This is a genomic window from Rhizobium deserti (genome assembly GCF_004358025.1).
In the GTDB taxonomy this organism is placed as follows: Bacteria; Pseudomonadota; Alphaproteobacteria; order Rhizobiales; family Rhizobiaceae; genus Neorhizobium; species Neorhizobium deserti.
The window spans coordinates 115,344-228,109 of the sequence record NZ_SMTL01000005.1 but is presented as its reverse complement, the minus strand read 5'-3'; the positions used below and the strand labels follow the sequence as shown (position 1 = coordinate 228,109).

General features: G+C 58.7%; 110 protein-coding genes and 1 pseudogene (2 of these 111 cut by a window edge). 50 read left to right on the top strand and 61 right to left on the bottom strand.

Annotation, left to right across the window (positions count from 1 at the left end):
* Window positions 1–526: the 3' end of an anhydro-N-acetylmuramic acid kinase gene (locus E2F50_RS18505; RefSeq protein WP_133317646.1), read on the top strand. 599 nt of this gene lie to the left of the window's left edge; 526 of the gene's 1,125 nt are visible here — the last part of the coding sequence; the start codon falls outside the window, past its left edge; it ends in the stop codon at window positions 524–526.
* A 53-nt stretch (window positions 527–579) separates the two neighbouring features.
* Window positions 580–2,130, top strand: a complete 1,551-nt coding sequence (locus tag E2F50_RS18500) for a S10 family peptidase (RefSeq protein ID WP_133317645.1) — start codon at window positions 580–582, stop codon at window positions 2,128–2,130.
* A gap of 7 nt (window positions 2,131–2,137) precedes the next feature.
* Here E2F50_RS18500 and E2F50_RS18495 read toward each other — a convergent pair whose 3' ends face one another.
* From E2F50_RS18495 to E2F50_RS18465, 7 genes are all read right to left on the bottom strand, one after another.
* A complete protein-coding gene (locus E2F50_RS18495) occupies window positions 2,138–2,359 on the bottom strand; it encodes a hypothetical protein (RefSeq protein ID WP_245515466.1) in 222 nt (73 codons plus the stop codon).
* Window positions 2,360–2,376: 17 nt separating this feature from the next.
* On the bottom strand, window positions 2,377–2,655 hold the full coding sequence (locus E2F50_RS18490) for a hypothetical protein (RefSeq protein ID WP_133317643.1): 279 nt from the start codon (window positions 2,653–2,655) through the stop codon (window positions 2,377–2,379).
* Window positions 2,656–2,860: 205 nt separating this feature from the next.
* Window positions 2,861–3,088 (bottom strand): DUF4189 domain-containing protein, encoded by a 228-nt coding sequence (locus E2F50_RS18485; protein ID WP_161974232.1) that lies wholly within the window; start codon window positions 3,086–3,088, stop codon window positions 2,861–2,863.
* 22 nt (window positions 3,089–3,110) lie between these two features.
* Window positions 3,111–3,467, bottom strand: coding sequence for a DUF4189 domain-containing protein (locus E2F50_RS18480; protein WP_161974230.1), 357 nt, complete (start codon window positions 3,465–3,467; stop codon window positions 3,111–3,113).
* 247 nt (window positions 3,468–3,714) lie between these two features.
* Entirely contained in the window at window positions 3,715–4,920 is a 1,206-nt protein-coding gene (gene pcaF, locus E2F50_RS18475; RefSeq protein ID WP_133317640.1) for a 3-oxoadipyl-CoA thiolase, read from the bottom strand.
* A gap of 9 nt (window positions 4,921–4,929) precedes the next feature.
* Window positions 4,930–5,634 carry a CoA transferase subunit B gene (locus E2F50_RS18470; protein WP_133317639.1) on the bottom strand — a complete coding sequence of 235 codons (705 nt, stop codon included), beginning with the start codon at window positions 5,632–5,634 and terminating at the stop codon, window positions 4,930–4,932.
* Complete coding sequence (locus E2F50_RS18465; RefSeq protein ID WP_133317638.1) at window positions 5,631–6,338, bottom strand: 3-oxoacid CoA-transferase subunit A; 708 nt, start codon at window positions 6,336–6,338, stop codon at window positions 5,631–5,633. Before E2F50_RS18465 ends, E2F50_RS18470 begins: the two co-directional genes overlap by 4 nt.
* Window positions 6,339–6,477: 139 nt before the next feature.
* Between E2F50_RS18465 and E2F50_RS18460 the strand changes: the two genes are divergently transcribed.
* Window positions 6,478–7,233: an IclR family transcriptional regulator gene (locus E2F50_RS18460; protein WP_133317637.1), complete on the top strand. Its 756-nt coding sequence runs from the start codon at window positions 6,478–6,480 to the stop codon at window positions 7,231–7,233.
* A 69-nt stretch (window positions 7,234–7,302) separates the two neighbouring features.
* Here E2F50_RS18460 and E2F50_RS18455 read toward each other — a convergent pair whose 3' ends face one another.
* Window positions 7,303–8,139 carry a PhzF family phenazine biosynthesis protein gene (locus E2F50_RS18455; RefSeq protein ID WP_133317636.1) on the bottom strand — a complete coding sequence of 279 codons (837 nt, stop codon included), beginning with the start codon at window positions 8,137–8,139 and terminating at the stop codon, window positions 7,303–7,305.
* A gap of 127 nt (window positions 8,140–8,266) precedes the next feature.
* On the opposite strand from E2F50_RS18455, the gene E2F50_RS18450 reads away from it, so the two are divergent.
* A complete protein-coding gene (locus E2F50_RS18450) occupies window positions 8,267–8,722 on the top strand; it encodes an Lrp/AsnC family transcriptional regulator (protein ID WP_133317635.1) in 456 nt (151 codons plus the stop codon).
* A gap of 122 nt (window positions 8,723–8,844) precedes the next feature.
* On the opposite strand, the gene E2F50_RS18445 is transcribed toward E2F50_RS18450, so the two are convergent.
* Window positions 8,845–9,210: a DUF2934 domain-containing protein gene (locus E2F50_RS18445; protein ID WP_133317634.1), complete on the bottom strand. Its 366-nt coding sequence runs from the start codon at window positions 9,208–9,210 to the stop codon at window positions 8,845–8,847.
* 116 nt (window positions 9,211–9,326) lie between these two features.
* Complete coding sequence (gene gnd, locus E2F50_RS18440) at window positions 9,327–10,337, bottom strand: phosphogluconate dehydrogenase (NAD(+)-dependent, decarboxylating) (protein WP_133317633.1); 1,011 nt, start codon at window positions 10,335–10,337, stop codon at window positions 9,327–9,329.
* 221 nt (window positions 10,338–10,558) lie between these two features.
* On the opposite strand from gnd, the gene E2F50_RS23270 reads away from it, so the two are divergent.
* Complete coding sequence (locus E2F50_RS23270; protein WP_202615480.1) at window positions 10,559–10,732, top strand: hypothetical protein; 174 nt, start codon at window positions 10,559–10,561, stop codon at window positions 10,730–10,732.
* A 1,587-nt stretch (window positions 10,733–12,319) separates the two neighbouring features.
* On the opposite strand, the gene E2F50_RS18430 is transcribed toward E2F50_RS23270, so the two are convergent.
* Complete coding sequence (locus E2F50_RS18430; protein WP_245515465.1) at window positions 12,320–13,645, bottom strand: cytochrome P450; 1,326 nt, start codon at window positions 13,643–13,645, stop codon at window positions 12,320–12,322.
* A 324-nt stretch (window positions 13,646–13,969) separates the two neighbouring features.
* Here E2F50_RS18430 and E2F50_RS18425 point away from each other — a divergent pair, with 324 nt between their 5' ends.
* The 5 genes from E2F50_RS18425 to E2F50_RS18405 all read left to right on the top strand — a co-directional run bounded on the left by E2F50_RS18425 (window position 13,970) and on the right by E2F50_RS18405 (window position 19,155).
* Window positions 13,970–15,496 (top strand): ABC transporter substrate-binding protein, encoded by a 1,527-nt coding sequence (locus tag E2F50_RS18425; RefSeq protein WP_133317630.1) that lies wholly within the window; start codon window positions 13,970–13,972, stop codon window positions 15,494–15,496.
* A 92-nt stretch (window positions 15,497–15,588) separates the two neighbouring features.
* Window positions 15,589–16,530, top strand: coding sequence for an ABC transporter permease (locus E2F50_RS18420; RefSeq protein WP_161974228.1), 942 nt, complete (start codon window positions 15,589–15,591; stop codon window positions 16,528–16,530).
* The gene (locus E2F50_RS18415) at window positions 16,530–17,402 is read left to right on the top strand and encodes an ABC transporter permease (RefSeq protein WP_133317629.1); all 873 of its coding nucleotides are present in this window, start codon (window positions 16,530–16,532) and stop codon (window positions 17,400–17,402) included. The genes E2F50_RS18420 and E2F50_RS18415 overlap by 1 nt, the downstream gene beginning before the upstream one ends.
* Window positions 17,403–17,404: 2 nt before the next feature.
* Window positions 17,405–18,613 (top strand): amidohydrolase/deacetylase family metallohydrolase, encoded by a 1,209-nt coding sequence (locus E2F50_RS18410; RefSeq protein ID WP_133317628.1) that lies wholly within the window; start codon window positions 17,405–17,407, stop codon window positions 18,611–18,613.
* 44 nt (window positions 18,614–18,657) lie between these two features.
* Window positions 18,658–19,155, top strand: a complete 498-nt coding sequence (locus E2F50_RS18405; RefSeq protein ID WP_133317627.1) for a RidA family protein — start codon at window positions 18,658–18,660, stop codon at window positions 19,153–19,155.
* Between the two features lie 15 nt (window positions 19,156–19,170).
* Here E2F50_RS18405 and E2F50_RS18400 read toward each other — a convergent pair whose 3' ends face one another.
* A complete protein-coding gene (locus tag E2F50_RS18400; protein ID WP_133317626.1) occupies window positions 19,171–19,995 on the bottom strand; it encodes an IclR family transcriptional regulator in 825 nt (274 codons plus the stop codon).
* A 90-nt stretch (window positions 19,996–20,085) separates the two neighbouring features.
* Here E2F50_RS18400 and E2F50_RS18395 point away from each other — a divergent pair, with 90 nt between their 5' ends.
* Window positions 20,086–21,282, top strand: a complete 1,197-nt coding sequence (locus E2F50_RS18395; RefSeq protein WP_133317625.1) for an aminotransferase class V-fold PLP-dependent enzyme — start codon at window positions 20,086–20,088, stop codon at window positions 21,280–21,282.
* A gap of 77 nt (window positions 21,283–21,359) precedes the next feature.
* On the opposite strand, the gene E2F50_RS18390 is transcribed toward E2F50_RS18395, so the two are convergent.
* From E2F50_RS18390 to E2F50_RS18355, 8 genes are all read right to left on the bottom strand, one after another.
* Window positions 21,360–23,090 carry an ABC transporter substrate-binding protein gene (locus E2F50_RS18390; RefSeq protein ID WP_133317624.1) on the bottom strand — a complete coding sequence of 577 codons (1,731 nt, stop codon included), beginning with the start codon at window positions 23,088–23,090 and terminating at the stop codon, window positions 21,360–21,362.
* Window positions 23,091–23,164: 74 nt separating this feature from the next.
* Window positions 23,165–23,446, bottom strand: coding sequence for a DUF2160 domain-containing protein (locus tag E2F50_RS18385; protein ID WP_133317623.1), 282 nt, complete (start codon window positions 23,444–23,446; stop codon window positions 23,165–23,167).
* An 11-nt stretch (window positions 23,447–23,457) separates the two neighbouring features.
* Window positions 23,458–24,285 (bottom strand): carbohydrate ABC transporter permease, encoded by an 828-nt coding sequence (locus E2F50_RS18380; protein ID WP_133317622.1) that lies wholly within the window; start codon window positions 24,283–24,285, stop codon window positions 23,458–23,460.
* Window positions 24,286–24,301: 16 nt separating this feature from the next.
* A complete protein-coding gene (locus E2F50_RS18375; RefSeq protein ID WP_133317621.1) occupies window positions 24,302–25,168 on the bottom strand; it encodes a carbohydrate ABC transporter permease in 867 nt (288 codons plus the stop codon).
* Window positions 25,169–26,242 (bottom strand): ABC transporter ATP-binding protein, encoded by a 1,074-nt coding sequence (locus tag E2F50_RS18370; RefSeq protein ID WP_133317620.1) that lies wholly within the window; start codon window positions 26,240–26,242, stop codon window positions 25,169–25,171.
* A 10-nt stretch (window positions 26,243–26,252) separates the two neighbouring features.
* On the bottom strand, window positions 26,253–27,329 hold the full coding sequence (locus tag E2F50_RS18365; protein ID WP_133317619.1) for an ABC transporter ATP-binding protein: 1,077 nt from the start codon (window positions 27,327–27,329) through the stop codon (window positions 26,253–26,255).
* A 40-nt stretch (window positions 27,330–27,369) separates the two neighbouring features.
* Window positions 27,370–28,881 carry a glycerol-3-phosphate dehydrogenase gene (gene glpD / locus E2F50_RS18360; RefSeq protein WP_133317618.1) on the bottom strand — a complete coding sequence of 504 codons (1,512 nt, stop codon included), beginning with the start codon at window positions 28,879–28,881 and terminating at the stop codon, window positions 27,370–27,372.
* 96 nt (window positions 28,882–28,977) lie between these two features.
* Window positions 28,978–29,763, bottom strand: coding sequence for a DeoR/GlpR family DNA-binding transcription regulator (locus E2F50_RS18355; RefSeq protein WP_133317695.1), 786 nt, complete (start codon window positions 29,761–29,763; stop codon window positions 28,978–28,980).
* Window positions 29,764–30,534: 771 nt separating this feature from the next.
* Here E2F50_RS18355 and E2F50_RS18350 point away from each other — a divergent pair.
* The 4 genes from E2F50_RS18350 to E2F50_RS18335 all read left to right on the top strand — a co-directional run bounded on the left by E2F50_RS18350 (window position 30,535) and on the right by E2F50_RS18335 (window position 34,685).
* Window positions 30,535–31,065 (top strand): sigma-70 family RNA polymerase sigma factor, encoded by a 531-nt coding sequence (locus E2F50_RS18350; protein ID WP_133317617.1) that lies wholly within the window; start codon window positions 30,535–30,537, stop codon window positions 31,063–31,065.
* The gene (locus tag E2F50_RS18345) at window positions 31,058–31,831 is read left to right on the top strand and encodes an anti-sigma factor family protein (RefSeq protein ID WP_133317616.1); all 774 of its coding nucleotides are present in this window, start codon (window positions 31,058–31,060) and stop codon (window positions 31,829–31,831) included. Before E2F50_RS18350 ends, E2F50_RS18345 begins: the two co-directional genes overlap by 8 nt.
* Before the next feature lie 15 nt (window positions 31,832–31,846).
* Window positions 31,847–32,560 carry a Bax inhibitor-1/YccA family protein gene (locus E2F50_RS18340; RefSeq protein ID WP_133317615.1) on the top strand — a complete coding sequence of 238 codons (714 nt, stop codon included), beginning with the start codon at window positions 31,847–31,849 and terminating at the stop codon, window positions 32,558–32,560.
* Window positions 32,561–32,783: 223 nt separating this feature from the next.
* Complete coding sequence (locus E2F50_RS18335; protein WP_133317614.1) at window positions 32,784–34,685, top strand: potassium transporter Kup; 1,902 nt, start codon at window positions 32,784–32,786, stop codon at window positions 34,683–34,685.
* Between the two features lie 34 nt (window positions 34,686–34,719).
* Here E2F50_RS18335 and E2F50_RS18330 read toward each other — a convergent pair whose 3' ends face one another.
* The 5 genes from E2F50_RS18330 to E2F50_RS18310 all read right to left on the bottom strand — a co-directional run bounded on the left by E2F50_RS18330 (window position 34,720) and on the right by E2F50_RS18310 (window position 40,562).
* Window positions 34,720–35,757: an NAD(P)-dependent alcohol dehydrogenase gene (locus tag E2F50_RS18330; protein WP_133317613.1), complete on the bottom strand. Its 1,038-nt coding sequence runs from the start codon at window positions 35,755–35,757 to the stop codon at window positions 34,720–34,722.
* Between the two features lie 57 nt (window positions 35,758–35,814).
* Window positions 35,815–37,143 (bottom strand): dicarboxylate/amino acid:cation symporter, encoded by a 1,329-nt coding sequence (locus E2F50_RS18325; RefSeq protein WP_281029213.1) that lies wholly within the window; start codon window positions 37,141–37,143, stop codon window positions 35,815–35,817.
* 274 nt (window positions 37,144–37,417) lie between these two features.
* Window positions 37,418–38,368, bottom strand: a complete 951-nt coding sequence (locus E2F50_RS18320) for an isoaspartyl peptidase/L-asparaginase family protein (protein WP_133317611.1) — start codon at window positions 38,366–38,368, stop codon at window positions 37,418–37,420.
* 77 nt (window positions 38,369–38,445) lie between these two features.
* Window positions 38,446–40,038 (bottom strand): ABC transporter substrate-binding protein, encoded by a 1,593-nt coding sequence (locus E2F50_RS18315; RefSeq protein WP_133317610.1) that lies wholly within the window; start codon window positions 40,036–40,038, stop codon window positions 38,446–38,448.
* Window positions 40,035–40,562 (bottom strand): MarR family winged helix-turn-helix transcriptional regulator, encoded by a 528-nt coding sequence (locus E2F50_RS18310; protein WP_245515463.1) that lies wholly within the window; start codon window positions 40,560–40,562, stop codon window positions 40,035–40,037. Before E2F50_RS18310 ends, E2F50_RS18315 begins: the two co-directional genes overlap by 4 nt.
* Window positions 40,563–40,803: 241 nt before the next feature.
* Here E2F50_RS18310 and E2F50_RS18305 point away from each other — a divergent pair, with 241 nt between their 5' ends.
* The 7 genes from E2F50_RS18305 to E2F50_RS23565 all read left to right on the top strand — a co-directional run bounded on the left by E2F50_RS18305 (window position 40,804) and on the right by E2F50_RS23565 (window position 46,812).
* On the top strand, window positions 40,804–41,505 hold the full coding sequence (locus tag E2F50_RS18305; RefSeq protein ID WP_133317608.1) for a creatininase family protein: 702 nt from the start codon (window positions 40,804–40,806) through the stop codon (window positions 41,503–41,505).
* Window positions 41,506–41,581: 76 nt separating this feature from the next.
* Window positions 41,582–42,553, top strand: a complete 972-nt coding sequence (locus tag E2F50_RS18300; RefSeq protein ID WP_133317607.1) for an ABC transporter permease — start codon at window positions 41,582–41,584, stop codon at window positions 42,551–42,553.
* Window positions 42,553–43,428 carry an ABC transporter permease gene (locus tag E2F50_RS18295; protein ID WP_133317606.1) on the top strand — a complete coding sequence of 292 codons (876 nt, stop codon included), beginning with the start codon at window positions 42,553–42,555 and terminating at the stop codon, window positions 43,426–43,428. Before E2F50_RS18300 ends, E2F50_RS18295 begins: the two co-directional genes overlap by 1 nt.
* The gene (locus E2F50_RS18290; protein ID WP_133317605.1) at window positions 43,425–45,164 is read left to right on the top strand and encodes a dipeptide ABC transporter ATP-binding protein; all 1,740 of its coding nucleotides are present in this window, start codon (window positions 43,425–43,427) and stop codon (window positions 45,162–45,164) included. The genes E2F50_RS18295 and E2F50_RS18290 overlap by 4 nt, the downstream gene beginning before the upstream one ends.
* A gap of 16 nt (window positions 45,165–45,180) precedes the next feature.
* The gene (locus E2F50_RS18285) at window positions 45,181–46,065 is read left to right on the top strand and encodes a polysaccharide deacetylase family protein (protein ID WP_133317604.1); all 885 of its coding nucleotides are present in this window, start codon (window positions 45,181–45,183) and stop codon (window positions 46,063–46,065) included.
* The gene (locus E2F50_RS18280; protein WP_281029212.1) at window positions 46,058–46,564 is read left to right on the top strand and encodes an SDR family NAD(P)-dependent oxidoreductase; all 507 of its coding nucleotides are present in this window, start codon (window positions 46,058–46,060) and stop codon (window positions 46,562–46,564) included. The genes E2F50_RS18285 and E2F50_RS18280 overlap by 8 nt, the downstream gene beginning before the upstream one ends.
* Window positions 46,561–46,812, top strand: a complete 252-nt coding sequence (locus E2F50_RS23565; RefSeq protein WP_281029211.1) for an SDR family NAD(P)-dependent oxidoreductase — start codon at window positions 46,561–46,563, stop codon at window positions 46,810–46,812. Before E2F50_RS18280 ends, E2F50_RS23565 begins: the two co-directional genes overlap by 4 nt.
* Before the next feature lie 46 nt (window positions 46,813–46,858).
* Here E2F50_RS23565 and E2F50_RS18275 read toward each other — a convergent pair whose 3' ends face one another.
* The 5 genes from E2F50_RS18275 to cyoA are packed head-to-tail and all read right to left on the bottom strand — an operon-like array spanning window position 46,859 to window position 51,890.
* Window positions 46,859–47,629 carry an SURF1 family protein gene (locus E2F50_RS18275; protein ID WP_133317603.1) on the bottom strand — a complete coding sequence of 257 codons (771 nt, stop codon included), beginning with the start codon at window positions 47,627–47,629 and terminating at the stop codon, window positions 46,859–46,861.
* Window positions 47,630–47,636: 7 nt separating this feature from the next.
* Entirely contained in the window at window positions 47,637–48,038 is a 402-nt protein-coding gene (gene cyoD, locus E2F50_RS18270) for a cytochrome o ubiquinol oxidase subunit IV (RefSeq protein WP_133317602.1), read from the bottom strand.
* Window positions 48,035–48,655: a cytochrome o ubiquinol oxidase subunit III gene (gene cyoC / locus E2F50_RS18265; protein ID WP_133317601.1), complete on the bottom strand. Its 621-nt coding sequence runs from the start codon at window positions 48,653–48,655 to the stop codon at window positions 48,035–48,037. The genes cyoD and cyoC overlap by 4 nt, the downstream gene beginning before the upstream one ends.
* Window positions 48,656–48,660: 5 nt before the next feature.
* Window positions 48,661–50,664, bottom strand: a complete 2,004-nt coding sequence (cyoB, locus tag E2F50_RS18260; protein WP_133317600.1) for a cytochrome o ubiquinol oxidase subunit I — start codon at window positions 50,662–50,664, stop codon at window positions 48,661–48,663.
* Between the two features lie 44 nt (window positions 50,665–50,708).
* Window positions 50,709–51,890, bottom strand: coding sequence for a ubiquinol oxidase subunit II (gene cyoA, locus E2F50_RS18255; protein WP_133317599.1), 1,182 nt, complete (start codon window positions 51,888–51,890; stop codon window positions 50,709–50,711).
* 304 nt (window positions 51,891–52,194) lie between these two features.
* Here cyoA and E2F50_RS18250 point away from each other — a divergent pair, with 304 nt between their 5' ends.
* Window positions 52,195–53,556 carry an MFS transporter gene (locus tag E2F50_RS18250; protein ID WP_133317598.1) on the top strand — a complete coding sequence of 454 codons (1,362 nt, stop codon included), beginning with the start codon at window positions 52,195–52,197 and terminating at the stop codon, window positions 53,554–53,556.
* Window positions 53,557–53,811: 255 nt separating this feature from the next.
* On the opposite strand, the gene E2F50_RS18245 is transcribed toward E2F50_RS18250, so the two are convergent.
* Genes E2F50_RS18245 through E2F50_RS18225 form a run of 5 tightly spaced genes read right to left on the bottom strand, consistent with a single transcriptional unit; the run spans window position 53,812 to window position 57,919 of the window.
* Window positions 53,812–54,519, bottom strand: a complete 708-nt coding sequence (locus E2F50_RS18245) for a fumarylacetoacetate hydrolase family protein (RefSeq protein ID WP_133317597.1) — start codon at window positions 54,517–54,519, stop codon at window positions 53,812–53,814.
* Window positions 54,519–55,271, bottom strand: a complete 753-nt coding sequence (locus E2F50_RS18240) for an ABC transporter permease (RefSeq protein WP_133317596.1) — start codon at window positions 55,269–55,271, stop codon at window positions 54,519–54,521. Before E2F50_RS18240 ends, E2F50_RS18245 begins: the two co-directional genes overlap by 1 nt.
* A 6-nt stretch (window positions 55,272–55,277) precedes the next feature.
* Entirely contained in the window at window positions 55,278–56,084 is an 807-nt protein-coding gene (locus E2F50_RS18235; protein ID WP_133317595.1) for an ABC transporter ATP-binding protein, read from the bottom strand.
* Window position 56,085: 1 nt separating this feature from the next.
* On the bottom strand, window positions 56,086–56,928 hold the full coding sequence (locus E2F50_RS18230; RefSeq protein WP_133317594.1) for an ABC transporter permease: 843 nt from the start codon (window positions 56,926–56,928) through the stop codon (window positions 56,086–56,088).
* 1 nt (window position 56,929) lies between these two features.
* Window positions 56,930–57,919 (bottom strand): ABC transporter substrate-binding protein, encoded by a 990-nt coding sequence (locus E2F50_RS18225; protein ID WP_133317593.1) that lies wholly within the window; start codon window positions 57,917–57,919, stop codon window positions 56,930–56,932.
* Between the two features lie 257 nt (window positions 57,920–58,176).
* On the opposite strand from E2F50_RS18225, the gene E2F50_RS18220 reads away from it, so the two are divergent.
* From E2F50_RS18220 to E2F50_RS18205, 4 genes and pseudogenes are all read left to right on the top strand, one after another.
* Window positions 58,177–58,851, top strand: coding sequence for a FadR/GntR family transcriptional regulator (locus E2F50_RS18220; protein ID WP_133317592.1), 675 nt, complete (start codon window positions 58,177–58,179; stop codon window positions 58,849–58,851).
* Between the two features lie 45 nt (window positions 58,852–58,896).
* Window positions 58,897–60,110 (top strand): annotated as a pseudogene (locus E2F50_RS18215) (NADP-dependent isocitrate dehydrogenase).
* A 175-nt stretch (window positions 60,111–60,285) separates the two neighbouring features.
* A complete protein-coding gene (locus E2F50_RS18210; protein WP_133317591.1) occupies window positions 60,286–61,275 on the top strand; it encodes a Bug family tripartite tricarboxylate transporter substrate binding protein in 990 nt (329 codons plus the stop codon).
* Window positions 61,276–61,683: 408 nt separating this feature from the next.
* Window positions 61,684–61,953, top strand: a complete 270-nt coding sequence (locus E2F50_RS18205) for a hypothetical protein (protein WP_245515462.1) — start codon at window positions 61,684–61,686, stop codon at window positions 61,951–61,953.
* Window positions 61,954–62,229: 276 nt separating this feature from the next.
* Here the strand turns inward: E2F50_RS18205 and E2F50_RS18200 are convergent, their stop codons facing one another.
* Together E2F50_RS18200 and E2F50_RS18195 are read right to left on the bottom strand one after the other, a co-directional pair.
* Entirely contained in the window at window positions 62,230–63,549 is a 1,320-nt protein-coding gene (locus E2F50_RS18200; RefSeq protein WP_133317590.1) for an LLM class flavin-dependent oxidoreductase, read from the bottom strand.
* 122 nt (window positions 63,550–63,671) lie between these two features.
* Window positions 63,672–64,904: a M24 family metallopeptidase gene (locus E2F50_RS18195; protein ID WP_133317589.1), complete on the bottom strand. Its 1,233-nt coding sequence runs from the start codon at window positions 64,902–64,904 to the stop codon at window positions 63,672–63,674.
* Between the two features lie 296 nt (window positions 64,905–65,200).
* Between E2F50_RS18195 and E2F50_RS18190 the strand changes: the two genes are divergently transcribed.
* The 6 genes from E2F50_RS18190 to E2F50_RS18165 all read left to right on the top strand — a co-directional run bounded on the left by E2F50_RS18190 (window position 65,201) and on the right by E2F50_RS18165 (window position 71,296).
* Window positions 65,201–65,926, top strand: a complete 726-nt coding sequence (locus E2F50_RS18190) for a FadR/GntR family transcriptional regulator (RefSeq protein ID WP_133317588.1) — start codon at window positions 65,201–65,203, stop codon at window positions 65,924–65,926.
* On the top strand, window positions 65,923–67,089 hold the full coding sequence (locus E2F50_RS18185; protein WP_133317587.1) for a PLP-dependent transferase: 1,167 nt from the start codon (window positions 65,923–65,925) through the stop codon (window positions 67,087–67,089). The genes E2F50_RS18190 and E2F50_RS18185 overlap by 4 nt, the downstream gene beginning before the upstream one ends.
* 31 nt (window positions 67,090–67,120) lie before the next feature.
* A complete protein-coding gene (locus E2F50_RS18180; RefSeq protein ID WP_133317586.1) occupies window positions 67,121–68,380 on the top strand; it encodes an ABC transporter substrate-binding protein in 1,260 nt (419 codons plus the stop codon).
* An 85-nt stretch (window positions 68,381–68,465) separates the two neighbouring features.
* Window positions 68,466–69,401: a carbohydrate ABC transporter permease gene (locus tag E2F50_RS18175; protein ID WP_133317693.1), complete on the top strand. Its 936-nt coding sequence runs from the start codon at window positions 68,466–68,468 to the stop codon at window positions 69,399–69,401.
* 4 nt (window positions 69,402–69,405) lie between these two features.
* Window positions 69,406–70,236 carry a carbohydrate ABC transporter permease gene (locus E2F50_RS18170; RefSeq protein WP_133317585.1) on the top strand — a complete coding sequence of 277 codons (831 nt, stop codon included), beginning with the start codon at window positions 69,406–69,408 and terminating at the stop codon, window positions 70,234–70,236.
* Between the two features lie 4 nt (window positions 70,237–70,240).
* Window positions 70,241–71,296: an ABC transporter ATP-binding protein gene (locus E2F50_RS18165; protein ID WP_133317584.1), complete on the top strand. Its 1,056-nt coding sequence runs from the start codon at window positions 70,241–70,243 to the stop codon at window positions 71,294–71,296.
* Window positions 71,297–71,391: 95 nt separating this feature from the next.
* Here E2F50_RS18165 and E2F50_RS18160 read toward each other — a convergent pair whose 3' ends face one another.
* The 8 genes from E2F50_RS18160 to E2F50_RS18125 form a co-directional block, all read right to left on the bottom strand.
* Window positions 71,392–71,835: a hypothetical protein gene (locus E2F50_RS18160; RefSeq protein WP_133317583.1), complete on the bottom strand. Its 444-nt coding sequence runs from the start codon at window positions 71,833–71,835 to the stop codon at window positions 71,392–71,394.
* Between the two features lie 13 nt (window positions 71,836–71,848).
* Window positions 71,849–72,241, bottom strand: a complete 393-nt coding sequence (locus tag E2F50_RS18155) for a hypothetical protein (protein WP_133317582.1) — start codon at window positions 72,239–72,241, stop codon at window positions 71,849–71,851.
* Window positions 72,242–72,303: 62 nt separating this feature from the next.
* Window positions 72,304–72,876, bottom strand: coding sequence for a hypothetical protein (locus tag E2F50_RS23005; protein WP_161974226.1), 573 nt, complete (start codon window positions 72,874–72,876; stop codon window positions 72,304–72,306).
* Window positions 72,877–73,114: 238 nt separating this feature from the next.
* A complete protein-coding gene (locus E2F50_RS18145) occupies window positions 73,115–73,801 on the bottom strand; it encodes an ABC transporter ATP-binding protein (RefSeq protein WP_202615484.1) in 687 nt (228 codons plus the stop codon).
* Window positions 73,798–74,547 (bottom strand): ABC transporter ATP-binding protein, encoded by a 750-nt coding sequence (locus E2F50_RS18140; protein WP_133317692.1) that lies wholly within the window; start codon window positions 74,545–74,547, stop codon window positions 73,798–73,800. Before E2F50_RS18140 ends, E2F50_RS18145 begins: the two co-directional genes overlap by 4 nt.
* A 4-nt stretch (window positions 74,548–74,551) precedes the next feature.
* Complete coding sequence (locus E2F50_RS18135) at window positions 74,552–75,523, bottom strand: branched-chain amino acid ABC transporter permease (protein WP_133317580.1); 972 nt, start codon at window positions 75,521–75,523, stop codon at window positions 74,552–74,554.
* Window positions 75,524–75,530: 7 nt separating this feature from the next.
* Window positions 75,531–76,454 carry a branched-chain amino acid ABC transporter permease gene (locus tag E2F50_RS18130; protein ID WP_133317579.1) on the bottom strand — a complete coding sequence of 308 codons (924 nt, stop codon included), beginning with the start codon at window positions 76,452–76,454 and terminating at the stop codon, window positions 75,531–75,533.
* Window positions 76,455–76,463: 9 nt separating this feature from the next.
* Complete coding sequence (locus tag E2F50_RS18125) at window positions 76,464–77,600, bottom strand: ABC transporter substrate-binding protein (protein ID WP_133317578.1); 1,137 nt, start codon at window positions 77,598–77,600, stop codon at window positions 76,464–76,466.
* A 186-nt stretch (window positions 77,601–77,786) separates the two neighbouring features.
* Here E2F50_RS18125 and E2F50_RS18120 point away from each other — a divergent pair, with 186 nt between their 5' ends.
* The 3 genes from E2F50_RS18120 to E2F50_RS18110 all read left to right on the top strand — a co-directional run bounded on the left by E2F50_RS18120 (window position 77,787) and on the right by E2F50_RS18110 (window position 80,079).
* On the top strand, window positions 77,787–78,611 hold the full coding sequence (locus tag E2F50_RS18120; protein WP_133317577.1) for an alpha/beta hydrolase: 825 nt from the start codon (window positions 77,787–77,789) through the stop codon (window positions 78,609–78,611).
* 192 nt (window positions 78,612–78,803) lie between these two features.
* Window positions 78,804–79,175 (top strand): DUF2382 domain-containing protein, encoded by a 372-nt coding sequence (locus E2F50_RS18115; RefSeq protein WP_133317576.1) that lies wholly within the window; start codon window positions 78,804–78,806, stop codon window positions 79,173–79,175.
* Window positions 79,176–79,194: 19 nt separating this feature from the next.
* Window positions 79,195–80,079, top strand: coding sequence for a YsnF/AvaK domain-containing protein (locus tag E2F50_RS18110; RefSeq protein WP_133317575.1), 885 nt, complete (start codon window positions 79,195–79,197; stop codon window positions 80,077–80,079).
* 75 nt (window positions 80,080–80,154) lie between these two features.
* Here E2F50_RS18110 and E2F50_RS18105 read toward each other — a convergent pair whose 3' ends face one another.
* Window positions 80,155–80,481 carry a hypothetical protein gene (locus tag E2F50_RS18105; protein ID WP_133317574.1) on the bottom strand — a complete coding sequence of 109 codons (327 nt, stop codon included), beginning with the start codon at window positions 80,479–80,481 and terminating at the stop codon, window positions 80,155–80,157.
* A gap of 164 nt (window positions 80,482–80,645) precedes the next feature.
* On the opposite strand from E2F50_RS18105, the gene E2F50_RS18100 reads away from it, so the two are divergent.
* Complete coding sequence (locus E2F50_RS18100) at window positions 80,646–80,918, top strand: hypothetical protein (RefSeq protein WP_133317573.1); 273 nt, start codon at window positions 80,646–80,648, stop codon at window positions 80,916–80,918.
* 160 nt (window positions 80,919–81,078) lie between these two features.
* On the opposite strand, the gene treS is transcribed toward E2F50_RS18100, so the two are convergent.
* The 4 genes from treS to E2F50_RS18080 all read right to left on the bottom strand — a co-directional run bounded on the left by treS (window position 81,079) and on the right by E2F50_RS18080 (window position 88,564).
* Window positions 81,079–83,145 carry a maltose alpha-D-glucosyltransferase gene (gene treS / locus E2F50_RS18095; protein WP_133317572.1) on the bottom strand — a complete coding sequence of 689 codons (2,067 nt, stop codon included), beginning with the start codon at window positions 83,143–83,145 and terminating at the stop codon, window positions 81,079–81,081.
* 212 nt (window positions 83,146–83,357) lie between these two features.
* Window positions 83,358–86,663, bottom strand: coding sequence for a PAS domain S-box protein (locus E2F50_RS18090; protein ID WP_161974225.1), 3,306 nt, complete (start codon window positions 86,661–86,663; stop codon window positions 83,358–83,360).
* Between the two features lie 264 nt (window positions 86,664–86,927).
* The gene (locus tag E2F50_RS18085) at window positions 86,928–87,806 is read right to left on the bottom strand and encodes an NAD(P)H-hydrate dehydratase (RefSeq protein WP_342635744.1); all 879 of its coding nucleotides are present in this window, start codon (window positions 87,804–87,806) and stop codon (window positions 86,928–86,930) included.
* Window positions 87,803–88,564 carry a histidine phosphatase family protein gene (locus E2F50_RS18080; RefSeq protein ID WP_133317570.1) on the bottom strand — a complete coding sequence of 254 codons (762 nt, stop codon included), beginning with the start codon at window positions 88,562–88,564 and terminating at the stop codon, window positions 87,803–87,805. Before E2F50_RS18080 ends, E2F50_RS18085 begins: the two co-directional genes overlap by 4 nt.
* Window positions 88,565–88,831: 267 nt before the next feature.
* On the opposite strand from E2F50_RS18080, the gene E2F50_RS18075 reads away from it, so the two are divergent.
* Window positions 88,832–89,797: a TIGR03885 family FMN-dependent LLM class oxidoreductase gene (locus tag E2F50_RS18075; RefSeq protein WP_133317569.1), complete on the top strand. Its 966-nt coding sequence runs from the start codon at window positions 88,832–88,834 to the stop codon at window positions 89,795–89,797.
* Between the two features lie 120 nt (window positions 89,798–89,917).
* On the opposite strand, the gene E2F50_RS18070 is transcribed toward E2F50_RS18075, so the two are convergent.
* Window positions 89,918–90,142: a hypothetical protein gene (locus E2F50_RS18070; protein WP_133317568.1), complete on the bottom strand. Its 225-nt coding sequence runs from the start codon at window positions 90,140–90,142 to the stop codon at window positions 89,918–89,920.
* A 127-nt stretch (window positions 90,143–90,269) separates the two neighbouring features.
* Window positions 90,270–90,479, bottom strand: coding sequence for a cold-shock protein (locus E2F50_RS18065; RefSeq protein WP_037062590.1), 210 nt, complete (start codon window positions 90,477–90,479; stop codon window positions 90,270–90,272).
* 336 nt (window positions 90,480–90,815) lie between these two features.
* On the opposite strand from E2F50_RS18065, the gene E2F50_RS18060 reads away from it, so the two are divergent.
* A complete protein-coding gene (locus E2F50_RS18060; protein ID WP_133317567.1) occupies window positions 90,816–91,067 on the top strand; it encodes a hypothetical protein in 252 nt (83 codons plus the stop codon).
* Window positions 91,068–91,550: 483 nt separating this feature from the next.
* A complete protein-coding gene (locus E2F50_RS18050; RefSeq protein WP_133317565.1) occupies window positions 91,551–92,579 on the top strand; it encodes a fatty acid desaturase in 1,029 nt (342 codons plus the stop codon).
* 72 nt (window positions 92,580–92,651) lie between these two features.
* Here E2F50_RS18050 and E2F50_RS18045 read toward each other — a convergent pair whose 3' ends face one another.
* Window positions 92,652–93,245 (bottom strand): TetR/AcrR family transcriptional regulator, encoded by a 594-nt coding sequence (locus E2F50_RS18045; RefSeq protein ID WP_133317564.1) that lies wholly within the window; start codon window positions 93,243–93,245, stop codon window positions 92,652–92,654.
* A gap of 140 nt (window positions 93,246–93,385) precedes the next feature.
* Here E2F50_RS18045 and E2F50_RS18040 point away from each other — a divergent pair, with 140 nt between their 5' ends.
* Window positions 93,386–93,784, top strand: a complete 399-nt coding sequence (locus E2F50_RS18040) for a RidA family protein (protein ID WP_133317690.1) — start codon at window positions 93,386–93,388, stop codon at window positions 93,782–93,784.
* A 103-nt stretch (window positions 93,785–93,887) separates the two neighbouring features.
* Here E2F50_RS18040 and E2F50_RS18035 read toward each other — a convergent pair whose 3' ends face one another.
* The 7 genes from E2F50_RS18035 to E2F50_RS18005 form a co-directional block, all read right to left on the bottom strand.
* Window positions 93,888–94,784, bottom strand: a complete 897-nt coding sequence (locus E2F50_RS18035) for a hypothetical protein (RefSeq protein WP_133317689.1) — start codon at window positions 94,782–94,784, stop codon at window positions 93,888–93,890.
* Between the two features lie 35 nt (window positions 94,785–94,819).
* The gene (locus E2F50_RS18030; protein ID WP_133317563.1) at window positions 94,820–95,416 is read right to left on the bottom strand and encodes an alpha/beta hydrolase; all 597 of its coding nucleotides are present in this window, start codon (window positions 95,414–95,416) and stop codon (window positions 94,820–94,822) included.
* 488 nt (window positions 95,417–95,904) lie between these two features.
* Complete coding sequence (locus E2F50_RS18025; RefSeq protein ID WP_133317562.1) at window positions 95,905–96,615, bottom strand: ribonuclease activity regulator RraA; 711 nt, start codon at window positions 96,613–96,615, stop codon at window positions 95,905–95,907.
* Window positions 96,616–96,638: 23 nt separating this feature from the next.
* Complete coding sequence (gene araD, locus E2F50_RS18020) at window positions 96,639–98,375, bottom strand: L-arabinonate dehydratase (protein ID WP_133317561.1); 1,737 nt, start codon at window positions 98,373–98,375, stop codon at window positions 96,639–96,641.
* 49 nt (window positions 98,376–98,424) lie between these two features.
* Window positions 98,425–99,924 carry a tripartite tricarboxylate transporter permease gene (locus tag E2F50_RS18015; protein WP_133317560.1) on the bottom strand — a complete coding sequence of 500 codons (1,500 nt, stop codon included), beginning with the start codon at window positions 99,922–99,924 and terminating at the stop codon, window positions 98,425–98,427.
* 39 nt (window positions 99,925–99,963) lie between these two features.
* Window positions 99,964–100,440, bottom strand: a complete 477-nt coding sequence (locus tag E2F50_RS18010) for a tripartite tricarboxylate transporter TctB family protein (RefSeq protein WP_133317559.1) — start codon at window positions 100,438–100,440, stop codon at window positions 99,964–99,966.
* 61 nt (window positions 100,441–100,501) lie between these two features.
* Window positions 100,502–101,485 (bottom strand): Bug family tripartite tricarboxylate transporter substrate binding protein, encoded by a 984-nt coding sequence (locus tag E2F50_RS18005; RefSeq protein ID WP_133317558.1) that lies wholly within the window; start codon window positions 101,483–101,485, stop codon window positions 100,502–100,504.
* A 237-nt stretch (window positions 101,486–101,722) separates the two neighbouring features.
* Here E2F50_RS18005 and E2F50_RS18000 point away from each other — a divergent pair, with 237 nt between their 5' ends.
* Entirely contained in the window at window positions 101,723–102,748 is a 1,026-nt protein-coding gene (locus tag E2F50_RS18000; RefSeq protein WP_133317557.1) for a LacI family DNA-binding transcriptional regulator, read from the top strand.
* Window positions 102,749–102,757: 9 nt separating this feature from the next.
* Here the strand turns inward: E2F50_RS18000 and E2F50_RS17995 are convergent, their stop codons facing one another.
* Entirely contained in the window at window positions 102,758–103,927 is a 1,170-nt protein-coding gene (locus E2F50_RS17995; RefSeq protein ID WP_133317556.1) for an L-talarate/galactarate dehydratase, read from the bottom strand.
* Window positions 103,928–103,941: 14 nt separating this feature from the next.
* Between E2F50_RS17995 and E2F50_RS17990 the strand changes: the two genes are divergently transcribed.
* The 8 genes from E2F50_RS17990 to E2F50_RS17955 all read left to right on the top strand — a co-directional run.
* Window positions 103,942–104,913 (top strand): LysR family transcriptional regulator, encoded by a 972-nt coding sequence (locus E2F50_RS17990; RefSeq protein ID WP_245515461.1) that lies wholly within the window; start codon window positions 103,942–103,944, stop codon window positions 104,911–104,913.
* A 435-nt stretch (window positions 104,914–105,348) separates the two neighbouring features.
* On the top strand, window positions 105,349–107,100 hold the full coding sequence (locus E2F50_RS17985; RefSeq protein WP_133317555.1) for a type I secretion system permease/ATPase: 1,752 nt from the start codon (window positions 105,349–105,351) through the stop codon (window positions 107,098–107,100).
* Window positions 107,097–108,389 carry an HlyD family type I secretion periplasmic adaptor subunit gene (locus E2F50_RS17980; protein ID WP_133317554.1) on the top strand — a complete coding sequence of 431 codons (1,293 nt, stop codon included), beginning with the start codon at window positions 107,097–107,099 and terminating at the stop codon, window positions 108,387–108,389. Before E2F50_RS17985 ends, E2F50_RS17980 begins: the two co-directional genes overlap by 4 nt.
* Window positions 108,390–108,446: 57 nt before the next feature.
* Window positions 108,447–109,874, top strand: coding sequence for an endo-1,3-1,4-beta-glycanase EglC (gene eglC / locus E2F50_RS17975; protein WP_133317553.1), 1,428 nt, complete (start codon window positions 108,447–108,449; stop codon window positions 109,872–109,874).
* A 221-nt stretch (window positions 109,875–110,095) separates the two neighbouring features.
* Window positions 110,096–110,929 carry a transporter substrate-binding domain-containing protein gene (locus E2F50_RS17970; protein WP_133317552.1) on the top strand — a complete coding sequence of 278 codons (834 nt, stop codon included), beginning with the start codon at window positions 110,096–110,098 and terminating at the stop codon, window positions 110,927–110,929.
* Between the two features lie 21 nt (window positions 110,930–110,950).
* Window positions 110,951–111,697 carry an amino acid ABC transporter permease gene (locus E2F50_RS17965; RefSeq protein ID WP_133317551.1) on the top strand — a complete coding sequence of 249 codons (747 nt, stop codon included), beginning with the start codon at window positions 110,951–110,953 and terminating at the stop codon, window positions 111,695–111,697.
* A gap of 74 nt (window positions 111,698–111,771) precedes the next feature.
* Window positions 111,772–112,485, top strand: a complete 714-nt coding sequence (locus tag E2F50_RS17960) for an amino acid ABC transporter permease (RefSeq protein ID WP_245515472.1) — start codon at window positions 111,772–111,774, stop codon at window positions 112,483–112,485.
* Between the two features lie 11 nt (window positions 112,486–112,496).
* Window positions 112,497–112,766, top strand: the beginning of a protein-coding gene (locus tag E2F50_RS17955) for an amino acid ABC transporter ATP-binding protein (protein WP_133317549.1). 534 nt of this gene lie beyond the right edge of the window; 270 of the gene's 804 nt are visible here — the first part of the coding sequence; it begins with the start codon at window positions 112,497–112,499; its stop codon lies beyond the right edge, outside the window.

Here is a 112,766-nt window from a genome sequence, read left to right as displayed (position 1 = left end):
CGGCCCCGCCAACGCGCCGCTCAACGACTTCATCAAGATGCATGGGCTTGGCGAGATGGACGTCGATGGAGCGCTTGGAGCATCCGGTACGGTGGATGAGGAACGCCTCGTCAAACTTCTTCAGCATCCCTATTTCACTGCCCCCTTTCCAAAATCATTGGATCGAAACGACTTCACAGCGGCTATGGCCGAAGGCCTGAGCCCCGCCGATGGCGCCGCGACATTATCGGCCTTCACCGCATCGACCGTCGGGCGCGCACTGGAGCTGCTGCCCCACAGGCCAAGCAAGCTGATCGTCAGCGGTGGTGGGCGTCACAATCCGACGATCATGTCGATGATCGCGCAGCGCGCGGGCGTCGAAGCCGTTTCTGCCGACACGCTGGGCTGGCGCGGCGACGCAGTCGAGGCGGAATGTTTTGCTTTTCTCGCTGTGCGGGTTCTGCGCGGCTTGCCCATCAGCTTCCCTGCGACAACCGGCGCACCCAAGCCGATGACTGGCGGGAGAGTGGCAGGCTTGGCACTTTGATCCCTTCGCCAACACCCTACATAAGGGCGGCCGTTCCAGAAGGAAATGCTGTCATGCGCCGCTCTGCCAAGCCCTTTATCACGCTCCTTGCTCTAATCACTCTGGTTGCCGGACCGGCGTGGCCGCAACAGGCAGGCCCCGCAGATAGGCCTGGACAGCGTCAAGATCAAACCGATCGCGCCTCGGCGCGAGGCATATTTACTCTCATCCCGGCCGACACCACGACGCAGCATGTCCTTAAAGCACCGTCCGGGGATCTGCCTTATACGGCTACTGCGGGCACGCTTGATCTCTTCGGTCAGGATGGAGACCGGTCGGCCAAAATTTTCTACACAGCCTATGTGGCCAAGAGCCCGACTTACTCTCCTTCGGAGCGAGCAAGGCCCATCACCTTCGCCTTCAACGGCGGGCCAGGCGCGGCCTCGGCTTACCTGCATTTGGGTTTGGTCGGCCCAAAAATCCTGGAGTTCGGCGAGAACGGCAATGACGGCACCATGCCTGTCCTGAAGGACAATCCGGAAAGCTGGCTCGCATTCACGGATCTGGTGCTGATTGATCCGGTCGGAACGGGCTGGAGCCGGGCTGCCAATGACGATGCCGCCAAAAGCTTTTATGGCGTGCGTCAGGATGCCGATAGCCTGTCAACGGCCATTGCGCTCTATGTGCAGAAAAACAACCGTCTCGACGCACACAAATACCTGCTGGGTGAAAGCTATGGCGGTTTCCGGGCGGCCAAGGTCGCGGCCTCCCTGAAGAACACGCAAGGGATTCTCATCTCCAGCATCATCATGCTGTCGCCGCTGGTCGAAGGAAAGTTCCTCGCCAACTCGGACGACCCGTTGAGCGCAGCACTGCAGCTACCCTCGCTGGCAGCGGCCAAACTGGAGCATGAAAACCAGTTCACGCCCGAAAAGCTGGCCGATGCCGAGAGGTTTGCCATGAGCGACTATCTCGTCGGCTTGTCGGGCGCTGCGCCTTTCGGACAGGCGGCTGAGACCTTCTACGACCGCGTCGCGGGTCTAACCGGCATCCCCAAAAATATTGTGGCACAAACGCGCGGCTTCGTCGGCGACGTCTATGCAAAACAGATGGGCGGCCGCGGAAAGATCGTCAGCCCCTATGACGCCGCCTATGCAGTCCCAGACGCCTATCCGGAAGCCACTTACAACCGCAACGACGACCCGATCCTGGAAGGTTATACCCGCGCCTATGGTGCCGCCTTCGTGGCTTATGCGCGCAACGAACTCGGCTTTGCCAGCGACATGACCTACAATCTGTTGAACGAAGACGTGAACCGCAGGTGGGAATGGAATGGCAGCCGCGGTGGCGACAGCCGGTCGCTTGCCAGCGTCTCCACTGATATCCGCGACCTGTTGTCGGTCATCCCCTCATTCAAACTGCTGATCGCCCACGGCTATAGCGATGCGCTGACACCCTATGGGGCGAGCCGCTATGTTATCGACCATCTGCCGGCGGAGCTCGCAGCGGGGCGGACATGGCTCAAGCTCTACGGCGGCGGCCACATGTTTTATACCAAACCTCAATCGAGGCTCAGCTTTGCGAAAGACATCCGCGGCTTCTACGAAGGAAATCTGCCAAATTAACGCGAAGCTAAGCGCGGTAGATTCCCTCAAGACTTGCGAGGTCGGTCACTTTCAGCTCCGTTGGATCCATCTCGTTATGGCCCGACTTGAACCAAACGGCCGATTCTTTGATCCGGCTGCCATAGGGCTCCGGATAGCCACCAAGACCCAAGATCCATTGGCGGACGATTTCCCGATCCATCCTGCCGGTTGCATAGCGCTCATGAACCGCCTTCGCGGAGCTGATCAAGTCCTCGACCTTCTTCACTAATGCACCGCAGGCTCTGCGTCAGGTTCGCCAAAGAAGGAGCGGATGCCGTCGCGCTCGACCGTCGCCAAGAATTCGTCGAATGCCTCACGATCGGTGGCGAAAGGCTCCTCCCATGAGGTCACATCATCTTCTTCGGTGATGACTTCGAGCGTCCAGTCACCCTGGCTGCCGGCCGCACGGTAAATATCGACAAGCACTGTGATGTCGTCATCCGTGAACTCGCCGGCGAGTTCGGAGTGTTCGGTTTCAGGAAGGTCGTCAGGGCTTGTAGGCATCTTCAATCCGATCATAGACGTGGTCGTGCTTCGCTGATCGGAAACCTAGAAAGAGATTTGCTAAAGGATCAGCCAGATCCAGATATACCGCGTCCTGGCGTGGCTCCAAGCTGATATTAGCTGCCATACTGCTTACGCAATCTGGCCCGGCAAGAAAAGCCCGCCGAAGCGGGCTAGTAGCCAAGGCGTGCGGACTAACCCTGCCTTATTCGCATTCGACAATTTCGCAGGTGCTGTCCGAGGTGGTTCGGTTGGCACACTCGTTCAGAGCCCGTTCAATCGCAGAACCCTTGTCGTCATAATTGTAGCTATAGCCGTAGGAACCTTCCTCGGAGACAGCGATGCAGTCCCAAGCCATTGCAGGCGCAGCGGCTCCGGCAAGTGCCGTAACGGAGATAAGTGCGGCAAAGCCGATACGTGCGAACGTGTTCATGGTCAATGTCCTGTTGTGCTGGTTACTGGCAATCGGAAACGATGATCTGGCAGTTCGGGCAATCCTTGAGAGCCATCCGTTCCGCCGTCTTTGCGCTGGCGCCATAGCCAATGCCATAGTTGACGCGGTCGCCGGCGTAAGCGCCGCACTTCTCGAACCAGACAGCAACTTCGCAGCTGTCGTTGCCGACAGACTTGCATTCGCGCACGGCATTCCGCTCCGCTTCCTTGCGCGTTCCGCCCCAACCGACGCCGTAACCGGCCTCGCTAGCCGCCGTCCCCTGCGAGTCATTGACAGCAATAGCACCAAACGCCATGGCAGTTCCTGCCTGAGCGGAAAGAATAACCGCCAAAATAAGACCATAGAATTTTCTAGACATAAGTTTTCCCCTCATTTGAACCGCCACCCCAAGAGATTCTCGAATGGTTTCGATTCGATATTCTGAAGGATAGGCAATAGCAACTAGGGAAGAAGATGCACCCAAATATGATCGCAAGATTGCCTAATATTCATACTTAAACTGACATAACAACCTGCAGCCGCCATCAGTATTTGGCAATCGTCAAAAAATAAAGAGGCCTGGTGAGCCTCTTTATTAACGGATCAGCAGAAGACCGTATTTGTGGCTACGCGCGCTCCAAAGCAACAGCAATACCCTGCCCCACACCGACACACATGGTTGCCAAAGCTAGCTTGGCATCACGTATAGACAATTCCAGCGCGGCCGTTCCGGCGATACGGGCACCGGACATCCCGAGCGGATGGCCGAGCGCGATGGCGCCGCCGTTCGGATTGACATGTTCGGCATCTTCCGGAATTCCGAGCTGGCGCAAGGTCGCAATGCCTTGGGATGCAAATGCCTCGTTCAGCTCGACGATGTCGAAGTCTTTCGGAGACAGGCCGAGGCGGGCGCAAAGCTTTTCCGTGGCCGGTGCCGGGCCGATACCCATGACGCGTGGTGGAACGCCAGCGGCCGCGCCGCCCAGAATCCGGGCGATCGGCGTGAGGCCAAATTTCTTGACTGCGGCCTCGGAAGCAATGATCAGCGCGGCGGCCCCGTCGTTGACGCCGGAAGCATTGCCGGCGGTCACCGTTCCCCCCTCCATCTTGTTCACCGGCTTCAACTTCGCCAGGGCTTCCATGCTGGTGACGCGAGGATGCTCGTCCTTGGAGACGACCACTGGATCCCCTTTGCGTTGCGGCACGGTGACCGGTGTGATCTCCTTTTCCAGGCGCCCATTTTGCTGGGCAGCAGCTGCCTTGTTCTGCGAACGAACGGCAAAGGCATCCTGGTCCTGGCGCGAGACCTGGTAATCGATTGCGACATTGTCGCCGGTCTCCGGCATAGAATCGACGCCATATAATTGCTTCATCAGCGGATTGACAAAACGCCAGCCTATCGTCGTATCGTAGATTTCGGAATTTCGAGAAAATGCTGTTTCGGCCTTGGGCATGACAAACGGTGCCCGGCTCATGCTCTCGACGCCGCCGGCGATCACCAATTCGGCTTCGCCTGCCTTGATGGCGCGGGCAGCGGTGATGACCGCATCCATGCCCGAGCCGCAAAGACGGTTGATCGTCGTGGCGCTGACCGACTCCGGCAAGCCCGCCAGAAGCAGAGACATGCGGGCAACGTTGCGGTTGTCTTCACCGGCCTGATTAGCACAGCCGTAGATGACATCGCCGAGTGCTTCCCAGTCGACGGAAGGGTTGCGCTCCATCAGCGCCTTCAAGGGGACAGCCCCCAGATCGTCCGCGCGAACGGAGGACAGGGAGCCGGCAAAGCGGCCGATAGGCGTGCGGATATAATCACAGATAAAGGCTTCGGTCATGACTGATCCTTACAATTGTGGAACGACGAGGTCGGCGACGGAGCCATCCAAGTGCAGTCTGGCCCCCGTCATTGCCTGCAGTTCCTCAAGGCTCATGGCGGCAAGCTTCTCCCGAAGCACGAAGCGATCATCTTGAATGTCGATCACCGCATGGCTGGTGTAAACGCGCGTAATGCAGCCAACGCCTGTCAGCGGGAAGGTACATGCCTCGACGAGCTTCGGCTTTCCGTCCTTGGTGACATGCTCGGTAATCACGCAGACCTGCTTGGCACCATGAACAAGATCCATCGCACCACCAACCGCCGGCACGCCCTTGGCGCCCACCCGCCAATTGGCGAGGTCACCATTCTGGGCAACCTGATAGGCGCCAAGGATCGCGACATCCAGATGGCCGCCGCGGACCATGGCGAAGCTGTCGGCATGATGAAAGAATGCAGCACCCGGTTTCAGCGTCACCGCCTTCTTGCCGGCATTGATCAGATCCCAATCCTCTTCGCCTGGCGGAGGCGCCTCGCCGAAGTTCAGGATGCCGTTTTCGGTGTGGAAAATTGCCTGACGGCCAGGCGGCTGATAGCGGGCAACCATTTCTGGAAAGCCAATACCGAGGTTTACATAAGCGCCGTCTGCAATATCCTGCGCGGCCCGCCATGCGATTTGCGCATTGGACAGCTTGATGTCGTCACGGGTGTTGATGGGCTGTGCGTCTACGGTCATGCGTAAGCCACTCCGGCTCGAATGAGCTCTTCTTCCTGTTGCGGATTGGGGATCTCGACGACGCCGTCGACGAAGATGCCGGGGGTGACGACGTGTTCGGGATCGATGCCACCGGCGGAAACGATCTTGGATACCTGCGCGATCGTCCTGGTCGCTGCCATGCACATGAGCGGATTGAAGTTACGGCCTGCCTTGTTGTAGGTCAGGTTGCCGTAGGTGTCTGCCAGATGCGCCTTAACGATGGCCACATCGGCTTTCAGCCACCGCTCCTGAACGTAATGCCTGCCGTCAAATTCCGCGATCGGCTTGCCATTGGCAAGTTCGGTTCCATAGGCTGTCGGCGTGTAAAAGGCAGGGATGCCCGCGCCGCCGGCTCTTATGCGTTCTGCAAGCGTGCCTTGCGGCACAAGCTCGAGTTCGATCTCGCCAGCCAGATATCTGTCGGTAAACGCACGCGGGTCGGAAGACCGCGGAAACGAGCAGATCATCTTCTTGACCATGCCCGCATCGATCATGGCGGCGATACCGATGCGGCCGTTGCCGGCATTGTTGTTGATCACCGTGAGGTTCTTGACCCCCTTGTCGATCAGGGCGTGAATGAGCTCGATTGGCGCGCCGGAACCACCAAAGCCGCCGATCATGATGGTCATGCCATTTTCAATCCCAGAGACTGCTTCCGCCGCACTGCCGATTGTCTTGTCCATAAGGAACCTCGCCTTCGATGCGCCTGCCACTGATCACAGGCCGCGCCTCCTGACGACAGTGATACGAGGGGCAAAGCTAGACAGCAAGATCAATGTACGTTATTTGAGATTTGTTCATATACCGCACAAGGAGCCTCTGATGCCGGACGGCGATTTCCTCGGTGGCTTTGCCAAAGGTTTGAAGGTGATCGAGGCCTTTGGTGAAAACACGCCGAAACTCGCGATCTCTGACGTCGCCAAGGCCGCTGGACTTGACCGGGCCACCGCTCGCCGCTGCCTGCTGACGCTGTCGCAACTTGGTTACGCAGATTATGATGGTAAATTCTTCGCCTTGACGCCGAAGATTCTCAGGCTCGGCCACGCATATCTTTCGGCCACTCCCCTGCCTCAATTGGTTCAACCGTGTCTGGACAAGCTTTCGGCAGAGGTTGGCCAAAGCGCCTCGGTAAGCGTCCTTGATGCGACCGAAATTGTTTACGTTGCTCGCGCATCTCAGAGGCGGGTCATGTCGATCAATCTGATGCCAGGCAGCCGGCTTCCCGCCTATTGCGCATCCATGGGCCGGGTCCTGCTGGCAGCGCTTGGCGAAGAGGATGCGCGCACCATCCTCAATCAGACTATGTTGAAACCATTCACCCCCCACACGAAGACTGAAATCTCGGTTCTGATGAAAGAACTGACGGTCGTCCGTTTACAGGGTTTCGCAATTATTGATCAGGAACTGGAGCTGGGCTTGTGCTCTATCGCCGTGCCGCTGACCAATGGCCGCGGAAAAATCATCGCCGCGCTTAATATCGGTGCACCGGCGGCAAGCGTGCCTGCCGGCGAAATGGCAGGACGCTATCTGAAGCCACTACAGGCCGTCGCTGCCGCATTGCGTCCAATCCTATATTAGGACCCGTTACCGCCCCGCCAAGATCGATATCATTGAAGGGGGCGGGCCCAAGTCTAGCACGGTGGCTTTCTACTCAGGGATCTTGTTCGATAGTCCTCTGACCTGAACCGGCGAACCCGCTTCATTGGTGAAGGACGCCTCGATGCGACAAGGTTGCCCCATGTCTTCCCCTTGATGGATCACGATCTCCCCGTCATGGAGCACGCCCAGATCGCGGAGCATGCCTGCCAAGGCCGCCGCGGCCGCACCGGTGGCCGGATCCTCCAGGACGCCGCCAATTGCGAAGGCATTGCGGGCGTGAAAGACGCGTTCGCTTTCACGGAAGACGAACGCGACCGTTCCTATGGCGTGGTCCCGCATGAAAACCCGGCCGCGGGCAAGATCATAATGCATTCTCGTCAAGGCGGCCCGCGAACGGAGCGCAATGATCAAATGATTGGTACCGCCGTTTGCCTCGCAAGCGGGGATGTCCGGATCGAGATCAGTGTCCGAATAACCGAATATCTCGAACGCCTTGGCAAGTAGCGCCGGATCTGCAGGGGCGCTACGAGTTGGCGGAGACCGCAGGGCGCTCCACCAAACGCCCTCCTGCATGCCAGACTCCACTTCGATATCAGCATTGGCGAGCGAGAGGCGATAACGGCCAGGCCCATGCGTCTCACATAAAACGGCACCGAGAGCGATTGTCGCATGTCCGCAAAACGGAACCTCCGTCTCCGGCGAATAATACCGGAGGGTCCATGAGCCCTGGCCAGTTGGCGCGGCAAAGGCGGTTTCGGAATATCCGACTGTTGCGGCAATGGACTGCATCTCTGCTGGCAAAGGCAGTTTGGCGGCGAGCACCACGCCTGCCGGATTTCCGCCGCGCCCATCCTTGGTGAAGGCGGCGATCTTGTGAATATGCATGACTTTCCCTTCGGCTATTGCCTGACCTCTATCTTAGCCGATCGGGATCGTGTGCGTCCTTCTCCTTTCGAAAGCCGATGTGCTTTCTTGCTTCCAAAATGAAGCTGATAAAGCTATCTGCGCCTCCATGAAGAAAGTGCCGCTCGACGCGCGGGATCGCGCTATCATCGATGAGCTTTTAATGGACAGCCGCACGAGCCAGCAGGCAATGGCTCAACAGGTTGGCTTGTCTGCGCCTGCAGTTCGCGAACGGATTCGGCGCCTGGAGCAGGAGGATGTCATTGAAGCGTTCACCCTCGACATCAATTCACGGGCACTCGGCTACACGCTGGAGGCGCTAGTTCGCATAGAACCCTTGCCCGGCAAACTGCATATCGTCGAGCGTACGCTGCAGGATATGCCGGAGATCATCCACTGCGACGCAGTGACCGGAGATGACTGCTTTGTCGCACGGATGGTCTTGCGCGATATTCAGGATCTGAACAGGCTACTGCACCCCCTTCACGATAAGGCAAGGACCAATACCAGCATCATCAAAGGCACGCCAGTGCGCCGCAGGCGCCCGCCATTTGCCGACGAATAGCCAGACCTGACTTCATGGCTGTAGCCGACTCTTCGTGATCTTTCCAATTCGTGGTCACGGCTTAATGTAAAAAGCAGCCTCGGCACAGGCCGGGCTGCCGATCCTTCAGATTTTGGACCCGCTTACGGACCCTCGGTATGTCTGACGGAGGTGCCGGCAGGCTCTTCGCCAGTGGTGATTTGGGAGGCAGGCTTTGTCCTGGAAGTCTTGCCGGAAGAAACCTGACTGCCGGCCTGCTTGGTTCCGCCAATTGGCCTGCGGGCCTTCCGCGCCGGCACTGATTCACCAGCGTCGCTGGACTGAGACGTCGGTTCGGGTTCGCCCAGAACAGCAGTATTTTCCGTGATGATGTCAGCATCGGGATGATCAGAACCGATCTCTTCCCAGGCCGCTACCCAATGGCGAAAGTCTTCGCCCTCCGGGCGGCCTTCCTGCTCCCAAAGCGCATAAGCGCGCTCCCGAATTTGCTTTTCGCGATCGTCGTTCATCGAGCACTCCTCCTTGACCTATCGGTTCAAGAACAAGTCATCCGAAAATTGGTTCCTCGCCGCAGTCGCATGGGGCGGCGGCGAGGAAGGCGATCTGCCGTTCCCAAAGGCTGGTATCAGTGCTTTTCGCCGGTCTTCTTTTCCGCATGGCCGCCGAAGGCTGCACGGAGGGCCGATAGAACCTGGTTGGAATAGCGCTCATGTCCCTGCGACGAGAACCGCTGGAACAGGGCAGATGACAGGACCGGCAATGGCACGCCGGTGTCGATGCCGGCTTTTAGCATCCATCGCCCTTCGCCAGAATCAGACACGCGGCCACTAAAACCTTCCAGGGACGGGTCCTGCTTCAGCGACTGCGCCAGAAGATCCAGTAGCCAAGAGGACACGACACTACCGTGGCGCCAGACTTCTGCCACTTCACCCACGTCTATGTCGAACTGATAATATTGCGGATGCTGCAGCGGGCTGGTTTCGGCATCGACCGAGCGGGCCTGTTTGCCTGTATTGGCTGCCTTGAGAAGATTGAGGCCTTCTGCATATGCTGCCATCATGCCGTATTCAATGCCGTTGTGGACCATTTTGACAAAGTGACCGGAGCCGCTCGGGCCGCAATGGAGATAGCCGAGCTCGGAAGTCCGCAGGCTTTCAGCCTGTGGCGAACCGTCACCAGGCGCGAGCGACCGGAAGATCGGATCGAGACGTTCGACCGCTTCGTCCGGACCGCCGATCATCAGGCAATAGCCTCTTTCCAGCCCCCAGACGCCGCCGCTCGTGCCAACATCGATATAGTCGAGGCCCTTGTCAGAAAGCCGGGCCGCCCGGTCTATGTCATCCTGGTAGTTAGAATTGCCGCCGTCGATGATCACATCACCGGGTGCCAATAGATCGGACAGCGCAGCGAGCGTCTGATCGGTAATGGCTGCCGGCAGCATCATCCACACGGCTGCAGGCTTGCTAAGTTTGGCAACCAGATCCTGCAAGGAAGCGGCACCTGACGCGCCTTCACCTGCCAACGCATCAACGTTTGCGGAATTGACATCGTAGACGACGCATTCATGCCCGGCCCGCATGAGCCGGCGAACCATGTTCGCCCCCATGCGTCCCAACCCTATCATCCCAACTTGCATTGCTATTCCTTTCAAGGATACGGCTCTGCGATCGCGATAAAGACGCACTTGCGATCATGCAAGACATAACATCTCCCCAGCCGATTTAAAGCTAGCAGGAAGCAACCTCCGTCTCGAATTGCGGATGAATGGGTGTGGGCGGGAATGTCAGCACAAGACAACGTGATGCTTGACAAGGCTTCGAGAATATGAGAACAAAACATGAACACATCGGAGGCCACATGCATAGGACAGACGAAATTGTTGCACGCGCTCTTTCTATCGTGGCAGCATCAAAAGCGTTAAGGGAACGCCAGGAGCAACAGCGCCGGGAGATTTACGGTCGCATTGAATTGGCTAGCTTGAAGAAGCCTTACATCCCGAAGGGCATCCAGCTGCCGTTAAAGCTGCAATAATGTGCAAGACAAGCCGAAGCCTCAACTGGCTGTTGAGAAGACACTGTCACTGTCGTTGCTATCGTCAGCAGCGAATGGGAGGCAAATAGCCTCCCATTCGAGAATATCAGCAGGAAGCGCCGGTATTGCCAGCAGTGCCGGTAGTCGTAGTCGTAGACGACGTGGCGCCAGTTTGAGCGCCGGTGCTGCCGGTGCCTTGTTCTGCACTAGTGGGGCCGCAATTGGTGCGGCTGGAATCATTACCGCTGCTCTGAGACGAACCACCGGAGTTGCTTGAACCAGAATTGCCAGAGCCGGAAGACGATCCAGAACCGGAATTACCAGAACCGGAGGACGAGCCAGAACCGGAGTTACCCGAACCAGAGCTTTGTGCAACTGCGGCCGTTGCAAGGCCGAGCGAGAGTGCCGTTACGGCAAGAATCTTGGTGATCATTGGGTTTCCTCTTGTAGCTTGTTGTTTCCTACGAGGCATTAACCAGTGGATCGCCATAATGTTTCGTCCCTCCGCAATAAAACAGCAATAACGAAGATTAAAAGCAGGCTTGAGGAATCTTTGGCAGTCAAGATCAGCGCGAGCCACTATCAATAAGCTGACGCTAATATTATTATGCGCCAGTCTGGCTGCACTCGTGGGGATCATGCAGCGCGACTGGACAGGCGCTGGTATCCAGCGAACTTGACACCTTAACCTCGCCGCCCTTAGGGCTTTAAAAGCAGTCCGGCCTAAGGGGACGAGCGAGATCTGATGATCCGGATCAACGTGATCCGCGTCTTCATCAAATCTAATTTACACTGTTGCTGAGCCGCACTCGACTCCTACCACTCTCTCTTGCATCTTACACTAAATGTCGGAGAGTTCGAGTAATGTACTGCGAATGGGATGCGCCAACTGCGCGTAAAAATTATGTCCTTAAGATCCTGGCAGCATGGACTGCCGCGATCCTTGTCGCTGCCTTTCCGGTTCTTTTGGCTATCAATGCCGTGACGCTCTAGCGCCCAAAGTCTTATTCCGAGTTCGCGGAATCGTGCATAGATGCCCGTTGGTATCCCGAGTGACGGCATGGAACTCCAGCCGTCAATTTAAGAGCTACATAAGGTTAAACACCTTCCGGAAGCTCCGCTGGAAATCGCTGGGCCTTTTGTTACTGATCAGCTTGCTGACCCAAGCCGCGGGTCCCCCTTTGGGACAACTGAACTTCGGCCACTTTATCAGCCGTTTTCTCAAGAGCTTCTTTCCAATGGCAAATCGGCGGGGATGCCGCCGCCACGCTCTGCTTAGCCTAGCTTTCCTTCACGTCGTGACGACTCCACTGCGTGTCAGCGGCGAAAACAGAGCGAAGCAAGATAGGGCCAATGAGTTATCGCTGTTCCTGATAACCCTTCGAACGCCCGAACTGGCCATCGATGATGGTAAGTTCCGCGATTGCGATTGTTATTTAGCGACTGCTCACTTATTGCTTTTATCATCCAGGTGCTACGCTGAGGTGCAAGAATGCGGATCAATACGGAATAGTTGCCACTTGCGGAGTGGGCGGCCGGAAGACGTGTGGAACTTCCGTCCGCTCTTTTCCGTGTCAACAGTAGCACTTATGAAGTCAATCCGCCCGCTCCGGTTGCCCTGCTGGGGTCGACAGGTAGGTGATTGATCTCGAAACGCAGATCGAAGTGGTTGAGAGTCGCGGGCAATATTTTGGGATTGAGAACCGGTGACACCAGCCGGATGGCGACTCTGGAAATGACGGCGGCGAGGGTCAGGCTCGCCAGAAGCGGCACGAGATTATGGGCCGGACAGATGGCCCGACCGGCGCTGAATGGAACAAGCCCTTTGGCTGGAAGAGCGTTTCCGCTGTTCCAGGTCTCCGGATCCATCCGATGGGCGAGAACCCACCTTTCGTCGTCGCGATGGAAGAAGGGCGTAAAGATCAAGACTCCGGTGCCTTTGTCGATATCTTCCCCATCCACGCACCTTGCGTCGGTTATCTCCCGCAGTATCGCCGGTGTTGTCGGCCATAACCTCAGCGCTTCAAGCAGACATGTGCGAGTGAAGGGAAGATCGGGTGCATGCAACGATGCTTCATTTCTGGCTTGACGCAGGTAATGGGGATGGGTCGCCAAAAGTGCCAGGGTCTTAAAGGTCGCCATGCCTGTAGGGTCAAAAGCGAATAGCCATTGAGCCACTTGGCTTTCCGGATCAACATTTCTCGCCTTAGGGGCGGCTGCGAGCAGGCTGCCCGGCTCCGCCCGATCGACATACACCCGCAGCTTTTGTTGAAACGCCCGAAGCTGCCCTTCGTCCTTGCGCAGCAGGAAGGCCCAGTTGGCGCGCGAGCGCAGGCGGTTGACCTGCTGCGTTAACGCCTCGTCTTGGCGGCCACCGTCGCCAAGCACTACACGGCGAACGATGCGAAACCAGGCCGCAGAAAAGACATTCCAGTCAAGATGGCCAAACAGGCCAGATTTCTGACAGTCGAGGATACCCGCGATCTCTTCGTCGATGACTTCCTTGAACCGTTCAGCAAGTGGATGAATACGCTCCTGCGTCGCCAGCGCCTGCTCATGGTAAGGGCGCCGCATCACCCGCTCCGGCGGATCCGAGATCAGGACGTTGTTTGATTCCAGATGGGAGAGCGCTGCACGTTTCTCGCGTGTCGCAGTTGCGAAGGGATCCGGCGAGGATTGGAGCACATAGTCGACGTCCTCAGGCGCAAGCAAAAGCAGGTCCGGACGATAAGGGATCCTCAAGAGAAGCGGTTGGCTTCCGTATTTCCTACGAAGCCGTTGCAGCAGCTTTACAGCCCGCAAGTCCAGGTTCAGCCGCGCCGCCCATCTCTCGGCCCAGGGGCGTCGGATGATCACCCCTCTGGCAAAAATCGGAAGAACAATGGTCGACAAAACCAGAACCGTGTCCAGCACTGTCGCCCGACTGATAGACTGAAAGCTTAACCGAGATGACAACAAATCGTGCTGCAGCACCCGTGCCGGCGACGCCGAAGATGTCATTGCTGATTTACCCACCACGCCTGCTTTCCCGCAGCAACCGCGGAAAAAGCTGCCAATTACCGAGCTTTAGCTCTTGATCCTCGAACCGGCTCCGGCTGAGAAAGTTCCGGCAAATTAAGTCATTCGAGGCAAGTGGAATGTGGGCACGCAAAAGCCATTTGACACGATACGGATAGCGGCTATTCTATTATAAAAGTTTATATAACATAATTGTGGAACAGTTAACGGGGAACAATCATGAAGCTGAAACTGGCATTCCTTCTCGCAAGCGCCCTTATTGCCGCACCTAACATGGTAGCAGCACAAGAAAAGGGCGGCGTTATCAACGTAGCCACCATCGGCGAGCCGCCGACACTGGATCCCATGGTATCGACAGCTGACCTGGTCGGGATCGTCACCCAGCACATTTTTGAGACTCTCTACACTTTCGACAAGAATTGGAAGGTCACGCCGCTCCTGGCCGAGAGCCTTCCGTCGATCAGCGCCGACGGCAAAACCTACACGATCAAGCTGCGTACGGGCATCAAATTTCACGACAACAGCGACATGACCAGCGAAGACGTCGTTGCTTCGATCAATCGGTGGCTGAAGCTCGCGTCCCGCGGCAAGCAGGTGGCCGGCTTTGTCGATAGTGTCGGCACAACCGATCCCGCGACTGTGACGATCATCCTGAAACAACCCTATGCCCCGCTCACCTCGCTGCTGGCCTTCAACAATTCCGCAGCAATCATCATCCCGTCGGAAAAACAGGCTGACACGATGACTGATTTTGTCGGCTCAGGCCCCTACATGTTGAAGGAGCGCAAGGCGGACCAGTATATCCAGCTCGTGCGCTTCAAAGACTACAGGTCGCGCACCGGTCAAAGTGATGGATACGGCGGCGCCCGCCACCAGTATCTCGATGAAATCCGTTTCGTACCGGTTCCTGATCCGAATACGCGCGTCGAAGCCGCGGTCTCTGGGCAGTATGATTACGTCGATTCTCTTCCGGTCGAGTCCTTCGACAAAATCAAGTCTTCCAAGGCATCGCAGCCTGTTCTCCTGAAGCCCTTTGGCTACCCGATCTTCGTGTTCAACACGGCCGAGGGTGCTACCAAGAACGTTGCTGTGCGCAAGGCCATTCGGCAGGCGCTCAGCATGGAAGACATGATGGCGGCCGCATTTGGCAGCCAGGATTTCTATGCGCTTAACGGCAATATCTACCCAGGCAATTTCGTTTGGAGCTCGGATGCCGGCGTTGCCGGCAACTATAACGTGGCCGATACCGAGGCCGCAGCAAAGGCCGCGAAGGCTGCCGGGTATAACGGCGAACCGATCCGCATTCTCACCAGTCGCCAGTATGAATTTCATTACAAGATGGCGCAGGTCGCCGCAGAGTACTTGAAGCTAGCTGGCTTCACCGTCGACATGCAGGTCGTCGACTGGGCGACACTGACCCAGCGCCGCACCGACAAAGGCCTTTGGGATATTTACATTACCCACAGCCCGTTCCTGCCTGAACCGGCTTTGATCGGCTCCCTCTCGACGAGTTCGCCGGGATGGTGGGACACGCCTGCCCGAAAGGCAGCCGTTGATGCTTTTACCTCCGAGGTGAACCCAGACAAGCGTATCGCTCTTTGGGCGAATGTCCAGAAGACCATGTATGATGAAGTACCCTATATCAAGATCGGCGATTTCAATGCCGTTGCAGCGAAATCGACCAAGCTCGAAGGCGTTGATCCTGCCCCTTGGCCGTATTTCTGGAACGCGTCCGTGAAAAAGTAGGCACGCGCAATGCGGATGCCGGCGGACATGAAGTTGTCGTGCCGGCATCGCTTTTCGTGCCTGTCCGCCCGCGGACATAGGAAATTTGCTCCATGATACGTTACATTCTTCAGCGCCTTGCGGGCATGATCCTGGTCATGTTCCTCGTGGTGACGATCGTGTTCATCATCGTACGGGTCACGCCCGGCGATCCTGCTGCGGTCATGCTCGGGCCGGATGCTACTCCCCAAGATGTGGCCGAACTACGGTCCCGCCTCGGGCTCGATCAGTCGATTGGTCTGCAGTATTTCTTCTACCTCGCGCAATTGCTGAGAGGCGATCTCGGCCAGTCGATTTTCTTGAACATGCCGGTTGCCTCAGCCTTGCTCGATCGCGCCGAACCGACCTTCTTTCTGACGTTGTTCTCGCTTGCGATCGCCAGCGTCATCGCATTGCCGATCGGCATCTATGCAGCATACCGGCGCGGCTCGTTTATCGACCAGGCCGCGACAACTATTGCCATGCTGGCCGCCAGCATTCCCAGCTTCTGGCTCGGATTGATCCTGATGCAGATCTTCGCCGTACGGCTCAATCTGTTCCCGGTGTCCGGCTATGGCGGCCCCGGTTCTTCCTTCTTTGACCGCATGTACCACCTGACCTTGCCAGCCTTCGCGCTCGGCCTTGTGTCTTCGGCACTGATCTTGCGCTTTACGCGCGCCTCGATGCTCGATGTCCTTGGCGATGATTATGTTCGCACGGCCCGCGCAAAAGGATTAGCCGAACGTCACGTCGTGCTAAGGCACGCGCTGAAAAACGCCCTCATCCCGATCCTGACCGTATTGGGCCTGACCGCTGCCGTATTGATATCGGGCGCGGTGGTCACCGAAACGGTGTTCGGTCTTCCCGGCGTCGGCAATCTGGTGGTGTCGGCGGTGCTGAGGCGCGACTATCCGGTCATCCAGGGGGCACTTCTCGTGATCGCCGCGATCTATGTTTTCATCAATTTTGTGATCGACATGCTTTACCTGCTGGTGGATCCGAGGGTGCGCTACTGATGGCAGTGATCAGCGATACCATGCCAGCTGCAAGCGAAACCTGGCGTTTCATCCGTCGACTCCTCAAGCGGCGCACCGTGGCGATTGGCGTCTTGATCCTGGCGCTCTTCATCGGCTTGGCCATACTGGCTCCTTGGGTCAGCCCCTACTCGCCGTCCAAGCTTTCCATCGTCAATCGCCTGAAGGCGCCGAGCGGGACCTTTTGGTTCGGCACGGACGAATTCGGCCGCGATGTCCTATCGCGCACCATTTATTCCGGTCGGCTTTCGCTGCTGGTTGGAGCTTCGGTCGTCACTCTGTCGGCGGTGATAGGCGTAGCGCTGGGCCTGCTCGCCGGCTTCTTCCGCCGCCTTGATGCGCCCATCGCCCGCCTGATCGACGCTATGATGGCTTTCCCCGACATCCTTCTTGCCATAGCCCTGGTGGCGGCGCTCGGACCTTCCCTACTGACGGTAATCATTGCACTCGCCATTGTTTACTCGCCACGCTTGGCGCGAACCGTACGTGCCTCGACCTTGGTTATCCGCGAACTACCCTATGTGGAGGCGGCGCAGGCGCTCGGCATCTCGACCTTCCACATCATGACCCGGCATGTGTTGCGCAATCTCCTGTCTCCCATACTGGTGCAGGGCACCTTCCTGTTTGCCAGCGCCATGCTTGCTGAAGCCGGCCTGTCATTTCTCGGCCTGGGCGTTAGTCCGGAAATCCCCACCTGGGGCACGATGATTGCCGCCGGTCGCCAATATGTCGGGCAAGCCGACTGGATGACCTACTTTCCCGGCTTTGCCATCATCCTCTCGGTGCTCTCGCTGCAAATGGTCGGCGATGGCCTTCGCGATATGCTCGATCCAAGACTTCAAAGGGATTTGTAATCATGACTTCCGGTGAACAAGCGAAGCCGCTTCTCCTCGCCAACGTCCGGCCGATGGCCTTCCGGCAAGACACGGTGCATAAGACGACTGATATTCTGGTCGGCGCCGATGGCAAGATCTCGGCGATCGGTCCGTCGCTGGCCGCTCCCGCCGATACGATCCGCGTCGACGGCAAGGGCGGCTGGATCTCGCCCGGCTGGGTCGATCTGCACGTGCATATCTGGCATGGCGGAACCGATATCTCGATCCGCCCGTCCGAATGCGGCGCCGAGCGCGGCGTCACGACGCTGGTCGATGCAGGCTCCGCTGGCGAGGCCAATTTCCACGGCTTTCGCGAGTACATCATCGAGCCCGCCAAGGAGCGCATCAAGGCATTCCTGAACCTTGGCTCGATCGGCCTCGTCGCCTGCAACCGCGTTGCCGAACTGCGTGATATCCGGGATATCGATCTCGACCGAATCCTCGAATGCTACGCTGAAAACAGCGAGCATATCGTCGGCATCAAGGTACGCGCGAGTCACGTGATCACCGGCTCCTGGGGCGTCACGCCGGTGAAGCTCGGCAAGAAGATCGCCAAGATCCTTAAAATTCCGATGATGGTGCATGTCGGCGAGCCGCCGGCGCTCTATGATGAAGTGCTCGAAATCCTAGGCCCCGGCGACGTCGTCACCCATTGCTTCAACGGCAAGGCCGGTTCGAGCATCATGGAGGACGAGGACCTGTTCAACCTGGCCGAACGCTGCGCCTCCGAAGGTGTCCGTCTCGACATCGGCCATGGCGGCGCCTCCTTCTCATTCAAGGTGGCGGAGGCGGCCATCGCCCGTGGCCTGCTGCCGCATTCCATCTCGACCGACCTGCACGGCCATTCGATGAACTTTCCGGTCTGGGACCTAGCGACGACAATGTCGAAGCTCCTGTCGGTCGGCATGCCGTTCGATAAGGTCGTCGAGGCAGTCACGCACGCACCGGCCGAAGTCATCAAGCTCGATATGCAGGATCGATTGTCGGTCGGTCAGCGGGCCGACTTCACGATCTTCGACCTTGTGGATTCCGACCTTGAAGCAACAGACTCCAACGGCGACGTTTCGCAGCTGACGCAATTGTTCGAGCCACGTTATGCGGTCATAGGTTCGGAAGCGATTACGGCCAGCCGATACATCCCGCGGGCCCGCAGACTTGTCCGTCATAGCCATGGCTATTCCTGGCGGTAAGCTGCCGCCTTCTAAGCCTCTGAAATTGTAATCCAGGAGCCCACGTGAACACGTCTCCCGCAAAAGTCTCCAGCGCCGCTGTATCGCCGTATGACCGGCTCGCTTCCCTCGGAATCGAGCTTCCGCCTTCACCGCCGCCGATCGCCAATTTCGTGACGCATGTGCGCGAAGGCAATCTTCTTTATCTTTCGGGGCAAGGGCCTCGTGAGGCGAATGGCCACCTTCATTCCGGCAAGGTTGGGGGCGGCGTCAGCATCAATGAAGCCTATGGGCACGCGAAGCTTACAGGTATCAACCTGCTCGCTGTCATGCATGAGGCCCTGGGTGATCTCTCGAAGGTCAAGCGGATCGTGAAGCTGCTGGGAATGGTCAATGCAGTCCCGGAGTTTGCGGATCATCCGCAGGTCATCAACGGCTGCTCGGATCTGTTCGTCCAAGTCTTCGGGGAGGCAGGCCAGCATGCTCGCTCGGCGGTCGGCTTCGGCTCTCTTCCCGGAAATATCACGGTGGAAATCGAGGCCATCGTTTCGCTGGTTGATTAGCGGGTAAGGAAGATCTTAATGGCTGCGCCAGCCCATCAGCCTTTCGATTCTTTCGGCGGAAGCACGCACTTGGTCGATGTAAGGATTTTCACCGGAGAAAGCCTTCTGCTCGGGCAGAACGATGGAGATGGTTGCAACGCATTCGCCGTCACGACCGCATATGGGAGAAGCAATGCAGGCAACCGCATAATCCGACTCTCCCGCCTGGATCGACAATCGCTCGTCGAACGCGGCCGCCGCCGCTTGCGCAAGGCTCCGCGGATCCACCTCGGCTCGGCCTGTCGGAGACGTGCGGGCGCAGCGCTTGAAGAGTTCCAATCTTTCCGCCTCCGGCAGATGGCCGACCAGAAGTCGACCCGATGCTGTCCAGTTCAAGGGCACTCGGGTGCCGACCCGCGACGTCACCTGGAAATGGCTCGGTCCATCCGCCATGGCGAGGACGAGCATGTGGTCATTATCGCGGCCACAAAGCTGAACCGTTTCTCCCGCTTGGCGGCAGAGATCGTGCATTTCGTGCGTCGCGACGCTCATGAAGTCGAGAGAACGAGCATAGGCAAGCCCGTAATGATAAAGCCGCGGGCCGAGCCATATGCTGCCGTCGCCGTTGCGAGCCAGCATATTCTTTCCCACCAGATCATCGATGATCACATAGACGGTGGAAAGTGGCGCCTTCACGGCCTTGGCGATCGCATAGGCGCCAGCCGGAGCTCCGGTTTCGTAGAGGTAGTCGATCACCTGCAAGGCACGGTCAATGCCGCTGACGCGGGAGCGCCGGCCTTCAGCTTGGGCCCGGGCTTCATCAACTTCGGGCTGGCTTACGGGTGACGTCATGAGGTTCATCGCTGCGCTCCTGTCGAACTAAGAGGGCTATTACATTATTGTGGCATAGGTGTCGATGTGAATCGCGCCTGACACGCATTGGAGAAGAGAATGTCCGACGATATCCGCACCAAGATCGGCCTTCGGCCGATTATCAACGTGTCGGGAACGATGACCGGCCTTGGCGCCTCCATTGTTGTTCCGGAAGCGATCGCAGCGATGACGAGCATCCTGCCCCAGTTTGTCGAGATCAACGATCTTCAACGCAAGGCGAGCGAGGTGATCACCAGACTGACGGGCGGCGAGGCCGGGTTCGTTACGGCTTCATGCTCGGCCGGCATCAGCCTAGCCGTCGCCGGCGCCATCACTGGTCCCAACCTTTTAGCGATCGAAAAGCTTCCGGACGTAACTCCCGAAAGAAACGAGATCCTGGTCCAGATGGGCCACGTGGTCAGCTATGGTGCGCCGGTTGACCAAGGGATCCGGCTGGGAGGCGGTAAGCCCATCCTGATCGGGCAAGCGACATCCACTCACCGCTATCATATGGAGCAGGCCATCAACGACAAGACGGCGGCGGCCGTTTACGTGGTCTCGCACCATGTGGTGGATTACGGTCTGCTCAACCTCAAGGAGTTTGTTGAAATCGCCCACGCCAAAGGCGTACCGGTCATCGTTGATGCGGCCTCAGAATACGATCTCCAGATCTTTCTCGCCCAAGGTGCCGATATTGCCCTCTATTCCGGGCACAAGTTCTTGGGCGGCCCGACCTCGGGCATAGTCGCTGGCCGAAAGGATCTGGTGCGCCATGCATATCTCCAGAATATGGGGATTGGCCGCGGCATGAAGGTTGGCAAAGAGAGTATATTCGGCGTCATGGCGACGCTGGAAGCTTGGGAAAAACGGGACCACTCGGGCATCCGCGAACGGGAGACGGGTTACCTCAACCTTTGGAAGCAGACGCTGGATGGGCGTCCGGGCATTACCGCCTTGATCGAACCCGACCCGACGAATAACCCACTCGACCGGATGCGGGTGATCGTTTCGCCTCAGGAAGCCCATATCACCGCTTGGGATCTCGCCGGGGCACTGCGCAAAGGCAGTCCGCCGATCATCGTGCGCGACCACGAGGTCGAGCACCATTATTTCTATCTTGATCCATGCAATCTCCATCCCGGCCAGGAGACGATTGTCGCAAACCGTCTGGCCGAAGAACTGGACAAGGCGCGGGCCTCCAACGAGATCATCGCCAGCCCGATCGAAGACCTCAGCCGCCATCGCTTCGATGGCATGCTCCGCTGGCCCGACTGACGCCTTTGTCCGCTCCACATCATGAATCACCCCCCCGGATACCCGGGGAGGGTGATCAGTCGTCCTCGCTGAGGCCGTTACTTCTTTGCGTCGGCCCAGCTCTTCACCAGCTCGTCATAATTGACGGTGATCGGCTTTTCCTTTTCCTTCTCGACCTTCAGCTGTGGCGCAAGATTGCCTTTCGCAACGGCATCCTTGTTCCAGTACTCAAGATCATGCTCTTCGGCGAGCTTCGGCCCCATATCGCCCTGGACCTTGGCACGCTCCAGGCGCTGCAACACCTTTTCCTGTTCGGAGCAAAGGGAATCCATCGCCTCCTGCGCGGTCTTGGCGCCGGATGCCGCATCGCCGACTGCCTGCCACCAGAGCTGAGCGAGCTTTGGATAGTCGGGCACGTTGGTGCCGGTCGGCGACCACTGGACGCGGGCCGGAGAACGGTAGAACTCGATCAGGCCACCGAGTTCCGGTGCCCGCTTTGTGAAGCTTTCATGCCGGATCGAGCTTTCGCGGATCAGCGTCAAGCCGACATGGCTCTTCTTTACGTCCACAGTCTTCGACGTAACGAACTGCGCATACAGCCAGGCAGCCTTGGCCCGATTTTCCGGTGTAGACTTCATCAGCGTCCAGGAGCCAACGTCCTGATAGCCGAGCTTCATGCCTTCCTTCCAGTAAACACCATGCGGTGAAGGAGCCATGCGCCATTTCGGCGTTCCGTCGGCATTGACGACCGGCAGGCCCTTCTTGACAGCGTCTGCCGTGAAAGCAGTGTACCAGAAGATCTGCTGGGCGACCTCACCTTGCGCCGGCACGGGACCGGATTCGGAGAAGTTCATGCCTTGGGCAGCCGGCGGGGCATAGGCTTTCATCCAGTCGATATATTTCTGGATGGAGTAGACGGCCGCAGGTCCGTTCGTATCGCCGCCGCGTGCAACGCAGGAGCCCACCGGCCGCGACTTGTCGTCAACCTTGATGCCCCATTCATCGACCGGAAGACCGTTCGGAAGGCCCTTGTCGCCATTGCCGGCCATGGAGAGCCAGGCATCCGTGAACCGCCAGCCGAGCGACGGATCCTTTTTGCCGTAGTCCATGTGGCCATAGACCTTCTTGCCGTCGATTTCACGCCCGGTGAAAAATTCGGCAATGTCTTCATAGGCAGACCAGTTGACCGGAACTCCAAGGTCGTAGCCATACTTTTCCTTGAAGTCCGCCTTGTTCTTGGCGTCGTTGAACCAATCGTAGCGGAACCAGTACAGGTTTGCGAACTGCTGATCGGGCAGTTGGTAGAGCTTCTTGTCGGGTGCCGTCGTGAAGGACGTGCCAATGAAGTCGGCAAGGTCGAGCCCTGGATTGGTGACGTCCTTGCCCTCCTTGGCCATCCAGTCGGTCAGGTTGCGGACCTGCTGGTAGCGCCAATGGGTGCCAATGAGATCGCTATCGTTGACATAGGCATCGTAGATATTTTCACCCGACTGCATCTGCGTCTGCAGCTTTTCGACCACGTCGCCTTCGCCGATCAGGTCGTGGCTGATCTTGATGCCGGTGATCGCCGTAAAGGCAGGAGCCAGTACCTTGGACTCATATTCATGAGTCGTGATGGTTTCGGAGACCACCTTGATGTCGAGGCCGGCGAAGGGTTTCGCAGCGTCGATAAACCACTGCATTTCCTTTTCCTGTTCGGCCCGCGACAGGGCCGACATGTCACCGACTTCCTTGTCCAGAAATGTCTTAGCCTCGTTCATGCCGGCATAGGCGGAGCCCGCCAGTACCAGCAGCATGCCTGCCGTCGTTGTCAGTAAATGCCGTCGCATAATGTCCTCCCGGGTTTGCGATTGCAGTTCCAAATTCAGGCACCCATCCTCTTGGCGCCTGGTTTCAAGCTTGCCTAGACGAAGCGGAACACGCCGACGGCGTAGACCACAGCGAGGGCAAGAGCCCACCATAGATTGGGACCAACCAGCCCCAGCCATGCGAGATGAATGAATGCTGCGCCGAGCAGTGAGATAAACAAGCGGTCTCCGCGGGTCGACTCGAACCGCAATATGCCGGTGCGCGGAGCGCCACCCGGCGAGAAATATTCCCAAACGCTCATACCGATCAAAAGCGCCAGGATCGTCAAGAAGAAGATCGCCGTCGGCAGCGTCCAGGCCATCCACGAAAAGCTCATGTTTCCCTCCCTTAGACGCGGCCGAGCGCAAAGCCCTTGGCGATGTAGTTTCGCACGAAATAGATGACCAGGGCACCGGGCACGATGGTCAGCACGCCGGCTGCCGCAAGCACGCCCCAATCCATGCCCGCAGCCGATACCGTCCTCGTCATGATTGCAGAGATCGGCTTTGCCGCCGTGGTCGTCAGAGTACGGGCAAGAAGCAGTTCCACCCACGAGAACATGAAACAGAAGAAGGCTGCGACGCCGACGCCGGACGCAATCAACGGCATGAAGATCTTCACGAAAAACCGCGGAAAGGAATAGCCGTCGATATAAGCCGTTTCGTCGATTTCCTTGGGCACACCCGACATGAAGCCTTCAAGAATCCAGACCGCCAGCGGCACATTGAAAAGGCAATGCGCCAAGGCGACGGCAATATGGGTATCGATCAGCCCGAAGGCAGAATAGAGCTGGAAGAACGGTAGCGCGAAAACTGCCGGCGGCGCCATGCGATTGGTCAGCAGCCAGAAGAACAGGTGTTTGTCGCCAAGGAAGCGGTAGCGGGAAAAAGCGTAAGCCGCCGGAAGCGCCGCAGCCACCGAGATGATCGTGTTCAAGCCGACATAGATGATCGAGTTGATGTAGCCGTTATACCAGGACGGATCATTGAAAATGACCGCATAATTGCGCAGCGTTGGGTTCTGCGGGAAAAGCGAGAAGGTCCCGGTGATCTCGCCGTTTTCCTTGAAGCTCATATTCACCAGCCAATAGATCGGCAGGAGAAGGAAGACGATATAGATCGTCGAGACGAGCCATGAGAAGCGGCCGGCGGGTTTAAACTGATGTTCCTGATCCACGTTCGTTCCTCCTTTCTCAGCTATCGGCGTCGCTGCTGGTCATGACGGTATAGAATATCCACGACATCAACAGGATGATGAGGAAGTAGACGATGGACATGGCTGCCGCAGGGCCCAGGTCGAACTGGCCGATGGCCATCTTGACGAGGTCGATGGACAGGAAAGTGGTCGAATTGCCCGGACCGCCGCCCGTCACCACAAAAGGCTCCGTGTAGATCATGAAGCTGTCCATGAACCGCAGCAGGACAGCGATCAACAGAACCCGGTTCATCTTCGGCAACTGGATGTAGCGGAAGACGGACCAGCGCGACGCGCCATCGATTTTCGCCGCCTGATAATAAGCATCCGGAATTGACACCAGGCCCGCATAGCACAGCAGGACGACGAGGCTCGTCCAATGCCACACGTCCATGACGATCACGGTAATCCAGGCGTCGATCGGATCGCGCACATAATTGTAGTCGAAGCCCAAGCTCGCGAGCACGCGTCCGAGCAGACCAATGTCGACACGGCCAAACACCTGCCAGATCGTGCCAACGACGTTCCAGGGTATGAGAAGCGGCAAGGCCATCAAGACCAGGCAGACCGGCACACCGAGCCCCTTTTTCGGCATGTTGAGCGCGATGAAGATGCCGAGCGGAATTTCCAGAGCTAGGATGATGAAGGAGAAGAGCAGGTTGCGCTGCAGGGCTTCCCAGAACCGCGGCGAGTGAAGGATTTCGTCGAACCAGTCAGTGCCTGCCCAGAAAAACTCATTGTTGCCGAACGTATCCTGTACGGAATAATTGACAACCGTCATCAGCGGGATGGCGGCGGAAAATGCGACGAGCAGCAGGACCGGCAGAACCAGAAACCAGGCCTTGTTATTCCAGGTCTTGTTCATTCAGTTGGCCCTCGAATCGACGCGCCAGGAATCAGCATAGATATTGATAGCTGCCGGATCGAAAGTGATCCGCGCCTCGGCTGGTATCTCGGTATCTTCCGAAGCAACGATGGCGATTGGCTGCCCCTCGAAAGTGGCACGAACAATCTTGCGGCGGCCATTATCCTCAACCCGTGTCACGGTTGCAGGCATGCCCTCGCGACCAATGTGGATGAATTCGGGCCGGATGCCGACCTCGATCCTGTTGCGACCGGCGATGTCAGGAGCATATCCCAGTTGGAGGCTTTCTTGCCCAAGGGTTATTTGCGTTCCCTCGACCTTGGCGGGAAGGACGTTCATTCCTGGTGACCCGATGAAATAGCCAACAAAGGTATGACTTGGCCGCTCAAACAGTTCGGCCGGCGTGCCGATCTGCACGATCTGCCCCTCAAACATGACAACGACCTTGTCCGCAAATGTCAGCGCTTCGGTCTGGTCATGGGTCACATAGACCATGGTGAAGCCGAACTGCTTGTGAAGCCGCTTCAACTGCGACCGCAGGACCCACTTCATATGCGGATCGATAACCGTCAACGGTTCGTCGAACAGGATAGCATTGACGTCGTTGCGCACCAGACCGCGGCCGAGGGAGATCTTCTGCTTCTGATCCGCGGTCAGTCCACGAGCCTTGCGCTTCGCCCAGTCGGAAAGGTCAATAATCTCAAGCATATCACGGACGCGTCGGTCGACATCAGCTTCGCTGACGCCTCGATTGCATAACGGGAAAGCCAGATTATCATAGACGGTCATGGTATCGTAGATGACCGGGAACTGGAACACCTGGGCGATGTTACGCGCCTGGGTCGAAAGCGTGGTCACGTCGCGCCCATCGAACAGGATGCGTCCGTGCGATGGCTGCAGAAGCCCGGAAATGATGTTGAGCAAGGTCGTCTTACCGCAACCGGAGGGGCCAAGCAGGGCATAGGCACCGCCATCATTCCATTCGTGATCGACCTCACGCAGGGCATAATCTTCCTCCGACTGGGGATTAGGACCGTAGGCGTGTCGGATATGGTCAAGTGTGATGCGAGCCATGTCCGTTCCCTCACGCCGCTTGAAGAGTGGTGATTGCTCGGCCATCCTTGCCGAAGGCGAGCAGATGGCGGGTATCCAGGAACACATCGACATCTGCATCCGGTGCAATATCGTGGATGCCGGGCGCCAGCATGACCCAGCGAGTGCTGCCGAATTCCAGATGCACGAAGCTCTCGGACCCGGTGATCTCCGAGATCAACGTCTTGGCGCGAAGTTGCGGAGCATCGGCAGTCTGGGATGCGAACCCGAGATGGTGCGGATGAAAGGCCACCGTCACAGGCCCGTCCGCCACATGGAGAAGATGGCTTGGGACGGCCATCCTGCTCCCCCCTTGATGCTCCAATTCGTGACCGGATTTAATGACTTCCATGAAGTTGAGGGGGGGATCGGCAAAAGTCCTGGCCGTTATGATATCCGACGGCTTGCGGTAGACATGAATGGTGGAGCCGAATTGGGTAATACGCCCTTCCGATAAGGTGGCTGTATTGCCGCCGAGCAGAAGCGCCTCGGACGGCTCCGTCGTCGCATAAACGAAAATTGCGCCTGATTGTGCGAAGATCCTCGGAAGCTCCGCCCGCAGTTCCTCGCGCAACTTGTAGTCGAGATTGGCAAGAGGCTCGTCCATCAGCACCAAGCTGGCATTCTTAACCAGTGCACGCGCCAGTGCTGTCCTCTGCTGCTGACCGCCCGAAAGGTTCAACGGCGTGCGGTCGAGATAAGGCGTCAGCCTCAGCAGTTCGGCTGCCTTGCGAACCTCGCGATCGATGCTAGCCTTATCCTTTCCGGCAAGGCGCATGGGAGAGGCGATGTTGTCATAGACGGTCAGCGCCGGGTAGTTGATGAACTGCTGGTACACCATTGCGATATTGCGCTTTTGCACCGGCATCCCGGTGACATCGACATTATCGAAATGGATGGATCCGCTGGTCGGGCGGTCGAGGCCAGCCATCAGCCGCATCAGCGAAGTCTTGCCGGACAAGGTCGGTCCCAGCAATACGTTCAGCGTCCCCCGCTCGAGAGCGAGATTGGTCGGGTGAATGTGATATTCACCTCCCACTAATTTCGCGGCATTGCGCATTTCAAGCATATCGGTTCCCGTGCCTCCTCGCAGGGTGACCACATGTCGCTCAGCCGGCCATCTTGGCCCGGTGTGCGGTCATGTACTCCTCTAGATTTCCTGCCTGCTCCTCGTTCAGCCGCAAGCCGTCCTTGGTTCTGCGCCAGAGCACGTCCTCTGCACTCATGGCCCATTCGTGCTCGACCAGATAGCGGACCTCAGCCTCGTAAAGATCGCCGCCAAAATGTCGGCCCAAATCCGCCAAAGATTCCGCCTTGCCGATAATCATCGCCGCTCGCGTACCATAGCGCCGAACCAGACGCCGTGCATGCGGCTCCGACAGAAACGGCGCCCGCGCCTTCAGCTTTACAACCTCCGCCTCATAACCTTGTACCGGGAAGTCGCCGCCCGGCAAGCGGCTTTCCGCTGTCCAAGCCCGGCCTTTGGTGCCGATCGCTTCACCGATCTTCTCCAGTGCATGCTCGGAAAGTCGCCGATAGGTCGTCAACTTGCCGCCGAAAACGTTCAGCAACGGCGCCCCCTGCCCCGTTTCAAGCTTCAGCACATAATCACGCGTCGCCTCCTGAGCCTTTGACGCTCCGTCGTCAAAGAGCGGTCGGACGGCCGAATAGGTCCAGACGATATCGCCAGGGGTGACCGGCTCCTTGAAATATTCCGAGGCTGCCTTGCAGAGATAGTCGGTTTCTTCGTCGGAAATGCGCACGTTTTTGGGATCGGCATCATAGTCGCGATCCGTGGTACCGATCAGCGTGAAGTCACTCTCGTAAGGAATGGCAAAGATGATGCGGTTGTCCGGGTTCTGGAAGAAATAGGCCCGCGGACCTTCGAATTTTTTTCGAACGACAATGTGGCTGCCCTGCACAAGCCTCACATGATGCGCATCATTCTGGCCGAAGGCGGCACGAATGACCTGATCGACCCAAGGGCCGGCGGCATTGACTAACATACGGGCATGGTGGGTGTCCCTGCTTCCGGAAACACTAACTGTTTCGATAGTCCACCCAGTCTTATCGAGCCGGGCGGCGACCACCTTGGTCCGCGGCATGATCAAAGCCCCCCGGTCGGCGGCATCCCGCGCATTGAGAACCACCATTCGGGCGTCATCGACCCAGCCGTCAGAATACTCGAAGGCTTTGGTAAAAGACGATTTCAAGGGCCGCCCGGCGGGATCCTTGCGCAGATCGAGCACGTCCGTTGGCGGCAGAAGCTTGCGGCCACCGAGATGATCATAGAGGAACAGGCCGAGCCGGATCAGCCATGACGGCCGGATGCCGCCTTTTTGGTAAGGCAGCACAAAGCGCATCGGCCAGATGATATGTGGCGCCATTGCCCAGAGCACTTCGCGCTCCATAAGCGATTCACGCACGAGCCGGAATTCATGATGTTCAAGATAACGCAGGCCGCCATGGATCAGCTTGGTTGCGCCTGACGAGGTCCCGGAGGCGAAGTCATTCATCTCCGCAAGGGCAACGGAATACCCTCGGCCGGAGGCATCTCGGGCGATCCCGCACCCGTTTATTCCACCGCCAATCACAAAAAGGTCGTGGATGATTTCGCCCATTGCCCCCTCTTGCGCTGAAACTCATCTTCTATGAATCGCAACCTAACTGAAACTGACAGGCAATCAATCGAAATTTTTTCGAATATCAAACGAAACTCACAGGCTGGATTGCGGCTTCGACTCTACCGCCTCGACAAGCAATACGCCCGCATCCGAACAGATTGCACGGATGGAAGCGGACGTACATTCGTCGGTGATAAAGGTATGAACCTGCGATATCTGAGCGATGCGAACCGGTGCAGTCCGCTCGAATTTGGTGGAATCGGCGACAAGAATGACATGCCGAGCGTTGGCGATGATTGCCTGAGCCACTTTGACCTCACGGAAGTCATAGTCCAGCAGGGCGCCATCGGGATCGATGGCAGAAACACCGATGACCGCATAATCAACCTTGAACTGACGAATAAAATCCACCGCCGCTTCCCCGACTATGCCACCGTCGGATTGGCGCACGACACCACCGGCAATCACCACTTGAATATCATCAAGCAGCCGCAGCCTGTTGGCAACGTTGAGATTATTGGTGATGACCATCAGGTCTCGATGACGCACGAGAGCTTCCCCAACGGCTTCTGTCGTCGTTCCGATGTTAATGAAAAGCGATGCGCTGTCTGGGATAAGTGCTGCCGCCGCCGCTCCGATCGCTAGCTTTTCAGTCGAAGCTATCTGCCGACGCGCATCGTAAAGAACATTCTCCGTGCCGCGCGGAAAGGTGGCGCCACCATGAATCCGGGTCAGCAACCGCGCATCGCAAAGGTCGTTCAGGTCCTTGCGGATGGTCTGCGGCGAAACCGCAAACTGACCCGCCAATTCCTCCACCTGCACACGCCCCGCCAGCTTCGCGCGATCAATGATTTTCGCTTGGCGCTCTGTCAGGTGCATTTCTCGCCCTTTCGCTTGGCTTTCATTCTGGGCCAAAAAACGAGCAATCGCAATGCCTGCGAAACAACAGCCGTGGAACCTTGAACGCTGCTAGAGCCGAAGCAGAAATTGGGAGATGGGTTAAGAACAAAAAGCCTGCCGCGGGAGGAGGTGCGGCAGGCTTCTTGAAACAATGAAGCAACAGCTGGGAGGAGGAGCGCTGCTGCTTCGCCAGGAACCCTTGGGAGGAGGATAGGACCCCTGCAACATCGAGCGACATGGGAGGAGGTATGTCAACCCGATAGAAATAAGCATAAACGAAACCCGCTCAAATGATAGGCAGATGTTAGCAGGCCTGCCATGCAAATTAGGAATGCCTCGTGATGTTGAGATCAGGACTGGGAGACCAAAGCGTCGCAAGCAAACTTGCTCGCCAGCAAGCCGGAAAGATCCGGCTCCTGCGGGTCATAGTTGCAGACCGGACATGGAACCCCATGCTTGCCACAGCCGCAACCATAGCTCCCCGTCCAGGGCCGCCTGATATGCGACTGGCAGACTTTCCCGGTATTATGGCAGTTGTCGCAGAATCGTTTCGACGCCATCCTACACCTCCGCGATTTCATCAGAAGTTGCCGCGCGGGCCGAAGCTTGAGAGTGGCGGAGCGATTCAAGCCCTCCCTGCGCAGCCCATAACCGGTCGAACGGAGCTTCGTTCCGAAATTAATTCAGCCCTCTGGGCAAAAAGATGAGGAGCAGCGGAATAAGAGACGAGCGCCATGCGTATATGCATGCATGAACCAAGACAAACGCTCCTTTGATGTCATCGGCCAATTGGCGGCATTGAGACGCTATGCGCTGTCCCTGGTGCGAAATTCTTCCGATGCGGAGGACCTTGTTCACGATGCGCTGGTTAAGGCATATGAGCGTCGATTGACGTTCCGTACGGGCGCCAACTTGCGCAACTGGCTGTTCGCCATTCTCCATAATGCTCATGTGGACCGGAGGCGCTCCCTGCTGGCGCAGCGGAAACGCGACGAGTCGGCGACGAGCCAGGCAGAGACCTCTTATCCCGCAGGACAAGAGCAGACCGTTCGCCTGCGCCAGGTGCAAGATGCCTTCATGGCACTGCCCGACGAACAAAGGGAAGCGCTGTATCTCGTTGCCGTCGAGGACATGTCCTACCACGAGGCAGCCGATGCGCTTGAAATTCCAGTCGGAACGCTGATGTCGCGCGTTTCGCGCGCAAGGGCTCGCCTGCGGTCGCTCGAGGACGAGCCAAAACACCCAAGTCATCTGCGATTGATAGGAGGCGGCAATGATTGAGGCCGACATGCTTCTCGACAGCGACCTCGACGCTTATGTCGATAATCAACTCGATGCAGCAGCTCGTCTGCGTGTGGAAACCTACCTGGCCAAGCACCCGGCTGAAGCTGCCCGGGTCATGACCGACCTGAGCATGCGCACCACGCTCAAGCTTTCGCTGACGATGGAGGAACCGCATGGCCAGCCGCGCACCCGGGAGGCGGCTCGACGCTTGTCCGCAAACCTTTCCGGTCGCCGGATGTGGGGCTCGATGCGACGCGTTGCGGCTGTCGGCATCCTTGTTTCAATCGGATGGCTGGCAAATTCCTCGATCAGTCCATTTGGCGCCCGCGAAGTGAATGCCAGCCCGCATCCACCTGCTTTTGTGGAACAGGCGGTGCGAGCTCACCAGACGGCGCTGGTGCGCGAAAACATGCCTTCGCAGCCGGAGGTAAGGAACTACGACCGAGACGACATTCGGGCAGCGACCGCCATTGTCATGCCGGAACTGCCTAAAGAGTGGCAGGTCTCGGATGTGCAGATTTTTCCATCGGATTTCGGTCCGAGTGTCGAAACCACCATCAAGATGAAGGACGGGACGCAAATCTCGCTTTTTGCCGTGCGTCCTGGCCATTTCGCCGTAGAGCCCGTGAGAGATCTCAATCTTGGCGCTGATGCGGAAGCTGCATGGTGGCAGATCGGAGAGGTCGCCTACGCGGTTGTCTCCAGCAATGTCCAGTCCGGCCTTTCAGACGAGGCCGACCTTCTCAAGAACTCGCTTTACTAACCCAGGGAGATCAATATGTACCCTAATCAGAACCGTTTCGGCAGCACCGCCCAGACAGCTGGCGTTCTCGACGAGAGCCTGCGCCAGCATATGCTGCGCGTTTACAACTATATGGGCCTCGGCCTCGTTATAACTGGCATTGTCGCCTTCATCGTCGGCACGACGCCGGCGCTTTATGTGCCGATCTTCTCGTCGCCGCTTAAATGGGTGGTGATGCTTGCACCACTGGCCTTCGTTTTCTTTTTCTCGTTCCGCATCCAGACCATGTCCGCGTCCACTGCGCAGTTCACCTTCTGGGCTTTCTGCGCCGTTATGGGCTTGTCCCTTGCCTCGGTCTTCCTGGTCTTCACCGGCGCAAGCATCGCCCGCACCTTTTTCATCGCCGCGACCATGTTCGGCGCCACCAGCCTCTACGGCTATGTCACCAAGCGCGATCTCGCCAAATTCGGCTCGTTCATGGTGATGGGCCTGATCGGCGTGATGATCGCGTCGATCGTCAATATTTTCATGGGGTCGAGCGCGCTGCAATTCGCCATCTCGGTGATCGGCATCGTCGTCTTCGTCGGCTTGACTGCGTGGGACACTCAGAACATCAAGGAACAGTTTGCCGAAAACTTTGATCAGGAGTCGCAGCAGAAGCTTGCCGTCTTCGGCGCACTTTCGCTTTACCTGAACTTCGTCAATATCTTCCAATTGCTGCTGAACTTCACCGGCGAGCGGGACGAATAGTCTGCATAAACTTTGCCATCGGCCGCGGAGATCTTGCCGCGGCCGTCAGATATTGAGATAAACAGGCGGCGGTCGACAAGCAGGCGTCCCGTCGCCTTTTTCATTGTCGCCGCTCCTCGTTCCCTTGCAAGGGATCAAAATTGGCCGGTGCGGGTTAACCCGATCGAATAGATTGTTCCGTACAACCGCGCGGCCGACTTGGCGCTACGAGACCGGAGACAGCATGACTTCGTCGATCACCGACGCCTCGGGTGAAACATCTCAAACCCGCAAATTCCTGCTGCTCGTAATTGGCTCTGTCGGCGTCGTCTACGGCGATATTGGCACAAGTCCGCTTTATGCCTTTCGCGAAGCGTTGCGTCCTTTTGCAACCGACGGCATCCAGGAGACCGAGGTGATTGGCCTCATCTCCCTGATGGTCTGGACGCTGACGATCATCGTCACCTTCAAATACGTTCTCTTCCTGCTGCGCGCCGACAATGACGGCGAAGGCGGCACCTTGTCGCTTCTCGCACTGCTGATGAAGAAGACCGGCAACTACATGCCCGTCCTGTTCTTCGCCGGGCTGATCGGCGCAGCGCTCTTCATCGGCGACGCAATGATCACCCCTGCCCTCTCGGTGATGTCGGCACTCGAAGGTCTAAAGCTCGTGACGCCGGCTTTTTCGGATTACGTGCTGCCACTGTCGATCTTGCTGATGATCGCGCTGTTCACGGTGCAATCCAAAGGCACTGCCGCCGTCTCCAAATTCTTTGGCCCGATCACCGTCGTCTGGTTTCTTGTCATGGCCTGGGGCGGCCTGATCCATATCGGCGATGACTGGAAGATCCTTGAGGCGCTCAACCCTCTGAACGCGCTTTGGTTCGTTACCCACGCCGGAGCGATGGGTTTTATCGTCCTCGGTGCCGTCTTCCTGACCGTTACTGGGGCTGAGGCGCTTTACGCAGATCTCGGACACTTTGGCCGCCGGCCGATCCAGCTCGCCTGGTTCATCATCGTCTTCCCGGCGCTGATGCTGAACTATCTTGGGCAAGGCGCTCTCGTGCTGACCCACCCGGAAGCCGCCGAAAATCCCTTCTACCTCATGTATCCGGAATGGGCGCTGCTCCCGATCGTCATCCTGGCGACGATGGCCACCATTATCGCCAGCCAGGCGGTCATAACCGGGGCGTTCTCATTGGCCCGCCAAGCCGTCCATCTCGGCTTCCTTCCCCGTCTGATGATCAAATTTACCTCGGAAACCAACACCGGGCAGATCTATGTGCCTGCCGTCAACATGCTGCTGTTCATCGGCGTGATTATCCTGATCCTGTCGTTCCGCAGTTCTGAATCGCTTGCCACCGCTTACGGAATTTCCGTCACGGGCGCCATGGTGGTGACGACGCTGATGGCATTTCAGTTCCTGCGCTCGGTCTGGCGCTATTCGGTCTGGACTGCCGGGGCGCTCCTGGTTGTGCTGTTCATTGTCGAGGTGACCTTCCTGGCCGCAAACCTTCTGAAGATCCACGACGGCGGATGGGTCCCGGTAGCACTTGCCATTGCCATTATGCTGCTGATGTGGACCTGGACGAAGGGGTCGCGCTACATCAAGGAGAAGACGGCCAAGAACGACATTCCGCTAGAAACATTCATTGCGATGATCGAGCGGGAATCGGCTCACGCTCCGGTCAAGGTGCCAGGCACTGCGGTCTTCCTCACCAGCGTCCCGGACCGCACCCCAGCCGTCCTGCTTCACAACATCAAGCATAATCATGTTCTGCACGAGCAGAACGTGATCCTGACCATCTGGACCAAGGACAAGCCATATATCCCCGATAGCGAGCGCGTGAAGATCACCAAGTTGTCCAAGCGGTTCATGCGGCTGGATATCACATTCGGCTTCATGGATGAGCCGAATGTCACTAAGGCGCTCGGATTGTGCCGCAAGGCCGGGTTCAAGTTCGAGATCATGCAGACCTCGTTCTACCTGGGCCGCCGCAACCTCATCAGCACGCCACATACCGGGCTGCCACGCTGGCAGGAAGCGCTTTACATGGCGCTGGCCGATTTCGGCATCGACCCGTCCGCCTATTTCAAGCTGCCGCCGAATCGTGTGGTCGAAATCGGCGAGCAGGTAGCGATCTAGTGGGAGAAGGCCCGGCGCTTCCCGCCCTCCTGCGTCAGTCGCCCAGCAAGATTTGCAGCTTGACGTCCGACGGACTACCGGCCGCTGCCCGCTCGAATGCAGCTATGCTGTCTTTGAATTCGAATGTTCCCGTAATCAGAGGTTTCAGGTCCACCTTGCCGGAAGCAATCAATTGCAGCGCGCGATCAAAAATGTTCGCATAACGGAAGACGGTTTCCACGCGAACTTCTTTTGATATCGCTCCGGCTACGTCGAAGGTCACGGGCTCAACGGGCAGACCGACCAGCACCAGAGCGCCGCCTGGACGGACCAGATTGAAAATGCCGGCGAAGGCTTTAGGGCTTCCGCTTGCTTCAAACACCACGTCGGCGCCCCAGCCGTCGGTTTCGGCAGCAATTACCTCAGCAAAATTTCGCTCGCCAATGTTGACCGGGATGATGCCAGGATATTGCCCAGCGATAGCGAGCTTCGGCGCGCTGAAATCGGAGATGAAGACGCGGCTGCAGCCGCCGGCTAATGCTGCCAGCGCGACCATGATGCCGATCGGCCCGCAACCGATGACCGCCGCCACATCGCCCGGGGCGATGCGAGCGCGGGCTGCCGCCTGCATGCCGATCGCGAAGGGCTCGACCATCGCACCTTCGGCAAACGACACATTGTTGGGCAGCTTGTAGGTGAAAGCAGCCGGGTGGACGGTGAAGGGCGCCAAAACGCCATGGATCGGCGGCGTTGCCCAGAAGCGCACGCTCGGATCGACATTGTAGAGGCCAAGCTTGGAGGCGCGTGAAGAAAGATCCGGAATTCCAGGTTCCATGCAGACGCGGTCCCCGGGCGCCAGATGGCGGACTTCGGAACCTACTTCCACTACTGTACCAGCCGCTTCGTGCCCAAGCACCATGGGCTCGCGCAGCACGTAAGGGCCGATGGCACCGTGCGTATAGTAATGGACATCGCTGCCGCAGACCCCGACCGTGTGGATCCGGACCTTTACATCCGTCGGTCCGACTTCGAGAGGCAGCTCGATCTCCCTGATGGCGAGAACGCCTTTTTGTTCAAGAACCAGCGCTTCCATCGGCATTCCTTTCAATACAATTCTGGCACATGAAGCGCATCCGATCGATCGACATGGCTACTGCGCAGGGTGAAATGACTGTCCTGCCGGCGCATGCTCTATGGAGCCGGAAAGGGCTAAAGCCAATTGGTCCTTGTCCAGTTCGTTTTCCCAGCGGGCGACAACAATAGTGGCGACCGCATTACCGACGAGGTTGGTCAAAGCACGGCATTCAGACATGAAGCGATCTATCCCGAGGATCAGCGCCATGCCCGCGACCGGCACCGAAGGCACGACCGAGAGGGTCGCGGCAAGCGTGATGAAGCCGGCGCCCGTAATGCCGGCGGCTCCCTTCGAACTCAACATCGCCACCAGCAGCAGGAGGACCTGCTGGCCAAGCGACAGCTGGATGTCCGTGGCTTGGGCGATGAAAAGTGCCGCCAGAGTCATGTAGATATTGGTGCCATCCAGGTTGAAGGAATAGCCCGTTGGGATGACGAGCCCGACAACGGAGCGCTTGCAGCCGGCGTTCTCCATCTTCTGCATCAAACCGGGCAATGCCGCTTCCGAAGATGAGGTGCCGAGCACCAGAAGCAATTCTTCCTTGATGTAGCGAATGAGTGCGAAGATCGAGAAGCCGTTATACCGTGCGACCGCACCGAGGACGACGAACACGAAAATCAGCGAGGTGACGTAGAAAGTGCCGATCAGGAAGGCCAGGTTGGCGATCGAGCCAATCCCGTACTTGCCGATGGTAAAAGCCATTGCCCCGAAGGCACCGATCGGCGCCGCCTTCATGAGAATGCCGACAAGGCGGAAGATCGGCGCGGTTAAAGCGTGCAGGAAGTCCGTAACCGTCTTTCCGCGCTCTCCGACCAGACCGAGCGAGATACCGAAGAGCACCGAAAAGAACAGGACCTGCAGAATATCGCCCTGAGCAAATGCTCCGACGATCGTTTCCGGAATGATGTTCATCAGGAAGCCGGTAATCGTGCTTTCATGTGCCTTGCTGGCATAGGTCGCAACGGCGCCAGAATCCAGCGAAGCCGGGTTGATGTGCATGCCCGCGCCTGGCTGCACCAGATTGGCGATGATCAGGCCGACGGCGAGCGCCAAGGTAGAGAAAGTCAGGAAGTAGAGCATGGCCTTGCCGGCAACGCGGCCAACCTTCTTGAGGTCCGACATGCCGGCAATACCGGTTGCCACGGTCAGGAAAATCACCGGCGCGATGATCATCTTGACGAGCTTGATGAAGGCGTCGCCGAGCGGTTTCAAGGCTTCACCCGTGGTCGGATAGAAATGCCCGATCAGCATGCCGGCAATGATGGCCACGACGACCTGCGCGTAAAGATGTCGGTATAGCGGCACGCGCCTGGGTGCCGCCCCGGTTGCAGATGAACTATCCAAGATGTCCTCCATCAGGCCTCAACCGCGACGCGGTTCTTCCCGAGGCGAGTTGCAGCTGTGTCGGTAAAGCGTAGCCGAACGCATGGGGGCTTCCATAGTTCGAATGATCCCATATTGGAACCCAATTTTTAGCACGCGCAGAAAGACGAGCGTTTGGAAGCTCGGCCTGGACCCCAAACAACTGCTCAGACGCGCACCACCTGTTCTTGACAGCAAAACGCCCTTGGCTGTCTGTTCACGATGTTTTCGCAAGGTTGGCTAGCGTCCAATCCAGCTATTGCGGGAGCGTGAAAATCTCGCCATGCGTTGCCACAAAAAATTGGCCCTCGGGGGTTACCCAGCCGCGAAACATGCCATCGGTATTGTAAGGCGCGGCAATGCTGCCATCTGCCCCCACCGCGACAAGACCCGCACCGATATCGTGCGGCTTCAGATCCTCCATGATCACTTTGGTGGCTGCCTGCTCAACCGTCTCGCCGAGATAGCCGATGCGACTCGCCACTTCGTGCCCGACGGCATATCGGATGAAGAATTCGCCTTTTCCGGTGCCCGACACGGCGCAGAGGCCATCGCGCGCATAGGTGCCGGCACCGGGAATGGGCGTATCGCCGATGCGGCCAACGGGCTTGTTGTTATAGCCGCCGGTGGAGGTGGCAGCAGCCAGATGCCCGGCGCTGTCGAGCGCGACGGCGCCGACCGTGCCGTGTTTTTCGGACTCACTTGCGGCGGCAGTCGTGCCGGCTGCGGCATGGGCCTTCATGGCCGACAGCGCCTTCACGCGTTTTTCGGTGGTAAAATAACCCGGTTCGACGACATCCAGCCCCTCGACCTTCGCAAAATCATCGGCTGCACTGCCGCCCATCAGCACGGCCTCACCTTTTTCCAAAACGCGCCGGGCAGCCTTGATCGGATTGCGGATGCGCCGCACCAGCGTCACGGCACCGGCCTCGAGCGTGGCGCCGTCCATGATCGAAGCGTCAAGTTCGTGCTCGCCGGCCGCATTGAGCGCTGCCCCATATCCGGCATTGAAATGCGGACTGTCTTCCATGACGACGACGGCGGCCTGGACGGCATCCACCGCCGAGCCGCCCGAAGACAGAACCGCCCAGCCGGCCCTCAACGCGCGGCCGAGATCGACCCGCGCCGCCGTCCATTCCGCCTCGCTGAGGCCGAGTTTCGCCATCACGCCGCAACCGCCGTGGATCGCCAGTGCCGTTTTTCCCATCATCCTGCTCCTCTTCTTCAATAAAAAAGGCCGGGCGTAGAAATGCCCGGCCAAGTGACCTCCGGTTGGCGGGGAGGTTATTTCGTCGCGCGTATGTTCATCGCAAGCGTGTCCTCGTCGGACCGCGGCACGATGGTGATGGCCTTCTTCATGCCCCAGGCAGAAACGATCGAGGCGATCGAAAGGTTGGGGCGGTCGCTGGCCACAAGTGCATTGGCATCCTTGAGATATTGCTCGCGTTTCTTGGCATCCATCTCCACGCCGGCATCCTCGATTAGCTTGTCCATTTTCGGATTCGAGTAGTTGCGGATGTTGAAGGCGCCGAGCTTCTTGGCCGGGTCGTTGGTGTGAACCAGGGACGACAGGGTATAGTTAGATTCACCGGTCAGCGTGCCCCAACCGGACATCGTCAACGAATAGTCGCCGCGCGTATTGGCCGGGAAATAAACGGCACCCGGTTGGGCGTTAGCGTCCACCTGGATGCCGATCGCGGTCAGCATCTGGGCAATTGTCGTGCCGGCGTCCTTGTCACCCGGCAGGCGGTCGTTGGTGAAGGAGAAGGTGACCTTGAAGCCGTTGGGATAACCTGCCTCGGCCAGCAGCTTCTTAGCCTTGTCGACGTCGGAAACGGTTGCCTTCACATCCGGATTGTAGCCAAAAATGCCTGGCGTCACCAACTGCGACTGAACCGTGCCCATGCCTTCCATGGCGATTTCGGTGATCGTCTCGCGGTCGATGGCAAGGTCGAAGGCTTCGCGCACGCGCGGGTCGATGAAGGGGTTTTTCGGCAGCGGCGAGCCGTCCTTGGCGCTGACCTGCGGCGACTTTTCGCGAAAGTCGAAAGCCATATTGAACAGGTAGACGCTGTCCTGGCGCACGATGGTGAGCTTGCTGTCCGTTTCCAGCGTCGGCACATCGGAGGCCGGGATACGTGCGATGAGGTCGACCTGACCAGCCTTCAACTGGGCGACGCGGGCGGCATCATTGGGGATTTCCTTGCGGATCACCTTGTCCCAGGGCTCCTTTTCGCCCCAGTAGCCGTCGAAACGTTGCAGCACGAGCTGTTCCTTCGGCGTCCACGACACGAACTTGTAGGGACCGGTGCCGATTGCAGCCTTGCCCGAGTTGAACCCTTCCGACGCTTTTTCGGCGCTCTCGGAATAATCCTTTGCTGCCGTGTGGGAGACGACGAACAGGCGGATGAAATCGTTCGGCAGGTTCGGCGCCGGGCCGTCGGTCTTGATGCGGATGGTCAGAGGGTCGACGATTTCAATGCCCTTGACGCGGCGCACGTAGATGGTGGTCGGATTGGGCCCGGCGACTTTCGGAATGCGCTCGATCGAGAACTTCACGTCCTCGGCGGTGAAGTCGGAGCCGTCATGGAATTTCACGCCTGGGCGGAGCTTGAATTCCCAGGTCGTGTCGTCAATTGCCGTCCAGCTGGTGGCAAGTCCCGGCTCAAGTTCGAGATTGTTGCCGGATTTCACCAGAGAGTCGTAGATATGCTTCATCGCTTCGGCATGGGTGCCGGCGGCGGTGAAATCGGGATCAATCGACAGCGGGCCGGCGCGCACCCCAATGGTGAGATCGGCCGCAAGTGCCGCACTCGAAACCCCGCCGAGCAGCATGGCTGCCAGCACGGCGGTACGAAATGTCCTAGAATTCGTCATTCTTCGTTCTCCTCTGTATTTGTCATTGGGGGCCAATTGGGGGAATCCACGACAACCTTGGCCAGCAGTTCCGACAGCATCAGCTGTTCCGCCGGCGTCAGCGATGAGACCATGGCTTTCTCGCGTTCCACCATCGGCTGCATGGCTTGATCAACGATGCGCCTGCCCTCTTCCGTGATGTAGAGGACAAAACTCCGCAAGTCCGCCTGATCGACCTCACGGCGGATGATGTTCTTGTCGACCAGCTTCTGGATCGCACGGCTGATCGTGTTTTTCGGAAAACCTGAGGAATTGCAGATGGCGCTCGCCGTCAGCCCATCCAACAGGCCGAGCGAATAGAGGACTACAAATTCTGGGCGCGGGATTCCATGTTCCTTCTCGATCAGGCGGTAGATTGGCTCGTTGAACTGCAGCGCCAGAAAGTTGAAGCGGAATGACAGCCAGCACGGGTTTTGCCAGAGCTTGACGGCCACCAGATCCTCAACGCGGTGCTTGCCGGCAACAACTTTGCCGCCATTACGCAACAATGTCTCCAATGCTGGTTCATGTAGCTGTCGCACTCTCTGGTCGCCCTCAACAAGCTCATTTTGGTCCCGTATGGAACTTGACGCGCAGAGAATTGACTGTCAATTTCTTTTTTTAGTCCCGCACGGAACCTTGCTGCATGCTGCGCAAATCGCCTGGAAGCACAAACATTGTGCGCTGCGGCCCAAAATAGAATGTTCTTTGCGCAATTTGGCGAAGACGGAAAACAAGGATAGCGGATTGAAGATCGCCGAGATGAACTGGCTGCAGGTGGAAGAACGCGTGGCAGAAGACGATCGCTGCATCCTGCCAATCGGCAGCGTGGAGCAGCACGCCTACCTCAGCCTCGCGACTGACATGATTCTCGCCGAAAAGGTCTCCGTCGATGCCGCCGAGCCGCTTGGCATTCCGGTCTTCCCGGTGGTGTCCTATGGTCTCGCCTCGTCGTTTTCGAATTTTCCCGGCACGATGACACTGTCGCTGTCGACCTATATCGGCGTCATCCGCGACCTGCTCGACAGCATGTACCGATCCGGCTTCCGCCGTATCCTCGTCGTCAACGGCCATGGCGGCAACATGCCGGCAACCGTGGTAATTTCCGAATGGCTGAACGCGCATCCGAACGCATCGGTGAAATTTCACGACTGGTGGCGGGCGCCAAAGACGCTGGCGAAGGTGCAGGAGACCGATCCGGCCGCCTCGCATGCGTCCTGGATGGAAAATTTTCCTTGGACGCGCACCACGGACCAGCGCCAGCCGACGACGGCCAAGCCGCAGATCGATTATGCAGCACTTGCCCGCGTCGGTGCGGCGCAAAAGCGCCAATTGCTAGGCGACGGCAATTACCATGGCCTCTACCAGCGCCCCGAGGAGGATATGCTAGCGATCTGGGACGTGGCAGTGCGGGAAACCCGCGCGCTTCTGCAAGACGACTGGCACTGAACTATGTCTGCCGCGACCGGCGCGGCAGACACAACCGCATCGCAACAACCTGCGCAAAGTGGGGGTAAGGGGACGCATGCTGGGTTTCATCCTGCAACGATTATGGCAGGCGCTGATCGTCGTCATCGCGATGTCGGCGCTCGTGTTCTGCGGAGTCTACGCCGTCGGCAATCCGATCGACGTCTTGATTTCGCCGGATGCAACACAGGATATCCGCGCCGCGGTGATTGCCCAATACGGCCTCGATCAGCCGCTGTGGCATCAATATCTGTCCTTTGTCGGCCGCATCCTGCAAGGCGATTTTGGCCGATCCTTCGTCTACAACATGCCGGTCAGCGAACTGATCCTATCCCGCCTGCCGGCAACGCTGGAACTGACGCTTGCCGCCGTGCTGTTTGCCAGTCTGGTCGGCATTCCGATCGGCATGTATGCCGGCTACAAGCCGCATAGCCCAATTTCGCGCGCCATTATGGCTATTTCGATCCTCGGTTTCTCGGTGCCGACCTTTTGGTTCGGGCTGATGCTGATCATGGTGTTTGCCGTGCAATGCGGCTGCATGCCGGCCGGCGGTCGCGGCGAAACGGTTAGCCTATTCGGCGTCGACTTCAGCTTCCTGACCGGTGACGGGCTGGCTCACTTGGTACTGCCCGCGCTCAATCTTGCGCTGTTCAAGTTCTCGCTGATGATCCGGCTCGCCCGCGCCGGCACGCGTGAACTGATGCTGAGCGACACGGTCAAATTTGCCCGTGCCGCTGGGCTTTCGGAATTCACGGTACTGAGCCGCCACGTGCTACGGCTGATCTCGATCCCGCTGGTCACCGTGTTCGGATTGGAACTCGGATCGACGCTCGCCTTTGCAGTCGTCACGGAGACGATCTTTTCGTGGCCGGGACTCGGCAAGCTGATCATCGACAGCATTACCTCGCTGGATAGGCCGGTCATGGTCGCCTACCTGATGTTCGTCGCGCTTCTGTTTATCGTCATAAATTTGTTGGTTGATCTGGCCTATGCGGCTCTCGACCCGCGCTTGCGAAAGGGGCGCGCCTGATGCGTGACACTCCGCTCTCCCGTTTCCTCGTTGAATTCCGCCGCAACAAGGTGGCCGTCGCCGCAGCTCTGCTTGTATTCGTTATCGTGCTGATCGCCCTGATCGCACCGCTCGTGACACCACAGAACCCCTATGATCTTGCGCATCTGGTGCTGCGCGATGCCCGGCGACCACCGGGTTATATCGGCACCGGCCGTTATACCCATTGGCTGGGAACGGATTCGCAAGGGCGCGACCTCCTGTCCGCCATCATCTACGGCCTGCGCATCTCACTGCAGATGGGGATCATCGCGAGCGGCATCGCCTTGGTCATCGGTGCGATCGTCGGTTGCGCCGCCGCTTATATTGGCGGACGATTTGAAAGCCTCGCTATGCGCATCGTTGACCTGCAGCTGTCGTTTCCCGCCATCCTGCTCGCCTTCGTGATCGCCGCCATTCTCGGCCAGGGTCGCTACCAGCTGATCCTGGCGCTGATCTTCGCGCAATACGCCTATTTTGCCCGCACCGCTCACGGCGCTGCGGCCGCCGAGCGGCAGAAGGATTACGTCGAGGCGGCACTGTCCATTCCACTCTCTTCCTGGCGGGTGGTGCTGGCCCACATCCTGCCCAACGCGCTGCCGCCGCTGATCGTGGTAGCGACCGTGCAGGTGGCGAGCGCGATCTCGCTGGAAGCGACCCTTTCCTTCCTCGGTGTCGGCCTGCCGCCCACCGAACCGTCGCTCGGCATGCTGATTGCCAACGGCTTCCAATACCTGCTGTCGGGCCGTTACTGGATCTCGATCTATCCCGGCCTGGCGCTGATCATCTTCATCGTCTCGCTCAATCTCGTCGGTGATCAAATCCGCGACCAGCTCAACCCGAGGCTCCGCCGATGACCGACATCGTGACAAGATCGGCCGCCCCTCTCCTCGAAGTCACCGATCTCAGGACATGGTTTCCAAGCGGACGCGGCGAGGTGAAGGCCGTCGATGGCGTGTCCTTCTCCATCGCACCGGGCGAAGTATTGGGCCTGGTTGGGGAATCCGGGTCCGGGAAGTCGATCACCGGCTTCTCGATCATCGGTCTCATCGACGATCCCGGCCGCATCGTCGAGGGGTCGATCAAGCTCGAGGGCCGAGAATTGGTCGGCCTTCCCTCGCACGACCTGCGCGCCATCCGTGGAAAGACCATCTCCATGGTCTTCCAGGATCCGATGATGACGCTCAACCCCGTCTTGAGTATCGGCACGCAGATAAAGTTGGCGCTGGAAGCACACGAGACCATTGACGCTGCCGACGCACGCCAACGGGCGATCACGGCGGTGGCTCAGGTCCGCATCGCCGAGCCGGAGCGCAAGGTCGACTTTTTCCCGCATCAGTTCTCCGGCGGCATGCGCCAGCGCGTAGCGATTGCGATTGCGCTGCTGCACCGTCCCAAACTGATCATCTGCGATGAACCGACGACCGCGCTTGATGTTTCGATCCAGGCCGAAATCCTGGCCGAGATGAAGGAACTGGTTTCGGAGCTGGGCACCGCATTGATCTGGATCAGCCATGACCTCGCCATCGTCTCTTCGATCGCAGACCGCGTCGCGGTGATGAAATCGGGCAATATCGTCGAGATCGGCCCGGCGCTCGGCGTTCTGACCCGCCCGCAGCATGAATACACAAGGGCTCTGCTTGACGCCCTGCCGTCGCGGGCCAAGCCGGGCCAGTTGCTTCTGCGTGGGAGCGGCATAGCTGACGCACCGCCGCCGCCCCGTAAATCCGCAACCGCCAACCTGCCAGCGCTCGGCAGTCCCTATCTCGTCATCGACAATGCCGTGAAACGGTTCGAGAAACCGGCCGGACTGTTCCGCAACCTGGCGATCAAATCGGGCCTCTCGCAGCCGCTGACGGTGGTGCAGGCGGTCGCTGGCGTTTCGCTCACCGTCAGGCGCGGCGAGGTGCTGGGTCTCGTCGGCGAATCCGGCTCGGGCAAATCGACCCTCGGCCGGATGGCGGCCGGCATTATCGTGCCGACCTCGGGCACGATCCGCCTCAACGGCCAGCCGGTAATGAGCACCGGCCGCGCGCCGAAAAAGATCACCACCCGCGTCCAGACGATCTTCCAGGATCCGTTCTCCTCGCTCAACGGCCGCATGCGGATCGGCGACATCATTACCGAGGGCCCGCTGGCGCACCGGCTGGTGAACCGCGCCGAGGCGCCGGACTACGTCCGGCAATGGCTGGCGGCGGTGGGCCTCGACCCGACATTCGCCAACCGCTTCCCGCACCAGTTTTCCGGCGGCCAGCGGCAGCGGATCGCCATCGCCCGGGCGCTTGCCATGCAGCCGGATGTGATTGTCTGCGACGAGCCCGTCGCCTCGCTCGATGTCTCCATCCAGGCACAGATCATCAACCTGCTGATCCGCCTGCGCGCCGAACTCGACCTGTCGCTGCTGTTCATCAGCCATGACCTGTCGGTGGTCCGCCACCTCTGCGACCGTGTCGCGATCATGTACCAGGGCCTGATCGTCGAGGAGGGGCTTGCAGCGGCGATCTACGACAACCCGCAACACGACTACACCGCGCGGCTGCTCGCGGCGGTGCCGGTGCTGCCGCAGGGTACCGAGACGACGGCGGCTGAATAACAAAGGACGGAGAGACATGGAACCCTGGGAATGGGATGAAGCCACCTGGCGTGGCAAGGTCGACAAGGTCCGCGCCGGCCGTTCGTTGAAGCCGAAGGCCTGGAAGGATGGCGCGCGTTGCGCCGTGGCATTGTCCTTCGACAGCGACCACGAGACCAACGAGCTGCGCGACGGCGGCTTATCCATCGGCCGCCTGTCATGGGGCCAGTACGGCAACCGCATGGGCGTGCCGCGCATCCTCGAAACGCTCAAGGCAGCGGAGGTGCCTGCCACTTTCTTCGTGCCGGCCGTCGCCGCCTTGCTCCACCCGGACGAGCAGAAACGCGTGATCGCCGAAGGTCATGAGATCGGCCTGCATGGCTGGATCCATGAAGTGAACACGCAGGTGCCGCCGGACAAGGAGCGCGAACTGCATCTTCGCGCCGCCGATACGCTGGAAAAGATCACCGGCGTGCGCGCCGTCGGCATGCGCACGCCGTCCTGGGATTTTTCTCCTGTGACGCTGGAGATCGAGCGCGAACTTGGGCTGCTTTACGACAGTTCGCTGATGGCCGACGATGATCCCTACGAACTCGTCGAAGACGGCGAGCCGACGGGCGTGGTCGAGCTGCCTGTCGAATGGATCCGCGACGATGCGGTCTATTTCAACATGAACCGCTTCACTGCACACCGCCCCTACACGCCGCCGCCGGCCGTGCTCGACATCTTTAAACGTGAGTTCGATCGGGCCTACAAGGAGGGCGGCCTGTTTCTCTTGACCATGCATCCACATGTCACCGGCTATCGGTCACGTATCTTCATCCTTGAAGAGCTGATCCAGCACATCAAGCAGCATGAGGGCGTCTGGTTCGGCACCCATGCCGACATTGCCCGCTTCGCTAAGGAGAACGCCGATGTCTGATGTGGCCCGCAAAGTGGCGGTCGTCACCGGCGGCGGACGGGGCATCGGCCGCGCCTGTGCGCTTGATCTGGCAAGACAGGATTTCGATATCGTGCTCGTCGACCTGATCGAGGACGATCTTGCCCGCACGGCTGGTGAACTCCGCGACTTGGGGCGGGCGACGCTGACCTTTGTCGCCGATGTGCGCGACCATGGAAGGGCAGCAGAGATCGTTGCGGACGTTGATGCGCAGTGGGGCCGGATCGACGTGCTGTTCAACAATGCCGGCAGGCCGATGCCAAAGGGGATCGAGGAGATTTCCGAGGACGAATTCGACGCGACGATCGCCATCAATCTCAAGGGCGCCTTCAACTATATCCAGCCGGTTGTGCCGGTGATGCGCCGCAATGGCGGCGGGCGGATCATCAACATGTCGTCGATGAACGCCCATACCGGCGGCGTTACCAGCGCGGTCAGCAAGTTTCCTACACCGCCGCCAAGGCAGGTATCCTGGGCATGACGCGGGCGCTGGCCAAGGAGCTGGCCCCGGAGATCGTCGTCAATGCGGTCTGCCCGGGGGTCATCAAGACAGAGCTGTCGAACGCCATGATCAATGCCCGCGAGGCGCAGCTGGCCGCCGGCATCTCGATGAAACGGGTGGGCACGCCGCAGGATGTGGCCAGCGTCGTCACTTTTCTCGCAACCTGCGAACCTAACTTCATCACTGGTCAGGATATTCAAATCGACGGCATGCAATGGGTGCGGTGAGCGGTGCCGCGCCGTTGCCTTTTCACCACGGCTTCAAGACCGCGATCTAGCCGCGGTAACGGCCGACGAATACAGTCGCACCCAGTGCCATCGCCGCCAGTGAGAACCAGGTGATGGCGTAGACCAGGTGGCTGTTGTGAAATTTCACCACGGTGAGGCCACCGACCGGCAGCCCGCCCGGATTGGCGGCGGCATCCGCATCGATGAAGAAGGGTGCGTAATCCGACACGCCTTTAGCGGCCGCGATGGCTGCAACGTCGCGCGAATACCACCTGTCGGCGCCGGGATCGTTGGATCGAAGAAAGCCGCCGCCGGGTTCGGAGATGCGTAGCAGGCCGGTGACGTTTACGGTCCCGACGAGCTCGCCGGCTTTGCGGCTTCCTGTATCTTTGTTTCCGGACGGGACAAAGCCGCGGTTGATCAGGATGGACTGACCCTCTTGCAGGCGCAGCGGCGTCATCACCCAAAAGCCTGGCCCTCTCTCCGTCACCGCCTGAACCAGCGCCTCGCGGCTGTGATCGAAAACGCCGGCGACGTGAACATGCTGATACTCGAAGCGCTCAGCATCGACCATGGGCCATTCGCTACGGGGCGGAGGCGGGACCGGTGCAGCCGTAACCCGCGCTTCGACGCGGGCGATCAGGTCGAGTTTCCAGAACAGGCGCTGCACCTGCCATATGCCGAGCAGGGTGAACACGATGACCGAGAACAGGAGAAAGCCGCGAAGCAGTAATGAAGCTCTGCGGCCCCGCCCCGATGGTTGCTGTGCCGCTGCAGCGTCCTCAGAGCTTGGACTTAGATGGAGATCCGGTCGCATGACCGGCTCAGGGCATGTTTTTCATCATCTCCGGCGACATGGGCATCATGTTTGCATTGAGGTGATGCATGACCCAGAGAGAGCCGGCCAAGGCAATGAAGACGATGACGAGGGTGAAGATGAGCGCCATCATCGTCCAGCCGCCTTCGCTGCGCGTGTTCATGTGAAGGAAATAGATCATATGAACAACAATCTGGATGGCGCCAAACACCATGATCAGCGCTGCGGTCAAGATCTTGCTGTCGAACACTTCCCCCATGACCAGCCAGAAGGGAATGGCGGTCAAGATAATCGACAGGATAAAGCCCGTCATATAGCTCTTGAACGTGCCGTGACCGGCCTCATGCCCATTGCTATGGCCATGATGGGTGTTGCGTGCGTCCTCGTGGGCGGGGGCTTCGGCCGTCATCCGACAACTCCAATCAGGTAAACGAAGGAAAATACGCCGATCCAGACGACGTCGAGGAAGTGCCAAAACATAGACAGGCACATCAGACGGCGCCTGTTAGCCTCGATCAGGCCCTTCATGGATACCTGAACCATCAAGGTGATCAGCCAGATAATGCCGAAGGTTACATGCAGCCCGTGAGTTCCGACCAAGGTAAAGAAGGCTGAAAGGAAGGCGCTACGTGAAGGGCCGGCCCCATCGTGGATAAGGTGGATGAACTCGTACAGTTCAAGGCCGATGAAGATCGCACCGAAGATCCCGGTCACCCCCAGCCAGAACAGCGTTTCCGCCTTGGCGTTTCGCTCCATCTGCAGCATTGCAAAGCCGTAGGTGATCGACGACAGCAGCAGCATGGCCGTGTTGATGGCCACTAGCGGCAGGTCGAACAAATCCGCTGGCGATGGACCGGCTGCATAATTGCGGCCGACCACGGCATAGGTGGCGAAGAGGATTGCAAAGATCAGGCAATCGCTCATCAGGTAGAGCCAGAACCCCAGATTTGTGCTGCTCTCGGGGTGATGATCTTCCTCGAGATAGAATCGCGGCTTTTCCAATGGATCGACGTTGGTTTTGCTCATGGTTTTCACACCTGCCTTGCGAGCAGTTCAGTGCGCCTTGTTTCTTCTGCGGAAACGTCTTCCGCAGAGATGTAGAAGTCGCGGTTGTAATTAAAGGTATGAATGATCGCCACCGCCAGGATCGCGACGAAGGAGACGGCCACCAGCCACCAGATATACCAGATGAGACCGAAGGCGAGCGCCACGCTCAAGGTCGACAGAATTGCACCCGCGCCGGTATTCTTCGGCATGTGGATAGGCTTGAAGCCTTGCAGAGGCCGGCCATAGCCGCGGTTCTTCATGTCGTACCAGCTGTCGTGATCATGTACGACCGGGGTAAACGCAAAGTTGTAGTCCGGCGGCGGTGAGGACGTCGACCACTCGAGCGTGCGGCCATTCCATGGATCACCCGTCACATCACGAAGCTCTTCACGCTTCCTGAAGCTGACGACCAGCTGGATGATGAAGCTGGCAATGCCACAAGCGATCAAGGCTACGCCGACAGCTGCCGTTACGAACCAGATCTGCAGCGACGGGTCTTCGATGTGTGAAAGGCGGCGGGTGACGCCCATCAGGCCGAGCACATACAGCGGCATGAAGGCGATGTAAAAGCCGATCAGCCAGAACCAGAAGGACATCTTGCCCCAGAACGGGTCGAGCTTGAAGCCGAAGGCCTTGGGGAACCAGTAGTTGACTCCCGCCAGGAGGCCGAACAGCACGCCGCCAATGATGACATTGTGGAAATGCGCGATGAGGAAGAGCGAGTTGTGGAGCACGAAGTCGGCCGGCGGAACCGCCAGCATGACGCCGGTCATGCCGCCGATCACGAAGGTCACCATGAAGCCTACGGTCCAAAGCATCGGCACTTCGTAACGGATACGGCCACGATACATGGTGAACAGCCAGTTGAATATCTTCGCGCCCGTGGGAATCGAGATGATCATGGTCGTGATACCGAAGAATGCGTTGACCGAAGCACCAGATCCCATGGTGAAGAAGTGATGCAGCCACACCAGATAGGACAGGATCATGATGACGCAGGTCGCGTAAACCATGGATGCATAGCCGAACAGGCGCTTGCCGCAGAAGGTCGCCACGACTTCCGAGAAAATGCCGAAAGCCGGCAGAACCAGAATGTAGACTTCCGGATGGCCCCAGATCCAGATGAGGTTGATATACATCATCGGATTGCCGCCAAGATCGTTGGTGAAGAAGTTCGTCCCCACATAGCGATCGAGCGACAGAAGAGCCAGCGTTGCGGTGAGGATCGGGAAGGTGGCAACGATGAGCACGTTGGTGCAAAGCGATGTCCAGGTGAAGATCGGCATCTTCATGAAAGTCATGCCCGGCGCCCTCATCTTGACGATGGTGGCAATCAGATTGATGCCCGACAAGGTCGTCCCCACACCCGCGACCTGCAGTCCCCATAGATAATAGTCGACCCCGACGCCTGGACTATAGGCAGCGCCCGAGAGCGGCGGATAGGCCAGCCAGCCGGTACGGGCGAATTCTCCGATGAACAGCGACAGCATGATGATGATCGCGCCGGCCGTGGTCATCCAGAAGGAGAAGTTGTTGAGGAAGGGGAAGGAGACGTCGCGTGCACCGATCTGCAACGGCACGACGAAGTTCATGAAGCCGGTGACGAACGGCATGGCCACGAAGAAGATCATGATCACGCCATGCGCTGTGAAGATCTGGTCGTAGTGATGCGGCGGAAGGAATCCTTCATTCTCGCCAAACGCTAATGCCTGCTGGGCGCGCATCAGGACCGCATCGGAAAAGCCGCGCAGCAGCATGATTATGGCAAGTATAATATACATGATGCCGATCTTCTTGTGATCGACACTGGTGATCCAGTCGCGCCAGAGCGGACCCCAGAATTTGAAATAGGTGATAACGCCGAGCAACGCGAGGCCGCCGAGCATGACGCCGATAAAGGTCACGATCAGGATCGGCTCGTGATAGGGAATGGCCTCTAGGGTCAACCGGCCGAAGATGAACTTCAGGAGGTCAGGATTGGAAAACATGGGGTAACCCGTTCATCGATGTCTTGCGACGCAAAGCGCCAGGTTCAGTTGTTGTTGTTCAATTGGGTCGGCGCCGGATTTCCGTCGCCATTGTCGGGAGCCTGATGCCCCTGATGCTGCATGTCCATGCCCGGCATGTTGTGCATGTCGTGCTGCATGGGCTGCTGGCCGTTGTCATTGACGGTGCTGTTCGGCTCCTGCGGGCTGCGCGATGGCTCGCCGGACGCCGGATGGGTAGGCGAATTGGTGTTTTCGCCCCGCTCGACACGACGATTGTCGTATTCGAGCTTTTCGCGGTTTTCCGCACTCTCCTTGCCCGCACCGCCCATCATGTCGATATGCATCATTTCGCTCATGCACATCTTGCCGTTTTCGGCACAAAGATTGAGGATTGACGAATAAAGATCTTTGTCCGCGCTCGCATAGTAGCGGATGGGCTCCTTCTCGCTCGGCTTCTCAAGCCGCAGATAAGCGTCCCGATTCAAAGCAGTACCCTGGGTTTTCACACGCGCAATCCACTCATCAAAACGCTGCTGGTTGAGGCCATGGAACTTGAAGCGCATATGGGAAAAACCCGGGCCGCTGTAGTTGGCTGAAAAGCCGTCGAACTCGCCTTCCTTGTTGATGACCGCGTGTAATTTCGTTTCCATGCCCGGCATCGCATAAACCTGGCCAGCCAAGGCCGGAATATAGAAAGAGTTCATGACAGAAGACGCGGTGATCTTGAAATTGATCGGCACGTCAACCGGGGCGGCGAGTTCGTTTACCGTGGCGATGCCAAGTTCCGGATAGAAAAATAGCCATTTCCAATCCAGCGCTACCACTTCCACCGTCAAAGGCCGCGCGTCGGCCGGAATGGGCCGGGCTGCGTCGATGCGGTCGAGTGGCCTATAGGGGTCGAGCTTGTGGGTGCTGATCCAGGTAACGGCGCCGAGAGCGATGATGATCGCCAGCGGTGCCGCCCAGATGATCACTTCCAGCCGTGTTGAATGGTGCCATTCCGGATCATAGGCCGCATTTACATTGGTGCGCCGATAATGCCAGGCAAAATAAAGCGTGAGGAAAAGGACTGGTACGATGATCAGCAGCATCAGCACGACAGAGATCACGATCAGATCGCGCTGCTGGGCTGCGATATCGCCCGACGGAGACATGACAACCATGTTGCAGCCGGCAAGCAAGGGTAGGAACAAGGCTAGGGAAATTTGGAAAAAACGCTTCAACATGGGTGTCATCTGCTCGAAACCTGCGATTTGTTTAACTCGCCTAAAGGAGCGGCACCCCATTCTCCATGAGGTGTTTCGTCGCACTGCAGCATCCGCTACCGCGTTGCGGCAGGTCCGTCCAGACGGACACGGGTTGAAAGCGCGGCAGGCCGTAATCTAGAGAGGTATTAAGTTATGGACAGAGGCTGCAGCCGCAAAGTGCATTTCCGTACGGTTTCGATATTATTTTAGCCGCAAATCTTGATTGACAGCGGGCCCGGCCAACATTCTGATGGTCAATGCGACACGCAGAAGGAAGCAGAGCATGATCCAGGCGGCAAATCCCTCGCAGGAAGGGAATCTTTCCTCGTCAGCATTGGAACGGGACGCCCGACAGATCCACGACGACAAGCCGGTGTCGGCGGGAAGCATCGCCATCGGCGTGATCATCGGCAGGATGGGTGAGTTCTTCGACTTCTTCGTCTACGGCCTTGCCTCGGTTCTTGTTTTCCCCCGCCTGGTATTCTCCTTTGCGCCTGACCCAGTCACGGCAACCCTCTATTCCTTTGCGGTTTTCTCGCTGGCATTTCTTGCACGTCCGGTCGGATCCCTGATCTTCATGTGGATCGACAGCCAGTACGGGCGCGGCACAAAACTGACAATTGCGCTTTTCCTGCTTGGCGGATCGACGGCTTCCATTGCCTTCCTGCCAGGCTATGAGCAGATCGGCTGGTGGTCCCCGGCCCTGCTCGCACTGTTTCGTTTGGGACAAGGCTGCGCACTTGGCGGTGCCTGGGACGGCCTCGCCTCGCTTCTGGCTCTCAATGCGCCCCCGAATCGCCGTGGCTTCTATGCAATGATCCCGCAGCTCGGCGCGCCATTCGGATTTGCGCTGGCGAGCCTGCTGTTTGGCTATTTCGTCGTCAACCTTTCGGATGCGGATTTCCTTAGCTGGGGATGGCGCTATCCCTTCTTTGTAGCCTTCGCCATCAATGTCGTGGCGCTTTTTGCCCGTCTGAGAATCGTTGCGTCGCGCGAATTCGGTTCGGCGCTGGAAAGAAACGAACTGGCTCCGCGCCCGGTAACGGAAGTCCTGCGGGTTCATGGAACCGACGTCCTGCTGGGCGCTTTCGTGCCGCTTGCAAGCTTTGCCATGTTCCACCTGGTCACGATCTTCCCGTTGAGCTGGGTCACGCTTTTCGGTGGCCAGTCTGCAGGCAGCTTCCTGTTCGTGCAAGTCATCGGCGCCTTAGTCGGGCTGATCACGGTCATTGTTTCCGGCCTGCTGGCCGACCGGATTGGTCGCCGCCGTCAGTTGCTGATCGGCGCCATCATCATCGCGATCTTTAGCTTCTCCGCGCCCTTCCTCCTGGAAGCCGGCGGAAAAGGTCAAGACGCCTTCATCATCATCGGCTTCGGCATTTTGGGGCTCTCCTTTGGCCAGGCTTCGGGCGCCGTTTCCTCGCGCTTTACCCAGACCTACCGCTATACCGGCGCGGCCCTGACTTCCGACCTGTCATGGCTGATCGGCGCCGGTTTCGCACCACTCGTCGCGCTCGGGCTTGCCAGCCAACTCGGGATTATCTTCATCGGCGGCTATCTCATCTCCGGCGCGATCTGCACCATCCTGGCCCTGTTGCTCACACGGGTCATGGATAGCACAACCGAACCGGGGGGCCGCTCATAGCGCTCCTGCTGGAAGTATGCCGTTGGATAGGTACAAAGATCCGACGCTGTTGCTCGTGCAAAGGCGACCTTTCCGTATCCCTATGCTCCGTTGACCGGGCGCGGAGACCAGGAGGCAGGCTTGGATCGTGATGGATGTCAGCGTTAACAGGCCAATATGACTTTACACCAATGCAAAGCCGCGGATGACGGGCCAAACGGCCAAGCATGGTATGATGCCGGTGTGTTTCCACACCGACATCGTGCTTTCGCCTGATCAACCAACCTTGAAGGTGATATCATCGACGCCGTCGAGATGACCGACGATGACATCGCCCGTGACGACCGCACCGACGCCTGCCGGAGTTCCCGCAAAGATCAGATCGCCAGCTTTGAGTTCGAACAGCCGCGACAGGTAGGAAATCATTTCCGGCACCTTCCAGATCATCTGGTTGAGATCGCCTGTCTGCCGCACCTCCCCATTGACCTTGACCCAGATCGCGCCTTCAGTGGGATGCCCGACCTTGGCAACCGGATGTAACGCACTGCATGGGGCGGAAGCCTCAAACGCCTTGGCCGTTTCCCAAGGGCGGCCTGCCTTCTTTGCCTCAGCCTGCAGATCGCGCCTGGTCATGTCGAGGCCGAGGCCGTAACCGAAGACGCAATCAAGGGCCTGTTCGACAGGGATATTCTTGCCGCCCTTCTTCAGTGCGACGACCATTTCAATCTCGTGATGAACGTCCTTGGTTTCGCTTGGATAAGGGAAATTCTCACCCGGCAAGACCAGCGTGTCGGGGTTTTTCTGGAAAAAGAACGGCGGCTCCTTGTTTGGATCATGCCCCATCTCGATCGCGTGATCGGCGAAGTTGCGGCCGACGCAATAAATTCTGTGGACGGGAAACAGCGCATCGCTTCCGGCAACCGGCAAGGTCGGCACTGCATGCGGGTTGAAGACGTAGTTCTTGAGGTTGGGCATATCGTTCATTATCTCGCTCCTGCGTAATACTCGATGCGTTTTTCAAACAATTCCACCGCCGCGGAGAGCAACATCGCCGCCGCGAAGAGAATGAGGGTAAGAGCCCAGAACCGCTCCATATCAAAGCTGCGGGAATAGAGCTCGAAGAGTTCCCCGTAGCCGATGATGGAGACCAGGATCTGGCCGATGACGACGCCCTTTACCCCGCGGATGAGGCCGATGCGGATACCTGCGAGGATTTCGGGAAGGGCGGAGAAGAGAACGATCTTGCTAAAGATCGTCCAGCGCGAGGCGCCGTAGCAGCGCCCCATTTCGATCAACGATGGCGGCACCTGCATGACCCCGGCGCGTGCATCGAGAACGATGATCCATACCGCAAAAAGAAAGACTGTCACGAAGACGGTGGTTTCCCCAAGTCCGAACAGGATCATCAGGATCGGCACCAGCGCCGACAAGGGCGCGCTGACGAACATGTTCACCCAGAGGCCGAAGATATTGTCGATGATCCTCACGCGACCCATGAGCACGCCGAGCGGTACGCCGACAACGATGGCAAGCGCCATGCCGAAGACGAAGGAGCGCAGAGTGATCAGCGTCGCATTCTGCCAGGATCCGGTCTGCACCAGATCCATGCCAGCGGAGATCACCGATGTCATCGGCGGGATGAGAAAGATCAGGTCGAGCCTGCCGACGACTTCCCACAGCACTGCCCACATGACCAGCGACATCATCATCGGGATACGGATACCAAATAGCGTCATCTTGGCCTACTCCGCATACTGGCGCAAACCCTGCCAGATTTCCTCAACGGTATTGAGGTAACCGGCATCGCGACGGATATCATCGGGCGAGGCTGTGCGATCGATCATCGGGTCGATGACCTGCGAAATACGGCCGGGCCGCGGCGACAGAAGTACGATGCGATCCGACACATAGACCGCCTCCTCTATGGAATGGGTGACGAAGATGAAGGTCTTCTTCTCCAGATCGACCAGCCGCAGAAGATCCTCCTGAAATTTTCGGCGGTTCTGTTCGTCTACCGCGGAAAACGGTTCGTCAAGCAGAAGCACGTCGGCATTGACGGCAAATGCCCGGGCAATGCCGACGCGCTGGCGCATGCCGCCGGACAGTTCATGGGGATATTTCTCCTCGAAGCCGGCCAGGCCGACCTGTTCGATATAGCGCCGGGCGACGCGATTGCGCTCGATTGCCGGCACGCCCCTGAGTTCAAGACCGAAGCCGACATTGCGCATCACCGTTGCCCAGGGCATCAGCGCAAAGTCCTGGAAGACGAAGGCACGCTCCGGCCCCGGCCCCGTGACGACCTTGTCATTGACGCAGATTTCGCCGGACGACGCCGGAACGAGACCGGCTATGATCTTGAGCAGGGTCGTCTTGCCGCAACCGGAGGGTCCAAGAAGCGTCGTCAGCTTGCCGCGTTGAAACTCGAGGTTTATGCCCCTCAGCGCTTCGACGTCGCCATAGTTCTTGCCGATGTCGCGCACCTGGACGATGGCGTCTTCGCATGTCACGGCCAGTTGGCCCTGCGTGCGGGAAAGAGCAGCATTGGCCATCTTACTTCCTCCTTTTTTCGGGACGCAGGACATTGGTTTCGAAATATTGCAGGCCCGCCAGCGTCAGTGTCGAAACTGCGATGATCGAGGCGACCGACGCATACATATGCCCATAATTGGCCACTGAGCGATGGTAGGTGATGAGATCGCCGATGCCGGTCGGGGTGATCAGCAGTTCGGCTAGCATGACGCCGATGAAGCCGGCGGCAATGCCGAGCCGCAGGCCGGCAAACAGGACCGGCGAAGCGTCCGGGATGATAATCTTGAAGATCTGCTGCTTGCGCGTTCCTTGGAAGGAGCGGCACATGTCCACCAGCGACGGATTAACGTGACGCACCGCCTTGTAGGAATTGAGCACGATCACCGGTAGTGCCAGCATCACCACAGCGAGGGTCTTGGCTGTCAGTCCTATGCCGTAGATGAAGGTGACGAGCGGCACGAGTGCCGCCATCGGCGCCGCCTGCAGCACGATGAAGACGGGTGCCAGCAGCCACTCGATTTTGTTCGAAAGTCCCATGGCGATACCGAGCCCAATACCTACAACCGCCGAGATCAGGACACCTAGCACCAGCGGCTGCAGCGTCAGAAAATAAGCATAGATCATGGTGCCGTCGGCGACCATCTCGACGAACGCAAGAACCGTCTCGCTGAATTTCGGGAAAGCGAAGCTGATCGGCACCAGACCGGCGATTTCCCAGGCGGCAAACAGAACCGCCAGGGAAAGGATGATCCAGAAGGAGCGCCGGTTCTCGGCAAAGCTTTGGAGCGCTTGACCGGGCGTTGGCGGAGCCTTCAGAGCTCCCGCCGCGTCGTTCAGCTTGGTGTGGGATACGATCGCCTGCATCCTACTTCGTGCCCGCCCTGGCGAGGACGGCATTAAGAGCGTCCAGGCTCCAGAAATCCGCGACCTTCAGATCTTCCGGCTTGCCAGTCAACGCACCGGAAATCGTATAAAAGGCGAAATCGTCACGTGCGGCATTCTCGCCGCCCCCGTTGAGCGGCATGCCCGGGGCAGCCTCCGTGAAATACGGCTCGATTTCGGCGATCATATCCGGCGTCGCGTCCGGCAGCAGCTTGTACTTCTCCCTGAGTGCCGCAACCGATTTGGGATTGGCGGCAACTTCACGCCAGGTCGTCAGGATCGCTTCGACCAGCGTCTCGACATCCTTGGAGTTGCTCTTGAGGTAAGTGGTATTGGCAAACAGCGCTTCGTCCGTAGCCGCGACTTCGCCCAGCGGCAGGAAGGTGAACTTGCCTGGCGCTTTGCTTTCCAGCACGCGCTTGCCGGAAGAATCGACAATTGTCGCCTTGACGTTCCCTTGTAGCAGCGCCCCGGTACGCACTTCTGCTCCGGGAACATAGGCGATGTTGGAATATTTGATGCCGTTCTTGTCGGCCATCAGCTTCATGATCGCTTCTGTGCCCGAGCCTCGTGAATGAACGGCAATCTCTTGGCCATCGAGATCCTTCCACCCCTTGTAGAACTGGGTATTGACCACCGGATAGAACTGCAGCTTCGAGAGCTGCATGAAGATCCGGATCGGCGCCTTGACCTTCTGCAGCAGCGCATAGGGGCCGCCGATACCGATATCGGCTTGTCCGCTGACAACCGCCTGTGCGGCAATATCCTCACTCTTGAGGAAAGTCACCTTGATATCGACACCCTTTTCCTTGGCCCGTTCGAGCGCGATCAGAAGGTGAAGCGATTCCACTGTGGCGATATCGCCAAAGGCGATCCGCATCGGTTCGGCCTGAGCCGCGACCGGCAATGCGACTGCGATGCAAAATGCCGCCGCCGAAACGGACGCACGTATTCTCCCTGCAATGTTCTGCATGTCACTTCCTCCCTTGAGCCCAGGCCCTCCTCAGAACCCAAACTGAAACCAATCATGGATTAAACTTCGAATTGGTCAACAAGATTCTGATCAACGTCATGCCTAATACGCTCCCAGTCACCCGTCTCACTGGTTCCAGATTTTGTAAACAACTGATTCCGCGAGACATTTTATAATTAGAGACCTAGAGAAATGAAGAGATTGACATCAAGGCCTACCCCGGCTAAACCCAACCCAATATGCAATTGGTTTTTACAATGGACGAAAATATTGATCTGCCCGCTTTGGAAAAATTGCGGGGCTTCCTGGCCTCAGCGCAGTTGCCAGACGATGGGCGCCTTCCGCCGGAGCGCGAATTGGCGCAATCGCTAGACATTGGCCGTGCCGTGCTACGTAAGGCGCTCGCCACCCTGCAGGCGGAAGGCGTCGTCTGGCGCCATGTCGGCAAGGGTACGTTCACCGGCGAACGTCCGATCGACACGGTAGCCGACATCAACGCCATGGTGCAGAGGACCAATCCCTTTGAAGTCATGGGTGCACGCATTGCCTTCGAGCCGGAAGTCGCCCGTTGCGCCGCACTCAATGCTACCGGCGCCCAAGTGGCCGAGATCCGCAATTGCATGCTGAAAGCGCAGCAAGCGCCGACTTGGCGCCAGTACGAACAGTGGGACAACAAGCTGCACCGTACCATCGGCGAAGCGTCGCAAAACTCGCTGCTCCTCGGGCTCTTGGATACCCTGAACGCGGTGCGCCGCGCCGTCACCTGGGGACGCCTGCGGGATACGCCGGTTCGGCCACCGGCAGACCATCACAGTTTTGCCGAGCATATCGAGATCGTTCAAGCCATCGGCGACCGTGACGCCGCCGGCGCTTACGAGGCTATGCGAAGACATTTGCGCAGTGTTGAAAGCCATATGCGCAATCGCGGTTGATCATCATGAAGTGGCGGGAGGCTACTTCTACAGGGAGGGAATTGCATGCAAAAGATCAAGGTCGCCAATCCGGTCGTGGAACTCGATGGCGACGAGATGACGCGGATCATCTGGGCTTTCATCAAGGAAAAGCTCATCCATCCCTATCTCGACGTCGATCTCGAATACTATGATTTGGGGGTGGAGCATCGCGATGCCACCGGCGACCAGGTGACAATCGACGCAGCACATGCGATTCGCAAACATGGCGTCGGCGTCAAATGCGCGACGATCACGCCGGATGAGGACCGCGTCCGGGAATTCGGGTTGAAGAGCATGTGGCGCTCTCCCAACGGCACGATCCGCAATATCTCGGCGGCGTCATCTTCCGCGAACCGATCATCTGCCAGAACGTCCCACGCCTCGTACCCGGCTGGACAAAGCCGATCATCGTCGGACGGCACGCCTTTGGCGACCAGTATCGGGCTACAGATTTCACCTTTCCCGGCAAGGGCAAGCTGACGATCAAATTCGTTGGTGAGGATGGCAAGGTGATCGAACGCGACGTCTTTGATGCGCCGGGAGCCGGCGTAGCGCTGGCAATGTACAATCTCGATGACTCGGTACGGGACTTCGCCCGCGCTTCTTTCGCCTATGCGCTTAGCCGCGGCGTGCCCTGCTATCTTTCCACCAAGAACACCATTCTCAAGATCTATGACGGCCGCTTCAAGGACATTTTTCAGGAGATATATGAGGCCGAATTCGAGGCTCGATACAAGGAAAAGAAGATCTGGTACGAGCACCGCCTGATCGACGACATGGTGGCTTCGGCTCTGAAGTGGTCGGGCGGCTATGTCTGGGCCTGCAAGAACTATGACGGCGACGTCCAGTCCCACATCGTCGCCCAAGGCTTCGGCTCGCTTGGCCTGATGACGTCTGTGCTGATGACGCCAGATGGCAGAACGGTGGAATCGGAGGCAGCTCACGGCACGGTCACCCGCCATTTCCGCCAGCACCAGAAGGGCGAGGATACGTCAACCAACTCTATCGCCTCGATCTTCGCCTGGACACGTGGGCTTTCCCATCGCGCCAAGCTGGACGATAATAGTGATTTGGCCCGGTTCGCCTCGACGCTCGAAACCGTCTGCGTCGCGACCGTCGAAGAAGGCTTCATGACCAAGGACCTGGCATTGCTCATCGGCCCCGATCAGCCTTGGCTCTCGACCACCGGCTTCCTCAACAAGATTGACGAAAACCTGCGTAAAGCCATGGCAGGTTAAGCGGGACGAGCCAGCGTGATCGCCAGCGTTCTTGCACTGCGCTGATCCCGGGCTGAGTCGAGCCTATCTTGGTCGGCTCCTAGCAAATGGGCGAATGCATTTGACCCTTCGGATCTTCGGGCTATCTTCGACATCTGCTCGAGCGTCCAGTTCGAGCAAAGTGGAGGAGGTTTCTATGATTTTCAAGAAAATGAACCGGCGCGCTGCGCTTTTGCTGGCAGCATCGACGGCTGCCTTGATGTCGGTTGGCGCTCCAGCTGTGGCACAATCTTTCCCCAATCGCACGCTCACTCTTGTCGTACCATTTGCGGCCGGAGGTTCGACGGATGTCGTCGCGCGAGTCATCGCGCAGAAAATGGGTGAAACACTCAAGCAGCAAGTGGTTGTCGAGAACGTCGCGGGCGCGGGCGGCAATCTTGGCGCTGCCAAGGTGGCACGCGCCGAACCGGACGGCTATACGATACTGATGGGGACAGTCGCCACGCACGCCCTCAACCCTTTGATCCTCAAGACCAAGCCCTACGATCCGGAGAAGGACTTTGCTCCGATCTCGCTCCTGGTCGTCGTGCCGAATGTGCTCGTCGTGAACCCGGAATTGCCGGTCAAGAATGTCGCCGAGCTGGTAGCGCTTCTGAAGAAGGAGCCTGATAAATACTCTTACGCCTCCTCCGGCAACGGCACGCCTCTTCATCTTTCCGGTGAGCTTTTCAACAGTATGGCGGGCGTGAAGATGCAGCACGTGCCTTATAAGGGCGCTGGCCCGGCGCTTAATGACCTGATCGGCAATCAGATCTCGATCATGTTCGACAACCTTCCCTCATCGTCGGGTCACATCAAGGCAGGCACATTACGTGCGCTGGGAGTGACGACTGCAGCACGAGCACAATCTTTCCCCGACGTACCAACAATTGCAGAAGCCATTCCAGGCTATGAAACATACACCTGGAACGCACTTTTTGCTCCGGCCAAGACACCTGCCGATGTGGTCAGCAAGCTGAACGATGCGGCGACCAAGGCTCTTAAGGACCCGGCAGTCATCGCCCGAATGGGTGAGTTCAGTGCCACGATCGTTGGCTCTACGCCTGAAGAACTCGCAAAGCACGTCACTGCAGAGCTTGCCAAATGGGAACCGGTCGTGAAGGACGCGAATGTCCAGATGGATTAAGTCTCGGTTATAGACGCTGCACAGAATGCGCGCAGCAGGTCCCTACGGGTGTTTATCAAGAGCCCCTTCCACGTTCTGAACAACAGCGCCGGTTTGAAAGCCGGCGCCGTTGTTCAGGCGGATCTTGTCGCATAGCCGGTCCAGAATTTATACCATTGCGCCACCGGCTGAGCAAAATGCGCGTCTTCAGGCCTTATTCGCTGCGCGAGTATTCCTTCTCATTGTTAGCGAACGAGCCGCTCTCGAGCAGAACCCCGACAAGTCAAGCACGTCGATCTGTCGAACGAGCTGCGGTTTAGTAAGCCTCCCTTGTATTCGGTGCGCTCCAAAGGGAAGCGGCCAAATGAGAGGCTCCCGTTGGCAAGATGAACAGGAGATGATCGGCCGATTCAATGCTGGTTCAGCGGCATGATCTATCGTCCTTTGATGTTTATGAACCAGCGACAAAGCGCTTTACCAGCCGTAGACTGGGCCATTGCGCCAGCTCACGCGAAATGGTGGGCGATCGAAGAAAGCGGAGAGGCGTTCTGGTATTGCGCCCCTCAGATTGCGAAGCTGACAGGCTTCTGGTTTTGCGACCAGCTTCCGGCCCCAAATTTCGGGTTTGACGGCGATTGGCAAATCAGCCTCGTCGAGCGGCCGACGTCGAATAGGTGCGCAATAACTATCAACGACTGAGAAGTCAGGCCGCTGGTCTTTTCGTCAAAGCGGTTCCTGCAATGTGCGCCTCTCAGGCGCCAAGCGTGGCGCTTGAACTAACCGGCGCAAAAGACGCCGGAGAGGTATCGGCTGCCTTCCCCTAAGGGCAGCGAGCGTCATCAGCGAGGCCACGGAGCCCGACTCGGGTCGCAGACTATTTGTCAACGACCTCCTCACGAAGCGGTGCGTCGTCATGCATTTGGTCGTGAGCGAAGAGATCAAAAACAATCAGAGCCATGTCGACCAAGCGCCTATTTATGAGAAGAAGCGATTGGCCGGTCTTGGGAGGCCGAGGTGTTCACGCAAAGTGCTGCCCTCGTAGTCGCGGCGAAACAATCCACGGCGCTGAAGTTCCGGCACGAGCTGCTGTGTTACGTCGTCCAGGCCCTGCGGCAGATAGGGGAATACCACCGTAAATCCGTCCGCAGCCTCCTCATCCAGCCATGCCTGCATCTCGTCGGCGATCGTCTGTGGCGTTCCGACGAAAGCGAGCCCGGAATAACCGCCGTAACGCTGGGCGAGCTGCCGCACGGTCAGTTTTTCGTCTGCCGCCAGTTTCAGCACCTGGGCGCGGCCGGACTTGCTGGCGTTGGTTTCCGGAATTTCCGGCAGCGGGCCATCCGGATCGAAACCGGAGGCGTCGTGGCCGAGCGAGATCGACAGCGAAGCGATGGCGCTGTCGTAATGCACCAGACTGTCGAGCTTGGAGCGCTTTGCCTTCGCGTCCTCGACGGTCTCGCCGACCACGACAAAGGCCGCGGGCAAGATCTTCAGATGAGCGCGGTCACGCCCGACGGCCGCCATGCGTCCCTTGATGTCGGCATAGAGCGCCTTGCCGCCGGCAAGGTCGCGCGGCGAACAGAAGACCAATTCGGCAGTCTCTGCGGCCAGCTGACGTCCCGGCTCCGACTGGCCGGCCTGCACGATCACCGGCCAGCCCTGTACCGGCCGGGCGATGTTGAGAGGTCCGCGGACGCTCAGTTCATCGCCCTTGTGGGCCAGGACATGCATCTTTGCTGGATCTAGGAAGATGCCGCTCTCCTGGTCGCGGATGAAGGCGTCGTCCGCAAAGCTGTCCCACAGCCCGGTCACCACGTCGTAGAATTCGCGCGCCCGCTTGTATCGCTCGCCATGTTCCGCATGCTCGTCCTGCCCGAAATTGCGGGCTGCATCCGGATTGGACGTGGTGACGATGTTCCAGGCCGCGCGTCCGTTGCTGATATGGTCGAGCGAGGCGAAACGCCGGGCAATATGATAGGGCTCGTCGTAGGTGGTCGAGGCCGTCGCCGCCAGGCCGATGCGCTCGGTTACCGCCGCCAGCGCCGAGAGCAGGGTGAAAGGCTCAAAGGAAGTCACCGTATGGCTGCGCTTCAGGGCCTCGACCGGCATGTTCAGCACCGCCAGATGATCGGCCATGAAGAAGGCATCGAAGTTGGCCGCTTCCAGCTTCTGCGCGAAGGACTTGATATGAGCGAAGTTGAAATTGGCGTCGGCAAAGGCACCGGGGTAACGCCAGGCGCCGGTGTGCAGGCTGACGGGACGCATGAAGGCGGTAAGGTGCAGGAACTTGGCCATGGATCGCTCGATAGGCTAGGAGGGATGTTCCCTTTCACATAGGTGTTCCGCCGCGCCGCACCAGAGAACATTGTTCCAAGCTCAAGCCGCACAGAGAAAATCTCTGCCTCTGACATGCTTTCCTATTCCATGGAAAGATCGCGCAACGTGCGAGGCAGCGTCGTCATGCATTCAGGCCCTGTCCCGGTGATCAGGAACTGGTCCTCGATCATCAGTGCACCGAGCCCTTGGCCATAGAACGGCGCCTCAAGTGCGACGACCATGTCTGCCTGAATGATCTCCGGATTGTCCGTGGAGAAGAACGGCCATTCCTCGATGCCGACACCCCCGCCGACCGAATGGCCGAAATGCCCACGGTAATAATTGGCAAAACCGTCCTTGCGCATCGATCCGAGCATGGCTGCATGGACGGCGCCGAACGTGTTGCCGGGACGAAGCTGTTCCAGCCCAACCGCGAATGCATTCTCCAGCGCCTTGAAAATTTCCGATGCCAGGGCCGACGCGGGGCCGTGGGTAAAAGTCCGGGCACCGTCGGAAGAATAGCCATCTACCAGCGCCCCCACATCCGCCTTGATCAGCGCGCCGTGCGTCACCATCGCCGACATATCCGAGAGATCGGTGCCGACCGAAACGAAATCCCAATGGCCGCTCAAGGCAAACCCGCTCTCTGCCGCAAAGGCTTGCGCGCCATCCTTACAGGCAGCGGAAAGCGCCGCCAGAGGCACACCTGGTTTCACCGTCGTCGCCATGCGCATAAGCCCTGCTTCAGCCGCCCTCGCCGCGCGGCGCAGGAGCTCGATCTCGCGGGGAGACTTGATCATCCGAAGGAGGCGCAGCACCGGCGATCCATCGCTCCAAGTCACACCCGGCAGGGCCTGTTTCAGCGCCTCGAAATCGGCGGCCGGAATGAATTCGAGATCGGCGCCGATGCTTGCCCGGTCGAGCCCGCGCTCCTTCAGGAGATCGCCGAGCAGGCCGAAGCAGACGGCACGGTCGAAGGTTTCTGGCCGCGGGCCGCCGACGCCGGTGACCTGGTAGGCCCCATTAATTTGGTTCAAGGTTTCAACGCCGCTCATGTCGAGCATGTCGATCCAGATGCGATGGGTACGTAGGTCGACTTGCGGCGCTGCCTTTCGGATTATGCCAGCAGCATGATCGCTCACAACCGCCGCCAGGCCTGCGGAAGCATCCGCTGGAACCAAAGCGATGGCGGAACCGGCCCTGCCCCACATGGTGGCCACGCCAGCCGGTGCGCCCATTGCGTAGCGAAAGGCTTCCGGCTGGAAAATAACCAGTGCATCGAGCCCCGCATCCTGCATCAACTTCTCGGCTCGCGGTCGATCAATATCGCTCATAACGTACCTCCAGATCCGTTGCCGCCCAATGTCTTGGTAGGCATTCAACCAATCTCCGCCGGTCAAAATTAGATGCGCGGCTGGGCACCTTACGAGTGACTTGGGATGCGGCTAGGCTGCCGCAACGTTTAAGCAGACAAAACATCATTCACCAAGGCAGGTTCGGTTCCGATAGAGGCCACGGCAGCATCTCACGCATACCAGGTACTTCCGAAACCACAGTCGATAGTGAGCACCACTGGATGCTGGAATAGCGGGTAGTTGACAACAAAAATATTCTCGACTTAATTGGCAAGATGTCAGACCAATTTAATGCCTCAGCCGGGATCCTGTCTCTGCTCCCACCGGCGGATCGAACTGCTCAGGTGAGCGAGGCGCTTGCTGCCTTCATCGAAGCGGCGCGCTTGAAGACGGGTGACCGGCTGCCGCCCGAGCGGCACTTGATGTCGGCGCTCGGCGTCGGACGCTCGACCATTCGCGAAGCAATTCGCCGTTACCAGGCGCTTGGTGTGATCGACAGCCGCAAGGGTAGCGGCAATTACCTGCTGAAACCAATTTCCAAACGCACTGTCCATATGCCGCTGTCGCTCGACACTGAAAATCTGCGCGACGTGCTTCTGCAGACGCTGCAGGTACGACGCGGGCTGGAATGCGAGGCGGGCATGGTCGCCGCCCGCATGCGCAAGGCCGACGATCTTTTGGAGATCGAGGCTAAACTCGAGGTGATGGAAAAGGCGCATCACACCCGCGGGGCCTCCGGGCCGGAAGATCTAGCCTTCCACCTGGCCATCTATGATGCAACTCATAACCCCTTGTTCCGTCAGATCCTCGAACAGATGCGCGAGACCTTTGAGCAGTTCTGGAGCAGTCCGTTCGAGCGCGTCGACTTCGCGCGTCGGTCCTTCCCGTTCCACCGCACACTTTTCGATGCGATCGCCGCTGGCGATCCGGAATCGGCGCGCGTCGAAACACTGAAAATCCTCGAGATCGTCGAGGAAGACATCAAGGAAATGTCCCGATGACCGAAGGTGCCGCACCATTCGAGCTTGCCTCGATGATCGTTGCGCATGACGAGGGCAATGCCTATAGCGCCGTCGTGCCGCCGATCGCGCAGACCTCGCTGTTCACCTTCTCCGACTATGACGACATGGTTTCATCCTATCGCGGCGAAAAGGTGCGGCCGATCTATACGCGCGGCCTCAACCCGACGGTGCGCATGTTCGAGGAAATGCTGGCCAAGCTTGAGGGCGCCGAGGATGCGCTCGGTTTTGCCAGTGGCATGGCCGCCATCTCCGCCGCCGTGCTGAGCTTCGTCGCGCCGGGCGACCGAATCGTCGCGGTGCGTCATGTCTATCCCGATGCCTTCCGGCTGTTCGGCACCATCCTGAAGCGTATGAATATCGAGGTCACTTATGTGGACGGCCGCGACGAGGCGGCGGTCGACAAGGCGCTGCCGGGCGCAAAAATCTTCTACATGGAAAGCCCGACCAGCTGGGTGATGGAAGCTCATGACGTCTGCGCGTTGGCGGCAATTGCGAAGAAGCATGGCGTCGTCTCGATGATCGACAACAGCTGGGCAAGCCCGATTTTCCAGCAGCCGATCACGCTCGGCGTCGATCTCGTCATCCATTCGGCCTCCAAATATCTTGGCGGCCACAGCGACGTCGTGGCCGGAATCGTCGCCGGCTCGAAAGAGATGATCGCCCGCCTCAAGGCGGAGGCCTATCCCTATCTTGGCGCCAAGCTTTCTCCCTTCGACGCCTGGCTGCTGATCCGCGGCCTGCGCACCCTGCCGATCCGCATGAAGGCTCATGAAGCCTCGGCGCTTGCCATCGCTCAGCGCCTGCAGGACCTCGATATCGTCGAGCAGGTCTGCCATCCCGGATTGGCAAACCGTCTGCCGACAGGCCTCAACGGCACATCCGGCCTGTTTTCGCTGGTCTTCCGCGAAGGTGTCGATATCCGCGCCTTTTGCGACAATCTGAAGCTCTTCAGGCTTGGGGTGAGCTGGGGAGGCCATGAAAGCCTGGTCGTACCGGGCGAAGTCGTGCTGCAGCAGAAAGCGCAGCCAAATTCCGCGCAGGAATTCGGAATTCACGCGCGGTCCGTACGCCTCCATGTCGGCCTCGAGGGAACCGAGGCCCTGTGGAGCGATCTCGAGGAGGCGATCGCCGTCGCGTCCTGACACCACAGCCAACAAAACTGGGAGAATGACAATGAGGACACTGATCGCAACCGCGCTTCTTGCGTCGCTGATGGCTTCAAGCGCGATGGCAGATACGACGCTCAAGCTGGTCGAAGTAATTACTAGCCCGGAGCGCACGCAGACGCTGCACGGGCTCGTTTCGAAGTTCGAAACGGAAAACCCCGGCACCAAGGTCGAGATCATCTCGCTGCCGTGGAACGAGGCTTTTCAAAAATTCGCGACCATGGTTTCGGCCGGCGATACGCCCGACGTCATGGAAATGCCGGACACCTGGCTGTCGCTCTATGCCAATAACGGCATGCTCGAAAGCCTTGAGCCCTATCTGGCGAAGTGGGAAAACACCAAGGAACTGACGCCGCGCGCGCTGGAACTCGGTCGCGATGTCAAGAACACTGCCTACATGCTGCCCTACGGCTTCTACCTACGCGCCATGTTCTACAACAAGAAGCTGCTTTCGCAGGCCGGCGTTTCGGCACCGCCGAAGAACATGGAAGAATTCAGCAAGGCATCCGAAGCTGTTTCAAAGCTTCCCGGCAAATACGGATACTGCATGCGCGGCGGGCCAGGCGGCCTCAACGGCTGGATGATCTTTGCCGCCTCCATGGCCGGCGACAACACGTATTTTGCCGAGGATGGCACCTCAACGATGAACAGTCCAGGCTGGTCCAAGGGCATTGAATGGATGGTAGACCTCTACAAGAAGGGTTATGCGCCGAAGGATAGCGTCAACTGGGGCTTCAACGAGGTCGTGGCCGGCTTTTATTCCGGCACCTGCGCATTCCTCGACCAGGATCCGGATGCACTCATCGCGGTTGCCGAACGGATGAAGAAGGAAGATTTCGGCGTCATCCCGCTGCCTAAGGGACCGGACGGCAAATCTTTCCCGACCATTGGTTATGCCGGCTGGTCGATGTTCGCCAAAAGCGACAATAAGGACCTGTCCTGGAAGCTGATCGCCACGCTTCAGGGCCGTGAAGGCAATCTTGAATGGAACAAGAAGATCGGTGCGCTGCCGGCCTATACATCGGCTGAAAAGGATCCGTTCTACGCAGGTGACCAGTTCAAAGGCTGGTTCGAGGAACTGGCGGACCCGAATACAGTGCCGACTGTGATGCCGACCTACCTCCAGGAATTCGCCCTGTTCAAGGATTCGATCGCGATCAAGACATCGCAGCAGGCGCTGCTTGGCGACATATCAGCCGCCGACCTCGCCAACCAGTGGGCAGACTACCTCACCAAGGCACAGCAGAAACATCTGGCCAAAAAATAAGTCGATGACGAGCCGGCAGCACCTGCTGCCGGCTCGTTTGACCGCGACGACGGCCATGATGCCGCCCACGGGGACGATCCTGCCAATGACCACCGCATTCACTTCCAGCCATGGGCGACGGACGCGCAAACCGTTTTTGGCCCAGCTTGCCGATCATGCCGAACCTTACCTCTACAGCGCGCCTGCGCTGATCCTGATCATTACTGTCATGCTGGTGCCGCTGGTGCTCGGCATGTCCTACGCCTTCCGCGACATCCAGCTGCTCAACCCGTTTTCCGGCGGATTTGTCGGCCTTGATCACTTTCGCACCCTTTCCCAGGACAAGGCCTTTTCCGGCGCGCTAAAGAATACGCTGTGGTGGACCGGAGCCTCGGTGGTGCTGCAGTTCACCTTTGGCCTGATCCTGGCCCTGCTTCTCGACAAGCCCTTCCGCGGCCGCGGCATGGTGCAGGCGCTGGTTTTCCTGCCTTGGGCCGTGCCATCCTTCCTGGCTGGCCTCAACTGGGCCTGGCTGTTCAACCCGGTCATCGGGCCGTTGCCGCACTGGCTGTTCGCGCTTGGGCTGATCGACCAACCGGGCAATCTCCTGTCCGATCCGCATCACGCTATGTGGGGGCCGATCATCGCTAATGTCTGGTGGGGCATTCCGTTCTTTGCGATCACCCTTCTGGCCGCACTGCAGTCGATCCCGCGCGATCTTTACGAAGCTGCCTCCATCGACGGTGCGAACTGGATGCAACGTTTCCTGTCTATCACCCTGCCCTTTCTGGCGCCGACCATCGCCATTACCGTGCTGCTGCGCACCGTATGGGTATCCAATTTCGCCGACCTCATCGTGGTGATGACGGGCGGCGGCCCGGCGGATCGCACCCAGATCGTCGCCAGCTATATCTTTACCCAAGCGTTCAAGGCGCTTGATTTTGGCTATGCCTCGGCAATCGCCTTGGTGCTGCTGGTCTTGCTGATCGCCTATTCGATGCTGATCATCCTGCCGCGCCAGACACTGTTGAACAAGGGGTGAGGCCATGAGACGTTCCATTCTTCCCGTCTTCGCGCACCGGCTGGCGATTCTCTGCTACATCGTCTTTGCGCTGTTCCCGCTGTTCTGGCTCCTGAAAGTATCGCTGACACCGAATGACCTGCTTTATTCCGAGGGTGTGCGGATGTGGCCTTCGCGCACGACATTCGAGCATTACGCCTTCGTGCTGCAGCACAGCGCTTTTCCAGTCTTCTTCAAGAACAGCGTGATCGTTTCGGGCTCGACGGCGATCGCCGTCACCATCATTGCCTCCTTGTCCGGCTACGCGCTGTCACGCTTCACCTTCCGGACCAAATACTGGATCGTCGGCTTGATGCTGCTGACACAGATGTTTCCGCTGGTTATGCTGGTGGCGCCGATCTTCAAGATCCTGACACCGCTCGGCCTGACCAACAGCCTGACTGGGCTTGTTGTCGTCTACACCGCCTTCAACGTGCCGTTCGCGACTTTCCTGATGCAGTCCTTCTTTGACGGCATTCCAAAAGACCTGGAGAAGGCCGCGATGATCGACGGGGCGACGAGGTTTATCGCGTTTCGCCAGATCATCCTGCCGCTGACACTTCCCGGCATCGCCGCCACACTTGGTTTCGTTTTCACGGCAGCCTGGAGCGAACTCCTGTTCGCGCTGATGCTGATCAACGGCAACAATGCCGCGACCTTCCCAGTCGGGCTCTTGACCTTCGTCTCGAAGTTCTCGGTCGATTTCGGTCAGATGATGGCTGCTGGCGTCATGGCACTGATCCCAGCCGCGCTCTTCTTCCTGCTTATTCAACGGTATCTCGTGCAGGGCCTGACGGCCGGCGCGGTCAAGGGGTAGTCAGATGGCATCCATTACGATCGACAACCTCGCTAAATCCTATGGCACCTATAGCGTCCTGCAGGGTGTTAATCTCGAGATCAAGGACGGCGAGTTCATCGTCCTGGTCGGCCCGTCCGGCTGCGGGAAATCCACGCTACTTAGGATGATCGCCGGGCTGGAAGAAGTAACGAGCGGGGAAATTCGTATCGACGCCAGCCGCGTCAATGAACGACATCCCAAAGATCGCGACATAGCTATGGTCTTTCAATCCTACGCGCTCTACCCGCATATGAGCGTTGCCCGCAACATGAGCTACAGCATGCGACTGCGCAAAGCCTCCAAGGAAAAGATCGAGGCCGCCATTGCGGGTGCGGCGTCGAAGCTCGGGCTCGAACCCTATCTGGAGCGGCGCCCTAAGGCACTGTCCGGGGGCCAACGCCAGCGCGTCGCCATGGGCCGCGCGATCGTGCGGCAGCCAAAGGCCTTCCTGTTCGACGAACCGCTGTCGAACCTCGATGCCCGCCTGCGCGAACAGATGCGAGCGGAAATCAAGAAAATGCATGGCGACCTCAAGGCGACTTCGATCTACGTCACCCATGACCAGATCGAGGCGATGACCCTGGCGGACCGGATCGTTGCCATGCATGGCGGGTTGGTCCAGCAAGTCGGCAGTCCGCTCGAGCTCTATGACCGCCCTGCCAATCTTTTCGTCGCGGGTTTCATCGGCTCGCCGGGAATGAATTTTTTTGAAGGGACGCGGCATTCGGATGGCGTGCGTCTGGCCGACGGCACGCTCCTGAAGGTACAGCTGCCGCCCGGGGCCGATGACGAGCAAGGCATCACCGTCGGCATTCGTCCGGAACATGTCGAACTGTCGGCAGAGGGCGTTGGAGCGACTGTAGATCTGGTTGAACCGACCGGCTTCGGCATCATCCTGCACCTGTCGCTCAACGGTGTGGACTTGAAGGTGTTCACTTCGGACCGGGCCTTTCTGACGCCGGGGCAACAGGTATCCGTCAGCTTCCCGACGCACCACCTGCATTTCTTCGATGCCGGTGGTAACCGCATCCTCAGATAGCAGACATCTGGTTGGCCGACGCCGGCAAGTGCGATGGCTTCGAGGCGGGTATCGAGCTGCCGACCGATCCCGATCCCCTTCCCCTAACCAGCCAATTACTGCTGCGGCAGGGTCACGCTGCTGTTGGTAGTGCTCTTCACCGGCTTCTGTCCCGGAACATGCGACATCGTGCGCGTTGTGCTGTCGAGGCTGTCGCTTTGGACCGTCGTTTTTGTCCGGGACTTGCTGAACGTGCCCTTATCCACTGCCTGCGCCTTGGACTGCGTCTGCAGCTTGCTTGGATTGTCGACCGTATTCGTCCGGCTTCTCGCTTTCCCGTCAGCTGTCGCCGCGCTGCCGCCCGAGGCAATTGATGATGTCGCGCCGTCGTCTGTGTTGCACGATCCCGCCGTGCCGAGCGTGCTGGCCGAGGTTCCGCCGGCGGCGGCGCTCCCTGCAGAACCGACAGTGCCTGCCGCATTGCAGTCTTGGGCAGACACAGGCTGCCCGGGCAGAACCGCCAAACAAATAGCACCTGCCAATGTGATCCTCTTCAACATCTTCTTGTTCTCCTTATTTGGCAGGCTTTGTGATGTCGCAAGTACCGTCAGACCGACGGGTGATGACGGAACCGTCCGGGCGCGTGGCAGTCGCCATGGAGAACGCCTGGCTGCCTGCATTACCCGAACTGACGGACGATCCAGTGGTCGACGACGCAGAGCCGCCACCGGAATGGGTTGTCGTGGTGCGTCCGTCGAGGGTGGTTGACGACGACACAGTGCCGCCGCCCGCAGTCACCGAGGTGGATGTTCCGCCACCGGTGGAAGACGTACTACCGATTACGGTGCAGACCGTGCCGTCGTCGAGCTTGACCTGCTCATCGGCAAATGCCGCTGCAGCGACCATGATGATCAGAATAACGGGAAGCGCCAGAGCGCTCCTTGTAACGATCGATTGCGATTTCATGATAAGTTCCTTCCATGGTTAGGATGGGAGACGGATGCTCCGCCTCCCATCCTCACGACTGATCAGCAGGAGCCGCCGGCTTTCTTGGCCTGACCCGGAGGACATGCCTTCTTGCCATTGCCGTTCTCGTCGCCGGCCGATCCAGCCGAGCTCCCGGCAGTCCCGACTGAACTGGCGGACCTTCCGTCGCCGGCAGAGGTGCCGCCCGTACCGAGCGTGGAGGCAGACCCAGAACGACTACCGGAGCCGGCGGCCGAGCCGCCCGTTCCAACGGAGCTGCTGGACTGGCCATCGCCCGCGGAGGTTCCGCCTGTGCCGAGCGTCGACGCCGATCCCGAACCGGAGCCGGAGCCTGCTGCCGAACCACCGGTGCCGACCGAACTACTAGACTGGCCGCCCCCTGCCGAGGTGCCCCCGGTTCCAAGCGTCGAGGCCGAGCCGGAGCCGCAATCGCTGCCTGTGGTACAATTGCTGCCGCCGGCAGAGCTTCCGCCCGTGCCAACCGTGCTGCTGGAGGTTCCGCCGCCGGCCGAAGTGCCTCCCGTACCGACCGTGCTGCTGGTCTGGGCATAGGCAGAAAGTGTCGTTCCTGCCAGAAGGGCAGCGGCTACCGCTACGCGTTTAACGATGTTCATAATGTTCTCCTTGTTGTTTCCTCGCCTCGACTATTGCGAAGCTGAAGTGACAACAGGCCTAGAATATGCGCAGTTCCTGGGGAGGGACTTCAGTCGCCGGAAGCTGGACTTCGGACTTGAAGCCATTGAGACCAAAGGCCCGAAGATCAAATGCAAGGCTAGGACCATTGGAGTGTCTGATGCTATTCGGAGGCGGGGACCCTGCTAAGATCCGTCTGTGCTGCGGCGCTCGCCATTCTTATATTCCAAGAAAGCGGTCCTGAATTTCTGCCGTGACCTCGGCAACGGCGCCCTGCCAGACGCTCCGACCATTTTCCAGGATGACGCAGCGATCGACGACAGGCAGAAGCTCCGACAGGGTTTTATCCACCACAAGAATCGAGAGACCTTCGCTCTTCAATTGCCGTATCGCTTTCCAAATGTCTTGTCTGATGACTGGTGCGAGTCCTTCCGTTGCCTCATCCAGGATGAGAAGACGCGGATTGGTCATCAGCGCTCGACCGATCGCCAGCATCTGCTGCTCACCGCCGGACAGCGATGCGGCCATCTGCGCATGCCGCTCCTCAAGCCTGGGAAACAGAGAATTGATCCTTTCCAGCGTCCACGCGCCGCGTCTAGCCGCAGCGACAAGATTCTCGTGGACGGTCAGGTTGGGAAAGCAACGGCGGCCTTCGGGCACCAGCCCGATGCCAAGCCGTGCCACTTGGTAGGAAGGCATGCGCTCGGTCGGCTTGCCGGCAAAGATGATGCGACCGCTGCGTGGCGCCAGCATGTTGAGGATCGACTTGATCGTCGTCGACTTGCCCATGCCGTTGCGACCCATCAGCGCCACGACTTCGCCTTCCTGCATCTGGAATTCGACCCCGAACAGCGCCTGGCTGCTGCCATAGAAGGCCGTGATATCCTGCACGTCGAGCAGCATCAGGCACGGTCTCCGAGATAGGCGGTCCGCACAGCTGGGTCCCGGCGGATCTCTCCCGCCGTGCCCGTCGCGATGATCCTGCCATAGACGAGCACCGAAACCCTGTCGGCAAGGGTGAAGACTGCGTCCATATCGTGCTCGACGAGCAGGATTGGCGCTTCCTGTCGCAACCCGTCCAGGAAGAGTGTCAGCGCCTTCGATCCTTCCAGACCCATGCCGGCCATTGGCTCGTCGAGCAGAAACGCCTTCGGCTGGAGGGCAAGCGTTATGGCGATCTCGAGCTGCCGTCGCTCGCCATGGGAAAGCTCGGCGGCCGGCAGCCGGGCGCGGTGGGCCAGCCCCAGTCGCTCCAGGATGGCCATTGCCGGCTCGATCAACGAAACATCACGCATAACCGGCCTGAAAAAGCCGAAGCTGGTTGCCTGCTTTGCTTGAACGGCCAGCATGACGTTCCGAAGTGCCGAGAACTCCGATACAAGCGACGAAACCTGAAAGGTGCGACCGAGGCCGCGGCGGGCCCGGTCGGCTGTGCTGAGCGCGCCGATATCCACCCCGGCGAGCCGGATCGTGCCGCTATCCTGCCGGAGCGTCCCGCAAATCTGGTGGATTAGCGTCGACTTCCCGGCGCCGTTGGGGCCGATCAGCGCATGGATCTCTCCGGGTCGAAGATCGAGCGTGACGCCGTCAGTCGCTCTTAGCGCCCCAAAATTCTTGACGAGCTCGTTGATTTGCAGAACCGGCTCAGCCATGACCTTATCCATGTCTGGCCTTTCCGGCGAATAACCCGAGCAGGCCGCCGCGCACAAAGAGAACGGTGCCGAGCAGGATGAGGCCGAGGACGAACTGCCAGTATTCCGTCAGGCTACCGAGTGCGAATTCAAACGCTACATAAAGCGCCGCACCGGCGACTGGGCCGAACAGCCGGCCGACACCGCCGAGGATGACCAGCACGATCAGCTCGCCCGACATGTGCCAGGACAGCATGGACGGACTGACGAAGCGGTTAAGATCGGCATAGAGCGCACCAGCGAGCGCCGTAATCGTGGCCGACAGGACAAAGGCCGTCAGGCGGATGCGGAATGGGCCAATGCCGATGGTCGCAACACGGATCTCATTCTGGCGGGCGGCCTGCAAGGCGGCGCCGAAGCGCGAGGCACGGATGAGGGCAAAAAGAGCAATGGCAACCAACAGGATGACGTAGCAGATCAAGAAAAAGTTGAGCGGCACCATAGTGTTGAGGCCTGGGAACTGGTTGCGGACGAGGACCGACAGCCCGTCCTCACCGCCATAGGCGGGCCAGGAAACCGCGAAATAATAGACCATCTGCGCGAAGGCGAGCGTGATCATGATAAAATAAACGCCGGAGGTCCTGAGGCTGATCGCGCCGATCAACAGCGCGACGACCGCCGCGGTAAACACCGCTACCAGCCAGATCACCGGCATCTGCACGGTACCCGGAAGGCCGAACAGAATGGGCTCGCCGGAAAAACCATGCGCCGCAAGGATGCCGGCGGCGTATCCGCCGATGCCGAAGAAGGCGGCGTGCCCGAAGGACACCAATCCGCCGAGCCCGAGCGCCAGGTTCAGCCCAAGTGCCGCAAGTGCCAGGATCGCAATCCGGGTCGCGAGTGTCACGTAGAAAGCCTGGCCAAGCGCATTGGCGGCGAGCGGGGCAGCCAGAAGGGCGACCGCAAGCAGGATGTTGACGAGGTTTTCGCGGGTCATCACAGTCTCACACATGGGCCGGCGGGAAAAGGCCTCGCGGCTTGACCGCCAACACGAGAGCCATGACCACATAGATGAGCATGGAGGACACCGCGCCACCGACCATGCCTGCTTGTGCAGGTGGCAGAAGCAGCGCGATCAGCTGCGGCAGCAGGAACCGGCCCATCGTGTCGCAGATGCCAACAAGAAGCGCGCCGAGAAGCGCTCCCTTGATCGAGCCGATACCGCCGATGACGATCACGACGAAGCAGAGAATGAGGATCGGCTCACCCATACCGACCTGGACGGACTGTGTCGCGCCGACCAATGCACCGGAAAGTCCTGCCAGTGCTGAGCCGAGAGCGAAGACCACGGTGTAGAGCGTGCGGATGTCGACGCCCAGCGCACCGATCATTTCCCGGTCGCTTTCGCCAGCGCGGATGCGCATGCCGAGCCGCGTCCTGCCGATCAGCACATAGAGACCGACGGCCACCAGCGCCCCGATGGCAATGATCGCCAGGCGGTAGATGGGATATTCGCCGCCGCCGGGCAGTTGGACGGCGCCCTGCAACAGGGGCGGGATATCGAGATAAAGGGGGAATGAGCCAAACAGCCAGCGGGTGCCTTCCGAAAAGATCAGGATCAGCGCGAAAGTTGCCAGAACCTGATCTAGGTGATCACGATCGTAAAGCCGGCGGATCACTACAAGCTCGACAACGGCTCCTGCCGCAGCAGCGCAGGCGAGGCTTGCAGCAAGGCCGAGCCAGAATGAGCCCGTCCAGGCGGCCACGGCGGCGCAGGCAAATGCGCCGACCATATAAAGTGAGCCGTGCGCAAGGTTGATGAGGCCCATGACGCCGAAGATCAGCGTCAGCCCCGCCGCCATGAGGAAAAGCATGACGCCGAGCTGCAGGCCGTTCAGCAACTGCTCGAGAGCAAGCGCAAAGGTCACGGGCGAGCCTTAAAGCTTGCAGTCTTTGGCGTAGGCATCGCCGTGATCGGTGAAGATCTTCTCGACCGTTTTGTTGGTCAATACGCCGTCCTTCCTCACCACTTCCGTTAGGTAGATGTCTTGGATCGGATGCTGGTTGGTGTTGAACTTGAAATTGCCGCGCGGCGACGTGATGTCTGCCCTCAGCAGTTCGGCACGGAAGGCGTCGGTGTTTTTCACGCTTGTCTTGGCGGCGGCGGAAACGACCAGTTGTGCCGCATCATAGGCCTGCAGGGCATAGATCGACGGCAGGCGCTTGTACTCAGCCTGAAAATCCGACACGAACTTCTTGCTGGCCGCATTGTCGAAATCGGGAGCCCACTGGCCGGAGGCCTTAGCGCCGAGCGCCGCGTCGCCGATTGCCGGAAGCACGTCCTGGCTAAAAGAGAAGCCCGGCCCCATGACCGGGATCTTGACGCCGGACTGGGCGAACTGCTTCATGAAGGCGATACCCATGCCGCCGGGCAGGAAGACGAAGATGCCGTCGGCGCCGGAAGCGCGCATCTGCGCGATTTCGGCGGCATAATCGGTCTGGCCGACTTTTGTATAGACTTCGGCGGCGACTTCGCCTTTGTAATAGCGCTTGAAGCCGGTCAGCGAGTCCTTGCCGGCAGGATAGTTCGGCGCCAGGATGAACATCTTCTTATAGCCTTTGGTGGCGTATTCGCCCATGGCTTCGTGAAGATTGTCGTTCTGGTAGGCGGCATTGAAGTAGAGCTTGTTGCAGTTGGCGCCGGCAAGGGCGGCCGGCGCCGCGTTGGTCGAGACGTAGAGCTTTCCTTGCGCGACCGCGCCCGGAACGACCGCCATGAGGAGGTTGGACCAAACAATTCCGGTCAGCACGTCAACCTGGTCGCTTTGGATCATCTTATCGGCAATCTGCACGGCGAGCTCAGGCTTTTGCGCGTCATCCTCGGTTACAACCGTGATGTCCTTGTTGCCGGAGTTCTTGATAGCCAGCATGAAGCCGTCGCGAGTGTCGACGCCGAGGCCTGCGCCGCCCCCTGACAGCGTGGTGATCATGCCGATCTTCAGCGGGTCGGCATGCGCCAGACCGGATGTGCCGAGGCTGAGGGCCATCGTGGCGGCGGCGAGCATTTTGTGCATCTGCATATTCCCCTGTCTTCTTTGTTCTGCTGCACCGTTCGGATGCCACGCACCACTGTTACTTCCCATATTTGCATGAAAACATCTAGCAGCGCCTGCAGTAAGGGAACAACTAGGAATTCAGGCTTATGAGACATCGTAACGACTAGCCTTGACGACGCGTAGCTTATCGGCAGAGGATGCTGCATGCGCCACAAGATCATCGACTGGGACGATGCTTATGCCAATGGCATCAATATTCCCCAGGGAGACCGCTGGCCAGTCACGTGGGTGGAGCCGGCACGGATATACCGCGAGCGGATGGGCTTGGCCGGCCAGGCCAAGCTTGGCCTCAGCTATGGCGATAGGCCGCGCAACAGATTCGACCTCTTCATGCCGAAGACCGAGCCGCTTGGCCTCGTCGTCTTCGTCCATGGCGGGTTCTGGATCCGTCTCGACAACAGCTACTGGTCGCATCTTGCACAGGGTGCTGTGGAAGCAGGCTACGCGGTCGCCATACCGAGCTATACGCTGGCGCCAGAAATGAGGATTTCCGGAATTACGCAAGAGGTAGGCCGAGCAATCGAGACCGCTGCCGAAATCGTTGGTGGTCCGATCCGCCTCGCCGGCCATTCGGCAGGCGGCCAACTTGTGACACGCATGGTCAGCACTACGTCACCGCTCAGCCCGGAAATCCGTGACCGGATCGTCAAGGTCGTTTCGATTTCCGGCGTTCACGATCTCCGTCCGCTTCTCAATACCCAGATGAACGAGAAGCAGAGGATCGATGTCGAGGAGGCTTATCGCGAGAGCCCTGCCCTTCTCGAACCGCTTCCCGAATGCCGGCTCACCTGCTGGGTAGGTGCCGCAGAACGGTCGGAATTCATTCGCCAGAATGCGCTTCTCGCCAATATCTGGAAGGGCCTCGGTGCAGAGACCGAGTGCGTAGAAGAGCCGGATCGTCACCACTTCAACGCCCTCGACGGCCTGCTTGATCCGCACCATCCGCTGACAGAAGCGCTTCTTTCCTAATCCCGGATACCACGGGTTCGGACGGTGCAAGCGCGGGCATTTTCTTAGCCAAATGCTGCAACCGGCTTACGCGGCGCTGACCGCGCTCGCCAGTCTTCAACATCCTACGGCTTGCTTGAGCAATTGCTCATCAACGCGGAACCATATCCCGTCTCCAGGATTCACCATCCGACGACACGGTGGAGGTTCTGTATGTCGATTGACGACCACAAGATAGAGATCGTCGAGGAGACTGCCAGTATCGACAAGGAACGAGTCGTCACCGGGCGTATTCGGGTAACCACTTCGAGTACGACAGTCAACGACTTAGCCGAAGCGACGCTGGATGGTATGCGCGTTGAAGTCACGCGTGAACGTCTGGACCGAGAGATTACTTCCATCCCTGAAACAAGGGTTGAGGGTGATCTGACCATCATTCCGGTGGTCGAGGAAATCGTTGTTGTCGAGAAGCGGCTGGTCCTCGTTGAGGAGATCAGAATCCGCAAAATCGCCACTACGGAAGAAGTCGCCGTTCCGGTGAAACTTCGAAAGCAGACTGCGACGATTGAGAGACTAGACGAATAGCAACAGAGAGGAATGTCCAATGTCTTATACTGATCAGAACTACACTGCCTCGGGCTCCAACACCATAACCGCCTTTTTTGACGATCGCCTGGAAGCCGACCGCGCTGTCGCTCGGCTTACCGAAGCGGGCATTTCCCGGGAATCAGTGCGTGTGATCGCAGAAAGCAGCGCCGCGGGAACTGCAGGAACGACTACCTCGGGTGAGGAACATAAAGGGTTCTGGGCATCGCTTGCCGATCTCTTCCTTCCTGACGAAGACCGTAGCGTCTATGCGGAGGGCATTCGCCGTGGCGGCTACCTCGTCACCGTTTCAGGATATCCATTGGATTTGCATGACCGCGCTCTCGACATCCTGGACGACGAGGGCAGCATTGACCTGGATGAGCGCACCAAGGCCTGGGAATCGGAAGGTTGGTCGCGTTCGACGGCAAGCGACTCTTTCGCCGCGTCCGGCTATGACCGCACTCGCGGCACCGCCGGCGTTTCGACCCTGGAAGCCAGCGGCGAAGACGTCATTCCGGTTGTCGAAGAAGAGCTTCGCGTCGGCAAGCGCGACGTGAATAATGGTCGGGTCCGGGTCCGCTCCTACGTGACCGAAACCCCTGTCCGGGAAAACGTCTCGCTTCGCGACGAAAATGTCGAGATTACCCGCCGCAGCGTTGATCGCCCGCTCACGGGCACGGAAAACGCCTTCGTCGATCGTACGATCGAAGCCGAGGAACATCGGGAAGAAGCCGTTGTTTCCAAGGACGCCCGAGTGATCGAGGAAATCTCGCTCCGCAAGACGGCAGAACAGCGTGAGGAAACGATCTCTGATTCCGTACGTAAGACTGAAGTCGAGGTCGAAGACGAACGGACCGGCGGCCTTGGCAATGTCGGGTCGAGCGGCCTGCGTCGTGACTGATAGCCACCTTAGTGGCGTTTAACTGAACAAGAAGGCCGCTGGGACATCCAGCGGCTTTTTTGTTGGATGATTAAATCAGCTTGGCATCCTCATCTCAACCTGCTCGTGAACAGCCATCTCGCGCTGAAGCCTCGTGAATTCCGTCCGTGCCCTGGCAAGCAGCTTGGCGGGAGCAATGGGCTTATCAATGACCGGCGCAAGTAATCTTACCACCTTTCCTGCAATTCCTCTCAGCTCGCGCGGAATAGTCAGTGTCGCCGCGATGTCCGACGCGACCCTGTACATCTGGCGATAGCTGCAGGCGTTGATCCCATCATGGAACCACTTTTCATATGTGTCATGCATGAAAGTGAGAACGCCGGAGTCTGACACTTGTGCCGCCCCAACCTGGATCATAGTCAAGCTCAGATTCATACTTTAGCAACCGCGGTTATATCAGCCATTGCGCCCGATATCGCCTGCGGCAGAACGCCTGCATACTATTCTTGCAGGGGCTAATATAGCAGCCAGAGTTTAACCAGTTGTTCACCATGCGGAGCAATCCTGTTGATTGAAAGGGGATTGAGATGCGCAAGATTGAAATACTGGAAGACGTAAGGCTGCGGTTTCCTGGACGGGATGCCGAATTCGATCTGGGCCTCGAAGTGGGTGCCGTCAGCGTGCTGATGGCTCAGGGCATTCCATTGATCCAGCGCGAGCTCTCCCATGAGGCTGCGGAGCAGCTAAGGCCTATCGCCCAAAGCTTGCGCTATACCTTGGTTTCGACCGACGCACCTTCGGGAATGTTGGCGGTGACGATCACGCACAAGTCTCGCCGGCCTATGCTACGTGTCGTTTAAGAGGGCTGCCTACTGCTGTGCTCCTTCGCCTTTCTGCTTCGGCTCCCGCTTCAATCCGTGGACACAGCTTTTGGGCGGCTGGTTGAATTGAACACCACCACGCCAAAGTTCTTAGCCTCAGATTTAGGCGGCAGCGGCCGCGCCACGCCCTAGATGGCGATCATGGAAGCACTGGAAGCGTGCCCACGATGCGGAGCGACAGGCCTTCGTAGGGATCGAGATTGATGGTCAGCGCCCCGTCTTCCTGAAGATCGCCTTCGATCGTCTCGGCGATCATATCGACTACCGGCCCAGGTTTGACATGCGGCAGAACGACGACTTCTTCCAGGGTGACCCCACTGAAGTTCAATGCCGTCAGCTGCGTCCCACGGCCTTCGGGAAGTTCGTGAACCATGACCAGCAAGCCAGGCGCTGTCGTGTCGGGAATGAGGACCTGTTTGGCGGCAGCGAGACCATAGGCTTCCCGAACCGCCAGGAGGCGTTTTAGCTGGCTTGCGAATGAATCCGGCTGATCGAGCTGATCGCAAATAGATCCGTACAGCGAACGGGCCCGCGGCACGCCTTCGGCCGACTGTTCTTCATTGGACAGTCCTGTCAGATCATAGGCGCCGCGCTCGATCCACCGCGTATCGCCGTCTCCCATCAGGTGCTTCACGTCGTCCGCCTTCACCGGGAGAGCGCCGAGAAGATCCCAGCCAGACAAGGCGAAAATGCCGGGCTGGAATGCGTTGTACATGACAAGAAGCAGATGGATCTTGCGGATGAGCTTGACGGTTTCGTCATTGATGCTGTCGAGGTCGGAGATGCCGATCGCCGCTGCGATGACGCTTGCCGTCGTGCATGCGATGCCATTGGTGACAAAGGGCAGATTGTAAGGGGCGTTGGTGCCTGACAAACGTTCGCGAATGACGTCGCGAAGGTGCATTCGCAGTGTGCGCCCTTGCCAAGTCTGTCCGGCGAAAGTGTAGATGTCGTCCGCATGGAGCGTCCAGAAGTGAACAAGCTCGGTTGTCAGTTCGTCGTGGTTCTGCAGCGCATGAATGAGCGATGCCGGATCGATCCCGAATTCGTGGACGGTGCGCAGCATCATACGCAGGAATTCCGTATCTCCCGTCAGCAGCGCGTGGTGATAGGCCGGCCGTGTGATAAAATCATAAGAGAGATCGGCACCGCCCTTCGACATGGCAGCGATATCATCGACTGTAAGGTTCAGTTCCTGGAAGGAAAAGCCGCCGGCCTTGCGGATCATGCCCGCCAATAAGGCATTGCCTGTCATAGACAGAGGGTGGCTTTCGGACCAAGCTGGCCCCTCTGCCCTCCGTTCGACCCCTAAAAAGCCGTTGGCGTCTAGCCGAAGCCCTCTTGCACCGAGCTGGTCGATGGAGTGGAGAGCGTCGCCGATGATCATCTGCTGAGCCGCGAAACTTGGATCCAGCCAGTTGAGGCTTGGCTGCCCCTCCTTGAAATAGTGGAGATAAACCCAGCGGCGCAGCTTACCGTCCAAGCCCTCGACAGCCGCGGTGGCGCTCCAGTCTGTTTCCTTGACCCCCGGCTCGAAGAAGATGACCCGTTGGAGGTGCCCAACGATGAAGCCTCGCTCCTTAAAATAGTCGACCGCTTCTGCGCTGAGGTTGGCGGCGTCCTTCCCCTCCGGCACGTCTGGTAGATGAGACCAATCCTCCCCGGGGATCTCAACCATGTGATAAAGGCCAGGATAGGAGGAATGGTTCATCTCGGCCAAACGAAAGTCGGCACCCTTGCCTGTATGGGAAGGGATGACGTCGTCGATAACGATGGCATTATGGGCTGCCGCCATTCGGCTGATGGCGACGAACTCTTCGGTGCTGCCGAAGGCAGGGTCGATATCAAACCCAATGCGGTCGAAGTTGCCGTCGATCGTCGGCGTGTAGGTGCCGTCCTTCAGTCCACCCGACCTCTTGGTTGGACCTACATGGATGCCGCGCACGCCGATCGAAGACAATGCTGACCACAGGCGAGCATCGCCAAGGGTCTTGAGCACCGATTCTCCCGGCCTGGTAATAACCGAGGGCGGATACGCGGTGAACCATACCGACGCGACGGCAGAGGCGGAACGCGGCCGTGGTTCTGCATATGGACGCTGCCAAAGCCTCCCCTGCCCGCCATATACCTCTGCGAACTTGCGGGCCTGCTGAAGCATCGAGGATGCAACCAGCTCTTTTATGTATTCGGCACTACGTCCAGCCATTCCAGCATCCTGATCCACTTTGCGGCATTCGAACTGCCGCTCCATCAGCGATGTAGGCAGCCGGTGATGAAAGTGAACCACCAAAGGTGAAAAGGAAGATTCCGGCGCTATACCCACCTTGCAAGAGTTAAGAACGTGGGAAGATTTGGCAGCGGCCAAATTATGCAACGCCCCCGGCGAGGTGCAAGGCATGACAAAACCTGCACCCGCTTCTACGGTCGGCTGTCCATGACCTGCCGCAGCGCCCGTTCAAGTTCGAGACTGCTATATGGCTTGGCCACTGTGATAGCATCGACAGGCGCCCGATCCACCAAGCCATTCCCGCTTGCGAGGATCAGCCGCAGATCCGGATGCCTTGCCGCAAGGCGCGCCGCCAGTTCCGCGCCGCCAGTCTCCATCAGGGGGAGGTCGATGATCAGCAAGTCTAGTTCCTCGGTTTGTGCAAGCTCGATGGCACCACGCTCGAGGCTCGTCGACCTTACTGCATGGCCGAGGCTCCTGAGCATTTCCGACGTATTTTCCCGGATCTGCTCGTCGTCTTCGACAAAGAGTATCCTCAATATGCGCGGCGTCTTAGCAACCGGGCTACCGGACGCATCGCTTCGCGGGCTGCGGCCTGCAAGCACTTGCCGGACCTTCCGCGCAAGCGCCTCTCTCGTATAGGGCTTGGACAGAAGCTCGACGCCAGCGTCGAGGCGTCCACCATGCACGATAGAGTTTTCGGTATAGCCTGAAGTATAAAGCACAGCGATGTCGGGCTGACGCTCCCGCGCCCTGCGCGCAAGTTCGGGGCTTTTCATCAACCCCGGCATGACAACGTCCGTAAATAGAAGGTCGATCGGAATGCCCGCCTCGACGATCACAAGGGCTGCATCGGCATTTGGTGCTTTCAGAACTTTATAGCCCAGGTCCGTCAGGGTCTCGACCACAGTGTCGCGCACCTCGTCGTCGTCCTCGGCAACGAGGATGGTTTCGCTGCCGCCGGGGATCGGGCCGCTCTGCACGACGACCTCGCGATCCTCCGAAGCTATGGCGCGTGGCAGATACATCTTCACCGTCGTGCCGTGCCCGACCTCGCTATAGATCTTGACGTGACCGCCCGACTGCTTGGCAAAGCCGAACACCATAGACAGTCCAAGTCCGGTTCCTTTTCCTTCGGGCTTGGTTGAAAAGAAGGGTTCGATGACCAGGTCAAGCATGTCGGCTGGGATACCCGATCCCGTATCCGTGACCGAGAGTACGACATACTGCCCGGGTTCGACCTCCTCGTGCCGAGAGGCATAATCGTCGTCAAGATAAGCATTACCCAATTCGATGGTAAGCCTGCCATGTCCAGCCATGGCGTCCCGCGCATTGATGGCAAGGTTCAGCACGGCGTTCTCGACTTGCGCTGGGTCCGCTAGGCAGTTCCACAGGCCGCCGGCAACGACGGTTTCAATCTCGATCGCCTCCCCGATGGACCGCCGGAGCATGTCGTCCATATCTCGCACGAAACGACCAATATTGATGACCTTGGGGTCAAGCGGCTGGCGCCGCCCGAATGCGAGAAGCTGGCTTGCAAGCTTTGCCCCTCGACTGACGCCGGCCATGGCATTGGTGACTCGACGCTCGGCCTTGGCATTGCCGATCACGTCCTTTGCCAGAAGCTGAAGATTTCCTGCAACCACCTGGAGCAGGTTGTTGAAATCATGGGCGACGCCGCCGGTAAGCTTGCCGATCGTTTCCAGTTTCTGACTCTGCCGCAGACGTTCCTCCGATTGGCGCAATTGCTCCGTGCGCCGTGTAACCTGCTCCTCAAGACTGACCATTAATTCGAGGAGGTTCTTTTCTGCTCGTTTCCGTTCCACGGCGTTATAGACCCGGACAGCCACGTCGCGAATGAAGGCGAGATCTTCTTCCGGCCACCGCGCGGGCTCGGCATCATGCACGGCGAAGATCGCAGCAAGATCGTTTTGATTGCGCAGCGGAACCGCAACCACGGAGCCAACCGGGTGTACTTGTAGCCTGAACTCCTGATAACGGGTTCGGTGGTCCTCCCGTAGGTCGCGGACCACGACGGTCTCTCCCCGCTCAAGCTGCTCCCGAAATAGCTCGAGGTCCGGAAGTTCACCTTCAAGATCGGCCGTACTCGGCGATATCCATTCTTTTGCAGATGAGAAGCCGCTGCCCTCGTCACTGCGTGCCAACACATAGGCCACCCGGCTGGCCGCCAAATTTACGCCGACCATCTCGCAAGCTGCAAAAGCGATCTGGTCTGGGTTGTCCAAAATCGCAGCCGTCTCATCAAAGGCAAGAAGGGCCGACCGCCGAAGCTCTGCCGTCTTCAGTTCGTGGACGTCCGTACATGTACCATACCATCGCACGATATTGCCTGCCGCATCGCTAACCGGGTTGGCTCTGCCGATTACCCATCGATAAACGCCCGTGTTGTGGCGAAGGCGGTACTCGATGTGGTAGGGCCGTCCGGTCATTAGACATTCCTGCCAGATCGACCAGGCCCGCTCCCGGTCATCGGGGTGGAAGATGCCGTTCCACGCGTCTCCGTCCGTGCTGCCAGCCGGCACGCCCGTAAATTCGTACCAGCGGTCGTTGTAATAGTCGTGGAAGCCGTCCGGCGTCGTCGACCAGATCATCTGGTCGACCGAATTTGTCAGCGCCCGAAGACCGGCCTCGCTTTCCCAAAGCTTGCGCTCCACCTCATGCCTGTCATCGATATCAATGACGCTGCCAATGTAGCCAAGGAAGCTGCCGTCGCCTGCCAGGCGTGGCTCTGCGGCGTCGATGGCCCATCGGTATATTCCGTCGGCACGGCGTAATCGATACTCTAGCCTGAAGGGCTCCTGGCGCGACAGCGCATCGAGAAAGACCTGGCTCGCCATGTCCCTGTCGTCCGGATGCGTCACTTCAAGCCAGCCGAAGCCTTCGGCCTCTTCTGGCGTCTGGCCGGTATATTCGTACCAACGGGTGTTGAGGTAGGTGCAGCGCCCCTCCTTGTCCACGACCCACAACATGACGGGGGCGCTGTCCGCCATATTGCGGAAACGCTCCTCGCTTTCGCGCAAGCGCGTCTCATAGGCGGTGCGTTCGGTTGTTTCATTGACAACGCACAGGACGCCCGCTGTTCTACCTGCTTCATCCGGCACGGGCGAATAGGAGATGTCGAAGGTAACCACTTCAGGCCGGCCATGCCGCTCGATGTAGAACGGCCGATCCCGCATGAAGACCGGATCGCCCTGGTCGCGGACCTGGTCGAGAAGCGGCCTTAGGTCGTCCCAAAGTTCGCTCCAATATTCTGAAGCTGGACGGCCGAAAGCGTGCGGATGTTTCTGGCCAATCGTTGGCGCGTAGGCCTGGTTGTAGAGTGCGACATATTCCGGTCCCCAGAAGAGGACCGTCTGGAGCGGCGAGGCAATCATGATGCCGAAGGTTGTCTTCAGGACCGGCGGCCAGTCGCTAGGAGCGCCCAAAGGGCTGCCGGGATCGAGGTTCCTCAAAAGGTCATCTACCCTAAAGCTCACGGCCTCGACCTGATCCGCCATACCTGCACCGACCTCAACCCTTAAACAAACAAGCTCCTAGCTTCACTGTGGCTTGGAGTAAATGATCAGAACCAAGATCGCTAAGAGATCTTAACATGCCGTGGAACAGGCCGACACCAGCTGTGAGCGAGGCAAGTCTGCTTAACCGTTGGATGACCTCACCTTGAGGCAAAGACATCCTTTAGATGCATCTGGAGACGCAATAGATTTGTCCGATCGAACTTTAGTATGTTGATGATGCTTCTAACTCGGCTCGATCATGAGCTTCGGAACAAGGTCGGGGATTTCGCGAGCTAGGAAACCAAGCGGGCCCACCGTCTTCGCCAACTGCGAACCCGCTTCGCCATGAAGGAAAACGCCCCATATGGCCGCGATCAATGGTTCGGCTCCCCGCGCCGCTAGCCCAGCGATAATGCCGGCGAGGACGTCCCCTGAGCCAGAGGTCGCCAGCCCGACGCCACCGCCTTGGTAACGCCAGATCCCTGTCGGCGCAGTGATGACGGTCTGGCTGCCCTTCATGATGACCACCAGCTCGAATTCCTTCGTCAGGCGCAAAGCTGCTGACGTGGGATCATGTTCCACGACCTCCTTGTCGACGCCCAGCAGGTTTGCCATCTCGCCCGCATGCGGCGTGATGATGACACGCCCGGACCGTCTGCGCAGGCTGTCGCCGAGTTCCATGATCCGCGGCAAAGCACCGGCGTCCACGACGATAGCTGCTTCACAGCTGCTGTCGAGCAGACATCTCAGAACCTCGTGGCCGTCTGCCTCTTCCACCATTCCTGGCCCCACAAGCAGCGCATTGCTGGAAGCCCACCTCGAAGCGGTGGACGCGACGGGGCCGGATTCCAGCCCGCCCACCTTCGTTTCCGGCAGGCTGATCACCAAGGCCTCGGGCATGGCCAATGCCAAAGCTCCGGCGCGGCTTTCGACGGTTGCGATCTGAAGCTTGCCGGCACCGGCACGCATGGCGCCCAAAGCGGCCAGAAGAACGGCTCCAGGCACCTCCCGGCTTCCGCCGATAATGCAGATGCGGCCGCGCTCTTCCTTACTGCCTTCGGCAGGCTGCGGCAGCGGTAAGCCTGCGAGAAGAGCCGCGTCGATGATCTGCGTGTCCATCATCGAGCTGCCACATTTGCATCTGTCTGAGCCGTCACAGGCGCTCCCGCTTCAACAAGCGGCGCCACGAAATTGTAGCGCGTCAGAACCAGGCCACCTCCGACCTCCGTGTCGGTTTGGGCGAGGTATTCGGTGACGCCGCAGTTTGACACGTCGCCTTGCCGATCTATTTCAAGGATCTGCTCTTCGGACAGGTTTTCGATGATATAGCGCATGCACAAGACCACAACCTGATGGGCGACAATCAGGACGCGATGATCCGCATAGTGCAGGCTGATCGTATCCAGCATGCTTCGCAGTCGCAGGATGACGTCGCACCAGCTCTCGCCAGCCGGCGGGCGATGATAGAACTTCCCCAGGATCCGCCGGAACTCGGCCTGATCCGGATGAAGCTCCTCTATTCCCCGCCGCGTCAGCCTGTCGAGAATGCCGAACTCCTTTTCACGCAGCCGCTCGTCTGTAACGACAGCGAGCCCCGCCTGCGCTGGTAGCTGCCGAGAGATGATATCTGCCGTTCGCATAGCGCGTTTATACGGCGAAGCAACGATGACGTCAGGCTGTTCCGAACGGGGAAGTTTGGCGAACCAGGCTCCTAGCGCCTCGGCTTGCTGCTCGCCAAGCCCGCTCAGGGGCACGTCAACATCCCGCTCTGCGATATCGATACGCGCATGTCCTGCAAGATCTGCGGCATCGCGCGCGACATTGCCGGCGCTTTCACCATGCCGGACGATCCAAATCTGCTTCGGCCAGGTCTGCTTCATGTCGCTCTCATTTAACCTTCACTCAAGTACATCTGGCTGCCGTGCCGATCGCATGATCGGACGAGCGCCTTTCATCCAGGTTCGGAAAACCCCACCTCCTTCAATTCGTTCCATTGCCAGCGCTGTGTGGCAGCTGGTGGCTACGGGTCGGCCCGAACCGAGGAACACTTCAAGCCCTGCCGCTGTTAGCTCCCGGAACAGGACGGACCCCGATGGGGCTGACCAACTACATTGAGAAAATATAGCCTCAGAGGAAGAGCGAAGACCATGTTGATCGGCTACCATGCTTCACACGAGCAATTTGCACCCAGCGATCTCCTCGACTTCGTACAGGAGGCTGAGGCCTGCGGCTTCCAGGCAATCATGACCTCCGACCACATCGCACCATGGAGCTTGCGACAGGGGAATTCGGGCAATAACTGGGCATGGCTGGGAGCCGCTATGGCGAAGACATCTTTGCCCATTGGCAGTTTGGCGATCCCTGGAGGCTGGCGCTATCATCCAGTTGTTCTCGCCCACCTGATCGCGACACTGGCACAGATGTTTCCCCAGCGGCTTCGCTGGATCGCCCTTGGAAGCGGTGAGGCACTCAACGAACACGTGGTCGGCGGGGGCTGGCCTGAAAAGGGCGAGCGCAATAAACGCCTGCTGGAGGGCGCCGACATCATCAGGGCGTTGCTGAATGGTGACGAAGTCACGGGAGCAGCGTCACATTTCGACGTTGACCAAGCAAAACTTTGGTCACTGCCGGAAAAGCTTCCATTGCTTTTTGGTGCTGCGCTGACAGGCGAGACGGCGGAATGGACAGGCTCTTGGGCTGACGGGCTAGTCACGGTGCGAAAGCCCGCTCAAGAACTCCGCACCATTGTCGAACGCTTCCGCGCAGGCGGCGGGAATGGGAAGCCTTTGGCTCTGCAGCTACAAGTCTCCTGGGCAGCGACCAAGGAAGATGCGAGGTTGGCCGCTTGGGATCAATGGCGTAACGCGGCTGCGCCCCCCGCCAGCCTCTCCAACCTGCGATTGCCTCAGGACTTCGACGCCGCCACAAGCGATGTCAAACCCGAAGCCATTGACGACGTCATCCCGCTGATCACGGATGGCGAGGAACTTCTTGGGCTCATCAGCGAGGCCGCATCCTGCGGCTTCGAGGAAGTGTTTATCCACAACGTCTCACGTGATCAGTCTGGCTTTCTTCGTTTCATGGGGCGCGCCGTAATCCCATTCTTAGCTTAGCCGACCGCAGATCCCACGCAGCCCGCAGCAAACGCCAACTGCATGCCGCTGGCGGGGAGGCGTAGCTGGTCAGTATCTCCACAGGCCCGCTTGAATAATTAAGCACGGACCTTCTTGGCCTCAGGATTTGCTGGCGCGCTTTGCGATCAGGCCGGCCGAAGCTGTTGCTATATCCTGTGCTTCCTTGGCCAGCCGCGCATGACGCAATCGCAGGGTCTTCTCCTCGCGGGCCTGCGTGATCGAATCCAATTCCTCAACAGCGTGGCCGCGCGCGAAGAAGTCCGATTGAGTGTGGCCGAAGGCGATCTCAGCCTGCTGCCGAGCTTTAGAATGTGTCTGTGTCATAGCTGGTCTCACTTATGGCGCCCGCTCGCGCGAGCAAAAATAGAAAAGGCCAGGCTATTCGCCCGGCCTCGGATAATGTGATCTCGTCAGTGCCAGTACATCCGTGGTCACAGACGAACCAGCTATATTAGGCAGCCTGAAGATTGCAGGCCGACATCTTGCCCGACTTGTTGTCGCGCTCCAATTCGTAGCCGATCTTCTGGCCTTCAACGATTTCACGCATTCCGGCGCGCTCGACGGCTGAAATATGGACAAACGCATCAGCGCCGCCATTGTCAGGCTGAATGAAGCCGAAGCCCTTGGTGGAGTTAAACCATTTTACGGTGCCTGTGGTCATGATGATGAACCCTTTCAAAGCATGATTGATTGACCACGCAGCCTAAGGCAGCGTGGATGGTGATAGCGACGTTTTTGAAAGGAAGGTTCGTTCAAAGCGCGTTGCCAATCGCGCGGTAACCAAAGCTCAGCAAGCAAAATATCGATAAACCAGAAATAGTGACTGCTAGCAGATATGTCAACCTTTAGTTTCGATGCACCATTGACGCTGCGCGGTATACCCTTACATGGGTCCTGAAACAGTCGGATGGCGCCATCAATAGCATGAAGCCTTGGGCTCCGTGACGCACTGCCGGATATGGACAAAAGGCATAATTGTCGGAAAGGCAGGCCAGCGATGAGTAACATCAAAGAATTTTCAATCAGTGCGAATGGCGACCGCTGGTCTTTGGACAGCATCGGCGGGGAAACTGTCGTTCTGCACCAAGCGAACCAACCGTCCGGTGGGCACCAGACACGGATTGCACTTGCAGAATTTCTAGAGGAACGCGTTGGGAAGCCCGAACATGCGGCACTTCTTCAGATCCTCGGCCACTCCAGGCACGAAATCAAGGATGAATTGAACAACGGCGAACCCGGCACGCATTGACACATTCTTCGATGGAGGGTCCACCGTGGAACGCTATGGTGCTCTTCGTCATCCAAGTTAAAGACGCTGCCTTTCAATAGGAGAACGAGCCGTGGGCTGGAAAACGCCAAAGATCGAATATGTAAACGGTTACAAGATCATCGAGGTCGAAGGCCCCTCTTTCAAAGTCTTCGAGGGTGATCGCCAACATGGAGATGACTTTCCTTACTCCGGGGAAGCCATTGCTCACGCCAATTCGCTTCCGACACGGGAAACGTCGCATAGCTTAATCCCGATGCGCTAGAAGCGGTATGGAGCAAGTCCTTCGGCGGTCGGTTACGGTTGCCGAGCTCGCATCGGTCTTAGAGATGCGTTATCTGTCGCGGACGTGAAGCAGACACAATACCGTTCTAGAGGACATGTCAGCGACATCCCTCCTGCCGAGCAAAGCCTCGTCTTCTTCCAGCACGTCCCTGAATTTCACAAGAAAGACACTGATCAAACATGAGCGCGACGACATCGGCTGTCCTTCCTGGCGGCGTGACAGAAAAGGCCTGGCTCAAGATCCTTTCAGGATACCGGAAGCCCACCGTGAGCCGAAGTTTTTACGAGCTGGCCGTGACATTCATACCGTTCGCGCTCCTATGGGCCGCGGCTTGGCTCGCGATCCACTTTGGCTACTGGATCGGCATGGTTCTGGTTATTCCGGCGGCCGGTTTCCTGCTGCGGCTTTTCATGTTGCAGCATGACTGTGGGCACGGATCGCTTTTCGGGAGACGCCGATGGGATGACTGGACCGGACGGGCGATCGGCGTGCTGACGCTTACCCCCTACGACTACTGGCGGCGCGCGCATGCCGAACATCATGCCTCTGCCGGCAATCTTGACGAACGGGGCGTTGGCGACATCACGACGCTGACCGTGGCGGAATATCGGGCCCTGACACGCCGGGGGAAGCTCGGCTACCGTTTATACCGGCATCCATTCGTCATGTTCGGTATTGGCCCTGCCTTTCTGTTTTTGTTCAAGCAACGCCTGCCTTTCGGCATGATGCGGACAGGTGCCCTGCCCTGGCTTTCGACGATGCTTACCAATTTGGCTGTCGCGGTTCTGGCCGCCTTGCTGATATGGGCGATTGGCGTTGTACCCTTTCTTCTGGTCCATCTGCCGATCGTCCTGCTCGCCGGATCGGCCGGCGTCTGGTTGTTCTATGTTCAACACCAGTTTGAAGAGACCCACTGGTCCAAGCCGCCGGAATGGTCCTTTCCGCATGCTGCCATGCATGGCGCATCGCACTATGATCTGCCGCGGCCGCTCAGATGGATTACCGGCAATATCGGGATGCATCACGTCCATCACCTGTCCAGCAAGGTTCCCTTCTATCGGCTGCCGGAAGTATTGCGAGATCATCCTGAGCTGGCGGATCTCGGCCGCATCACCCTGCGCGAGAGTTTTTCTTGCGTGAAGCTCATCCTATGGGACGAGACGTCACAGCGACTCATTTCCCTCAAGGATGCAAAGATGCTTCCTTAAGGGGGCCTAGGGGCCGCAGTACCCAACAATTCCTTGAAAGCGGCGAACTGCCCGTTGAGGCTATGCCGGCGATCATGTGGGCTGGACAAGAAGCCCGCTTGCCATGGCGCGGAATGCCTCTACAGCCCTTGGCAGCACGGCTGCAGCATCATCGGAAGCAGCAACCCAAAGCGCCGCGTTGAGTGCCGCGCCACTGACAAGACGCGCAGCCGCTTCCGCATCAACGGGTTTCATGATCCCGCTTGCTATCAGCCTTTCAACAGCCTGCCTCGTGACCTGCAGACAATTGTCCTGGCTTGGCCATTTGGAAGGATCTCCAAGCACGGCCGGCCCATCCAGCAGAACGATGCGCTGAACCTCTGGATCCAGCGCCATCTGGATATAGGCTTCCGCCTCCGTTAGAAGCCCTGTCCATTCATCCTTTTCGGCCGCACCAGCGTTTTTGGCGCGAGATGCCATTTCGGAATCGATCTGGTTGACTACAGCAGCCAGCAGGCCACGCTTATCCCCGAAATTGTGGTAGAGGGCGCCGCGCGTCAGACCCGCCTCTGCCGTCAATTCGTCCATGGACGCACCGGCAAAACCTTTTTGCGAAAATGCCCTGCGAGCAGCTGTGACAAGCTTGGCTCGGTTCTCTTCCATCTGTTCAACGCGTTTCCTTGCCATGGCCCTTCCAACTTCGCATACGTAGCGTATCTGGGTTGACATACATCTCGTATCTCAGTATGACATACGCATCGTATCTGAATTGGCTGCTGCATGGAAGTCATTGTGGCAGCCGGCGAACCCAGGTGAAAGGAAATATTATGGCTCAGCGCCACGCAATCTTCCCCGCCAGCAGACATGCACTTTACGAGAAACATGGCTATTCCGCCGCGGTTTTGTCCGGTGATCTGCTTTTCGTCTCCGGACAGGTCGGCAGCTTGCCGGACGGGTCGGCTGAGCCTGATTTTGGACAACAGGTGCGGCTCGCGTTCAAGAACCTGGAAGCTATACTCGAGGCTGCCGGCTGCACCTTTGACGACGTCCTGGATGTCACGACATTCCATACCGATCCAGGGAAACAGTTTGAGATCGTAATGCCGGTTAAGGAGCAGTTCTTTAACAAGAAACCCCACCCGACCTGGACAGCCATCGGTGTGAATTGGCTGGCAGGCTTCGACTTCGAGATCAAAGTCATGGCTCGGGTGCCGTCCGGGATCTAGCGGCTGACTGCCATTGCCGATACAGGTCCGGACATATCACCGGCCTGGCAAAGGGGCCGCTTCCAATGCCGACCTCTTTCGATCTGGTGTCGAAACTTTGGCGCTACAGGCCTTCGACGTTCTCCCCGGAGATCGCTCTTCTCGAGACCTGGCGCCGTTCCCTCGCCTTCGCAGCTCTTCTGGCTGCTCTTAACTCCTCGAGTGTTGGCTGCCACCACCCCTGTATGCGTTCCTCTTCGTCAGGCTCATCGCGCGCCGGCCATGTGTGAACCAGCTCCTCCAGAGTGGCGTGCCGCCACCCAGCCCAGACATGCTGATCGTCCACGCCCGGATGATGATCTTCGACCTCTCTCGGGTCGATAAGTTCGCCGGTCACTTCGGTGAAGACCAAGATACCATATGCAGTTGTAGACACTGGCCGCTCCAGCGGCGGAAGTTCATCAACAGGAACCGGCAGCCGCCGCCTCTTCCTTTCCGCCGTCCGCCGCCTTGCCTTCGCCTCCTCCTCGGTCCCCTTTCGCGCTTCGGCCCGCTTCTGACGCTCCTGCGGTTCGTTCCGTTTGGCAGCCTCTTCAATGGCCATCCACCGATGCTGCAGGTCATCATAAGACGCAAACGGAACTTCCCAGGCCTTTTCGTCTCCGTTCCAACGCGCGAAAGGTACCTGCCGCAACTCATCGACGACCGTGCGGGAATAGGGCGTGCGGATACGGAAACCGCGATGAAACACCTCGAGATAAGGACTTAAGATCGGTTCGAAGTGATAGGCATCGCGTCCCTTCTCGTCGTCGAACGGGATCCGCCGGTCAGTCTCCTTGGCGAGCCAGCGGTCGATGCGGCGCTTCGCGGTTGATCCGGGAACGGTCCAAGCTTGAAGATTATCGTCCCAACGTGCGCGCGGAAATGTTTCGCGAAAACGAGCAACTGTCATCCGGTCGAACGGAAAGGATACCGTCTCGAAAGATGGCTTCTGGTCTTCCGTGCGGATGTCGTTGTTCATGTTCTCAGAACTGTCTGCAGCACTGACGGTTTCCATCAGGCGAGGCTCTTCTGCAAGAATTGTAGAGCAAGCTCAGCACCACCCGGTGAAATCGTATGACCAACTCGAGGCAATAATTGCAGCTCGACCTGAAATCCAGCGCCTCGAAGCTGAGTGGCAGCCATGGTGGACGCTATGGAGGGTATCGTCCTATCGTCCTGGCCGTGAACGAGCAGGACGGGTGTATTACGACCGGCGGACGAAATCGGCATGGGTGCAAGAAGTCCGGCGAAGGACACGAGCGCCCCGACCTTCCAGCGGCCGGAAGCAACCGCATCCAGTGCGACAATGGCCCCTTGCGACACGCCGACGAAGGCGATGCGGTCTTGAGAACCTCGAAAACCTTCTTTTTCAACGATGTCGGCGACGGTGCGGTCAAATCCCTCGCGAGCCGCTTGGATGTTATCTGCAGCCAGTGGATTATTGTCCACGCGAAACCACTGATGTCCGTAGCGATGATGAAACGGGGCGTCAGGCGCAGCGAAGCGGGAATGCGTCAGCACCGGACGCCAGCCGCTTGCCAGCGGCATCAACTGTGCGCCAGAGGCGCCTATACCATGGAAGAATATGACGAGACTGCTATTTGATGCCATCGATGAACCAAGCCGCTGATAGAAACCAAGCCAAGGGCGCTCAACCCTTTCAGGGAGCGCCCTTTTGCCCCGCGCGCAACCATCAACGCGCGACGGCAGAAGTCGCTGCGGAAGTCGCGCTGGTGCGGGGTGGCAAGGTTTAGATGGTGCTTGTTGAGAAGCTACACAAGGTCCGAGGCATGTTCTGCGGTGGTGCCTGGTATTTCATTTGAGGACGCTAAAGCATTGTTCTGACCGAACATGAGGCTCTTGAGAACCATCCGCACTTGACGTCGTGGAACAGCCAGACACAACAACGCGGCGGCTCCTAAGCTGAAAAGCTGCCGCTGGCAGCAGGCCGCGGTTGTGTGCAGGCGCCTCAAGCTACGCTTCGCACCGCCTGCTCATCTTCCCTGCACGCCGCCGATTCGCTTCACATCAGCGATGTGCTCTTGTTTTTTGCTCACAAGCCGGCATTTGCGCTCTCCCAAAATAGAGCCCTCTGCTCCTTATCGGTTGTTCGCTTTCCGCCAATCCGCAAAAATCGCGAGGTTGTTCTCGTCGGTGGCCGGATAGAGACCGATGATCGTGTGGCCCTGCTTCACGCGCTCGACGGCGAAGTCCTCGTAAGCGGTCATCTCGACGGCCTCGTCGGCAATCTCGTCGGCGATTTCAGCTGGGATGATGATGACGCTGTCGTCGTCGCCCACCACGATGTCGCCTGGGAAGACCGGTACATCGCCGCAGCCGATCGGGACGTTGATGTCGATCGCCTCATGAAGCGTCAGGTTTGTCGGGCTTGATGGACGATGATGATAGGCCGGAATATCAAGCTCTCCGATCGTCATCGCGTCGCGAAACCCGCCATCGGTGACAACCCCTGCACCACCACGCACCATCAGCCGAGTGATCAGGATATCGCCAGCAGACGCCGCGCGTGCATCCTTGCGGCTGTCCATGACGAGCACATGGCCTTCTGGGCACGTCTCGATCGCGTGCCTCTGCGGATGTTTCGGATCCCGAAACACGGTCATCGGGTTGCGGTCTTCCCGGGCCGGCATATAGCGCAGCGTGAAGGCCGGGCCTACCATGTTGCGGCCCTTGGCCTTTACAGGCCGAACATCCTGGATCGTCTGGTTTCTCAGGCCACGCTTGTAGAGCGCCGAGCAAAGCGTCGCGACGGACACGCCCATCAGCTTTTCGCGGGTTGCAGGGTTCATCTTTCCTCCTCACACATGTCTTATCAGTTGATCGCAGGCTCGGATACTTTCGCGCCGAACTCGGTTTTCAGGAAATCGAAATCGCAGCCCTTGTCGGCCTGCTCGATATGCTTGGTAAACATAAAGCCATAGCCTCGCTCATAACGCGGTTCCGGGGCAACCCAGTTCACCTGCCGCTCCGCGAGTTCGGCTTCGGGAACCAGCATGTTGAGGCTGCGCGCGGGAATATCCAGTTCCACCACGTCCCCGGTTTTGAGGAACGCGAGCGGCCCGCCGATATAGGCTTCCGGCGAGACATGCAGCACGCAGGCGCCGAAACTCGTGCCGGACATTCGTGCATCCGAGATCCGCACCATGTCGCGCAGGCCGAGCTTGAGCAGCGCCTTCGGCATCGGGATCATCCCCCATTCCGGCATGCCCGGCCCGCCTTGCGGCCCCGCATTGCGCAAAAGAAGCACAGTCTCCGGCGTTAACGGATAATCCGGGTCATCGATGATCGTTTTCAGCTCCGCATAGCTGTCCGCCACCAGTGCCGGACCGCGATGACGGTGGAACTTCGGATCGCAAGCGGCCGGTTTGATGACCGCACCATCCGGGCAGAGGTTACCCTTCAAGACCGCCAGCGAGCCCTCATGATAAACGGGGTTGGTGAGCGGCCGGATAACATCCTCGTTCCAGATCTTCACTTGGTCGAGCCCCTCGACCAGAGGCCTGCCGGTGACGGTGACCGCCGCCGGATCAAGCTTGTCGCCAAGCTGCTTCATCAGCGCCCGCAATCCGCCGGCATAGAAGAAGTCCTCCATCAGATAGGTCGTACCAGATGGCCGGATATTGGCGATGACGGGCGTGGTGCGACCAATCCGATCAAGATCATCGAGCTCCAATGGCACGCCGGCGCGCCGCGCCATGGCGATCAGATGGATAATGGCATTGGTCGAACAGCCGGTTGCCATAGCAACGGTCACGGCATTGTCAACGGCGGCCGGCGTGATGATCTTGTCCGGCGTCAGATCCTCCCAGACCATTTCGACAATGCGGCGGCCGCAGGTGGCCGACATGCGCTGATGGTTTGCGTCGGCGGCAGGGATAGACGAGGCATTTGGAAGGGTCAGGCCCATTGCCTCTGCGATAGCGGTCATGGTCGAAGCCGTTCCCATCGTCATGCAATGGCCGTAGCTGCGCGCAATACCGCCCTCGATCCCTTGCCATTCCTCCTTGGAAATGGTGCCCGCCCGGCGTTCATCCCAGTATTTGAACCCGTCCGTACCCGAGCCTAGCGCCTTGCCTGCGTAATTGCCGCGCAGCATGGGCCCGGCCGGAAGGTAGATAAAGGGAATTCCCATGGAGACTGCGCCCATTACTAGGCCCGGCGTGGTCTTGTCGCAGCCGCCCATCAGAACTGCGCCATCCACTGGATGTGAGCGCAGCAGTTCCTCCGTCTCCATCGCCAGCATATTGCGATAAAGCATGGTCGTCGGCTTGACGAAATTTTCCGACAGCGACAGCGCCGGCAGCTCCATCGGAAAGCCACCTGATTGCAGCACGCCGCGCTTCACCCATTCCACCCGTTCGCGGAAATGCATATGGCATGGCTGCGCATCCGACCAAGTATTGAGGATGGCGATGATGGGGCGGCCCTCCCAATCTTCCGGCGCATAGCCCATTTGCATGGTGCGCGAGCGATGGCCGAACGATCGCTGGTCGTCGGGCATCATCCAGCGCGCCGAGCGTAGTTCTTCGTAAGTCTTTCTGCCTGCCATTCCGAAACTCCCGTGCCTTCTGGCACCTGTGCTTAAGGCTCCTAGCCCGCTATTCAGTGAATGCTTCTTCCCGCTTCCGGCTGATGCTTGGCGACAGCACGAGGGCTAGAACGAGGCCGGCGAAGATCAGCAGCGACAGGCTGAGCGGACTGCGCAGGAATGTTGTCGGATCACCCTGGCTGATCAGCATTGCTCGGCGCAGGTTTTCTTCGAGCATCGGCCCCAGAATGAAGCCGAGCAGCAGTGGCGCCGGCTCGAACCGCAATTTGCTGAGTGCAAAGCCGATGACGCTGAACCCGGCCATCACGAAGACATCGAAAACGCTGTTGTTGATGCTGTAGGCACCGATACAGCAAAAGCCGACGATCGCTGGGAACAGAAGATGGTAGGGCACTGTCAGCATCCGCACCCAAAGCCCGATCAGCGGCAGGTTGAGGATGACGAGCATCAGATTGCCAGACCACATGGAAACGATCATCCCCCAGAACAACTTGGGTTCATCGGAGATGACATTCGGCCCTGGCGTGATGCCCTGGAGGATCATCGCGCCCACCATCAACGCCATGACCGGATTACCCGGAATTCCAAGCGTCAGCATCGGGATGAAGGATGTCTGGGCACCTGCATTATTGGCAGATTCCGGCGCCGCGACGCCTTCAATCGCTCCTTTGCCGAATTCCGCTCTATTGGGAGAAACACGCTTTTCCATGGCATAGGCCGCGAAGGAGGCAAGCATGGCACCCCCGCCTGGCAAGATGCCGAGAAAGGAGCCGAGCGCAGTGCCTCGCAGGACCGGACCGCAGACCCTCTTGAAGTCTTCCTTCGTCAGCATCAAGCCCGTGACACGCTTGACGCCAACCGACCGCTCCTGCTCATTTTCAAGATTTCTGAGGATCTCGCAGATCCCGAAAATTCCCATGCTGACGGCAACGAAGTTCAGCCCGTCGTAAAGTTCAGGAATATCGAACACGTAGCGTGGCGTGCCGCTTTCGACATCGGTACCGACCGTTCCGAGAATCAGTCCAAACACGATCATCGCCATGGCCTTTACCAGCGAACCGCTGGCAAGCGCGACGGACGCGACAAGTCCCAGAACCATCAAGGAAAAATATTCGGCCGGACCAAAATTGAGGGCAACGGCTGCCAATGGCGGCGCCGCGACGGCCAGCAGGATGGTTGCAACCGTACCCGCAAAGAAGGAGCCGAGCGCAGCCGTCGCGAGTGCTGGACCGGCCCGCCCGTTGCGCGCCATCTGGTAGCCGTCGATGGCTGTGACAACCGAAGAGCTTTCACCGGGAAGATTGATCAGAATGGCGGTGGTGGACCCACCATACTGGGCGCCGTAGAAAATCCCAGCCAACATGATGAGCGCGGATTCTGGAGGCAGACCGAAGGTAATCGGCAGGAGCATGGCAATGGTGGCCGTGGGCCCAAGACCTGGCAGCACGCCGATGGCTGTTCCGAGAAGACAGCCGACAAAACCGTATAGAAGGTTCATCGGCAGGAAGGCGGTAGATGCACCAAGCCAAAGGTTAGAAAATATATCCATAGTCGGTCCAATCCGCTTCTATCGGTTGGGTAACATCACTCAGACGTTGCCGAGGAAAGGAATCCATGGGCCGAAGGCGCTGACGGGAAGCGACAGCAACCGCGTGAACAAGAGAACGGAACAAACGGACAAAAACAGGCCGAGCAGGATCGAGTGGCGCCAGTTTGCATACCGGCTGGCAGCCGCAACGCCAACGATCAGAACGAACATGGTGGGAGCAAGTCCAAGACGCGCTAGCAGGAGACCAAAGCCGACCGGCGCAAAGATGACCAGAGCATAGGCCATCCAGTTCCAGGTGTCAGGCTCGCTTTCTTCTGCCTGGACGATGATCGACTGCACCATGATCAGCGCGCCGAGAACAATCAGAAGCAGGCTGAGCATTCTTGGGAAATAGCCCGGGCCCATCTGGAAGGAGTTTCCGGCTTCCAATTCTCGGCCGAACCAGATGAACAAGAGGCCGATACAGATCATCGACATACCGCCGACGAAGTCGCGTCCGTTTCTTATCTTCAGCATCGTATTGCACTCGCAGATGAATGTTTTTGCCGGCCGGGTACGATCCGGCCGACAAGACTGGTCATTGCAGCGGAACGTTGGCAGCTTTGATGACTTCGGCCCATTTTACGGTTTCCTTGGCGATGAAGTCCTTGAACTCAACCGAGGTATTGCCGACAGGGGTGACGCCCATGGCTTCCAGCTTGGCCTTCATGGCAGGATCGGCGATAATGGCCTGTACTTCCTTGCTCAGCTTTTCAACGATTTCCGGCGGCGTGCCGGGAGGTGCGAAGAGACCATGCCAGGACGTCGCCTCGAAGCCCGGAATGATGCTCGCCATGGTCGGCACGTCCGGAAGTAGGGCAGCCCTCTCCAGGCTAGTCACCGCAAGAGCCTTGACCTTCCCGCCTTTCACCTGCTGTGCCGCCGTCGGAATATTATCGAACATCATGTCCACATGTCCGGCCACGACATCGAGAATGGCCTGACTGCTTCCCTTGTAAGGAACATGGGTAATCTTGACGCCGGTCTTGGTAGCAAGCAGTTCGCCGGCCAGATGGATGGAAGTGCCAACGCCCGATGACGCATAGGTGTGCTTGCCCGGCTCCTTCTTCAAAAACTCGACGAGTTCCTGCACGGAATTTGCCTTGATCCTGTCCGGGTTGACGACAAGCACGTTCGGCAGGCTCGCGATCAGCGAAATCGGCTCGAAACCCTTATCCTTGTCGTAGGGCAAAGCCTTGTAGAGCGTCTGGTTGATGGCATTCGAGCTCACCGTGCCCATCCCGATCGTGTATCCGTCCGGCTTGGAGCGCGCCAGATCACCAAGACCAATATTGCCACCGGCGCCGGGCTTGTTTTCCACGATGAAGCGTTGGCCCAAACGCTTATCCAGTTCCTCGGCCACCAGACGCCCGAACGTGTCCGTATTTCCGCCTGCGGCAAAGGGAACGACGACGGTCACTGTCTTTGACGGATAATTGTCGGCGGCACGACCAGGTTCGGCGCCTGCCATACAGAAAGCAGTCGCTGCGGCCGCGATCGCCATAAATCGATTAAGGTTCATGATTTCTCCTCCACTTGTCTGGCTATGGCCAGCTTCGAAACACCATCTCTTCCTGACCCTCCTCAAGAAGAATGAAAGCGCTTCCATTGTAGCTCCTTGAGCATCGGCCGCAAGCATTACGACAAAATTCTTATGTCTTTATAATCAATACACTACAGCCCCCGGTCCTCCACGCATCCTTCTTGCACTTGATAAACAGGAAAATGAAAGCGTAAATCATTTGCAGGGGAGCATTTAATGGCTGATCAAAGCAGAAACAAGCAGAATGCGGTATCCGGCCCAGTGACTCTGGCTGATATTGCTCGGCTTGCGGACGTGTCGCCTGTCACGGTTTCGCGCGCCATCAACATGCCGCATCTGGTTAAGCCTCGGACGCTGGAGGCAATCGAGCGGGTTATCGCCAGAACGGGATATGTACCCAATCTTCTGGCTGGCGGGCTCGCCTCACGCAAAACCAAATTGATCGCCGCCATCGTTCCGGCAGTCTCCAGTACAATCTTTGCCGAGACCATTGAGGGCCTGAATGCCGAATTGGTGGCGGCCGGCTATCAATTGCTTCTCGGTCTGAGCGGCTACGATGCGCAAAGGGAGCTTGAACTGACGCGGGCGATCCTGGCCCGCCGTCCCGACGGCATCATTCTCACCGGCATTACCCATTTGAAGGAAACGCGAGCCATGCTGACGGGGGCAGGCTTGCCGATCGTCGAAATCTGGGATTCAACGCCGTCACCGCTCGATACGGCTGTTGGCTTTTCCCACGCAGCCGTGGGTGCGTTGGTCGCGGATCATCTGCTGCGCACGGGATATGACCGCTATGCGCAGATCGGTGCAAACGACCCGCGAGCGGTTCAGCGCCGCGATGGCTTCGTCAATCGTCTTGCCGGGGTTGCACCTGTCGAACTGCCGGACCTCGAGATGAACTCGCCCTCCACTTTTCGGGACGGCCGCCTGGCCATGGCGCAGCTTCTGGACCGCGGTCATGGCACACTCGGCGTGTTCTGCTCATCGGATGTGGTGGCGCACGGCGCATTGGCCGAAGCCTATGCGCGCGGCTGCAAGATGCCGAAACAACTCGCGATCGTCGGCTTTGGCGATTTCGACTTCGCCCCGCACACCCACCCTCCCCTGACAACGGTACGCATTGACCGTCGCGACATCGGCACCAAGGCCGCGCAATCCATCCTCAGGAAGATCGCCGGTGATGAGGATGTGGAAGCAATGATTAATGTCGACTTCCACATCGTCGCGCGCGAAACGGCTTGAGCACTCATATCAAGGCCGCTGACCGAACTCCGATTCAGCTCTTTTCCAGTGCTGCGACTGCTCCGACAGCGTGATTCCCAGCCCCGGACGGGTCGGCACCAGCATGCGCCCGTTCTGGATCTCAAGCCGCTCGTTGAACAGCGGATCGAGCCAGTCGAAATGCTCCACCCAGGGCTCAAGCTCATAGGCTGCGGCGAGATGCAGGTGGATTTCCATGGCAAAATGCGGCGCGAGCTGCAGCTTCTTTGCTTCGGCAAGAGCGCAGATCTTCAGGAACTGGGTAATGCCTCCGACGCGCGGCGCATCCGGCTGAATGAAGTCGACGGAATTGTTTTGGATGAGAGCGATGTGTTCCAGAACGCTTGCCAACATTTCGCCGGTAGCGATCGGCGTGTCGAGCTGTGCAGCAAGTGCCGCATGGCCTTCTACGTCATAGGCATCAAGAGGCTCCTCGATCCATGTCAGATTGTATGGCTCCATCAGTCGACCGAACCGCATGGCACTTGGGCGGTCCCATTGCTGGTTGGCATCCACCATCATCGCTGCCCGGCCGCCGATCCGCTCGTGGACGGCAGCCACGCGTTTCAGGTCGGCATGCATGTCGGGTTGGCCGACCTTGATCTTAATGCCACCTATGCCTGCTGCGATGGACTGCTCGACATTGTCCAGAACCTCTTCGATCGGAGAGGACAGGAAGCCACCTGACGTGTTGTAGCATTGCACGGAATCGCGATGAGCGCCCAGCAGCTTGGCGAGGGGTAGTCCGGCGCGCTTGGCCTTCAAGTCCCAAAGGGCAATGTCGAAGGCGGCAATCGCCTGGACCGCCAAGCCACTCCTGCCAACCGAGGCTCCTGCCCAGCAGAGCTTGTTCCATAACTTGCCAATGTCGTTGGGATCCTCTCCGAGCAGAACATGGGCGATTTCTTTTGCATGCTCGTACTGGCCTGGTCCGCCGGCCCGCTTGGAATAGCTGAAGCCGATACCGCTATGACCGTTCTTGGTTTCGATTTCCGCAAACAGGAAAGCGACCTCGGTCAGCGGCTTTTGCCGCCCGGTCAGAACTTTTGCATCGCTGATCGGCGTTTTTAACGGCAGGAAGATCGACGACAGCTTGATCCAGGCGATGCTGTCTGCGCTGCCGGTCTGCAACCGTGAATCGACTTGTATCTGCGTGTCCATGTCCTAAGCCCTTGATGTTCACTCTTCGCTTGACTGATACCGCCGCCATCCATCTAAGTCCAAATCGATTGCTATTGGAAATCTATTCAGGTTTTGAATTGATGTTGGATATGGTCCAAGTCAGGTCATTTGTCGTTTTGGCATCAGAACTGAACTTCAGCCGGGCCGCGCGCCGCCTAAACATGACACAGCCGCCGCTCAGCCGACAGATCAAGCTGCTGGAGCAAGAACTTGATGTGACCCTCTTCGACAGAAGCAGCCGACGCGTGGCTTTGACGCCAGCGGGTCTTGCCTTTCTTTTCGAGGCACAGAAACTGCTTCAGCAGGCAGACGCAGCGGTGACTGCAACCCGGCATGCCGCGCGTGGTAGTGCGGGATCCATTAGAATCGCGTTTGTTGGCGCTGCCACTTACAGTTTTCTGCCTGCCTTCATCATCAGGGCGCGGGCGGCGGCACCCCAGGTCGAGCTGGAACTGGCTCAGATGGAAACGGCGGAGCAGCTAAAAGCGATCAACGACGGTCAGATCGACCTCGGCTTCTCACGTCCGTTGATCGGACCGCACCATCTCGACAGCCTCTGTGTCGCCCGCGAATCTATGATCCTGGCAATACCAAAAATCCATCCTCTCGCAATAAAGCGGCGTCCTGCACTCGACATGCTGAACAACGAGCCCTTCATCATGTTTTCGCCAAAGGCGCGCTACCTGCACAAGATGCTGACGCAGTTGATGACGGCGCACAAAATCGAACCCCGCATCGTCCAGAGCATGACGCATTCACAGGCAATCCTGTCACTGGTCAGCGCCGGCATTGGTCTTGCCATCGTCCCTGCCGGAACGCAGAACGCCTGCTTCGCCGACATCGTTTTTAGACCGTTGGACATGCGTGACGATTACATAGCCGAACTTCACGCCATCTGGAGCCCGGACAATCGCAGCCCATTGCTGCGTGATATGCGCGATGTAGCAAGAGCCTTTTTGCGCTGACCGGTAGATCAATATTGATTGGCGGGTCGTAAACCTACCCTGCTGTGAACAGCCGCAATTCCTTTACTGCAAAATCTTCAAGTAGCATAGAATCGGCAATGCATCGCGCGGGATCTGAGCTTTGGATGATCCTTCTGCAGTTGGGCGTCTACCTCGGATGGAGTGTTTATGAGCGAACGCTGCCGCCTTTGGATCGCTTCTTCGTGCAAGGCGGAGCGCCCTCTTTCCGGCTAACGCCGTCTGTCTAAAATGGGACAATCAACAAAGGCGGCGGAGGGCAGAAGACGGCTGCTTTAATTTCAGGTTCGCCACTTTGTTTCCCAGTGGGATGGTCGCCGCTTTTGATGTCGTCTTTTCAGCCTTTTTCCGTCAGCCTAGACACGGCCGTCATAGCGTAGAGCATAGCATGAGGCCTAGCCGGCAAAGGATCCGCGTGTGTCTGGAAACAAATCGGCTTTGCATGGAAGTCCCTTCTTCGGGCTTATCTCGACCCTCCACGACGGTGCGGTGGGCCTCGCCGTCAGCAGTTGTCTTGTCAATCTTCTAACCCTGACGGGCTCGTTCTTCATGCTCCAGGTTTATGATCGCGTCATACCCGGCCGCAGCCTGCCGACACTTGCCGGCCTGGCGATTATCGTCGTCACGCTCTATGCCTTCCATGGCGTGCTGGAGATCATCCGGTACCGGCTCCTGGCGCAGATCGGCCGGGCTGTGGATCGGCGCTTTTCAGGCGCTGCCTTTCTATCGGTCGCTCTGTCGGCCTCGCGCCCGCTACGGTCCGGAGATGGGTTGCAGCCGGTTCGCGATATCGACACTGTCCGCAATTTCCTGTCCGGACCCGGTCCAGGCGCCCTCTTTGATTTGCCATGGATGCCGTTCTATCTCCTGCTGTGTTTCATGTTTCACAGCTGGATCGGACTGACGGCTCTCATAGGAGCGTTCATCGTGACCGGCTTGGCCTTGCTGATGGAGGCCAGGTCGCGTGAACCGGAAAGACAGACCGCATCGATCCTTTCGGAACGAATGGCATTTGCGGGAGCCGCCCGCCGCAATTCGGAAGCCGTTTCAGGCATGGGTTTTGCCCATGCACTTTCGGCGCGGTGGAGCGAGATCAGCGATCGCCATCTCAGCAGTCACTTGCACACCGCCGCGCTGGTGAACTCCCTGTCGACACTTTCGCGCTCGACGCGCATGCTCCTGCAGTCCGCCGTACTGGCTGTAGGAGCTGTTCTCGTCATACGACAGGAAGCGTCGGCCGGCATCATGATTGCGAGCTCCATCCTTGTCAGCCGCGCTTTGGCGCCAATGGAACTGGCTATTTCGCAATGGAGAGGCTTTACTGCTGCGCGGCAGGCGTGGGCCCGGCTCGACCACAAAGTCCCGACCGGGCACGGCACGCGGCAGCGCGTGGATTTGCCGGCGCCGCGGCAATCCCTGACCTTGGAAAACCTGCATCTTGCAGCCCCCGGCTCGAGAAACGCCATCATCCGCGCCATTTCGCTCGATGTCTACGCCGGTGAAGCTGTGGGAATCGTGGGACGAAGTGCTTCTGGCAAGTCGTCCTTGGCGCGCGGCATCGTCGGGCTATGGCCTGCTCTTGCCGGCGAGGTGCAGCTTGATGGGGCTTCGCTGTCGCAATGGGCGCCCGAGGCACTTGGGCGGCATATCGGCTACCTGCCGCAGGACGTCTCGCTGTTCGAGGGGACAGTCGCTGAAAACATTGCCCGCTTCGATCCAGACGCGTCTTCGAAGGCGATCATAGCCGCCGCCCGGGCAGCAGGGGTTTACGACATGATCGTCGGCTTGCCGGAAGGGTTCGAGACGCGGATAGGCGAACAGGGCAGCGTCTTGTCGGCCGGCCAGCGCCAGCGCATCGGCTTGGCGCGCGCTCTTTACCGCGATCCTTTCCTGATCGTGCTCGATGAGCCGAATTCCAATCTCGATATCCAGGGTGAGCAGGCGCTGACCCAGGCGATCCAGGGGGTAAGAGCCCGCGGCGGAGTTTTGATTGTCATAGCACATCGGGCAAGTGCGCTTGTTGCCGTCGATAAGGTTCTGATCCTCGAGGACGGCCGCGCCAAGGCATTTGGGCCGAAGGACGAGGTTCTCAAACCCGAGCAGAAGCCGGCGGCCGCGACCGGTTCCTTCGTGCGGCTGCTGCGCGCCGGAAGCGAGGTCAGATCATGAGCAAGACCAGTTTCACACCGGAAGTTCAAGCGATCCGACGCCTCACCTTGGTAGCCGTCGCCACCGGCATCCTGCTTATCGGCGGCATTGGCGGGCTTGCCGCTGCCATCCGCATCAACGGAGCTGTGATCACCCACGGAACATTGGTCATCGACAGCTATGTCAAGCCGGTTCAGCACCAGAAGGGTGGAAGGGTGGACCGGGTGCTAGTGCGAAATGGCGATCGCGTTCGGGCCGGCCAGGTTCTAATCCGCCTCGACGATACGCAGACGAGGGCGAGCCTCGCAATCGTCTCACGGCACCTTGATGAACTCGGCGTGAGAACCGCTAGACTTTTGGCGGAACGTGACGGCAGTGATGCCATCACCTTTCCCATTGTCCCGGACGCCGATACCGCCCTCATCAAGAGCGAGCAACTGCTGTTTACCGGACGCCGGGCCTCGCTGCGCGGCAGGACGGCGCAATTGCGGGAGCGCATTCGTCAGTTGGACCAGCAGGTGGAAGGCCTGATGGCCCAGCAGGACGGCAAGAGCCGCGCTATCGATATTATCGGCAAGGAGCTCGCAAGCCTTGAGCCGCTGCTTCGCCAAGGGGCCACAACGGTAACCCGAGTCTACGCTCTGCAGCGAGAGAACGCCAATCTGAGTGGTGAACGGGGCCGGCTCGTGGCGTCAATCGCTGAGATCAAGGGGAAGATCGCGGAAACCGAGCTGCAGATCATCCAGATCAACGATGACCATCAAATAGAGGTCTCCGAACAGCTGAGGCAGGCGGAAAGCGAAAGCAGCGAGTATTTCGAACGTCGAGTTGCAACCGAAGATGACCTGCGGCATGTGGATATCCGTGCGCCCCAGGACGGCATTGTCCACCAGCTTGCCGTACACGGATCAAGCGCGGTGATTGCGCCTGGCGAGGCGATCATGCAGATCGTACCCGATCAGGATATGCTGACGCCTGAGCTGAAGTTGTCGCCGCAGGATATCGATGAAGTGGTGGTCGGTAAGCCGGTAGGCTTACGGTTCTCCGCCTTCAGCTACAGAACGACGCCGGAGCTTTCGGGACATGTAGCCTCGGTTTCCGCCGATGTAACGACCGATGCCCAATCCGGACAATCCTATTATACCCTGCGCGTTGCAGTCCCTCAGGATGAATGGCGTCGGCTTGGGGGCCTTGCACCGGTTGCCGGAATGCCGGTGGAAGCTTTCATCGAAACCGGCGCGCGAACCGCGCTCAGCTATCTCGCTAAACCCGTGACCGATCAGCTTGCCCGGGCGTTCCGGGAGCAATGACTGCAGCTCGTTCAGCAAGCAGATACTTAAATACCTTGTGACCCAAAGGAGTTGACGATGGCCAAATCAATACAGAATGCCGCCGGCAGGCCGCTCTACTATAGCGGCACCTCGACCGCATGGTTTTCCGCGACCGGCTCTGGCCCGGTGCTCAAGGGCACGGCCGGCAATGACTCCATCTGGGGGGACAGTGCCGTCAAGCTCACCATGCAGGGAGGCACAGGCGACGACATCTATTATCTCTACTCCAGCATCAATCGCGCCGTGGAGGCTTCCGGCGCCGGTGTCGACACGATCAACACCTGGATGAGCTATACACTGCCGGCCAATTTCGAGAACCTGACGGTCACAGGAAGTGGGCGCTATGCCTTCGGCAATGCTCAGGACAATATCATATCCGGAGCTTCCGGCAGCCAGACGATCGACGGCGGCGATGGAGAAGACGTGCTGATCGGCGGAGGCGGAGCCGATATCTTCATTCTCGCTCGCGGCAATGGCAGCGACCTGATCACCGACTTCAGCAGTGACGATACCGTCCGGCTGAACAGCTACGGGCTGTCGTCGTTTGAACAGGTTCTTTCTTATGTGACGCAGGTGGGTGCAGACCTGAGGCTGGATCTCGGTGGCGGGGAAAGCCTGGTTTTCGCCAATATCAAGGCTTCGGATTTACAGGCCAAACAGTTCCAGCTGGTGCTGGACCGCTCGGATCTTGCCCTGTCCTTCAACGACGATTTCAACAGCTTGTCGCTCCGCATCGGCAATCAGGGCACCTGGGACGCGAAGTTCTGGTGGGCGCCGGAGAAGGGCAGCACGCTGACTGAAAACGGCGAGCAGCAATGGTATATCAATCCCTCCTACGCGCCCACGGCTGCCGCAAATCCATTCACCGTGAGCAATGGCATATTGACGATTTCGGCTGAGCCGGCATCGCAGGCGATTCAGACGCAGATCAACGGCTACGATTATACGTCCGGTCTGCTGAATACATATTCATCCTTTGCTCAAACCTATGGCTACTTCGAGATCCGCGCCGACATGCCAACTGAACAGGGCGTGTGGCCAGCTTTCTGGCTGCTGCCGGCCGATGGCTCCTGGCCGCCTGAACTCGATGTCGTGGAAATGCGGGGGCAGGATCCGAATACGGTCAATGCGACCGTGCACAGCAACGCGACCGGCGCCCATACGATGACATCCTTCCCGGTCAAGGTCGCAAGTACCGAAGGCTACCACACCTACGGCGTTCTCTGGGAAGAGGACCATATCACCTGGTATTTCGATGATGTCGCCGTCGCCCAGGCAGATACGCCGGCTGATATGCATGACCCCATGTATATGCTGGTGAACCTCGCCGTCGGTGGCTCGGCCGGAACGCCGACTAACGGCTTGGCAAGCGGATCTGACATGCACATCGACTACATCAGGGCCTATGAACTGCCCGCAACTTCAGTTGCAGAAGCCAGTTCCGTCGCCGACTGGCACATTTGAGCCAGGCGGTCGGTCTGGCGGGAAAGTCTAAGCCATCAACCGGGTAAGGCGTGTAAAATCTTGGGGCTGGGCAAAGAACAACCCTGCATTAGAGCAATTTTGTCTGCCTTCCCAGCCCAGGCCGGCACGGAATTTCTCATCATGACATAGCTGCTGGAAGAAAATTGCTCGTTGGGGGTGAGGGCCTTCAATATGGTGCATCGCACATAAGGAGTCATCTGATGTCTGCCAAGCTTACTGCTAAAATTGTCTTCGGACTTGCCCTCTCGATTACTGCCTTGAGCGGTACGCAGGCTTCAGCCGATTCGACGCTGGAGCGCATCAAAGGTCGAGGCAAGCTGACCGTCGGCCTCATCCTGTCTGGTGCGCCCTTTGGTTTCATCGACCCGAAAACGCAGGAGCAGAAGGGCTATAATGTCGACATCGCCAAGGCGCTGGCCGCCGATCTCGGGGTCGAACTGGAGAGCGTGACAGTCACCCCGCCAAACCGCGTGCAGTTCCTGCAGCAGGGCAAGGTCGATATCCTGATCGCCAACATGCAGTACACGGAAGAACGCGCCAAGGTTCTGGACTACGTTCCAACACCTTACGACCGTGCCGGCGGCGCTGCGGTGGTGCGCAAGGACAGCGGTTTGAAAGACTGGGCCGACCTCAAGGGCAAACCGGTCTGCATCTCGCAGGGCTCCAACTATGCGCAGCCGCTCGCCGAAGAATACGGCGCAATCGTCAAGGGGCTGCCGAGCCAGCCGGAATCCTTGCTGGCGCTTCAGGGCGGCAATTGCGTTGCTGCCGTACATGTCGGCGCAACCGTCGGCCTGCTGCTCCAGGACCGTGCGGACGAATGGAAGGATTTCGCCATCCCCTTCCCCAACGAGCTGATTCCGTCGGACAGCGTCATCTGGCTGCGCAAGGGCGAAGCGGACACTCAAAAGGCACTCGACGAATCCGTGAAGAAGCTGCATGCTTCCGGCAAGCTGCTTGAGTTGGCAAAGGCCAATCGCCTGCTCAATACCAAGTATCTTGAGGAGGAAAACAAGAAGCTTTCTGCCAAGTAAGGAAGGCAGCGTTAAAGCCCTATGCAGGACATGAACCTGACCAGCCTGTTCATCGAACTGATGGCCAGGTTGGGTCTCAATTACGAGTTTCTGGCAACCGGATACGAGGCGCAGATCTGGCGTGATGGTTTTCTCACAACGCTCTATCTGGTCGCCGTCACGATTCCCGTCAGCCTGATTGTCGGCCTGATCTTTGCCGCCTGCCTGACCTCGAACAGGCCTTGGCTTTCCGCACCTGTGCGCGGCTTCGTGGAGCTGACCCGCAATACGCCGACTTTGGTGCAGCTGATGTTCAGCTTTCTGGTGCTGAACACAGTCGTTTCCAATATGGTAGGCGGCGCACAGAACAATCCCCTCTCGCCGTTTTTCTGGGTCGTCGCCGTGGTCGGGCTGCATGTCGCAGCCCTGCATGCGGAAGCAATCCGCGGCGGCATCGAAGCCGTTCCATCCTCAATGATTGAGGCGGCGCGTGGCATGGGTTTCAGCCCGTTCGAGATTATGCGCTACGTGCAGATACCGCTCGCCTTTCGTTCCTCGCTGCCGGCCATCGTGAACGGTCTCATCAGCCTCGTCAAATCCACCACCGTCGGCAATGCGATCGCGGTCAGCGAAATCACTTATGCATCGATCATGGTGTGGACCCAGCGCGACAATGTCGTGGAACTGATGATTGTACTTCTTGCCTTCTTCAGCCTGATCAATTTCGTGGTGGCCCGTGTTGGCTCATGGGTCGAGCGCAGGCTCGCCATCCCGGGTTATGGCCTATGAGCATGACGGCAACTCAAGCATCCAAAACAACAAGCAAGAGCAGCCGCGTGCTGCGTTCGATCGGCTTCGTGGCGATGCCGCTGCTTGTGATCGGCTGGTCGCTGATCGACCTGTCGCTGGGCCGAGAACTGGTGGAGTGGATCCCTTATCTCGCCTCCGGCTTTTCGATGAACATCCTCATCACCATCTGCGCGGTCACGCTCGGCACCACGGCCGGCGTACTTCTGGGCCTGATGCAGCTGGCGCCCTACTGGTTTGTCCGCCTACCCGCGCAGGTCTATGTTCAGATTTTCCGCAATGCCCCGGCTCTGGTGCTGATCTTTGCCACGACGTATATCTTTCCGTTCGAGGTCGTGCTGTTCGGCAATTACCTGCCCTTCCCGGACTGGGTCAAGGCGGTGATCGGCCTTGCCATCCTGTCCAGCGCCTATATTGCCGAAATCACCCGTGGCGCCGTGCTCTCCATCCCGACCACGCAATGGGAAGCCACCAAGGGCCTCGGTTTTTCGCGCCTGCAGGCGTTGCGTTACGTCATCCTGCCGCAATGCGTGCGCCGCTCGCTGCCGCCTTGGATGAACGTTGCCTCGTCAATGGCCATGGGTACCTCGCTCGCCTCGCTGGTCGGCGTGCACGAACTGATGCATGCCGCAACAGACGCCAGCACCGCGGTGCGCCGGCTGGATTTCACCATTATCGCCTATGTCGTGGTCATGGCCGCATTTTTCACGCTTTGTTACCCGATTGCCCGCCTAACCCGTCGCCTGGAACGGCGCTTCAACACGGGCTGAAGGAACTTATAATGACTGCATCCCCCGAGACTGAGACCAACACCGCGATCGTGAAACTGGAGGACGTGCACCTGTCCTTTGGTCAGACGCAGGTGCTGAAAGGTATCGACCTCACTATTTACAAGGGCGATGCCTTCTCGATCATCGGTCCGTCGGGTTCGGGCAAATCCACCATCCTGCGGTGCATCAACGCGCTGGTGACGCCGCAGAGCGGCAAGATCACCGTCGCCGGCACCCGCGTCGATCAGTTGACCAAGGAAAGCGAACGCATCCAGCTGCGC

Excerpts from the sequence above, each read along its gene's own strand:
- E2F50_RS23005 (WP_161974226.1), bottom strand. The coding sequence starts at position 72,876 with ATGAACATCGTTAAACGCGTAGCGGTAGCCGCTGCCCTTCTGGCAGGA.
- E2F50_RS18220 (WP_133317592.1), top strand. The coding sequence starts at position 58,177 with ATGGACGAAAATATTGATCTGCCCGCTTTGGAAAAATTGCGGGGCTTC.
- E2F50_RS18035 (WP_133317689.1), bottom strand. The coding sequence starts at position 94,784 with ATGAACAACGACATCCGCACGGAAGACCAGAAGCCATCTTTCGAGACG.
- E2F50_RS18125 (WP_133317578.1), bottom strand. The coding sequence starts at position 77,600 with ATGCACAAAATGCTCGCCGCCGCCACGATGGCCCTCAGCCTCGGCACA.
- E2F50_RS18340 (WP_133317615.1), top strand. The coding sequence starts at position 31,847 with ATGTACCCTAATCAGAACCGTTTCGGCAGCACCGCCCAGACAGCTGGC.
- E2F50_RS18295 (WP_133317606.1), top strand. The coding sequence starts at position 42,553 with ATGCGTGACACTCCGCTCTCCCGTTTCCTCGTTGAATTCCGCCGCAAC.
- E2F50_RS18010 (WP_133317559.1), bottom strand. The coding sequence starts at position 100,440 with ATGCTGAAGATAAGAAACGGACGCGACTTCGTCGGCGGTATGTCGATG.
- E2F50_RS18225 (WP_133317593.1), bottom strand. The coding sequence starts at position 57,919 with ATGCAGAACATTGCAGGGAGAATACGTGCGTCCGTTTCGGCGGCGGCA.
- E2F50_RS18120 (WP_133317577.1), top strand. The coding sequence starts at position 77,787 with ATGCGCCACAAGATCATCGACTGGGACGATGCTTATGCCAATGGCATC.
- E2F50_RS18350 (WP_133317617.1), top strand. The coding sequence starts at position 30,535 with ATGAACCAAGACAAACGCTCCTTTGATGTCATCGGCCAATTGGCGGCA.
- E2F50_RS18175 (WP_133317693.1), top strand. The coding sequence starts at position 68,466 with ATGACCACCGCATTCACTTCCAGCCATGGGCGACGGACGCGCAAACCG.
- E2F50_RS18135 (WP_133317580.1), bottom strand. The coding sequence starts at position 75,523 with ATGACCCGCGAAAACCTCGTCAACATCCTGCTTGCGGTCGCCCTTCTG.
- E2F50_RS18005 (WP_133317558.1), bottom strand. The coding sequence starts at position 101,485 with ATGAACCTTAATCGATTTATGGCGATCGCGGCCGCAGCGACTGCTTTC.
- E2F50_RS18335 (WP_133317614.1), top strand. The coding sequence starts at position 32,784 with ATGACTTCGTCGATCACCGACGCCTCGGGTGAAACATCTCAAACCCGC.
- gnd (WP_133317633.1), bottom strand. The coding sequence starts at position 10,337 with ATGCAAGTTGGGATGATAGGGTTGGGACGCATGGGGGCGAACATGGTT.
- E2F50_RS18320 (WP_133317611.1), bottom strand. The coding sequence starts at position 38,368 with ATGGGAAAAACGGCACTGGCGATCCACGGCGGTTGCGGCGTGATGGCG.
- E2F50_RS18050 (WP_133317565.1), top strand. The coding sequence starts at position 91,551 with ATGAGCGCGACGACATCGGCTGTCCTTCCTGGCGGCGTGACAGAAAAG.
- E2F50_RS18165 (WP_133317584.1), top strand. The coding sequence starts at position 70,241 with ATGGCATCCATTACGATCGACAACCTCGCTAAATCCTATGGCACCTAT.
- E2F50_RS18420 (WP_161974228.1), top strand. The coding sequence starts at position 15,589 with ATGATACGTTACATTCTTCAGCGCCTTGCGGGCATGATCCTGGTCATG.
- araD (WP_133317561.1), bottom strand. The coding sequence starts at position 98,375 with ATGGCAGGCAGAAAGACTTACGAAGAACTACGCTCGGCGCGCTGGATG.
- E2F50_RS23270 (WP_202615480.1), top strand. The coding sequence starts at position 10,559 with ATGCATAGGACAGACGAAATTGTTGCACGCGCTCTTTCTATCGTGGCA.
- glpD (WP_133317618.1), bottom strand. The coding sequence starts at position 28,881 with ATGGGCGAAATCATCCACGACCTTTTTGTGATTGGCGGTGGAATAAAC.
- E2F50_RS18075 (WP_133317569.1), top strand. The coding sequence starts at position 88,832 with ATGTTGATCGGCTACCATGCTTCACACGAGCAATTTGCACCCAGCGAT.
- treS (WP_133317572.1), bottom strand. The coding sequence starts at position 83,145 with ATGGCTGGACGTAGTGCCGAATACATAAAAGAGCTGGTTGCATCCTCG.
- E2F50_RS18200 (WP_133317590.1), bottom strand. The coding sequence starts at position 63,549 with ATGGCCAAGTTCCTGCACCTTACCGCCTTCATGCGTCCCGTCAGCCTG.
- pcaF (WP_133317640.1), bottom strand. The coding sequence starts at position 4,920 with ATGACCGAAGCCTTTATCTGTGATTATATCCGCACGCCTATCGGCCGC.
- cyoA (WP_133317599.1), bottom strand. The coding sequence starts at position 51,890 with ATGTTGAAGCGTTTTTTCCAAATTTCCCTAGCCTTGTTCCTACCCTTG.
- cyoD (WP_133317602.1), bottom strand. The coding sequence starts at position 48,038 with ATGACGGCCGAAGCCCCCGCCCACGAGGACGCACGCAACACCCATCAT.
- E2F50_RS18460 (WP_133317637.1), top strand. The coding sequence starts at position 6,478 with ATGCCGGACGGCGATTTCCTCGGTGGCTTTGCCAAAGGTTTGAAGGTG.
- E2F50_RS18235 (WP_133317595.1), bottom strand. The coding sequence starts at position 56,084 with ATGGCCAATGCTGCTCTTTCCCGCACGCAGGGCCAACTGGCCGTGACA.
- E2F50_RS18365 (WP_133317619.1), bottom strand. The coding sequence starts at position 27,329 with ATGCTTGAAATGCGCAATGCCGCGAAATTAGTGGGAGGTGAATATCAC.
- E2F50_RS18180 (WP_133317586.1), top strand. The coding sequence starts at position 67,121 with ATGAGGACACTGATCGCAACCGCGCTTCTTGCGTCGCTGATGGCTTCA.
- E2F50_RS18205 (WP_245515462.1), top strand. The coding sequence starts at position 61,684 with ATGATCTATCGTCCTTTGATGTTTATGAACCAGCGACAAAGCGCTTTA.
- E2F50_RS18230 (WP_133317594.1), bottom strand. The coding sequence starts at position 56,928 with ATGCAGGCGATCGTATCCCACACCAAGCTGAACGACGCGGCGGGAGCT.
- E2F50_RS18480 (WP_161974230.1), bottom strand. The coding sequence starts at position 3,467 with ATGTCTAGAAAATTCTATGGTCTTATTTTGGCGGTTATTCTTTCCGCT.
- E2F50_RS17980 (WP_133317554.1), top strand. The coding sequence starts at position 107,097 with ATGAGCAAGACCAGTTTCACACCGGAAGTTCAAGCGATCCGACGCCTC.
- E2F50_RS18160 (WP_133317583.1), bottom strand. The coding sequence starts at position 71,835 with ATGTTGAAGAGGATCACATTGGCAGGTGCTATTTGTTTGGCGGTTCTG.
- E2F50_RS18100 (WP_133317573.1), top strand. The coding sequence starts at position 80,646 with ATGCGCAAGATTGAAATACTGGAAGACGTAAGGCTGCGGTTTCCTGGA.
- E2F50_RS18030 (WP_133317563.1), bottom strand. The coding sequence starts at position 95,416 with ATGGCATCAAATAGCAGTCTCGTCATATTCTTCCATGGTATAGGCGCC.
- E2F50_RS18315 (WP_133317610.1), bottom strand. The coding sequence starts at position 40,038 with ATGACGAATTCTAGGACATTTCGTACCGCCGTGCTGGCAGCCATGCTG.
- E2F50_RS18000 (WP_133317557.1), top strand. The coding sequence starts at position 101,723 with ATGGCTGATCAAAGCAGAAACAAGCAGAATGCGGTATCCGGCCCAGTG.
- E2F50_RS18370 (WP_133317620.1), bottom strand. The coding sequence starts at position 26,242 with ATGGCTCGCATCACACTTGACCATATCCGACACGCCTACGGTCCTAAT.
- E2F50_RS18025 (WP_133317562.1), bottom strand. The coding sequence starts at position 96,615 with ATGAACCCTGCAACCCGCGAAAAGCTGATGGGCGTGTCCGTCGCGACG.
- E2F50_RS18390 (WP_133317624.1), bottom strand. The coding sequence starts at position 23,090 with ATGCGACGGCATTTACTGACAACGACGGCAGGCATGCTGCTGGTACTG.
- E2F50_RS18385 (WP_133317623.1), bottom strand. The coding sequence starts at position 23,446 with ATGAGCTTTTCGTGGATGGCCTGGACGCTGCCGACGGCGATCTTCTTC.
- E2F50_RS18470 (WP_133317639.1), bottom strand. The coding sequence starts at position 5,634 with ATGACCGTAGACGCACAGCCCATCAACACCCGTGACGACATCAAGCTG.
- E2F50_RS18330 (WP_133317613.1), bottom strand. The coding sequence starts at position 35,757 with ATGGAAGCGCTGGTTCTTGAACAAAAAGGCGTTCTCGCCATCAGGGAG.
- E2F50_RS17965 (WP_133317551.1), top strand. The coding sequence starts at position 110,951 with ATGCAGGACATGAACCTGACCAGCCTGTTCATCGAACTGATGGCCAGG.
- E2F50_RS18190 (WP_133317588.1), top strand. The coding sequence starts at position 65,201 with ATGTCAGACCAATTTAATGCCTCAGCCGGGATCCTGTCTCTGCTCCCA.
- E2F50_RS18275 (WP_133317603.1), bottom strand. The coding sequence starts at position 47,629 with ATGCGACCGGATCTCCATCTAAGTCCAAGCTCTGAGGACGCTGCAGCG.
- E2F50_RS18400 (WP_133317626.1), bottom strand. The coding sequence starts at position 19,995 with ATGAACCTCATGACGTCACCCGTAAGCCAGCCCGAAGTTGATGAAGCC.
- E2F50_RS18425 (WP_133317630.1), top strand. The coding sequence starts at position 13,970 with ATGAAGCTGAAACTGGCATTCCTTCTCGCAAGCGCCCTTATTGCCGCA.
- E2F50_RS18155 (WP_133317582.1), bottom strand. The coding sequence starts at position 72,241 with ATGAAATCGCAATCGATCGTTACAAGGAGCGCTCTGGCGCTTCCCGTT.
- E2F50_RS17990 (WP_245515461.1), top strand. The coding sequence starts at position 103,942 with ATGTTCACTCTTCGCTTGACTGATACCGCCGCCATCCATCTAAGTCCA.
- E2F50_RS18415 (WP_133317629.1), top strand. The coding sequence starts at position 16,530 with ATGGCAGTGATCAGCGATACCATGCCAGCTGCAAGCGAAACCTGGCGT.
- E2F50_RS18375 (WP_133317621.1), bottom strand. The coding sequence starts at position 25,168 with ATGAACAAGACCTGGAATAACAAGGCCTGGTTTCTGGTTCTGCCGGTC.
- E2F50_RS18280 (WP_281029212.1), top strand. The coding sequence starts at position 46,058 with ATGTCTGATGTGGCCCGCAAAGTGGCGGTCGTCACCGGCGGCGGACGG.
- eglC (WP_133317553.1), top strand. The coding sequence starts at position 108,447 with ATGGCCAAATCAATACAGAATGCCGCCGGCAGGCCGCTCTACTATAGC.
- E2F50_RS18210 (WP_133317591.1), top strand. The coding sequence starts at position 60,286 with ATGATTTTCAAGAAAATGAACCGGCGCGCTGCGCTTTTGCTGGCAGCA.
- cyoB (WP_133317600.1), bottom strand. The coding sequence starts at position 50,664 with ATGTTTTCCAATCCTGACCTCCTGAAGTTCATCTTCGGCCGGTTGACC.
- E2F50_RS18245 (WP_133317597.1), bottom strand. The coding sequence starts at position 54,519 with ATGAACGATATGCCCAACCTCAAGAACTACGTCTTCAACCCGCATGCA.
- E2F50_RS18290 (WP_133317605.1), top strand. The coding sequence starts at position 43,425 with ATGACCGACATCGTGACAAGATCGGCCGCCCCTCTCCTCGAAGTCACC.
- cyoC (WP_133317601.1), bottom strand. The coding sequence starts at position 48,655 with ATGAGCAAAACCAACGTCGATCCATTGGAAAAGCCGCGATTCTATCTC.
- E2F50_RS18040 (WP_133317690.1), top strand. The coding sequence starts at position 93,386 with ATGGCTCAGCGCCACGCAATCTTCCCCGCCAGCAGACATGCACTTTAC.
- E2F50_RS18485 (WP_161974232.1), bottom strand. The coding sequence starts at position 3,088 with ATGAACACGTTCGCACGTATCGGCTTTGCCGCACTTATCTCCGTTACG.
- E2F50_RS18395 (WP_133317625.1), top strand. The coding sequence starts at position 20,086 with ATGTCCGACGATATCCGCACCAAGATCGGCCTTCGGCCGATTATCAAC.
- E2F50_RS18015 (WP_133317560.1), bottom strand. The coding sequence starts at position 99,924 with ATGGATATATTTTCTAACCTTTGGCTTGGTGCATCTACCGCCTTCCTG.
- E2F50_RS18060 (WP_133317567.1), top strand. The coding sequence starts at position 90,816 with ATGAGTAACATCAAAGAATTTTCAATCAGTGCGAATGGCGACCGCTGG.
- E2F50_RS18170 (WP_133317585.1), top strand. The coding sequence starts at position 69,406 with ATGAGACGTTCCATTCTTCCCGTCTTCGCGCACCGGCTGGCGATTCTC.
- E2F50_RS18110 (WP_133317575.1), top strand. The coding sequence starts at position 79,195 with ATGTCTTATACTGATCAGAACTACACTGCCTCGGGCTCCAACACCATA.
- E2F50_RS17960 (WP_245515472.1), top strand. The coding sequence starts at position 111,772 with ATGCCGCTGCTTGTGATCGGCTGGTCGCTGATCGACCTGTCGCTGGGC.
- E2F50_RS18500 (WP_133317645.1), top strand. The coding sequence starts at position 580 with ATGCGCCGCTCTGCCAAGCCCTTTATCACGCTCCTTGCTCTAATCACT.
- E2F50_RS18045 (WP_133317564.1), bottom strand. The coding sequence starts at position 93,245 with ATGGCAAGGAAACGCGTTGAACAGATGGAAGAGAACCGAGCCAAGCTT.
- E2F50_RS18080 (WP_133317570.1), bottom strand. The coding sequence starts at position 88,564 with ATGAAGCAGACCTGGCCGAAGCAGATTTGGATCGTCCGGCATGGTGAA.
- E2F50_RS18285 (WP_133317604.1), top strand. The coding sequence starts at position 45,181 with ATGGAACCCTGGGAATGGGATGAAGCCACCTGGCGTGGCAAGGTCGAC.
- E2F50_RS18465 (WP_133317638.1), bottom strand. The coding sequence starts at position 6,338 with ATGGACAAGACAATCGGCAGTGCGGCGGAAGCAGTCTCTGGGATTGAA.
- E2F50_RS18140 (WP_133317692.1), bottom strand. The coding sequence starts at position 74,547 with ATGGCTGAGCCGGTTCTGCAAATCAACGAGCTCGTCAAGAATTTTGGG.
- E2F50_RS18345 (WP_133317616.1), top strand. The coding sequence starts at position 31,058 with ATGATTGAGGCCGACATGCTTCTCGACAGCGACCTCGACGCTTATGTC.
- E2F50_RS18490 (WP_133317643.1), bottom strand. The coding sequence starts at position 2,655 with ATGCCTACAAGCCCTGACGACCTTCCTGAAACCGAACACTCCGAACTC.
- E2F50_RS18085 (WP_342635744.1), bottom strand. The coding sequence starts at position 87,806 with ATGATGGACACGCAGATCATCGACGCGGCTCTTCTCGCAGGCTTACCG.
- E2F50_RS18300 (WP_133317607.1), top strand. The coding sequence starts at position 41,582 with ATGCTGGGTTTCATCCTGCAACGATTATGGCAGGCGCTGATCGTCGTC.
- E2F50_RS18455 (WP_133317636.1), bottom strand. The coding sequence starts at position 8,139 with ATGCATATTCACAAGATCGCCGCCTTCACCAAGGATGGGCGCGGCGGA.
- E2F50_RS18115 (WP_133317576.1), top strand. The coding sequence starts at position 78,804 with ATGTCGATTGACGACCACAAGATAGAGATCGTCGAGGAGACTGCCAGT.
- E2F50_RS18250 (WP_133317598.1), top strand. The coding sequence starts at position 52,195 with ATGATCCAGGCGGCAAATCCCTCGCAGGAAGGGAATCTTTCCTCGTCA.
- E2F50_RS18065 (WP_037062590.1), bottom strand. The coding sequence starts at position 90,479 with ATGACCACAGGCACCGTAAAATGGTTTAACTCCACCAAGGGCTTCGGC.
- E2F50_RS18355 (WP_133317695.1), bottom strand. The coding sequence starts at position 29,763 with ATGCACCTGACAGAGCGCCAAGCGAAAATCATTGATCGCGCGAAGCTG.
- E2F50_RS18195 (WP_133317589.1), bottom strand. The coding sequence starts at position 64,904 with ATGAGCGATATTGATCGACCGCGAGCCGAGAAGTTGATGCAGGATGCG.
- E2F50_RS18445 (WP_133317634.1), bottom strand. The coding sequence starts at position 9,210 with ATGAACGACGATCGCGAAAAGCAAATTCGGGAGCGCGCTTATGCGCTT.
- E2F50_RS18450 (WP_133317635.1), top strand. The coding sequence starts at position 8,267 with ATGAAGAAAGTGCCGCTCGACGCGCGGGATCGCGCTATCATCGATGAG.
- E2F50_RS17995 (WP_133317556.1), bottom strand. The coding sequence starts at position 103,927 with ATGGACACGCAGATACAAGTCGATTCACGGTTGCAGACCGGCAGCGCA.
- E2F50_RS17970 (WP_133317552.1), top strand. The coding sequence starts at position 110,096 with ATGTCTGCCAAGCTTACTGCTAAAATTGTCTTCGGACTTGCCCTCTCG.
- E2F50_RS18185 (WP_133317587.1), top strand. The coding sequence starts at position 65,923 with ATGACCGAAGGTGCCGCACCATTCGAGCTTGCCTCGATGATCGTTGCG.
- E2F50_RS18240 (WP_133317596.1), bottom strand. The coding sequence starts at position 55,271 with ATGACGCTATTTGGTATCCGTATCCCGATGATGATGTCGCTGGTCATG.
- E2F50_RS23565 (WP_281029211.1), top strand. The coding sequence starts at position 46,561 with ATGACGCGGGCGCTGGCCAAGGAGCTGGCCCCGGAGATCGTCGTCAAT.
- E2F50_RS18070 (WP_133317568.1), bottom strand. The coding sequence starts at position 90,142 with ATGACACAGACACATTCTAAAGCTCGGCAGCAGGCTGAGATCGCCTTC.
- E2F50_RS18410 (WP_133317628.1), top strand. The coding sequence starts at position 17,405 with ATGACTTCCGGTGAACAAGCGAAGCCGCTTCTCCTCGCCAACGTCCGG.